Below are 114,080 nucleotides of genomic sequence, written 5' to 3'. Positions count from 1 at the left end.
GGCCTCGCTGGTGAAGGCGATCGGTGGCGATCGCCTGACCAACGTGACGCTTGCGACTTCCGCGCTCGACAATCCCGAAAGCATGAAGCCGACTCCCGGCCTCATCGCCGCGCTCGGCAAGGCGGACCTTATCGTCTGCACCGGGGCGGGGCTGGAGGACAGCTGGCTCCCGGCCATGCTCGAGCGCGCCGGCAACGCCAAGATCACCAAGGGCAAGCCCGGCCACTTCATGGCCAGCGAGTTCGTGAAGCTGATCGAGGACGACCAGGACGAGCATGATCACGGCCACGGCGAAAAGAAAGCCGACAAGGGCCACATGCACGGCGAGGGCAACCCCCACATCCAGGGCGACCCGAACAATGTCCGCCTCGTCGCCGGCCAGCTCGCCAAACGACTGATCGCGCTCGATCCTGAAGGCAAGGACGTCTATGGCGAGAACGCCAAGAAGTTCATCGCCCAGCTCACCGCTCTGACGAAGGAGCTGCAGGGCAAGGCGGCGCCGTTGAAGGGCGTGAACATCGCCGTTCAGCACGGCCATTCGGTCTATCTGCTGAAGTGGCTCGGCGTGAAGACCGCCGCAACCGTCGAGCCGGAACCGGGCGTGGCACCCGGGCCCGCCCATCTCACCGAGATCATCGACGATGTGCCGAAGCAGAAAATCCGCTTCATCGTATATGCGCCTTACGAAGATCCGGGCGCGTCGCGCTATGTCGGCGAGAAGGCCAAGATTCCGGTGGTGAAGCTGCCCTTCACCGTCGGCGGCACGCCGGAGGCGAACGACCTCTTCGGTCTCTACAAGGATTCGGTCGATCGCCTGCTGGACGGACTGGCCGGTCGTGAACGCACTTAGCCTCGACATCCTTGGCCCCGCGCTGGTCGCGGGGCTGCTTATTCTCGCCACCCACGTGCCGCTCGGTGCCATCGTGCTGAGCCGCGGCATCATTTTCATCGATATCGCGCTGGCGCAGGTCGCCGCGCTCGGCGTGGTATTCGGCAACCTGATGCTCGGTGCGACCACCGGCTGGGCCGTGCAGCTCAGCGCGGTCGGCGCGGCCGTGGGCTGCTCGCTGCTGCTCACCTGGACCGACAAACGCTTCCCGGCAATCCAGGAGGCCATCATCGGCGTGCTCTACATCGTCGCCGCGGCGTTGCAGATCGTGCTGCTGTCCTACAGCCCCAATGGCTCGGAATATCTCAAGGAACTGCTGGTCGGGCAGATTCTCTGGGTGTCGCAGACCCAGCTCGTCGTGCTCGGGCTGATCTCGGCCGTGGCGCTCGCGGTGTGGTATCTGCGCGATCTCGTCAAGGAACGGATCCTGTTCTACGGAGTCTTCGCCGTGGTCATTACCGCCTCGGTGCAGATTGTCGGCGTGCTTCTGGTCTTCGCCTCGCTGATCGTGCCGGCGCTCGCCACGCAGCACGCGCCGCGCCGCTGGCGGCTGATGATCGCTTTCAACATCGGCACGGCCGGCTATGTGATCGGACTGATCGCCTCGGCTGTCCTCGACATCTCCACTGGTGCGGCCATCGTCTGCGCTCTGGTGAGCGTCGCGCTCGCCACGGCCATCGTGCTGGCCCGCTTCGGCCATTCGCCGTCGGGAGCCGCCGACACGCCGCACGGCCACACCTCACATGGCCACCCACACGGCCACGCGCCTCGCGGCCACGCCGCCGGCGAGAGCGCAGGGTAGGGCAGGGAAAGCGGGGCGGGGCGCATGTTCGCTTTCCTGGTCAATATCAGCCTGAAGGCAAGGCTTCTGGTGATCGTGCTGTTCGCCGGAGCGATGGTCTATGGTGGCATTTCGCTCGGCAACCTGCCGATCGACGTGCTGCCGGACCTCAACAAGGGCCTCGTCACCATCGTCACCGAGGCGCCCGGCTTCGCGCCGGAAGAAGTCGAGGTGCAGGTCTCGGCACGTATCGAGTCCGCTATGGCGGGCGCCAGCGGCGTCACCCGCGTGCGCTCCTCTTCGACGACCGGCCTGTCCATCGTCTTCGTCGAGTTCGGCTGGGACGGCGACATCTATGTCGACCGCCAGATCGTCACCGAACGTCTTGCCCCGGTGCAGATGGAACTGCCGGTCGGGGTTCGTCCGGTTCTCGCGCCGATCTCATCCTATATGGGCGAGATCATGCTGGTGGCGATCTCCTCGTCGACGCTCTCGCCGATGGATCTGCGCGAGCTCGCCGACTGGACGGTCGCCCAGCGCCTGAAGGCGGTGCCCGGCGTCAGCCGCGTCGTTCCCATTGGCGGCCTGGTGAAGGAATACCGGGTGACGCTGGACATGCTGCGTATGAGCCAGCTCGGGGTGACGATCGACCAGCTGCGGCTTGCACTGGAAGCCTTCGGTTCGAACGCCGGCGGCGGCGTGGTGAACCAGGGCGACCAGGAGTTCCTCATCCGCAACCTCGCCCGCACCCAGAGCCTTGAGGACCTGCGCAACATCGTCGTCGACCATCGTCTCGGCCAGCCGGTGCTGCTGCGCCAGTTCGCCGACGTGTCGTTCCAGCCCAAGCAGCGGCGCGGCTCGGCCGGCCTGATGGGCAACGAGGCCGTCGTCGTCTCGGTGATGAAGCAGCCGCAGGCCGACACAGTGAAGCTGACGGCCGAAATCGAGCGGGTGCTGACGGAATTGCAGCGCACCATGCCGCCGGGAACGGTGGTGAACGAATATCTGTTCCGCCAGTCGGACTTCATCCACGCGGCGGTCGGCAATCTCGAACAGGTCCTCACCGAGGCCATCATCGCCGTCGCCGTGGTGCTGTTTCTGTTCCTGTTCAACGTGCGTACCACCGCCATCTCGCTGGTGGCGATCCCGGTTTCGGTGCTGACCACCTTCATCGTGCTGCGCTGGATGGGGCTCACCATCAACACCATGACGCTGGGCGGCCTCGCCATCGCCATCGGCGAACTGGTCGACGACGCAGTGGTGGATGTCGAGAACATCTACCGTCGCCTGCGCGAGAACGCCCACAAGGCGATACCGGCGCCGATGCTGGAGGTCATCGCCAGCGCCTCGCAGGAAGTGCGGTCTTCCATTGTCTATTCGACCGCCATCATCGTGCTGGTGTTCGTGCCGCTCTTTGCCCTGCCGGGCATCGAAGGGCGGCTGTTCGCGCCACTTGGCATCGCCTACATCGTGTCGATCCTCGCCAGCCTGGTGGTATCCATCACGCTCACACCGGTGCTGTGCTCCTATCTGCTGCCGGAAACCAAGGGCATCGAGGAACACGACAACGGCATGGTGCGCCGGTTGAAGGCAGCAAATGCGCGCCTGCTGCACTGGGTGCTGCGCCATCCGCTGCCCGTCCTGTCGACCATCGCGGTTGCCGTGGTGATCGCCGCCGCCATCGTGCCGACCCTGCCGCGCTCCTTCCTGCCTAAGTTCAACGAGGGCGCGCTCGTTATCCCCATGGTGCTGGAGCCCGGCGTCTCGCTGGAGGAATCCAGCCGCATCGCGGCCACCGCCGAGAAGCTGCTGGAGACGATCCCCGAGGCCGTGAAGGTGGGCCGCCGCACCGGCCGCTCCGAGGCGGATGAGCACGCGCTCGGCGTCAACGTCACCGAACTGGAGCTGGAGCTCCGCCGCGGCGAACGCCCGCTGGCAGCCATCATGGCGGATGTGCGCGCAAGGCTCGGCGGGCTGCCGGGCTCGTTCAGCATCAGCCAGCCGATCGCGCTTCGCATCGACCACATACTGACCGGCGTCTCGGCACAGATCGTCATAAAGATTTTCGGTCCGGATCTCGATACGCTGCGTACCATCGGCCGCGACGTCGAGGCATGGCTGAAGACCACTCCCGGCCTCACCGACGTGAACATCGAGCGCCAGGTGCCGGTGCCGCAGATCCAGGTGCATTTCGACCCCGACCGCGCGCTGCTCTACGGTGTGCAGCCGGGCGAGCTCGCGCGCCGCATCTCCCAGCTCACCAATGGCGAGGAGATCACCGAGATCATCGACGGCATCAAGCATTTCGATCTGGTGGTGCGCCTGGGCGATTCCGACCGTTCGACCGCCCAGCTCGGCTCGGTGCTGATCGATACGCCGGCGGGGCAGGTGCCGCTGTCCTCGCTCGCCAGGGTGTCGGAAACCTCGGGACCGAACGAGATCCTGCGCGAGAACAACCAGCGCCGGATTCTCGTCACCGCCAATGGCGACGGCACAGCGGACAACCTCGTCACCGGCGAGATTGGCGAGATGATACGCAACATCAAGATGCCGCCGGGCTATTTCATCGCCTTCGAGGGCGTCTTCGCCGAACAGGCCCGCTCGACGCTGCGGCTGGCGGGACTGTCGCTAATCTCGCTCCTGCTGGTGTTCTCCATCCTGTTTGCCCGCTTCAAGTCGATGCTGCTGGCCTCCATCATCATGGCCAATGTGCCGCTGGCTCTGATTGGCAGCGTGCTGGCGCTGAAGATCAGCGGCGTCGAGCTTTCGATTGCCGCGATCGTCGGCTTCGTGACGCTGGCGGGTATCTCGACCCGAAACGGCATTCTCAAGATCAACCATTACATCCACCTCATGGAACATGAGGGCGAGCACTTCGGCGAGCACCTGATCGTGCGCGGCGCCAATGAGCGCCTCGTGCCCGTGCTGATGACGGCAACCTCGGCCATCGTCGCGCTGATCCCGCTGATGCTCGGCGCCGACGAGGCCGGCAAGGAGATACTTCACCCGGTGGCGGTGGTAATCTTCGGCGGATTGATGAGCGCCACCATCCTCGACACGGTGCTGACGCCGCTGCTGTTCCAGCGTTTCGCGCCGACTGCTCTGGAACAGCTGTCGCTTCCCGCCACAGCGCAGTTGCGTAGGGCCCAAGCCATGTCCGGCACGTCAACGGGAATCCCGTCATGATCATCGGCCTGCTCAACCAGAAGGGTGGCGTCGGCAAGACGACGCTGGCGACGCATATCGCCGGAGAACTGGCGGCGAACGGCGCCCGCGTCGCGGTCGTCGACGCAGACCCGCAGGGCTCCGCGTTGGACTGGGCGCAAACCCGCTCGCAAACCGGCCTGCCACGCCTGTTCAGCGTGGTCGGGCTTGCACGCGAGGTGTTGCATCAGGAAGTGCCCGACATGGCGCGCTCGCACGAGCACGTCATTATCGACGGGCCGCCGCGTGTCACGGCGCTGGCACGCTCCACCATCCTCGCCTCCGACCTCATTCTGATCCCGGTGCAGCCCTCGTCCTATGACCTGTGGGCCAGCATGGAAATCGTCGCGCTGATCAATGAGGCACGCATCTTCAAGCCGGCGCTGAAGGCCGCCTTCGTCGTCAATCGCAGCATCGCCGGCACGGTGCTCGGGCGCGACGTGCGCGGCGCGCTGAACGGTGAAATTCCGGCTCTCAACGCCGTGATTGGCCAGCGTATTGCTTTTGCTGAAAGCGTAGCGACGGGCCGCCTCGTGCGCGAGCTCGACGGGCGGGGACTGGCCGCGCGGGAAATTACGGCTCTGACCACCGAGATCATGGAGCAGGGGATATGACGGCCAAGCGGGTGACTATCGGGGCGAAGCCCACGCTCGTGCAGCGCGACACGGAAGGCGCGGGCACGGACGACATGCCCGCCGAGGCCAGCCTGTCCACGGCGTCCTCGATCGAGCAGTGGCTGCGGCAGGGTGAAAGCGGCGACGACAGATCATCACCTCCCGCCGACGAGGCGCCCCAATCCGAAGGCCCGGAAATGGTATCGACACCGTCCTCGCCGGCGACCGAGGCGCACGCACCCCATGCCGAACCGGCGGCCCCAGGGGCGCCTACGACCAAGCCGCGCCTGCCAGCAGGTGGGGCACTGCCCCCCTGGGCCGGAATTGCCGGCGGGGCTGTCGCCGGCGCGGCTGTCGCCGCCGCCATCGCCTGGCTCGCGCCGCAGCTCTCCGTTGCGTCGGACCCCCGCATCGTGCCGCTGACCGAACGGGTCGCGCATGTCGAGGGAGAGGTGCGCGTCGTCGGCGAGCGGGTCGGCAAGATCGACAACGAGATGGCGCAGACGCTCGACGAGCAGAGCACCACGACGGAGCGCCTCGCCCAGCAGGCCGAGCAGATCGCCACGCTGACCGGCGCGGTTGCCGAGAGCGCGCAGCGGACCGACCCGGCGGTCGACATTTCATCGCCGCTTTTTGCGGTCGCGCTCGGACAGCTGCGGACGACCTTCTATACCGGCCGCCCGTTCGAGGCCGAGCTGGTGAACGTCTACGCCATCGCCGGCAATAATGACCCGTTCTCGAGCTATCTCACCGAACTGATGGGACCGGCGCGTACGGGGGTGCCGAATGCCGCCGAGCTTTACCGCGTCTTCCCGTCCTACGTCGCGGCAGCGGGGCTGCGCGTCGGGGATACCGGTGGCTACTACCAGTACGGGCTGTCGCTGGTGAACCGCTATGTCGGGCTCGCGACCGAGCCGCATTCGGTTGAGATGGCCAATCTGGCCGTGACGCGGGCGAGCGCGGCCCTCATCGCCGGCGATGTTGCTGGAGCGGTGAACGCGCTGCGCGACCTCAATCCGCACGCCGCCGATCTCATGGCACCGTGGCTCGATGCGGCGCGGAGCTATCTTCGCAGCGAGACGGCGATCACCGAGATGACCCGGATCGTCGTCGATCGGCTGCGGGATCGGGCGAAGCAAATGCCGGCGGGCGCGGCAGGCGATTCGCTGTCGAATCCGGAAGCCAGCGCTGAACCTTCAGCCGGCGGCCCGGCGACCTTGCCGCCCGCGGCGCTGCCGGCCAATGCCGACCCGGCCGAGGTGCCTCCGGCGGATCCCGCCGCCGCGGTGCCGCAGGCTACGGCGCCGTGACGCCGCTGGCGCCGGCAACCGTCGCGGAGAGGGAGGCCTCCGGCCGCATGTCGACGATGTTTCCGCCGACCAGGCGGGCACCGTGGGGCGAGACGCCGGCATCGGCTTCCAGCATCATCTCGCTGGAGAGTTCCGCCGAAATCTCGACCAGAAGGTCGGCCGCGAGGCCGAAGACGATGATGGCGACGGGGACGAGATAAAACATGGGTTCACTCCAGGGCATGGCAAGAATAGGAACGGCGTGGCGCGGCGTAAAGCCCGCTCACGTGCAGGTCCGTCTTGTCGTTCCACCGGAAGGGTTCATGATGTCCGGTGCCGTGACGTTGGGGCCGGTCTCGCCCCTGACCTGCCGGCCATCCGAGGCGCTTGCGCAATGACCGACGCGACACCTGAGTCTTCTGCCGATCAGCCGGCCTCGTCGCGACCCGGCCTCGGCGACGCGCCGATTTCGTCGAGCCCGGGCGCTCCCGAGCGCCCGCTGACGGAGGCCGAGGCGGCGCTGGAGCGCGAGCGCTGGCTGCGCGCCCAGTATGAGCGCGAGCATCAGGTCACGATGTCGGTCATGCGGATCCTGCTCGGCAGCGCCCGCGATGAAAGCCGGCCGATGCGCTTCTGGCGCTGGCTGATCGACGACATCCGTTCGGACCGTCGCCGGCAGGAGGCGCTGTACCGCACCGACGGCCAGGTCGATGCGGCCTTCGGCAGGCGACCCTGGATATGGTGAGAAGCATGGGTCAAGGTGAGCGTAAAGCTTTGGGTTACAACAGAATTCTCGCGGGGGCCTGCGCCGGACTGCTGCTCGGCGCCCTTGTCGTGACAACGAGCGGCCCGGCGCGGGCGGAGGAAGGCCACAATCACGGTCCTGCCGCCCGCACGATCAGTGTCGCCCCGCGCACCGAGGCCCGCATCGGCAATCAGGAGGCTGTGCTGGCCTATGATCGCGGCAAACTGGTGCTGTTCCTCCAGCGTTATTCCGATGGCCTGCCAACCAGTGGCGCGGCGATCGAAATGACCATCGATTTTTCGCCCGTGACCTTCGAGGAGGTCGCTCCCGGAACCTATGTCGCTGACGACGTCATGCTGGCCGCAGGCCGCAACGAGCTGGAGCTGAACTACAAGATCGGCGACCGCGAGGGCACGGAGACGATTGCTCTCGTTCTGCCGCAGACCGCCGGGCAGGTCGCCTCCGCGCGCTCTTCCGGCGTGCCGCGCGCCGCGGTGTCCGGCTTGCTGCTGGCCGGAATCGCCGCCGCCATCTACGCGGGCGTCACGGCTGTTCTCGCGCTGAGGTCGCGTCCCGCGTGATCACCTCAGGCGTTCAGATTATCGACGCTCACCTGTCCGGTGAGCATGACCCAGGCCGACGCCCAGCATATGCCGACGGCGATCAGGCCGCCGAACATGTACAGCGCGATCGGCAGCAGATCCGCGCTGTCCTCCAACGGCACGATGCCGGCATCGACCAGGAAATAGGCGAGGGCGCCGAGCGCGGCGACGGTCAGCGCGATCCCCGGCCCGCGCAGCTGGCGAAGCGTCACGCGCAGCAACAGTGCATAGACAATGGCGTAGAAGCACAGGATCGGCAGTTGCACCAGCCAGTCCTGCGTCCAGCGCTCGCCGACCCAGTGCAGCAACGAGTAGCCGCTCGCATTATAGGTCGACAGCACAAGGAACAGCGCACCCAACAGGCGCGTGGTGAGCATGTTGAGGCCGAAATTGCGCGGGCGGGGTCGGCGGATGCGCAAGCCTGGCTTCTCCTCGTGGCAACGGGCACAAATCTAGTGCTTCAGCCGCCGGCTGCAAACCTGAGACTCACGAGGAGCGGCGCGTGACGACCAGGAGACTGCACCTGGGCTCCTTCAGCCTGCCGCGCCTGCCGCAGATCGGCCCGCGCCTGCAGTGGACCGGCGGCGTGCTGGCCTCGGCCCTCATCATCGCCGGCTTCTTCGGCGCGGCTTGGCGCGTGCTGCCGCACGCCGAGAACAATGTGCCGGTGCTCTATTTCCGCGAGCCGCCGACGGAGACGCTGCGCTGGAACGGTGCGGTGCCGGTCTTCGTCATGCGGCCCGACCATAGCGTGGTGCGGCACGGAACGGCCGTGCTTGCCCCCGACGGCCGCGTACGGGTCAATCTCTTCCCCAGCACCGCCGGTGAATTCCCGGATGCCACGGAGGCGATCCTCTCCGATCCAAGCCTTGGCGTGCTCTGGGCTGCTGCGTCGGAAAGCTCGCAGGCGGAGCTGCGCCACCGCATCAGCCTGGTGCAGGACATGGCCGCGCAGGCCGTGGAACGCGTCATCACCTCCGACGTCTTCACCAATGAGTACCGTCCGGCGCTGCGGGCCATGCTCACCGACGCGGTTTCCAGCGCCTGGCGCGATCCGCGCACGCAAAAGGCGCTGGAGGTGCTGCTGGCCAACGCCGAGCCAGCCATGCGGCGGGCGCTGCGCGGCGAGGTCCAGACGCTTCTCGTGAGCCGGCTCTCCGCTGCAATCTGGCAGATGATCCGCGCCAACTGGGCGAACGCCATCGGCGTGCCCTTCGGTTATGAGCTGAATTATGAGCCGGCTATAAAAGCAATGACCGAGACGCTGGCCGATCCTCGCCTGCAGCAGGTACTGCTCGACTTCGGGCGGGCTCAGCTTGATACGCCCGAGGCTCGCCAGCTCGCCGAGCGGATCGTCATCGGGGCGATGGATTCCCTGCTGCGTGACCGTCGCGTGCCGGCGGTGGTGACGCAGATGTTCTGGGACGTCCGACTGCGCGCCATGCTCCGCCCCTTCACCAGCGCGCTGTTCAGCCTCGCCGGCGCCTTGCCGCAGCATCTCGGCGGTCTCGGGGCGGAAAGCAGCCTCAACCCGCTGGCCGCCCATGTCTTCAAGGCGTTCGCCGTTGCCTCCCGGACACCGCTTATCCTGCTGGTCACACCGCAGGATCTCCAGCGTTTCCAACGCATGGAGGGCGACACCGCCGTGACCCTCGAGCGTGCCGGAAAAGGCTCATGAGCGATCCATCCGTGCGCGTTCAGGGTCTGACGATCACCACTCCGACGGGGGTCGAGCTGGTGCGCGACGCGCATTTCGAGGTGGGCGCGCGCGAGCTCGTGCTGATCATCGGTCCTAGCGGCAGCGGCAAGACCAGCGTCATCAACACGCTCTGCGGCCTGATCGACGAGCGCGACGGAGCCTGGCTGGTCTCCGGCCATCTCTCCTATGGCGAGCGCGAGATCGACCTGTCGGCCAACCGCAGCGACATGTGCGGGCTGGTCTTCCAGGGCAATGCGCTGTTCGACGACCTCAGCGCCGGCGAGAATGTCCGCATCGCTGCCGATCACGCACCGGAATCGGCCAGGGCCTACGACACGGGGCCGATCATTGCACTGCTTGCCGACATCCGTCCCGAGCAGCCCATCGCCTCGTGCAGCGGCGGCCAGAAGCAGCGCGTGGCGATTGCCCGCACGCTGATCGCCGGCCATCCCATCCTGATCCTCGACGAGCCGAACTCCGGCCTCGACATCATCTCGTCGCGCCGGCTCGCCGGCCTGATCAAGGACATCTGCACCGAGCGCGGCACCCCGGTGCTGATCGCCGCCCATCATGTCGACGACCTGCTGCCGCTGGCCGACAAGGTGCTGCTGCTGGACACGCGCAGCCGCTCCATCCGACAGGTTCCCCCCAATATCAGCGCCATCGAGCGGGCCATGATGGGGCTCGACCTTGAGGATGAGGGCGTACTGGCGGCGGCGGAGCGCAGTGCGGCGCCGCCGCACGCGGCGGCCTGGAACACCATGACCCGCGCCGGGCATCCGCTGCGATGGTTCTTCCGCTACTTCGCCGAGTATTTCTGGGTGCTCTGCGCCTCGCCCTTCATGCTGGCCTATCTCGGCCTGGGCGGTGCCATACTAGGCTTCGTGTCGATGTGGTTCGGTTTCAACTATCACGCCTTCGGCGGCTATCTGAAGTCGATCCTGCATGACGAAACGCTGGCGGGCATCGGCTTCGTGCAGACCACCATCTCGGTGCCGCTCATCGCCTCGATCCTCGTGGTCGCGCGCAACAGCGCGGTGATCTGCGCCGACCTCGGCAACCGCACGCTGTCGTCGCAATTGCCGGCGATGCGCAATCTCGCCATTCCGGGTCTGCGCTATCTCGTGGTGTCGATTCTGGTGGCCAACACGCTGTCGCTGGCGCTGCTCACGGTGGCGGCGATGGCGACGGCCTCGTGGGCGGCCCTGCTGACCTGGGAAGTGTTCTTTCCCGACCAGCCGGTGGAGTTCTGGCGGGAGAACTATTTCCGCCGGCTGATCGAGGCAGGACCCGCGCTTTACGCACAGTTCGGCTGGGTGGCCGCCAAGATCGCACTCAGTTCGCTGCTCGGCAGCGGCGCGGCGATCCTGATCGGCTTGCGCCCGAAGTTGTCCGTGGTATCGATCAACAATGCCATCGCCAAGGCGATTGTGATCGGCGTATCCTTGACGCTGCTTTCTCACGCATTCTTCGCCATCATGCAGTTCTGGCGATGATATAGGTCCGTCTGCCGCCCGCGTCGGGCGGCTCGGTGTTTGTTACTTGGGGAGGAGGCCGCCGGCGGAGGCGGTCTTCAGGAGCGGGGCGGGGAATGCCTAAGCAGGACACGGCAGGCGATCGGTTCATGGGTTATGTCGAACTGGCGGGCATGGACCGCCCGTTCGTCTCCAAGGCTGAGGAGCGCCGCCTGCTGGAACAGGGGATCTCGCAATTCGGTCTCGATCCCTATGAAGCGCGCGGCATCCTTCTCTACGTCGCCCAGCAGCAGAGCATCCGGCTCGAGCGCGAGGTCGACAGCCGCATGCTGCCGATCCTCGACCGGTATGGCGGCAAGCGAAAGAAGATCGACAAGAAGAAGTTCAAGGAGGCCGCTGCGCTCTACAATGAGCTTTCCGGCGGCGTGCTGACCGAGGATGAGGCCAAACGCTACGTCAAGCAGGTGATGGAGCAGAACAAGTTCCGTCCCAAACGTAGCTGGATGCTGTCGCGCGGCTGGTATGATAAAGTGGGCAGGGAGAAGAAGCCGACTTCGCTTCTGCCGTTGCCGTTTCGGAACGTTTGAGCCACGTCGCTACCCGTGCCGGCTGGATCGGGTCGGCCTTTGGTCTGGGGGATGAAATGCGTAAGTTCGTGCTGACCTTGAGCCTGCTGGCGTTCGGCCCCGGCCTTCTCGCCGTTCCTGCCGCCGCGCAGAGCGCGTCGCCGGCTACCGTGCCGACGCCGAGCGCCACAGTCGCGCCGGCGACCTCGCTGTCGAGCACCGTTCCCGCGCCGACCGACCCGGACGCACTTGATCCCTACCAGATCGCGGCGATCACGGTCGGTGCCGTCGGCGGCATCATGGTCGCAAACATGCTGACCATGGGACTGGCCACGCCGGCGGCTGCCGCCGCTACCAGCGCGGGCGGCACCGTGGCGATGGAAGCAGGGGCCACCTATGCCTTTACCACCGGCCAGGTAGCGATTTCCGCCGTCGGTGCGGTGATCGGCGGCTATGTCGGCAACTGGATATACGGCAACTGACCGGCTGATTGAGACGCGACGGCCGCGCCCTACTGCACGGCCGTTGCCGCTGTCGGGCGATTGGCGCTGCGCCAGTCGCCGAGAAGAGCGGCACCGAGACGGGAGAGAGCGTCGCGCACCTGGACGGGATGGGTTTCCGCCGCCGACACCACCAGCACCGCGCTTTGCCACACCACGACATAGCCGCTGCGGATCCAGCCGACATCCTTGTCGAAGAACGACGCCTTCTTGTAGGCGCCCAGCATCAGCGTGGAATTGCAGACGCCTGTATCGCCGTTGCGGGCGGAAAGCACGGTGATGACGCCGAGCGCGGAATCCGATTCGGAGGACTTCATGCCTTCCGATTCGAACTGACGGCGCAGCTCCCGCACGAGTCCCGAGGACTCGATGCCGCAATCCAGCGACTCGACTGTCATCGGGCTCGCAGTGACACGCAGCGCGTCGATCCCGCGAAAATCCATGTCGCTCAGGAGCCCCTGTGCCGTCGCCGGGCTGTCAAATACGGGCGCCTCGGCGAACGACATGGCTCCAGCAACGATCAGGGCAGCCGCCAGCTTCGAGACGACGTGTTTCATCGATATTCCACATCCGAGGGTCCAGCACCGACAATATTCACTGCCGGCTTCATATCAAGCGCTATCGCAGCTTGTCGCACCGGCTTCGCGGGATGCGCCAGCAGCTGGAAACAACCGCAAGAAAATGTCGCGGGCTGCCCATGCGGCGGTTCTGCATAAAATCCGCGAAACACTGCGTCAGAGGCGCTGGAAACACTGCGATCTATTTCGCAATGCGATGGCCGCATGCTATCATTAAGCAATAACCGCCGCGACGGTATCATAATGCGGCGCGCCTGTGAATCGCGCGACGACGGCCCGGATCGATCATGTTCTACTATGTGGTGACCACGTTAGTTTTTGCCGCGTCGATTGCCTTCACCGGCATCGTCACCGAAGTCGGCACGAAATACGTCGCGCGCTATTTCATCGAGAATGAAAGCGGCGATTTCGGCATTAATCCGCCCACCGGGAGCGATCCGGCTGCGACGACGGCGCCGGCTCAGCCTGAGGCGGCCGGCGCGCCGATGGCCCGCGCGGGCGGCTCCGGCGCGATCATGCCGATCCTCATGAGCAGCGCCGAGACGCAGCTGGGCGTGCCGGCACGGCTTGCTCTGGCGGAGGAAGCCAAGTCAGCGGGAAGCTATCGCGTCGCCTCGCTGCTCGATGGCGTCGGCGCGTCCGGCAAGATGATCGACCGTGCCGCGGCACGGGACGGCATCGACGACGCGCTGCCGCAGGAAGCCGCCGCGACGGCGGGGGAGGCGGAAGCCATTCCCGCTCTCGCGCCCCAGGCTCAGCCGCGCGCGGCTCTCGACCTTCTGCGCGATACGCCCCACCGCCGACCCGATGGCACCGCTTTCCTACCCATGTCGACCCAGCGCGTGTTCTCCGTACGCTGGAAGGTCGGACGCAGCGCCGATGTCGCGATGGCCTATGAGATTCCCGGCCATGTCATCACTGATCCCTCCACCGGCACCACGGTGAACGCCTCGCTCGCCGGCATCATCGAAGCCAATCAGGGCACCTTCCCCTATCTCGGCATGCGGGTGCGCCGGGGTGACCTGTTGGCCTATCTCCAGCCCACCGTGACCGTCTCGGAGCGGGCGCAGATCGAGGCACGCATCCAGCAGTTGTCGAACCAGATCTCGCTGTCGGAAAAGCAGATGGAGCGCCTCGGCGACGTGCTGTTCGTGCGCTACCGCACCAACAAGATCGAGGCGCTGAAAGTCCAGATCGACGGCTACCGGCGCGAGCTGGTGTCGCTGCAGACCGCGCTCGACCGTCGGGAGAGCCTGCGCTCGACCGCCGACGGCGTGATCTCCAAGGTGTCCGCCGTCGTCGGCGGCACGGTCAGCCAGGGCCAGATCGTGTTCGAGATCGTCGATCCCGACGCGCTGTGGGTCGAGGCGGCGGCCTATGATCCCTCGATCGCCGAGGGCGTGCGTGCCGCGACCGCCGTGACGGGTGACGGGCGCTCGTTCAAGCTCGAATTCATCGGCGGCGGCTTGACCCTGAGCAACCAGGCCATCCCGCTGCGATTCCGGGTCGTCGGCGCCCATGAAGGGCTGTCGGTCGGCAAGCCGGTGACCGTCATCGTGCAGCAGAACCGTGTCATCGCCGGCATTCCCGTGCCCGCGTCGAGCGTCATCCGCGACGCCGACGGGCGTTCCATCGTGTGGGAGCGTACCGGCGCGGAGACCTTCCTGCCGCGTCAGGTGCGCGCGACGCGCATCGCCGGCAACCAGATGGTCGTCGAATCCGGTCTGGCGGACGGCGCGCGCGTGGTCACGGAAGGCGCAAGCCTTCTGAACCAGATTCGCTAGGGGAGGCGGGCGGATGAGGCGGCCGGCGATACTACTTCTGACGGTTGCGCTGCTGCTTCCCGCCGGAGCCGTATCGGTCGCGGCGGAGCCGATCGGCAAGCTGGCCGCCCTGTCGCCCGGCGTGGGTTTCGGTCAACCCGCCCGGCTGGCGACCGCCGACGAGCAGGCGAGGCTGCAGGGCACCGAGGATTCCGGCTGGGGCATCGATCCGGCCCTGCAGCACGCTTTCGTTGGAACCGCGGTATTGGGCGGCGCGTTCACGCTCGGCCTTCTCGCCTCCGGCTCGCTGTCGACAGCGATCGGCGCCGCGGGAGCCGTGGCGATTTCTTATGCGGTGCTGCCGTGAGGCGACGCCGCCCCTATTTCACTTCACCGATCCGGCCCATGCCGGCGGCAGCGTTTGAAGGAGAGGCGAGATGATGCGGGCTTCAAGGACGTGCCTTCCAGTGGCGTTGGCCGGCGCGATTTTGGCATCGGTGGCCGTGCCGGCCTCGGCGCAGGTCACGGCCCCCTCGGTCTGGGACCCGCTCGAGCAACTGAACCGCGCGACCTATGCCTTCAACACGGCCTTCGTGGCCGTGGTCGCCGCGCCTGTGATCGGCGCCTATCGGGCGGCGGTTCCCGAATCGGTGCAGACCGGCGTCGACAACGTCTTCACCAATCTGCGCGAGCCGCTGACGGCGCTCTCCAGCGGCCTGCAGGGCGATTTCGCCAATCTCGGCGTCTCCATCGGGCGTTTTGCCATTAACAGCACCGCAGGCATCGGCGGCGTGTTCGACGTGGCGACCCGCATGGGCTGGGTGTCGCGTCCGGAAGATCTCGGCACCACTATGTGCAGCTATGGCGTGCCGCCCGGCCCCTTCGTGGTGCTGCCCTTCGTGGGCCCGAGCACCACGCGCGAGGCCGTCGGCACGTTGGCGGTCTATGGCATGACCTACGGCATCGCCGATGATTACGGGCTCGGCTATGTGGTGGCCGACCGCGCTGTCGCCGCCGCCAACGATCTGCCGCTGCCGGCGGCGGAGACGACCATCGTGGTGACGCCAGCGCCGAAGCCCACGACGCCCCCGGCGGCGGCGGCTCCCGCCACGCCGAACCTGCCGACCGTGACCACCACGGGCGTGCCAAGCTACGAGGACGTGAGGGCGCAATATCTGAGCTTCCGCCAGCAGCTCTGCACGGATTCGATCCCGGCGGCCGAGCTGAAGCCCAGCCCGCTGGGCGGCATTGTTCGCCTCAACTGATCCACTTCGGCCGATCCGATTGCCGGCCCGACTCCTTCCGGAGCCGGGCCGGCAGCGTCGTTCCGCCCGTTCTCTCCCGCACTCCAGACGGATCGCCGCAATGACCGCCAAGGGCGACGCCCATCCGCCGCACGATCATGCCCGACATGACCACCCCGAGGGCAGCCATACGTCCGGTCACGGCCAGGGCGACGGCCATGATCATGGCGTGAGCGTCACCGAAGACAGTCAACGCCGCGTATTCTGGGTGATGGTCTTCACAGCCGTCTATATGGTGGCGCAGGCGACGGGTGGCTGGCTTTCCGGCTCGCTCGCGCTGATCGCCGACGCCGGCCACATGCTGTCCGACACGGTTGCGCTGTTCCTGTCCTGGATGGCGTTCAGGCTAAGCCGCCGGCCAAGCGACGAGATGCGCACCTTCGGCTATCACCGTTTCCAGGTGCTGGCGGCGCTGGCCAATGGCGCGACGCTGTTCCTCATCGCCATCTGGGTCTGCTACGAGGCGGTCCAGCGTTTCGCCGAGCCCGTCGAGGTGCTGGGCGGGCCGATGCTGATCGTCGCCTTCATCGGCCTCTTGGTGAATATCGGCGGCTTCCTCGTGCTGCGGGCCGGCGACAGCCGCAACGTGAACATGCGCAGCGCCCTGCTGCATGTGATGGGCGACCTCTTGGGATCGGTGGCGGCGATCTCCGCCGCGTTGATCATCCTGGCCACCGGGTGGATGCCGATCGATCCGATCCTCTCGGTCTTCGTCAGCCTGCTGATCCTGCGCAGCGCCTGGTCGATCATCGCCAGCGCCTTCAATATATTGATGGAGGGCGTGCCCGAGGGGCTGGAAGGTCCCGTCGTCGCACAGGAGATCGATGCCGTCGAGGGTGTGGCCGGCGTCCACCATATCCACGTCTGGGGTCTGACCGGCGAGAAACTGATGGCCTCGTTCCATCTCGAGCTGAAGCCGGGCGTCCCGGCCGGCCAGGTGAAGGCCGCGGTACGCGCGCGTCTCCTCACGCGCTTCGGCATCGGCCATGTCACGATCGAGGTCGATGAGCCGGGCGACCATCCCGAGGGTACACCGCCGCTGTTCGTCACTGCCGACCATTGAGAGGCCGTTCAGGGTGGTGTGCGAAGCACGTCGCGCTCGCCGGAAATGCGCTTCTGCACGAAGGACCAGCTGGTGCCGACGCCCAGCACCATGGCGATCCAGAACAGCACGAAATAGGCCGTGACGTGCACGTCGCCGAAGCCGAAGAACCCCAGGCCGACGCCAGCGGCCAGCGACATCAGCACCATGACCGACAGGGCAGTGATGCCGAAATAGCCGATGCTGAGGAACGCCATGCGGGCGAGGGCAACCAGTCCCGTCAACAGCGCTATGCCGACAAAGAGCTTCGGCGTGGTGAAGCCGTCGCTCTGCGTGAGCCAGTGGTAATAGGAATAGCCGCTCGGATTGTAGGTGCCGAACACCAGCGTCGTCGCCAGCAGCCCGCGCCGCAGGAACAGGCGGGGAAAGTCTATCCGCGGGTTGATGTCGAGACGGGCCATCTCAGACCGGCGAGTTGAAGGTCACGTCCGTCGAATCGACCTGTCCGCTGAGCCGGTTGCGCAGATGCGACCAGGAAAGGCCGGCGGCGTAGATGTTGCCGAGGATCACCAGCAGGATCAGCGTGAACACCCGCGGGTCCTCGACATAGACCAGCTGGTTGTCGATCAGCACCCAGGCGGCGGAGGCGAAGGTCGCGGTCAGCAGCCCGATGCCGATGAGACCGAGCGAGCGCATGCTGGAGAGCAGCGCCACCACATGCAGGATCAGCAGCGTGATGCCGACCAGCATTTTCAGCGAAACGAAGCCGGGATAGTCCTTGAGCCAGTGGTAATAAGAGAGGGCATAGGGATTGTAGGTGCCGAGCACCAGCGTCTGCGCTGTCAGCCAGCGCAGCAGGAAGTCGATGAGTCCAAACTCATGCATCGCGACGACCTGTTTCCAAAACGCGACAAATCCCGAGGGAACTCACGGGAAACCCCTGTTCTCGCTGGAGTTTCCCTAGAGTTCGGCTATTCATTGCCTCTCGCAATGGCGCGCATCGTTCGCATTATAAGCGGCCGCTGGCGTCGGTCTACCTCGGGGCGGACGTGCCACACAACGCGCAGAACCGCAAAAGACCCATAAGGCGTTTCTTTCGCGGTGTGCGCGCCTCGCTTCACGCCACCAGCCATGTGACGCTGGCGCTGCTGGTTTCGCTCGCCTTCGTTCTCGTTCTGGCGACGCTACTCAACTACTCGAAGTTCCTCACCACTTATACCGAGCTGGCCGACCGACGTATCGCGCTGGTGTCGCAATGGGCACGCGATTCGGTCGAGGTGTTGCTCAATCTCGGCCTTGAGCTGAAGGGCCTGCAGGCAGCACCCGAAATCCTCGCCCAGGCCAAGTCGCGCTATCCCTATGTCGAGAACATTTCACTGTTCGACGGCGGCACCGGGAGGATTCTCTACTCCACCTCGCCGGAACTGGTCGGCAAGCAGGCGCCGACCGAGTGGCTGGAGCGACAGGCGGCATCGCGCGAGCCGACATGGCACATTGACGTCGCCGATCCGGCCACCGCGGGAACCCGTCTCGATTCGAGCTTCCTGAAGGGCGTCGGCGGCATCGCCATCGTCTATTCGACCACTGAGGCGCACCAAAAGATCGCCATGATGCGGGAGCGGCTGGTGGCAACGGCGCTGGCCGTCTTCGCCGCCTTCGCGCTGATCGCGGTGGTCTTCGCCCTCATTGCCACGCGCGGCATGCGCCGCACGCTCACCGGCCTCGGCGTGGCGCTCGATCCCGATCAGGAAGGACAACCGGAGACGAAGGACCAGAAACTGCCCGAGCCATTGCGCGGCCCCACCGACGCCTTTCGCCACACCGCCGCGACGGCGGACCGGGCACTGGCGCTGGCTGAACGCGAGCTGGCGGACGCCGCATCCTCGCCCGCGCGAGAAGATGCCCCGGTGGCTGGAGAGGGCCGATGAGCGAGGCGCTGGCCGCCACCGACGTCGCGCGCATGCGCACGCGCATCCTGCTGCTGACGCTGGCGCTCGTCATCGCCGCTGCGGCGCTGCTGTCGTTCCGCACGCATCGGCTTTTCGAGGCGCTGCTGATCCCGGAGATCACCCAGAAGGCCGACACCGTCGCCGAACTCGCCACGCTCGATGTCGAGAGGGCGCTCGGCTACGGCATTCCTCTGCAAAAGCTGGTGGGCGTGACCGCCTATCTCGATCAGCTACGGGCCGCGCACGCCGAGATCGCCTATGCGGCCGTGCTCGACACTGACGGCCGGGTGGTCTTCTCATCCGGCAGCGCCGCCGGCGACATAGCCGCACGCCTCGGTCAGGATGCACGAAACTTTTCGCTCGGCAGCATCGACCACGAGATCGTGCAGACAAACGGTGAGCAGGCCGTGCTGAGCCGTGCGGAGGCTGGCCCAGGGACGGGTGCCGTCGTCGCCGTCGGGCTGGATGCCCGTTTCGTCGACCGACAGTTTCAGGAACTCGCCCAGGACGTGTTCATCGTGCTGCTGGTGGCGTTGTTCCTCGCCTTCGAAATGGCAATGGTGCTGCTGACCGGGCGGACGGTGACGCCGCTCAACCAGCTGTTCGATGCAGTGGAGGACGGCGCCAGGGGCAACCTGCACCGGCGTATCGCCTATCGGGCCAATGACGGGATCGGCCGGGTCGTGCGCCGCTTCAATGCGGTGGTCGAGGGTCTCAACGAGCGCTACCGCCGCCTCGCGGAAAGCAGCGAGGGAAATCCCGGACTGCGCGAGCGGGTTGCCGCCATAGGCGAAAAATTCGGCCTCACCCAGGGCCCGATGGAAACCTTCGGCGTGCGCGCGAGTGTGACGGATGTGCGGCTGCCGCTATTCGTCTTCGTCATGGCCGAGGAGTTGCAGAAGTCCTTCCTGCCGATCTACATCGCTTCGCTGGACGCCAATGTGTCCTGGCTGTCGCCGCAGATGCTGATCAGCGTGCCGATCTCGGTCTATATGGCGACGCTCGCGCTGGCGACGCCGATCGCCGGCTCCTGGTCCGACCGCTACGGCCCGCGCCGCATATTCCTGGCCGGCCTTCTCATCGCCATCCTCGGCTTCCTCGGCGCAGCGGCGGCGCGAAGCGTGCTGGAACTCGTCGTCGCCCGTGCCCTCGGGGCCGTCGGCTATGGCATGTGCACCATCGCGGCGCAGGGCTTCATCGTGCAGGTGACCGGCCGAGGCGAGCGGACGCAGGGCGTCTCGGTCTTCGTCACCGTGCTGATGTCGGCAAGCATTTGCGGCACGGCCATCGGCGGCATCCTGGCGGACCGGGCCGGCTACCGCGTCGTGTTCGTCTGCGCCGCCGTGCTTGCGCTTGTCGCCGGGCTGCTGGCGCTACGCATGATGTCCCGCACCGATGCGCCGGAGGAGAGCCGCCGTTTCCGGCTCGCCGATCTCGGCATCGCGCTGCGCAATCCGCGCTTCCTCGCGCTCGTCATGTTCGCGGCGGTGCCGAACAAGATCGTCCTCACCGGCTTCCTGTTCTACGCCGTGCCGCTCTATCTCGCCGGGCTCGACGTCTCCGAGGCAGAGACGGCGCGGGTGATGATCCTTTATTCCCTGGTGATCGTCTTTGTCGGCCCGTGGGTGAGCCGCTTCGCCGACCAGCACGGCTACAGCTGGTCGCTGGTGTTCCTCGGCACGCTGCTTTCGGGGCTTGCCATGTTCCTTCTCTGGGTGCGGGCCGATGTCTACGGCGTGGCCGGGGCGGTGCTCATGGTGGCGGTCGCCCATGCCATCTCCATCTCGCCGCAGATCGCGCTGGTTCCGGAAATCTGCGCCGAGGACATCGCCAAGGTCGGGCAGACCACGGTGCTCGGCGCACTGCGCATGATCGAGCGGGTCGGCAGCGTGCTCGGCCCGCTGCTGGTCGGCGCGCTGGCCTACCGCTATGGCTACACCGCGGCGCTGATGGCCATTGGCGGCCTCATCGCGGTGACGGCACCGCTGCTTCTGCTGGCGCAATGGTCGAGCCGCAAGGGGAGGCGGGCATGAGGCGGTGGATCGCCGGGCTCCCCGCGATCGTTCTGCTGCTGGCGTTTCTCGCGCCGGTCCGAGCGCCCGCGGCAACGAGCGAGCGTCCGCCCTACAAGATCATGATGGTGCTATGGCGCGGCTGCGAGGATGCCTGCCGCGGGTTTCGCGACTATCTGGCGTCCCGGAACGTGCCGGTCGAGTATCTGATCCGGCATGCCGGCACGCTGAACCTGAAGTTTCCCAGCCTGGTGGCGGAAGCGCGGGCGCGGAAGGTCGACCTTGTGGTGACCTGGGGCACGACCGCGACACTCGGCATGGTCGGCGAGTTCGACAAGCCCGATCCGTCGCGATACCTCACCGATATTCCGACGCTGTTCATGATCGTGACGGATCCGGTGGCCGCGCGGGTGGTCGAAACGCTCGACCGGCCGGGCCGCAATGTCACCGGGACGCTGGTCATCGTGCCGGAGGAGACGCAGATCCGTGCGATCCGCTCCTATCTGCCGTTTCGCCGCATCGGCGTTGCCTATAACGATGACGAGGTGAATGCGGTCCGCTCCGTCGACAAGATCCGCGCCATAGCGGCCGAGATGGATTTCGAGGTGGTGGCCAAGCGTGTGCCAGCCGATGCAGCGGGCAAGCCGATCGCCGCGCGCCTGCCGGATGTGGTGGATGCCCTCGCCGATGAGAAGGTGGACCTGATCTATATCGGCTCCAGCTCCTTCATCCTCAACAACCGGGCTGCCTTCACCCGCGCGGCGGTGGCGCGGGGTGTTCCCGTGGCGGCGGCAGGCGAGGTTCCGGTAGTCGAGGCGGACGCGCTGCTCGGCCTGGTGAGCCGGTACTATTCGGTCGGGCAGCTGACCGGCACGCGCGCCGAGCAGATTCTGGTCGAGAGCCGGCGGCCTGGCGACATCCCGGTCGAGGCGCTGAGCCGGTTCTCGCTCATGGTCAACATGGAGGTCGCGCACAAGCTGCAGATCTACCCGCCGCTCGGGATCATGAACGCGATCGAGGTGATCAAGGCCGGCAAGCCGGACCTGCCGGCCGGCATGGCAACGGATGGGTCGCGCCCATGAAGGTTCTCATCCTCTCGAAGCGCGATCTCACCTCGACGGTGATGCTCAACGACCTGCTGGAACGTCTGGCAACTCTGCCGGACTGCCAACCGCGCGTCGTGCTGGCCGAACGGACACGGCCCGTTGAGCTCGCCGTGCCCGAACTCACGCGCATGAAGTACCTCGAGCGCGATCTCCCGTTCGGCACCCTGTTCCCCCGCCTGGAGGCGGAGAATGGGCAGGGGACAGCTGGCCGCCTGAAGACGCCAAACCAGCTGGCCCGCCACTACGGCATCGACATCGGCGTCGCCCGCCATATCGAGGATCTGGCGCTGACGGACGCACTCGCGAGCTTTGCGCCGGACCTCATCGTCTCGGCGCGCTTCAGCTTCCTGATCCCGCCCCATCTGTGCGTACGAAGCCGCCACGGCACCGTCAACGTACATCCGGGCGCCCTGCCGCATTATGCCGGCCTCTACCCGCATTTCTTCTCCATGCTGGCCGGCGAGACCGAACTGGGCTGTTCGCTGCATGTGATCGACGAGGGTATCGACAGCGGGCCGATTCTCGCCGAGGGCCGCGTGCCGATCCGGCCAGGTCGCTCGGCCTTCGCCCACAATCTCGACAGCCATCTGCTCGGCAACCGGCTGATCGCCGATCTCGTTAAGAGTCTTCACGACGACCGGCCGATTGAACCTGTTCCCCAGCGAAAATCCAAGGTAAAGTCCAACACTTACCCGACGTCCGCCGAGTTCGAGAGCTTCCACAGGGCCGGGCACTCGCTTATCGGAGAGGGGGAGTACCGGGATATTCTGGACCGCTTTGGGATAGACGAAGAGAATCTGGAAATCGCCGCGGCGACGAGAGCAGGCTGAGCGCGGATTTCAGCCGAACCTCAACGTAAGCGGGTATATGCTGTTGTATTTTGCGGGGGCTTAGATGCTGGATTTCGGCGTATTCACTTTACCCGCCGTCGGCGCGGCGATGGTGTTCCTCGCCGCTCTGTTCGTCGGCGAGGATATCGTGATCGAGAAGGTCTACGTACCGACGGTACGGGAATGGAGCGGTTACACCTCGACCGTCGCCACCCGCAAGTTGACCGACGAGTTGCGCGAACTCAACGTTGCGGCGGCTTCCGAACTTCAGGGCATCAACATCGACGAGGGCGGCGTCGAGAAGGGCATCAGCGCCTTCGAGGACTATTTCGAGGTCGGCCTGCTGATCAACGGCACGCGCAACGTGCTCGGCATGATCAAGTACTACATCAACGGTGAGGTGACCGAGGCCGGCGGCGATACCAAGCTGATCCTGCGCATCTACACCAAGAAGGAAGAGGAGCCGGTCAAGCTCATCACCGTGACCGGCAAGGCCGACGACATGGACGGGCTCATCCATGATGGCGCGGTCGAGACCCTCGAATATATCAGCCCCTATGTCGTCGCGCTCTATCATCGGCGCACCGAACTGGCGGCGGGCAATTACGACTTTCCGCAGACCAACGCCACCATCGACAAATTCCTGAAGACCCAGCCGCCCGAGCAGCATTACCTCGTCTACGGCCTGCAGGGGCGCATGCATATGCTCAAGGCCGAGCGCGACAAGGCGCTGACCCCGGAGCAGCGCGAGGCCGAATATGCAACGGCGATCCGCCTTCTCGAAGGCTCTCTGCGTCAGCAGCCCGACTTCCTGTACCCGCTGATCAACCTCGGCATCATCAATGCGGGCAAGAAGAACTACGCGGCAGCGGACGCCTATTTCGCCCGCGCGGTGGCGTCCCACCCCAATTACCTCATCACCCGCACCGTATGGGGCAACATGCTGGCCGAGCAGGGCCTGTATGACGACGCCATCATCCAGTACGAGGCCGCCGCCTATATCAAGCCGGACGACGCCAAGATCCACGCCAAGCTCGCCGACCTCTACGAACGCACCGGTCAGATCGACAAGGCGCGGGAAAGCGCCGCCAGGGCGCTGGAACTCGAGCCTATCGACCAGGCCTATATCGACAAGGTCAAGCTGCTCGATGCCAAGACCGCGGGTGTGGCGGTGCAATAGCTCCGCCACCGCTTCATCCTTTCCTTCGGCAGGATGCCGCCTTAAGGAGAGCAGGAACGGGCACATGCGGCCCGGCTATCGCTTCGGGATTCCGGCGGAATGCTAGAGACGCTGTTCGTTGTCGGCTTCGTCCTGCTTCCGCTGGCGATCGCCGTGGTGCTGATCCTCTACCGGGCGCGCTTCGTAGTCATTGGAATCATTGCCCTAATCGCGGTTTTGATGCTAATTTGGTCGGTGTTGAAGGCGACTGACATCATCGGCCGTACCTTCGATGCCGAGACGCCGGCGCGCTCCATGCCCGGTAATTGCGTCGACCCGGCGCAAGGTCCGTCGCAGAACTGCCGGCTCTGAAATCGCCGTCACCAGCCGTTCGTCGCGAGCGGCGACACTCGCGCAGGGCTGGCCGGATCCACGGACCGGCTGAACGTCACGAACAGGACGGGACATGGGAAGCGAACTCGCGCTAGCGGCCATCGGCCTGGTGATCCAGGCAACAGCGCTGTTGGTGTTTCCGTTCGCGCTGCTGGCCGCCACCTGCCGGGCGATCAATGCCGTGCAAGACTGCCAGCTGCCGGCCACCCCTTACATCGAGCTCTTCTCATTGGCGGTCGGCGTCTTCGCGGGCGGCATCATCCTGTGGACGAATATCCATTGGGGCCTGCTGGATCCCGGCGAGATCTTCCGGAAGGGCGGCCCTTGGGACATGAGCTTCGGCCAGTTCCTCGCCGGGCCGGCGAACCCCTTCGCCTTCGACCTCTCCGCCATACTGGTCTGGCCATTCTCCGGCCGGCTGCCGACGCTGGCCGGACTCGCCGTGCTGTTGCTGGGCGGCGCGGTGTTCTATGTCCCCATTCTGACCTATCGCACGCGGCGAGCCTTCGCGAACGGCCTGCGCAACGCCGTGATCCTGTGCTGGAGCGCCTATGCCACCGTCTATCTGTTCTTCTACGCCGGCTGGCTGGCCAACAAGCTGAATTTCTGGATCTTCCTGCTGCTGCTCGTCGTTATCGGGATGCGTCGGCGCTCCGAGCGCGTGGTGCTGAAAATCAACTGAGCATCCGCGCCATCCTCAAGAGGAAAACGACCATGATCACGAAGTCCTCCGCCGCAATTGGCCTCGCCGCCTCCCTGCTACTCGCGGTCGCCTCGCAAGGCGCGCTCGCGCAGGCCACCGGCCAGTCAACCGAACCGCCGACAACCTTCGACCGCATTGAGAAGACGCTCTCCGAGGCGACCACGAAGGCCCTGGACTACATCTCCGGCTTCATTCCGTATTCGATGCCGGAAGTGCAGGAAAATGGCGATATCGTCATCCGCCGGGACAAGCCGAAGGCTGGCGTTGCGGCCGAAGACCCTTCCGCCACCCCGGCGCCGCAGACGCCGGGAAGCGGCACCGGTACGGGCGGCGACGTCAAGATCTGACCGACGCCACGCTATGGCAGCCTCCGCCTGGCGGCGGCGTGCCTGTGCGCTACGTCCATTGGCGTATCCGCTCTCACCGGCTTGTGTAGAGCGGGGAGGGTGGCGAATGCTACGAGGGGTGTCTTATCCCCTCCTGCCGATGGACACCCGCAATGCCGCCGCTCGACGCGATCCGCCCCTATTTTCTCAGCCTGCTTCGCGTCATTTCCGCCCTGGTCCTGTTCAGCTACGGCACACAGAAGGTGCTCTATTTTCCTGCCGCGCCTTCCGTGCCTCCGGTCGGCTCTCTGCCCTGGACCGCCGGCGTGCTTGAGCTGGTGCTCGGCTTCAGCCTGCTGGTCGGTTTCCAGTCGCGGCTGTCGGCCTTCGTGCTCTCCGGACTGATGGCCTTCGCCTATTTCCTTCGCCATGCGCCGCAGAATTTCTTCCCGGCGCAGAATGGCGGCGTCGCCGCCATTCTGTTCTGCTTCATCTTCCTCTATCTCGCCGTTGCCGGCCCCGGACCTCTCAGCCTCGACGCCGTGCTGAAGGGGAAGCGGACGGCGGCGCGCGCCTGACCGAAGGATCGGCGGCGGGGGAACCTGCGTCGGGATCGCCCAGTCATCGCAGTGACATCTGCCCGGACTACCGAAGGCCCATCCACGTCCTTGGGGAGATACTGGGATGCGCAGACTGCTCGCGGCCCTCGCTGCCACCACATGCCTGATCGCCGCGGCCGATGCGGCGACGGTCTATCCGCTCGACCGCGCCACCATCCTCGCCGGCTCGCCCTTCGACCTGAAGGTCGAGTTCGACGCCGTCGTGCAGCCCGCCGACGTCACCGTGACGATCAATGGCGAGCCGGCCGAGAAGGTTCTCGGCAAGGCTCCCGAGTTCGTCGAGAAGGAGAAGGGCGTCGACGCCTCCGCTGTTCTCTTGCGCGCCGCCAGCATCGCCACGCCCGGCACCTATAAGGTCGAGGCCAAGGCCGGCAACGAGACCAAGACGGTGACCTGGGAAGTCTACGGCACGCCGGCGACGCCCAAGGCCAAGAACGTCATCTTCTTCCTCGGCGACGGCCTCTCGGTCGCGCACCGCACCGGCGCCCGTCTCATGTCGAAGGGCATGCACGAGGGCAAGGCCGACGGCCGCCTGAACATGGATTCGATCCCGCCGGCCGCCTTCATCGGCACGTCGGCCACCAATGCCATCGCCACCGACAGCGCCAACACCATGTCGGCCTATATGACCGGGCACAAGACGGCGGTGAACGCCATCGGCGTCTATGCCGACCGCACCAAGGACGTCTTCGACGATCCGCGCGTCGAGAACATCGCCGAAGCGCTGCGCCGCACCGGCAAGAAGTCGATCGGTCTCGTCGTCACCTCCGAAGTCGAGGACGCGACGCCGGCCGCCGTGATCGGCCACACCCGCGCCCGCGCGGAGAAGGCGGCGATGGTCGACCAGCTGTTCGAGGTGAAGCCCGAGATCATCCTCGGCGGCGGCTCGGCCTATTTCCTGCCCAAGGCGACGCCCGGCTCCAAGCGCAAGGACGAGAAGGACTACATCGCGCTGTTCCGCGAGGCGGGCTATTCCCTCGCCACCGACAAGGCCGAGCTGGCCACCGCGGCCGGCAGCAATTCCGGCAAGATTCTCGGCCTGTTCCATACCGGCAATCTCGACACCGAACTCGACCGCGACTTCCTGAAGAAGGGCACAGTGTCGAAGTTCCCCAACCAGCCGGGCCTGGTCGAGATGACCAAGGTCGCGCTGGACCAGCTTTCGAAGAATCCGGAAGGCTTCTTCCTGATGGTGGAAGGCTCCTCCGTCGACAAGATGTCCCACCCGATGGACTGGGATCGCGCTCTGGTCGAGACCATCGAGTTCGATAAGGCCATTGGCCTCGCCCAGGAATTCGTAAAGACCCATCCCGACACGCTGATCGTCGTGACCGGCGATCACACCCATGGCGTCTCCGTCATTGGTACAATCGACGACGACAAGCCGGGCACGGAAATGCGCGAGAAGGTCGGCGTCTATGCCGATGCCGGCTTCCCGAACTATGAGGACAAGAACGGTGACGGCTATCCCGACCGGATCGACGTCTCCCGCCGCCTCGCCATCTTCTCCGGCAACTTCCCCGACTATTACGAGACCTTCCGCCCGAAGATGGACGGTCCGTTCGAGCCGGCGGTGCAGAATGAGAAGAAGGAATACGTCGCCAATGAGCGTTACAAGGACGTGCCCGGTGCGGTTCTGCGCATTGGCAACATCCCGCGCTCTTCCGACACGGCAGTCCACGCGGTGGACGACGTTGTCCTGCAGGCGGTCGGGCCCGGCGCTGACGGCTTCAAGGGCTACATGGAGCAGAGCGACGTCTACCGTGTTCTGGTCGAGGCGCTTGCCGTTCCCACTGCCAAGAAGTGAGTGAGGCCGAGTACCCGGCTCTGACACGACGATTGGCCCGGGCGGCAACGCCCGGGTCGAACGTGCTTTGAGGAGACGATGACGATGCCGCCAGTCTCGCGACGAGACACCCTGCTTGGCGCCCTTTACGGCACGCTGAGCCTGCCGGGGATCGCGCTTGCCGTTCACCCCGCCCTCGCGGCGACCATGCTCGATTTCGACGAGCTCTACGGCAAGGTGAGCGTGCTGGGCCTTTCCTTCTCCGACAAGGTGAAAGGACTGGCCGGCAAGCAAGTGAGCATGCGTGGCTACATGGCCCCGCCACTGAAGGCCGAGGCCGATTTCTTCGTACTGACCGAAATCCCCATGTCGATCTGTCCGTTCTGCTCGTCCGATTCGGACTGGCCCGACAACATCGTCGTCATCCGCCTCGACGCCGCGCAGACCTTCGAGCAGGCCAACGCCCTGATCGAGGTGCGCGGCACGCTGGAGGTGGGCTCCTGGACCGATCCGGCCACCGGCTTCGTCAGCCTGCTGCGCATTGTCGGCGCGAATTTCCATGCCGCGTGAGAACGGAAGCGCGCTGCGTCTGCGCCGTGTCGAGCAGCGTTTCGCCGGCCTCGACACGCCCGCGCTCGCCATAGAGGCGCTCGACATCGCCGCCGGCGAGCTGATCGCACTGACCGGTCCGTCGGGCTCCGGCAAGACCACCCTGATCAACCTCCTCACCGGCCTCGAACGCGCGGGGCAGGGGAGCGTGACGTGGGATGGCACCGACCTCGCGCAACTGACCGAAGGTGCCCGCGATCGCTGGCGCGCCGCCCATGTCGGGCTGGTGATGCAGGACTTCCATCTGTTCCCCGGCCTGTCGGCGCTCGACAATGTGCTGCTGCCGCGACGCCTCGCGCGTCTGCGGCTGCCGCCCGGCGCGCGCGAGGAAGCGGGAAGGCTGCTGGAGCGCGTCGGCATCACCCGGCTCGACCAGCCGATCGAAACCATGTCACGCGGGCAGATGCAGCGCGTCGCGGTCGCGCGGGCGCTGGCGGCGCGGCCCGGCATCATCGTGGCGGACGAGCCGACCGCCAGCCTCGACGCCGAAGCGGGCGGGCTGGTTTCCATCCTGCTGGTCGAACTGGCGCGCGAGGCTGGCGCGACCCTGCTGGTCGCCAGCCATGATGCGCGCCTCGTCGAGCGGCTGGACCGGGTGCTTCGGCTCGACGCCGGCCGGCTGAAGGACTGAGCGGATGCTGCGCTTCATCGCCTCCGACCTCCGGCGCCATTGGGCCGGCGTCATCGCCATCATCCTCATCGTCGCGCTCGCCACCGCGCTCGGCGTCGCCGTCACCTTGCAGGAGAGGGCGCTGCGGCTCGGCAGTGCCCGCGCCGCCGATGCCTTCGATCTCGTGATCGGCGCGCCCGGCAGCGAGACCCAGCTGGTGCTCTCCGCCGTGTTCCTACAGGCGGCGCCGCTGCCGCTGGTTCCCGGATCGGTGCTTGCCGGCCTCGTCGCCGATCCGCGCGTCAGATGGGCGGCGCCGGTCGGCTTCGGCGATTTCGTCGACAGCTACCCGATCGTCGGGACCACGCAGACGCTGGTCGACGGCATGGGCGGCCTCAAGGACGGACGCGGCTTCGCCCGGCTCGGCGAGGCGGTAATCGGCGCCGCCGTCGGCATGCGCCTCGGAGACCAATTCCATCCCCAGCACGGTCGAGTGGGGGAGCCCGGCGGCACGCACACCGAAATCACCTACAATGTCGTCGGTCGTCTGGCGCCGACCGGCACGGCCTGGGACCGCGCGGTGCTGGTGCCGATCGAGACCGTATGGCTCGCCCATCACCATGACGAGCCGAAGGCCGCCGTGGCGGGAGCCGAGAACCCCTTCCTGCACAATGGCGACGCAGGGGAGCCCCATGCCGGTGAGGCGGAGGGCGTTCACGACGAGGATGCCCATGCCCTCGACGCGCCGCTGAGCGCCGGCAGCATCGCCGATCCCGCCGCGCCGGGCGTGCCCGCGATCATCGTCAAGCCGCGGACGATCGCGGACGCCTACAAGCTGCGCCAGCAATACCGCTCCGACCATACGCTGGCGGTGTTCCCCGGCGAGGTACTGACGCGGCTCTACGCGACGCTGGGCGATGTGCGCACCATCCTGTCCATCGTTGCCGCCGGTGCGCAGGCGCTGGTCGGCGCGGCGATCCTGCTGGTGGTGACGGTCCATGTCGTGCAGCGGCGCCGGCAGATCGGCGCCTTGCGCGCTCTTGGTGCCCCCCGCCTTGCCATCTTCAGCATCGTCTGGGGAGAAGTGCTGCTGATCGCCGGAATCGGGCTGCTCGGCGGATTCGGTCTCGGCTATATCGGCGCGCGGGCGCTTTCTTCCCTCTTCAGCGCGGCCAGCGGGTTTGCCCTGCCGGTCTCCTTCGCCACCGACGATCTCGTCCGTCTGGCGGTCCTGCTTGGCACGACCGCCATCGTCGCCAGCGTACCGGCGATGCTGGCCTACCGGCAGTCTCCGGCGTCCGCGCTACGGTCATGATGGCCGGAATTTGACCAACCTCGGCGTACCTCCGAGGGATTCTGCATACCGCTTCGTCGCTTACCCTTCCTTTACCATAATGTAATGTTCGCCGCATTTTTGCCCTACTCCCACAGCCTCTTGGGAGACGGAGAGTGGGATTGCGGGGTAGACTTCCCGTAATTTCGGGTGAGGTGCGCCGATCCCTGCCGAACGTGCCGAGACTGGCGCGATGGCGGGGCAAGGTGCTCACAGAGTGGTCGGGGTGCATGGGGACGAATCCTGCTGAAGCTCGAGCTGCCGGCCTGCCGGCGCGCCAGGGTCTCGCTGTCGTCGGTCGCGTCGTCGCGCTTTGCGGTGTCGGTCTCCTCGTGGCGAACTGCACCGGCTCGGAGAAGCTCTCCAGCAGGATCGATCCGAAATACGGCGTGTCCGCCAGCCCGCGCGTGATCGCCATGGGTCAGCCGGTTCCCAAGGGCGGCGGCACCTATCGCGTCGGCAAGCCCTATGTGGTCGCCGGCAAGACCTATGTTCCGACTGAGCCGACCAACTACAAGGCCGAGGGCCTCGCTTCCTGGTACGGCGACGATTTCCATGGCCGCCTGACGGCCAATGGCGAAATCTTCGACATGCATTCCATCGCCGCCGCGCATCCGACACTGCCCATGCCGTCCTATGTGCGGGTGACGAATGTCAGCAATGGCCGCTCCATGGTGGTGCGCGTCAATGATCGCGGCCCCTATCACGGCAACCGGCTGATCGACGTTTCGCAGCGCGCCGCCGATCTGCTCGGCTTCAAGGGCAAGGGCACGGCGCGCGTGCGGGTCGAATATGTCGGCCGCGCGCCGCTCGAAGGCTCCGACGACATCCAGCTGGCGGCAACGCTACGCCAGAACGGCGCTCCCGCGCCCACCGTCATGTTGGCCTCCGCCGCGCCGGTGCCGATCCGCGCGGGTGCGGCTGTTGCGGCCGCCAATGTCCCGCTGCCGCCAAGCCGTCCCTTCGATCTCGGCGATACGCCGGAGATGGACGTGGCGCAGGCCCCGGTCGAGCCGGAGACTCTCGCTCCCGCGCCCATCGCGCCGGTTCGCGTCGCTGCGACCCCACGCCCCGCTGCCCCGGCCAAGCCCCGCCCAGTCCAGAGCGCCAGCACGCAACCCTATGGCGTGAAAGTCGCCAGCGCCCAGCCGGTCGCTCCGGTCCGCGCGGTACCGCTGCCGGCCCCGATCGTCGGTCAGGCGGATGCGGCGCCGACCGGCTGGATCGTCGGCGCTCAGCCGGTGATGGGCTATGCTGCCTCGGGAAGCTCTACGCCGGTCGACACCGGTCGCGGACTTTACTGACCGCCCCATTGCTGCATTGCCGTGCGTGCCGACGGCTGGTAACTCTCCCTTTGTGCAGGAGGGTCGTTTGACGATGGCGCGCGCAGGACAATCCCAGCGGAGCAGGCGACCGGTCGACAGGCTCAAGAACGGCTTGGCGGCGCTGGCGTTTATCGCCATTTTCGCGCCGATTGCGGCACGATCCCAGGCCCCGACCATCGCCGCGCCCCAGGCCATCCTGCTGGATTACGACAGCGGGACCGTGCTGTACGAGCGCGCGGCCGATACCCCCAATTTCCCCGGCAGCATCGCCAAGATGATGGCGGTGGCGGTGGTTTTCCGCGAGATCGAGGAAGGTCGCCTTTCGCCGGATACCGAATTCAAAGTCAGCGAATATGCCTGGCGCCGGGGTGGCGCGCCGTCCGGCGGGGCGACGATGTTCGCCGGGCTGAACACCTCGATCAAGGTCAGCGACCTGTTGCGCGGCGCCATCATTCCGTCGGGCAATGACGCGACGATCATCCTGGCCGAAGGCATCGCCGGCAATGAGCTGGGCTTTTCGGTCAAGATGAACGAGGAAGCCAAGCGCATCGGCATGACCGGGTCGAGCTTCCACAATTCGAACGGTCTGTCGGATCCGGACCAGAAGACGACGGCGCGCGATCTGGCGAAGCTCGCAAGCTTCATCATTCGCACCTACCCCGATCTCTACAAGATCTACAGCGAGCCGGATTTCCTCTGGAACAAGATCCGGCAGAGCAATCGCAACCCGCTGCTCGGCATGAGCCTGGGGGCGGACGGCTTCCAGACCGGCTATCTCAAGGAGGCGGGGTTCAATCTCGTCGGGTCGGCGGTTCAGGGCGACCAGCGCCTCATCGTGGTCATTCTCGGCTCCAAGACCGAGAAGGAGAGGGCGGAGGACGCCCGTAAGCTGCTCGAATGGGGCTTCCGCTCCTTCGAATCCCGTCCGCTGTTCGAAGCCGGCCAGATCGTCGGCGAGGCGACGCTCTATGGCGGTCAGAGCGGCGGCGTGCCGCTCACCGGCACGAGCGCGATCAAGCTGCTGGTGCCACGCAACGGCGACGAGCGCATCACTGCCCGCATCCGCTATGAGGGGCCTATCCATGCCCCGGTGCAGAAGGGCGCCGAACTCGCCCGGCTGGAGATTTCCCGCGGCGACCAGATCGCGCTGGAAGTGCCACTGGTTGCTGCGGAATCGGTCGCAGAGGGGCCGCTCTGGCGGCGGGCGATGGACGGAGCCTACGAATTGGTGGTCGGCCTGCTGCGTGATGGCTACGCCAAGATCGCGGCACGGCTGAGCGCCGCGACGGGCTGACGCAGCAATCATGCCACCCCGCAACGCCATCTCCGCCACTCCAGGGTCGTCTGCCGGCTCGGGGCGTTTCATCACCTTCGAGGGAGGCGAGGGCGCCGGCAAGTCGACGCAGGTGCGCCGCCTCGCCGAGCGTCTGGCCGAACGCGGTCTCGAGGTGGTGACGACACGCGAACCCGGTGGCTCGCCGGGCGCGGAGGTCATCCGCCATGTCCTGCTGGCCGGCGTTGCCAAGCCGCTCGGCCCGCTGGCGGAGGCCACGCTGTTCGCTGCGGCGCGCGCCGACCATCTCGACGTCACCATTCGGCCCGCCCTGGCCCGCGGTGCCTGGGTCATTTCCGACCGCTTCGCTGATTCGACCCGTGCCTATCAGGGTGCACAGGGTCAGGTATCTGCCATGCTGCTCGACGCGCTCGAAGCCGCAACCGTGGGACTGACGCGGCCCGACCTCACCATCCTGCTCGATATTCCCGCCGAGGAAGGGCTCGCCCGCGCGGCGGCCCGCTCCGGCGCTCGGGCCGACCGTTTCGAGAGCGAAGACCTGACCTTCCATCGGAACCTGCGTGCGGCCTTTCTCGACATCGCCGCGCGTGAACCCGAGCGTTGCGTGGTCGTCGACGGAGGAGCGCCACCGGAGCGGGTCGCGGAGGCGGTCTGGCAGGCTGTCAGCGCGCGCCTTGCGCTGCCGAAGCCGCGCCGCAAGGCGGTGCGCGCATGAGCGAACAGGTTCTGGAAGGCGACCGTTTCGGATCGGCACCCGCACCACGCGAAATCCAGCATCTCGTCGGCCATGCCGAGGCGCAGGAGAGCGTGCGCGAGGCCTGGAGCGCCGGGCGCCTGCCGCATGCCCTGCTCATTGGCGGCCCCGAAGGCATCGGCAAGGCGACCTTCGCCTATGCCGTGGCGCGCTTCGTGCTGGCGGGCGGCACCGCGCCGGGCCACAGCCTGGCGGTCGATCCGTCCCATCCGGCCGCGCGGCAGGTATCGGCGCTGTCGCATCCGGATCTGCTCGTGCTGCGCCGCACGCCGAACGACAGCGGCAAGCTGCCGACGATGATTCCGGCGGAAACCGTGCGCAAGGTGCGCAGCTTCTTCGGTTCGACGGCGGCGCTTGGCGGCTGGCGGGTCTGCATCGTCGACACGCTCGACGAGATGAACGCGCAAGGCGCCAACGCTCTGCTGAAGACGCTGGAGGAACCGCCGGCGCGCGCGCTGTTCCTGCTGGTCAGCCACGCGCCGGGCCGGCTGCTGCCGACTATCCGCTCGCGCTGCCGGATGGTGCCGTTGCGTGCGCTGTCGACCGGGGAAGTCGTCGCCGCGCTGGAGGGACTGGCAGCGACCATGCCCGGCCTCGACCGCACCCGCTTCACCGAGGCGGCGGAGGCCTCAGGCGGCAGCGTGCGCGAGGCGCTGGCGCTGCTTTCCGGCGACGGGCTGGCGATCCGCAAGGCGACGGCCGAGCTGCTCGGGACGCTTCCGAATGTCGATCCGAAAGCGCTGCACAGCCTCGGCGAACGCCTCCAGGGCGACCGGGGAGGGGCGTTCGACAACTTCGTTTCCACGGTCGAAAACTGGATTTCCGACCACGCCACCGGACGACGCCAGACGGTATCGGTGCGCCTTGCACGGCTTCCGGAGGTGTGGGAGAAGGTGCGGCGCGCCGCGGTTGACGCCGACGTGTACAATCTCGACCGCAAGACCTTCGTCTTCCGGATATTCGCGACGCTCGACGAGGCCGTGCGGCCCTGAGCGCGCCGCAGACCGGCTTTGCCGCAGGAATGACCCGCGTGAAACCTGCCTTCTACATCACCACCGCCATCGATTATCCCAACGGCGCGCCGCATGTCGGCCACGCCTATGAGAAGATCGCCGCCGACGCTCTGGCGCGCTTCAAGAAGCTCGACGGCTTCGACGTGTTCTTCCTGACCGGCACCGACGAGCACGGCCTGAAGATGGCGCAGACGGCGGAAAAGCAGGGTCTCACGCCGCTCGAATGGGCGACGAAGAACGCGACCCGCTTCAAGCAGATGGATGCGCTCCTCGGAGTCGCGTACGACCGTTTCATCCGCACCACGGACGAGGATCACATCGCCTCCAGCCAGGCGATCTGGCAGCGCATGGTCGAGGCCGGCGACATCTATCTCAGCGCCTATTCCGGCTGGTATTCGGTGCGCGACGAGGCCTATATCGCCGAGGACGAGACTGTCGTCGGCGAGGATGGCGTGCGCCGCGGGCCGCAGGGCGCCCCGGTCGAATGGACCGAGGAGAAGAGCTATTTCTTCCGCCTGTCGGCCTATCAGGACCGGCTGTTGGCCTATTACGAGGCGCATCCGGACTTCATCCGCCCGGACAGCCGCCGCAACGAAGTGCTGAGCTTCGTAAAAGGCGGGTTGCAGGACCTGTCGATCAGCCGCACCACCTTCTCCTGGGGCATCCCGGTGCCGGGCGACCCCGAGCATGTGATGTATGTGTGGGTCGACGCGCTGACCAACTACATCACCGGCGTCGGCTACCCCGACACCGACAGCGCGAGCTTCAAGCGCTTCTGGCCGGCCGACCTGCACATCATCGGCAAGGACATCATCCGCTTCCACGCGGTGTACTGGCCAGCCTTCCTGCTCTCCGCCGGTGTGGAGCCGCCCAAGACCGTGTTCGCGCACGGCTTCATCCACAATCGCGGGGAGAAGATGTCGAAGTCGGTCGGTAACGTGATCGACCCGTTCGACCTCGCCAATGCCTATGGCGTCGACGCGCTGCGCTATTTCCTGCTGCGGGAGATTCCGTTCGGCCAGGACGGCTCCTACAGCCACGAGGCCATCGTCGCCCGCACTAATGCCGACCTTGCCAACGACCTCGGCAACCTCGCCCAGCGCTCGCTGTCGATGATCGCCAAGAATCTCGGCGGCACGCTGCCTGCGCCGGGCCCGCTGGCGCCGGACGACGCGGAGATACTCGCCAGCGCCGATGCCATGGGCGGGAAGGTGAGGGCAGCCATGGAGCAGCAATTGCTGCATCAGGCGCTCGCCGAGATCTGGGCGGTGGTCGCCGACGCCAACCGCTATTTCGCCGGCGCCGCGCCGTGGGAACTGCGTAAGACCGATCCCGAGCGTTTCGGCACGGTGCTGTGGACCACGGCCGAGGTGATCCGCCAGGTCGGCATTCTGGCGCAGCCTTTCGTGCCCGCCGGCGCCGCGAAGCTGCTGGACCTGCTGGCGGTGCCGGCGGAGGCGCGCAGCCTCACGAGCCTGGCCGAGGCCGGACGGCTGAAGGCCGGCACGGCGCTGCCGCCGCCCGCCCCGGTGTTCCCGCGCTATGTCGAACCCGAAGTGGCGGGTCCGGCATGATCGTCGACAGTCATTGCCATCTCGATTTTCCGGATTTCGCTGCGGAACTCGATGACGTGGTCGCCCGTGCCCGCGCGGCCGGCGTCGGCCGCATGGTGACGATCTGTACGCGCATCCGCCGGGCGGGCGAGGTGAAGGCGATCGCCGAGCGCTTCGACGACGTGTTCTGCTCGGTCGGCACCCATCCGCACAATGCCGGCGAGGAGGAAGACGTCACCCTCGACGAGTTGCTGCGCGCGGCCGACCATCCCAAGGTGGTCGCCATCGGCGAGGCCGGGCTCGACTATCATTACGACACCGCGCCGCGCGCGGCGCAGCATGTCGGCTTCCGCCGGCATATCGAGGCGGCGCGCCGCACCGGGCTGCCGCTGGTCATCCATGCCCGCGACGCCGATGACGACGTCGCCGCGATCCTGGAAGATGAGAGCGGGAAGGGCGCCTTCGGCTTCGTGCTGCATTGCTTCACCGCGGGACCCGAGTTGGCCCGTCGTGCGGTGGCGCTGGGCGGCTACGTCTCCTTCTCCGGCATCCTGACCTTCAAGTCCGGTGCGCCGCTGCGCGAGATCGCGGCAAGCCTGCCCGCCGACCGGGTGCTGGTGGAAACCGACGCCCCCTATCTCACGCCGAATCCGTGGCGCGGAAAGCGCAATGAGCCTTCCTACGTGGTGGAGACCGCCCGTATACTCGCAGAGGCACGAGGCGTGTCGACCGACGAGATCGCCGCGCTGACCACCGACAACTTCTTCCGCCTGTTCGCACGGGCACACTGACGCAAGGCTCAATCGGCGCATGTCCTTCACCTTCACCATTCTCGGCTGCGGCTCTTCCGGTGGGGTGCCGCGCGTCGGGCAGGGGTGGGGCGCCTGCGACCCCAACGAGCCGAAGAACCGCCGTCGCCGCTGCTCGATGCTGATCGAGCGGCACGGGGAGGGCACCCACCCTACCCGCGTGCTGGTCGATACGTCGCCGGACCTGCGCGAACAGCTGCTCGGCGCGCAGGTCGATCGGCTCGACGCCGTCCTGCTCACCCACGAACACGCCGACCACACGCATGGCATCGACGATTTGCGGCCGCTGACCATTCAGCACCGCCGCCGCATCGACATGCATGTCGATGCCGAGACCTCGGCAATCCTGCACCAGCGCTTCGGCTATTGCTTCGAGACGCCGCCCGGCAGCGAATATCCGCCGATCCTCAACGAGCACCGCTTCCACCACGGCGACACGATCCGCGTTGACGGACCCGGCGGGCAGATCGAGGCGCGGGCGTTCCGCCAGTTCCACGGCAGCATTTCATCCTACGGCTTCCGCGTCGCCGGGCTGGCCTATTCCAGCGACCTGCACGACCTGCCGGAGGAAAGCCTGCCGTTCCTGGAGGAGCTCGACGTCTGGATCATCGACGCGCTGCGCCTCACGCCGCATCCCACGCATTTCTCGCTGAGCGAGGCGCTGGCCTGGATCGCGCGCATGAAGCCGCGTCGTGCGGTGTTGACCAACATGCACACCGATCTCGATTATGCGACCTTGGCGCGCGATCTGCCGGACGGCATCAGTCCCGCGTATGACGGCCTGAAAATCACCATCTGACAAAGCGTTATGCCGAGAACCGAAAGTGCTCTCGTCATTCTGGTGTCATTCTGGGAGTGTCGATGTTTTCCATAATATGTCTTCTGCGAATCATGGATATTCGGAAATGACACCGTCCCGTGACATCTCCCGCCTGCTGGACATCATGGCGGCGCTGCGCACGCCAGGCACCGGCTGCCCCTGGGATCTGGAACAGGACTTCGCTTCCATCGCGCCCTACACCATCGAGGAAGCCTATGAAGTGGCGGACGCCATCCAGCGCGGCGACCTCGACGATCTGTGCGACGAACTCGGCGATCTGCTGCTGCAGGTCGTGTTCCACGCCCGGATGGCGCAGGAGCAAGGTGCGTTCGATTTCGGCGATGTCGTCGCCGCCGTCACCGCCAAGATGATCCGCCGCCATCCCCACGTCTTCGGCGATGTGCGCGGGCGCGACGTGGCCGCCGTCAATGCAGCGTGGGACGAGATCAAGGCCGGCGAAAAGGCCGCCAAGGCCGAGCGCCGCCGCCGGCACGGCCTGCCACCGGAGCCAGAGGCGGGCCGGGTGCTGGATGGCGTGGCCTCCGGCGCGCCTGCCCTCACCCGCGCGGTCAAGCTCCAGACCAAGGCCGCCAAGGTCGGCTTCGACTGGCCGCAGACGCAGCTTGTGCTCGACAAGATCCGCGAGGAAATCGACGAGGTGGAAGTCGAGATCGCCGCCGGTGATCGCGCGGCTGCGGCCGGCGAGGTCGGTGATCTGCTGTTCGCCATGGCCAATCTCGCCCGCCATCTCGGCGTCGATCCGGAGGCGGCGCTGCGCGGCACCAACCAGAAATTCGTCGACCGCTTCGGCTTTATCGAGGACCGGCTGGCCGAACAGGGGCGGGCACCGGCCGACGCCGGCCTCGACGAGATGGAAGCGCTGTGGCAGGCAGCGAAGAAGGCGCCCTCGCCCGGCTCCTGATGCCGCTCAGGCCGCGCCGCGTGCCTTGATCCGCCGGCCGCGGAACCGCTTTTCGATGTGCTCGGCCCGCTCGGGCGGTACGCGGATGGCAAGATGGATGTGACCTTCGATATCCTCGCGGCGGTCGATCACCTCGGTGTGGCGGTAAAGCCAGCTCAGGCCCTCGCCATCGGTGGCGTCGAGATCGACCTTGAGGCTGACACGCTCGCGCGCCAAACGCTGCGAAATGACGGCGAGGAGGGTGGGTATCCCCTCCCCGGTCAGCGCCGACACCGGAATCGGCCGGTCGTCGCCCTCGCGCCGCGACACCGTGTTGAAGATGGCGGCGCGTGCGTCCTCGTCGAGGCGGTCGATCTTGTTCCACACCTCGATCAGCCGCGCATGGTCGTCCGGGTCGATGTCGAGATCGGACAGCACCCGCGCGACGTCGTGCGCCTGCGCCTCGGCATCCTCGTGCGACATATCGCGGACATGCAGGATGATGTCAGCCTCGATCACCTCTTCCAGCGTGGCGCGGAAGGCGGCGACGAGCTGGGTGGGCAGGTCCGATATGAACCCCACCGTGTCCGAGACGATCACCTTCTCGCCTGTCGGCAGCTGGACGGCACGCAGCGTCGGATCGAGGGTGGCAAAGAGCAGGTCCTGCGCCATCACCTTGGCGCTGGTGAGCTTGTTGAACAGCGTCGACTTGCCGGCATTGGTGTAGCCGACCAGTGCCACCACGGGATACGGCACCTTCTTGCGGCTGGCGCGGTGCAGGGCGCGGGTGCGCTTCACCTGTTCCAGCTCGCGCTCGATCTTGACGATGCGCTCGCCGATCAGCCGCCGGTCGGCCTCGATCTGGGTCTCGCCCGGACCGCCAAGGAAGCCGAAGCCGCCGCGCTGGCGCTCGAGATGGGTCCAGGAGCGCACCAGCCGGCTGCGCTGATAATTCAGATGGGCCAGCTCGACCTGCAGCACGCCTTCCTTGGTGCGTGCCCGCTGGCCGAAGATCTCCAGGATGAGAGCCGTCCGGTCGATCACCTTGGCCGACCAGGCTTTTTCCAGGTTACGCTGCTGCACCGGGCTGAGCGGCGCATCCACGAAGACCAGACCCGCATCCTCGGCCTTCACGATGCCGGCGATCTCCTCGACCTTGCCGGAACCGAGATAGCTCGCCGGGCGCACCTGCGCGAGCCCGACGATCATGCTGGCCACGACGCCGAGGTCGATCGCCAGCGCAAGGCCCACGGCCTCGTCGAGCCGCGCCTCGGGCGAACGGCGCAGCTCCGCCTCCCCTTCCGCCCGACGCGTCAGATGAGGAACGATGACAACGACCTTGGTGGCATCGCCACCCTCGGGCGAACCGGGAGGAAGCCCCGCCGCGCTGCCTGCGGCGCGGCGCGCGCCCTTGGGTTCCAAGTCAGCCCTTCTCCGGGGTCTCGTCCGGCTCGAAGAGCTGGACGGGATGTCCGGGCATGATCGTCGAGATGGCGTGCTTGTAGACCAGCTGCGAATGACCGTCGCGACGCAGAAGAACGCAGAAATTGTCGAACCAGGTCACGACTCCCTGCAGCTTGACGCCATTGACGAGGAAGATCGTGAGGGGTGTCTTGTTCTTGCGGACGTGGTTGAGAAAGGTGTCCTGGAGGTTCTGGGAACGTTCCGCGGCCATCGTTTTTTAATCCGTTTGTTTGTTGTTGCTCATAATCGGCGCGGTCGTCTTCAAGTGGCGTTGGCCCCGTCCGGGGACCGACTTGCGTGAAGACGTGCCCTTCAAGCATGTCATACCATGTCTATCACGCAAGATGCTTTCGCCAAGATGCATTCACTTGGCAAGCTCCATTCGCACGCGGCTGTACGCTTTCCCTGAGGAAACGCGCCGCTCAGGGAGCGATTTCCGCCACCTGATGGAAGGTCTCGCGCAGTGCCCGCGCCACCCGGCCGGGCTTGCCATCGCCGATAGGCTGGCCATCGATTCGCACCACCGGCGTTGCGAAATTCGTGGCCGAGGTCACGAAGGCCTCCTTGGCGGCCAGCGCCTCGGCCACCGTGAAGGCGCGTTCCTCGACGCGCAGCTGGAGCTTTTCCGCCACCTCCATCATCACCGTGCGAGTGACGCCGCGCAGGATGGCATTGTCGGCGTGACGGGTGATGAGCCGCCCCTCCCCGGTCACGATCCACGCATTGGTCGAGCCGCCCTCGGTGATCCTGCCGTCGCGGTCGACGAACCAGGCCTCGCGCGCGCCGGCCTCCTTGGCTGCCTGCTTTGCGAGCACGTTCGGCAGCAGGCCGACGGTCTTGATGTCGACCCGCTCCCAGCGGTTTTCCGGCACGGTGATGACGGCGATGCCCTGCCCCGCCAGCGCATCCGCCTTGGCGGGATCGCTGGCGCGGGCTGTCACCACGATGGCCGGCGAGGTCGACGGATCGGGAAAGTAATGGTCGCGCCGGGCAACGCCGCGCGTCACCTGCAAATAGACGAGACCGTCGCGCACGCGGTTGCGCCGGACCGTCTCGCGCAGCACGATTCCAAGTGCCGTGAGCGACATGGGCAGGCGGATGCGGATTTCACCGAGCGAGCGCACCAGGCGTGCCATGTGCCGGCGTTCGTCGACCAGATGGCCGCCACGGACCTCGCACACCTCATAGACGCCGTCGGCGAACTGGTAGCCGCGGTCCTCGATATGCACGCCCGCCTGTGCGTGCGGCACATACTGCCCGTTTACATAGGCGATGCGCGACATGTCCCACCCGTCTCGTCAGATCGCGGCCTCAACGCCGCCAAAGCGCGAAATTCGCCAGACTCAGCACCACAAGAATTTCCAGCCTGCCGAGAATCATGGCCGCCGCCAATATTAGCTGCGCATAGCCCGGCAGACTTCCCCATTCCGGCCAGATCACACCCTGCGGCCAGCCCGCTGCATAAACCGGCCCGACATTCGACAGCGCCGAGAGAATGGCGACGAAGGCCGCCTCGAAGCTCGGCATGGCCGGCGCGATGGCCGCCGTGAGCCCGGCAATGAGCGTGCAGGCGACGCCGAACATGATCCAGATCGCTTTCATCATTTGCAGCGTTACGCTCTGCTGCCCGAGGCGGCGCATATGCACCGCACTGGGATGCACCAGCCGCTCGAGTTCCAGATAGCTCTGCAGGAACATGATGCCGGCCCGGTACATCTTGATGCCGCCGGCGGTGGAAAAGCTCGCGCCGCCAACGAAGACCAGCACCATCACCAGCGAAATCGGCAGGCTGGCGAAGGCCCCGGCATGCGGCTCCATGCCAGTCGTCGTCACCAGCGCCACAGCACTGAAGAAGCCATCTTCCAGCGCCAGCGGCAGCGAGAGATGGCCGTCCGGCGTGCCGTAGCGGATCGCGGCGGCGAGAAGCCCCACCACTAGGCACGCCAGCACCACGGCGACGTTCTCCTGCTGCCCGAAGGCCAGACGGAAGCGGCGCGTGACCAGCATGCGGTGCCAGAGCACGCTGGTCCCGCCGACCAGCATGAAGACGATCAGCACCAGCTTCACGGCAAAATGCCCATAGGCCGCGACGCCGTCCGCATCCGGCAGCAATCCTCCGGTCGAAAGCGCGGCTCCCGCCATTCCCAGCGCGTCGAAGACGCGGACTCCGGCGGCGAACAGCAGGACCGTGCACAGTACGGTCGCGCCCAGATAGATCGGCAGCACCAGCCGCAGCGCATCGTCCAGCGCCGACTGCTCGCCGATGCCGAGCAGGTTCACGCGCGCGCTGCGATCGGGCAGGCCGCCGATCCCCGCCGGCCCGAGCACCGCCACGAAGCCGAGCAGGGTGAACAGCCCGCCGGCCCATTGCAGCGTGAGCAGCCAGCCCAGCGTCGCGCGCGGCACGTCCGCGATGTCGTGGATCTGCACCGCCCCCGTCGTGGTGAACGCCGAGACCGCCTCGAGCCAAGCCGCCATCGGGCCTAGCGATGTCGTGGCGGCAATGGGAAACGCCGCAATGGTGGGCACGCCGAGCCACAGCACCAGCAGCAGGGAGTAGGAGGAAAGCCGGTTCAGCCGGGAGCCCCGGTTGCGGACCGCGAGATAGACCGCTCCAGCCCCGAAGATGGTCAGCAGCGAGGTGAGGACGAACGCGCCTGCGCCCCCCTCGCCGCGAAACAGCGCCCCCAGCGCCGTCAGCAGCAGGAATCCGGCCATCACGCCGGCAGCAATTGAGGTGTGGCGCGCGACCGCGATCATGACGCCCACCTATCAGAAGAATTCGAGACTCACGCGGAACAGCTGCTCAACCCGCTTCACCTTGTCGGCAAGCGCGAACATCACGACGCGATCACGGGCCTGGATGACGCTGTCGCCGCGCGGCACCAGCACGCGGCCGCCGCGCACGATGGCGCCGATGCGCATGCCGTCGAAGATGTCGAGCTGCTTCAGCGGCTTGCCGACCAGAGGCGAGGTCTCCAGCGCCTCGGCCTCGATCACCTCCCCTGCCCCGTCGAGCAGCGAGTGGACGCCGCGTATGCGCCCCTTGCGGACATGCTGGAGGATCTTCGAGACGGTGATCTGGCGTGGATTCACATAAGCGTCGATGCCCAGCCCGCGCGCGAAGGCGGGGTAGTTCGGGTCGTTCAGCAGCGACAGCATGCGCCGCGCGCCGAGCTCCTTGGAGAGGAGGCACGACAGTATGTTGACGCGGTCGTCATTGGTGACGGCAATCATCGTGTCGGCATCACCGACAGCAGCTTCCTCCAGGATCGCGCGGTCGAGCGCGCTGCCCTTCAGTACCACGGTCTTCGACAGCGACTGCGCGATCAGCTCGGCGCGCTCCACACTGCCCTCGATGATCTTCACGCGGGCCCTGGGGTTGCGCCGCTCCAGCTCCTGCGCGACATAAAGGCCGATATTGCCGCCGCCGCCGATGACGATGCGCTGCGCCGGCACCTCGTCATGGCCGAAGATCGACAGGGTGCGCGTCACCTGGTCGGCCTGGGCGACGAAATAGCCGATATCGCCCGCGATCAGCGAATCGGTCGAGCGCGGCACGAAGACCTTGCCCTTGCGCCGTACGGCGACGACGACGGCCCGCAGATCGGGGAAAAGGTCGGTCAGCTGGCGCAGCGGCGTGTCGAGGACGGGACAGTCCTCCTGGCAGCGTACGCCGGCGACGACGACATTGCCGTCGGCAAAGCTCACCGTGTCGATGGCGCCCGGCAGCGACAGCCGGCGCAACACCATCTCGCCAACCTCGACCTCGGGCGAGATCACCACGTCGATCGGCAGATGGTCGCGCGAGAACAGGTCGCGCCAATGCCCCAGCAGGTAGCTCTGCGCCCGCACGCGCGCGATCTTGGTCGGCACGTCGAACAGCGCATGGCCGACCTGGCAGGCGATCATGTTCACTTCATCATGCAGCGTGACGGCGATGAGCATGTCCGCCGCCTCCAGCCCGGCCCGCGCCAGCACGTCGGGATGCGAGCCGTGCCCGACGAAACCGCGAACGTCGAGCGTATCGGTGACGGCCTGGATCAGCCGCGGCGAGGTGTCGATGATGGAGACGTCGTTCTGCTCGGCAGCGAGTCGCTCGGCGATACCGAAGCCGACCTGTCCCGCGCCGCAAATAACGACTTTCATGCCATTCCCCGCTGCACCGCTGCGACGCCGCCGGCCGAAGCTGCTGCACCGGCCGTAATCCGAGTCACTCTATAGCAGTTTCGACGGCGTCGGAGATGTCTCCTCGCGCCATCACCGCATACCGGCCCCGCGTCCGCGCCTCAGCCGATGCCGAGTGCCTTCAGCTTGCGATGCAGCGCCGAACGCTCCATGCCGACGAACTCGGCAGTGCGCGAGATGTTGCCGCCGAAACGGCTGATCTGGGCGACGAGGTATTCCCGCTCGAATACCTCGCGCGCATCGCGCAGCGGCAGGCCCATCAGATGCTCGCCACCATTGCCGTTCGGCAGGTTGGGCACCAGCGAACCGACGTCGGGGGGCAGCATGTCCGCCGTCACCGGCGCGTCCGCCTCGCCAGTGGCGAGGATCAGCAGCCGCTCGATATTGTTGCGCAGCTGGCGGACATTGCCCGGCCAGTCGTGGGATTGCAGCACCGCCAGCGCGTCGTCGGCGATGCGCCGGCGCGGCAGGCCCGTGGCCTGCGAAATCTGGTCGAGGAAGAACTCCACCAGTTCCGGCACGTCCTCGCGGCGTTCGGCCAGCGGGGGCACGCGGATCGGCACCACGCCGAGGCGGTGATAGAGGTCCTCGCGGAAGCGGCCCTCGGCGATCTCCTTTTCCAGGTTGCGGCCTGTCGAGGAGATGATGCGCACATCGACCGCCACGCGCGTGGTGCCGCCCACGCGCAGGAAGTTCTGGTCGACCAGCACGCGCAGAATACGGTTCTGCGTCTCGCGCGGCATGTCGGCGATCTCGTCGATGAACAGCGTCCCGCCGTGCGCCTCCTCAAGCGCGCCGACCTGCCGGCTGACGCCGTCGCCTGCCTCGACGCCGAACAGCTCCACCTCCATGCGCTCCGGCGTGATCGCGGCGGCGTTGATCACCACGAACGGCCCGCCCGCCCGCGCAGAGGCGGCGTGGACCATGCGCGCGGTCAGTTCCTTGCCGGAGCCGGAGGGGCCGACGATCATGATGCGGCTATTGGTCGGCGCGACGCGCTCGATGGTCTGGCGCAGCTGGTTCATCACCGACGATTTGCCGACGAGGAGCTGGGCGACCGAGGCGCGCTGCTTGAGATCGCGCACCTCGCGCTTTAGCCGCAGCGTCTCCAGCGCCCGTTCGGCCACCAGAATGAGGCGGTCGGAATTGAACGGCTTCTCGATGAAGTCATAGGCGCCCTGCTTGATGGCAGCGACCGCCGTCTCGACCGTGCCGTGTCCGGAGATCATCACCACCGGCACATCCGGGTGGCTCTTCTTGATGACTTCCAGCAATTGCAGGCCATCGAGCTTGGAGCGCTCGATCCAGATGTCGAGGAAGACGAGGTGGGGGCGCCGGGCCTCGATGGCGGCGAGCGCCTCATCGCTGTCCTTGGCCGTGCGCGTGCCGTAGCCCTCGTCCTCGAGGATGCCCGCCACCAACCCACGAATGTCGGCCTCGTCATCGACGATCAATATGTCGGTCGCCATGAGTCCGTTCTCCTTCAGCCAGCCAGCGCGCCAGGCGCAGGCTGTTCGGCCGTGCCATTGTTGTTGATTGAGGCGGAGCCGCCATCGCGGGCGAAGGTGAGGCGGATCCACGCGCCGCACCCGTCAGGCGCGTCGAGCAGTTCGATGCCGCCACCGTGCTCCTCCATGATCTTGCCGACGATCGCAAGGCCGAGCCCGGTGCCCTTCTCGCGCGTCGTCACATAGGGTTCGAGCAGCCGGGCCCGGTTCTCGGTCGGAAGGCCCTTGCCGTTGTCGATCACATTGATCGTCACCATGCGGTCGTCCGCCTTCACGTCGACCTTGATGCGCGCCGGCTCGACACGTTCCTCGGGTGGAACGGCGCCAAGGGCTTCGGTCGCGTTCTTGATGATGTTGGTGAGCGCCTGCGAGATAAGGCGGCGGTCGACCCGCGCGACGACCGGGGCGTCGGGCACATCGAAGGCGATGTCGATTTCCGGATTGCCGACCCGCATGAGGAACACGACCTGCCGTGCGATCTCCGCGATGTCCTGCGATTCCGCCACGGGCTTGGGCATGCGCGCGAAAGACGAGAACTCATCCACCATGCGGCCGATGTCGCCGACCTGACGGATGATCGTCTCCGTGCACTGGTCGAACACTTCCCGATCCTCCCCGATGACCTTGCCGTAGCGGCGGCGCAGGCGCTCGGCCGAGAGCTGGATCGGCGTCAGCGGGTTCTTGATCTCATGCGCGATGCGCCGCGCCACGTCGGCCCAGGCCGAGGTGCGCTGCGCCACCACCAACTCGGTGATGTCGTCGAGCGTGACGACCCAGCCATGGTCGGCCTCGCGCGACTGTTCCGTCGTCACCCGCACGGCGATGACGCGGTCGCGACCGTTGCGCGTGAGCGTTGTATTGGACTGCACGCTGCGCTGGCCCGCCTGCATCGCCTCGGTCAGCAGCGGGGCGATCTCGGGAATCACCGCGCCGAGTTCCTGGCCGAGCACGTCGGCTTCCGCGACGCCCAGCAGCTTCTCCGCTGGCCGGTTGATGATCGAGATTCGCCCGGTGGAATCGAGGCCAATGACGCCCGCACCCACGCCCGAGAGCACAGCCTCGGTGAAGCGGCGGCGCGTATCGATCTGGTCGCGCGCCTGGACGAGGTCGTTGCGCTGCGTGCGCAGTTCCTGCGTCATCTTGTTGAAGGTCTCGGCAAGGCTCGACAGATCGCCCTCCGAGCGATGCACCGGCACCTCGACATAGAGATTGCCGGCCGCAACCAGATCGGCCGCGCCGATCAGACGGCGGATCGGCGCCACCAGCCGGTTGGCGAAGTGAATGCCGAGCCACACCGCGCACAGCAGCACGGTGAGCGAAATCACCGCGTAGAGCAGCGCGAACGCCACCTGCACGCCGAAGCGCTGCTGCTCCAGGAGCCGATAGTCGGCAACGGCGGCCTGCGTCTCCTTGAGATAGTCGATCACCCGTGGATCGACCGGACGGGCGACATAGAGATACAGCCCGTCGAAATCCTTGAGCGGAATGACCGCCGCGACGAAATCGGCGTCGTTGGGCAGGTAGATCAGCGGCTGCTCTTCCGTGGCGTCCTTCAGGGCAAGGTTCGAAGGGACCACGAACTCACGCCCCACCCGAAGCGTGGCGCGATCCACGACCGACAAATCGCGCTGGATGACCATGGCCGCCGGGAGGCCACGAACCGCGGCCTGCGCGGTCATCGCCTGCCGGAAGCGGCTGCGGTCGGTGTCCCAGAGCGGGCGGATGCGCTGGAGGTCGCGCGCCATGCCCATGACGTCGCCGCGGATCGAATAGGCGTGCTCGCGCACATAGGTCTGGGCGACCGACACCGCATTGTCGACGATGGCGCGGGTCCGCACCGAGAACCAGCGGTCGAGGCCACGATCGAGCGTAATGCTCGCCAGCAAGGCCACCAGCATCGCCGGCACGACGGCGACGATGCCGAAAAGCCCGACGATACGCACATGCAGCCGGGCCGCTGCCCTGCCCCGCCGCCGCGCCTTGACGATGCGCCAGACCTCGCGGCCGATGATGGCGACAAGCGCCAGCGACATCGCGCCGTTGAGGCACAGCACGATGATGACCACGTCCTGCGAGGGCACCAGAGGCGTGATGCCCATCAGAATGATGAAGCTGGCCAGCGCCGTGATGAGGGACAGCAGCACCATGAGCGGTGGCAGGCCCCAGAGCGAAAACCGGAATCCCATGCCGCCGAAATCCGGCGGGTCGATCCGATCAGTCGCACGATTGGCGGCGTCGCTCATTCATCACCCTGTCGCCGAACGTGAGTCGTCCGGCCCAAGTGATGCAGTGCGACGACACTGGTGCAAAAATGTGACATGAACCGCCACCTTTCGCATTTATTCGCGAAAGGTGGCCGCGAGGCGATGTCTCGTCACCGGCTCGTGCGGATTATCTGGATGTCGAGATCGCGGATCTTCTTGCGCAGGGTGTTGCGGTTGAGCCCCAGCAGCTCGGCCGCCTTGATCTGATTGCCCCGCGTCGCCGCCAGCGCGGCAGAGAGCAGCGGATATTCCACGTCCTTCAGGATGCGGTGATAGAGCCCCGGTGGCGGAAGATTCTCGCCGAACCCGCCGAAATAGGTATTGAGGTGGCGCTCGACCGAGGAGGACAGCGTCTCGTCCTGACCACCCTCTTCCGGCGAGGAAGTCGAGATCGGCGTCGACAGCTCGGCCTCGATGATCGAGGCGGTGATGATCTCCTGCGGGTAGAGCGCAGCGAGGCGGCGGACCAGATTCTCCAGCTCGCGTACATTGCCCGGCCAGCGGTAGCGCTTCAGGCGATCCAGGGCCGCGGCGTCGATCTGCTTGCGCGGCAGCCCCTCGCGCTCGGCCTGAAGGAAGAAGTGGCGCGCAAGGTCCGGCACATCCTCGGTACGCTCGCGCAGAGGCGGAAGCCGCAGCGGTACGACGTTGAGGCGGAAGAACAAATCCTCGCGGAACAGTCCCTGCTGGATGAGGATGCGCAGGTCCTTGTTGGTCGCCGCGACGATGCGCACATCGGTCTTGATCGCGGTGCGGCCGCCGACGGTGGTGTATTCGCCCTGCTGCAGCACGCGCAGCAGGCGGGTCTGCGCCTCCATCGGCATGTCGCCGATCTCGTCGAGGAACAGCGTGCCCCCCTCGGCCTGCTCGAAACGGCCGGCGGAGCGGGCATTGGCGCCGGTGAAGGCGCCCTTCTCGTGGCCGAACAGCTCGGATTCGATGAGGTCACGCGGAATCGCCGCCATGTTGATGGCGACGAACGGCCCGTTGCGGCGCTTGCCATAGTCGTGCAGCGCGCGCGCCACCAGTTCCTTGCCGGTGCCGCTCTCGCCCGCGATCATCACGGTGAGGTCGGTCTGCATCAGCCGGGCGAGGACGCGGTAGATATCCTGCATCGCCGGCGATCGGCCGACGAGCGGGATGTTGTCCATGTCGTCACCGCCCGCGCGCAGGGCCGGCTCGGGCTTCTTCGGCTCGGACAGCGCCCGGCCGACGATGGCGATCAGCTCCTTCAGATCGAAGGGCTTGGGCAGGTACTCATAGGCGCCCTTCTCCGAGGCGCGGATCGCCGTCATGAAGGTGTTCTGCGCGCTCATCACGATGACCGGCAGGTCCGGCCGCACCTTCTTGATGCGCGGCAGCAGGTCGAAGGCGTTCTCGTCCGGCATCACCACGTCAGTGATGACCAGATCGCCGTCACCCTGGCTGACCCAGCGCCACAGCGTGGCAGCATTGCCGCAGGAGCGCACTTCATAGCCCGCGCGCGACAGCGCCTGATTGAGAACGGTGCGGATGGCGGCGTCGTCATCGGCAACGAGGATGCTTCCCGTCGGCATGGGCGTTCTCAACTCTTCTCGTTACCGCGACTGGCGCGATACATGGGCATGAGGACACGGAAGGTGGTGCGGCGCGGCTGGCTGTCGCATTCGATGATGCCGCCATGGTCGCCGACGATCTTCGCCACCAGCGCGAGGCCGAGGCCGGTGCCGGTCGGCTTGGTGGTGACGAAGGGATCGAACAAATGAGGCATCAGGTCCTCCGGCACGCCGGGACCGTTGTCCTTCACGCAGAATTCCAGTGGCAGGCTGACGCGCGCCGGGGCGCCCGGCACCATCAGCCGCACGCCGGGCCGGAATGCCGTGGTGAGCTGGATTTCGCCGTCCGGCGCATCGCCGATCGCCTCGGCGGCATTCTTCACTAGATTGAGGAACACCTGCACCAGCTGGTCGCGGTTGGCCAGCACCGGCGGCAGCGAGGGGTCGTACTCCTCGACGAAGCGGATGTGGCGCGCGAAGCCGGAACTCGCCAGCGTGCGCACATGCTCCAGCACCGCGTGGATGTTGACCGGCTCGCGCTCCACCGGGCGCTCGTCGGAAAACACCTCCATGCGGTCCACCAGCTTGACGATGCGGTCGGCCTCGTCGGTGATGAGCCGGGTCAGCGAGCGGTCGTCGTCGCTCGCCGAGAGTTCGAGAAGCTGCGCCGCGCCGCGAATGCCGGAGAGCGGGTTCTTGATCTCGTGCGCCAGCATCGAGGCGAGCGCGGTGACCGAGCGCGCCGCGCCGCGATGGGTGAGCTGGCGATCCATCTTGTCGGCGATGGTGCGCTCCTGGAGCATGATCACCACATGGCCCGGCACCTCGGCGAGCGGCGCCACGTGGATGTCGACGATGCGCTCGCCGCCATTGCGCGGCGTACCGAGATCCACACGATACTCGTTCACCGCCGCGCCGCGCGTGCGCACCTGCTCGACCAGCGCGAGCAGCGGGCTGCCGAACGGCACGAATTCCTGCAGCCGATGGCGCGACAGCACCGCGAGGCTCGCCTCGAAGAAGGCTTCAGCCGCGACGTTAGCGTCGACCAGCCGGTCGTCCGCCGCCACGGTGATCACCGGATGAGGCAATGCGTTCACCACGGCTTCGGCGCTCGCTGCGCCGAGGTTCGGGGTCGTACGTCCGGTGGGGGACGACTTCATGCCGCGGCACTCCATGCAAGGTCGTCAAAGGCGTCGCGAATGCCCACCGCGACGCGTGCGGGTTCGTCGACGGTGAGCAGGCGCTGACGCCAGCTGCGCGCCACTTCCGGCGGACGATTGACCGATGCGGCCGCTGCCGCGAGCGCCCAGCCAATATGCTTGCGCGCGCAGCGCACGCCGAGCTCGCGCCCGTAATGGGCGAGCCAGCCATCATAGAGTTCAAGCAGCACGTCACGCTGCTCGGCAAGCGCCGGATCGGCCGGGGTACGGCCAGCGCTCAGCCGCTCCGCCACCTGTGCCGGAAACCAGGGGCGCCCCTGCGCGCCACGCCCGATCATCAGCCCGTCGGCCCCCGAGGCGGCCAGCATGGCGGGCGCATCCTCGGCGTCGACAAGGTCGCCATTGGCGAGAACCGGAATGGACACGGCGGCCTTCACCTTGCGGATCGCCGTCCAGTCGGCGCGGCCGGTATAGAACTGGCAGCGCGTGCGGCCGTGAATGGTGATCAGCTGTACGCCGATCGCCTCCGCCCGCCGCGCAAGCTCCGGGGCAACGAGCGCGGCATCGTCCCAGCCGAGGCGGGTCTTCAGCGTCACGGGCACTTTCACCGCCCCGACGACCGCCTCGATGATCGAGGTCGCAAGATCGAGGTCGCGCAGCAGCGCCGAGCCAGCCAGACCCGTCGTCACCCGCTTGGCCGGACAGCCCATGTTGATGTCGATGATGGCGGCACCGGCGCTCTCGGCGATCTGCGCTGCGCGCGCCATGGAGGCGGGCTGGTTGCCGGCGAGTTGCACCGCGTGGATGGCGACGCCCTCGCCTTCCGCCCGCAGCACCGTCTCTTCATGGCCGAAGGCCAGCGCGTCGGAAGCAACCATCTCGGACACGACGAGACCCGCCCCATAGCGCAGCGCCATGCGCCGGAGGGGAGCGTCGGTGACCCCTGCCATCGGCGCAAGCACGACGCTGTTGGGCGTCGAGACGTTCCCGATTCGGAGACTGGCGTTTGCAGAAGCAGAACGGATCAAGCCTTGATCACTCGATGCACACGAATTGAGCCGGCGCGGCTGTGCCTACATAATAGCCACGGCGCGCCTGTCATCAACCCTCTCGAATGACCTATGTCAAAACTTTTGCAATCCGGCTGCGCTTTTGCGCTAAACCGGCGCTCGGAGCAAGCGGACGCTGATCAACCGGCGATCAGCCGACAAGACGGATACGTGGGGCAATGCGAACGGACGTGATCGTGGTCGCGGCAGGCAGCGGCCAAAGAGCGGGCGAGGGCATGCCCAAGCAGTATCGCCTGGTGGGCGGACAGACTGTGCTGAGGCGCACGCTGGAGCGCTTCGCCACGCATGCCGGCATTCGGCGCGTGCTTCCCGTCATCAATCCCGATCATGCCGATCTCTGCGCCGAATCGGTGATCGGCCTGCCCGGCGTTCTCGCACCCGTCGCCGGGGGAGCCACACGACAAGCTTCCGTCCGTGCCGGACTGGAAGCGCTGGCGTCCGATCCGCCCGACCTCGTGCTGATCCACGACGCTGCCCGCCCCTTCGTCTCGGCGCGGCTCATCAGCGACGCCATCGCCGCCGCACAGAGCCATGGTGCCGCCGTCCCGGCGCTCGCCCTGGTCGACACCATCAAGGCGGTGCCGGAGCCCGGCTTCCTCTCTGGCGGCCCGAACCGCGAGGGCCTGCGCAGCGTGCAGACGCCGCAATCCTTCCACTTCGCGCTGATCCTTGCCGCCCATCGCGCGCAGATCGGCCGGAACGATTTGACCGACGACGCGGCGGTGGCGGAAGCGGCCGGACACCCCGTCGCAGGTTTTGCCGGCGACCCCGCCAATGTGAAGCTCACCACGCCCGAGGATTTCGTGACCGCCGAACGCAATGCCGCCGCCGACCTCACGGATGTCCGCACCTCCACCGGCTTCGACGTGCATGCCTTCGCACCCGGTGACCATGTGATGCTGGGCGGCGTGCGCGTGCCGCATGAGTTCGGCCTCACCGGCCATTCCGATGCTGACGTTGTGCTGCATGCGCTGACCGACGCGCTGCTCGGCACCATTGGCAGCGCCGATATCGGCCATCACTTCCCGCCCTCCGATCCACAGTGGAAGGGCGCCTCCTCCGACCAGTTCCTTGCTCATGCCGCGAAGCTGGTGCGCGAGGCGGGCGGGCGCATCGCCCATCTCGACACCACCGTCATATGCGAGGCGCCGAAGATCGGGCCGCATCGCGAGGCGATGCGCGAGAAGATCGCCGCCATTGCCGGCATCTCGCCGGCGCGGGTGAGCGTGAAGGCGACGACCAGCGAGCGCCTCGGCTTCACCGGACGGCGCGAGGGGATCGCGGCGCTGGCGGCAGCCACCGTGCGCCTGCCCTGGATCGACTGAAACCGAGCGGAGGCCGGAATGAGCGAACAGACCGACGCCATCGATCTACAGGCCATCCGCGTGCTCGACCTGTGCCGCGCGAGGGGGCTGACGGCCTCGACCGCCGAATCCTGCACCGGTGGGCTGGTCGCCGGCGCGCTCACCGACATTGCCGGCTCGTCGGAGGTGGTGGACCGCGGCTTCGTGACCTATTCGAACGCGGCGAAGCAGGAGATGCTGGGCGTCTCCGGCGCGACGCTCGACGCTCATGGTGCGGTGAGCGAGGAGACGGCGCGCGAGATGCTGACGGGCCTGCTGCGGGTGGCACGCACCTCGCTGGGCGTCTCCATCACCGGCATTGCCGGTCCGGGCGGCGGCTCGGCGGCAAAACCGGTCGGCCTTGTGCATTTCGCTGCCGGCACGGCGGGCGGCAAGGTCATCGTGCGGCGCGAGATCTTCGCGGGACAGGACCGTGCGGGCGTGCGCCGGCTCTCGGTGCTCACGGCGCTGGCCATGCTGGCAGAACTCGCGGCTCAGGAGCCGATCGCGTCCTGACGGCCATAGACCTGGTCGGCGCGAACCTCAAAAGCTTCCGCGAAGCGCCGGAAGGCGGCGTCGAACATCGCGCCCATCAGCAGACCCAGCGTGCGCGAGCGGAAATCATAAGAAATGTAGAATTCGACCTCCGAAGCCCGCTCGCCCTCGGGCTTGAAGGTCCAGCGGTTCTCCAGCCGGCTGAACGGCCCGTCGAGATATTCCACCGTGATGGCAAGACGCGGGCGGTCGAGCGTCACCCGGCTGGTGAAGCTCTCGCGGAACATCTTGTAGGCAACGCTCATGTCGGCGACGAGGATGTCCACGCCCTCCCCGCTCGCCACCCGCCGGCGCACCTTCAGGCTTTCGCACAGCGGCACGAATTCCGGGTAGCTCTCGACATCCGCCACCAGGTCGAACATGTCGGCCGCCGAGTGGCGGACGTGCCGCTTGTTGCGGAAGGACGGCATGGCTCAGGCGGAAACGGGCGACACGGCAGCCGCACCGAGCTTGGCACCGCGCGCCGCGCGCAGCCGGGCGAAGTCCTCGCCGGCATGATGCGAGGAGCGCGTCAGCGGGCTCGACGACACCATCAGGAAGCCCTTGGCATAGGCGATGGCCTCGTAGGACTTGAAGTCCTCCGGCGTGACGAAGGACATCACCGGGTGGTGCTTGCGGGTCGGCTGCAGGTACTGGCCGATGGTCATGAAGTCGATGTCCGCCGAGCGCAGATCGTCCATCAGTTGCAACACCTCATTCCGCACCTCGCCGAGGCCGACCATGATGCCGGACTTGGTGAAGATCGAAGGGTCCAGCTCCTTCACCCGCTGCAGAAGCCGCAGCGAATGGAAGTAGCGCGCGCCGGGCCGAACCTTGAGATAGAGCGAGGGCACGCATTCGAGATTATGGTTGAACACGTCCGGACGCGCTTCGACGACGACCTCCAGGGCCCCGTCCTTGCGCAGGAAATCAGGCGTCAGGATCTCGATGGTCGTGCCGGGCGAAGTGGCGCGAATGGCCCGGATGGTGCGGGCGAAATGCTCGGCGCCGCCATCCGCGAGATCATCGCGGTCGACCGAGGTGACGACGACGTGTTCCAGCCCGAGCCGGGCGACAGCGTCCGCCACCTTCTGCGGCTCATCCTGATCGAGCGCGCCCGGCATGCCGGTGCGCACATTGCAGAAGGCACAGGCCCGCGTGCAGGTGTCGCCCATGATCATGAAGGTGGCGTGCTTCTTCTGCCAGCACTCGCCGATATTCGGGCAGCTCGCCTCCTCGCACACGGTGACGAGGCCGTTGGCGCGGACGATATTGGCCGTCTCCTGCCAGCCGGGCGTACCGGGCGCGCGCACGCGGATCCAGTCCGGCTTCTTCAGTACCGGTGTCTCCGCCCGCTTCACCTTTTCCGGGTGACGGGGCTTTTCAAGCGCGCGGTTTAGGGTGTTCAGAACGACGACCATTCGCTTTCCATCGCTCACTGGGGCGGCGGCCCCACAGTTAAGCGCTCGCGCGCCGTGGCGGAAGTGGAGCCCTCACACACCCGCCCCTTGCGGGACGCATGGCGCCTACGCTCCTAGCGTCCGCGAACCTTGCGCCAGAGGAACAACACGATGATCGCACCGACGGCGGCGGCGATCAGCGTGCGGAAGAAGCCGAACACCGGAATCGCCGCCATCTCCGCGAGATATTTGCCGACGAAGGCACCGATCAGGCCGAAGATGAGGTTGGCGAAGAGCCCGTGGTCGCTCTCCGTCACCCGCTCGGCGATCCATCCGGCCAAGAGGCCGATGATGATCATGGTGAACCAACCCACACCCGGCTCGTTCAAGGCGGAATAGACCTGTCCGTCCATCTCAAGGCTCCTGCCCCCGCGGACCCCGCGCCCGCCTCAGATGTGGATTGCGCGCCCATAGGCGGCAAGCACGCTCTCGTGCATCGTCTCAGAAACCGTGGGATGCGGGAAGACGGCGTTGATCAGCTCTTCTTCCGTGGTCTCGAGATTCATCGCCAGCACGAAGCCCTGGATCAGCTCGGTGACCTCCGCGCCGACGAGATGCGCGCCCAGCAGCTGGCCGGTCTTCGCGTCGAAGATGGTCTTCACCAGCCCCTCGGATTCGCCGAGCGCGACCGCCTTGCCATTGCCGATGAAGGGGAAGCGGCCGACCTTGATCTCGTAACCAGCCTCTTTGGCCTTCTTCTCGGTGAGGCCGACGGACGCGACCTGCGGCATGCAATAAGTGCAGCCGGGGATCATCAGCTTGTCCATGGGATGGGCGTGCTTGCCGGCGATGGCCTCGGCGGCGATCACGCCCTCATGCTCGGCCTTGTGCGCCAGCATCGGGGGACCCGCGACGTCGCCGATGGCCCAGATGCCCGGCACATTGGTACGGCACAGCCCGTCAATGACCACGCAGCCACGGTCGGTCTTCACACCGAGCTTCTCGAGGCCGAGATTCTCGATGTTGCCGACCACGCCCACGGCCGAGATCAGCCGGTCGGCGGTCAGCGTCTGCACCTTGCCGTCGGCCGTCTCGACGGTGGCGGTGACGCTGTCCGCGCCCTTCACCACCTTGGAGACCTTGGCACCGGTGAGGATCTTGATGCCCTGCTTCTCGAAACGCTTCTTCGCGTGCTCGGCGATCTCCTCGTCTTCGACGGGGAGGATCTGCGGCAGCAGCTCGACGATGGTCACGTCCGAACCCATCGCCTTGTAGAAGCTTGCAAATTCGACGCCGATGGCGCCCGAGCCCATGATCAGCAGCGACTTCGGCACGCTGGCCGGAGCCAGCGCCTCGAAATAGGTCCAGATGAGCTTCTTGTCCGGCTCGATGCCGGGCAGCGCGCGCGGGCGGGCGCCGGTGGCGACGACGATGTTCTTGGCGGTGTACTCGCCGGCCGGCAGCGCACCCTTGGGCGCGCCCTCGGCCGCGGCGACGGATACCTTTCCGGGGGCAGTGATAGTGGCCTGGCCCCAGATCACGTCGACCTTGTTCTTCTTGAGCAGGAAGCCGACGCCGTTGCTCATCTGCGCCGCGATGCCGCGCGAGCGCTTCACTACGCCGGCAATGTCGACACCGAACTTCTCGGCGACGAGGCCGTAATCCTTGGCGTGCTCGATATAGTGGAAGATCTCGGCCGAGCGCAGTAGCGCCTTGGCCGGGATGCAGCCCCAGTTCGGGCAGATGCCGCCGACATAGGAACGCTCGACCACGCCGACCTTGAGGCCGAGCTGCGCGGCGCGGATGGCGCCGACATAGCCGCCGGGGCCGGAGCCGATGAAGAGGACGTCGTAGTTGTTCGCCATGATCGTTCCTCAGACCAGCATCGACATCGGCTTTTCGATGATCTGCTTGAAGGCGCCGATGAGCTGCGCGCCCATCGCCCCGTCCATTACCCGGTGATCGCAGGAGATCGTCACCGTCATCTGCGTGGCAATGGCGAGCTCGCCCTTGCGCACCACCGCCCGCTGCTCGCTGGTGCCGACCGCCAGGATCGTCGCATGCGGCGGATTTATAATCGCCGTGAAGTCCTTGATTCCAAACATACCAAGGTTCGAAATCGCCGACGAGCCGCCCTGATATTCGTGCGGCATCAGCTTCTTGTTGCGCGCACGCGCCGCGAAGTCGCGGGTCTCGTTAGAGATCGCCGAGAGCGTCTTGGTCTCGGCCTTGCGGATGATCGGGGTCAGCAGGCCCTTGCCACCGTCGATCGCCACGGCGACGCCGATGTCGGAGTGCTTGAGCTTGAGGTAGCGATCCCCGCCCCACACCTGGTTCGCATCCGGCACCTGCTGGAAGGCCAGCGCATAGGCCTTGATGACGAAGTCGTTGACAGAGAGCTTGTAGGCCGGCTTGCCGTCCTTCTCGGGCGCAGCCTTGTTCAGCTCCTCGCGGAGCTTCAGCAGCGCATCCATATCGCAGTCGACGGTGAGGTAGAAGGTCGGCACCGTCTGCCGCGCCTCGGTCATGCGCTGGGCGATGACGCGGCGCATGCCGTCGAGCGGCACTTCCTCATAGGTGCCGGGCTCGTAATAGGCCTTCACCTGTTCGAGCAGCGCACTGTTCGACACCGGCGCGGCGGCGGCCGGCGCCGCCACGGGCGCGGCTGTCGCAGCGGCCGGCTTGGCGGCGCCGGGCGTTGCGGTGGCGATATCGGCGGCGACGACGCGGCCATGCGGGCCGGAACCCTTCACCGCGGCGAGATCGACACCCTTCTCCTTGGCCAGGCGACGCGCGAGCGGCGAGGCGAAAACGCGGGCGCCGGCAGCGGCGGGCGCAGAAGCCACAGCCGTGGCGACGGGAGCAGCAGCAGCGGGAGCAATTGCCGGCGCAGGCTCGGCGACCTTCGCAACCTCGGCCTTGGGCGCTTCCGCCTTCGCAGGCGCGGCGGCACCGCCGGCGGCGATCGCCTTGGCGTCCTCGCCCTCGGTGGCGAGCACGGCGATGAGCTGGTTCACCGGAACGTCGGCGGAGCCTTCCGGCACGACGATCCTGGCGAGCACGCCTTCGTCGATCGCCTCGACCTCCATCGTGGCCTTGTCGGTTTCGATTTCGGCGATGACGTCACCGGGGGCGACCTTGTCACCTTCCTTCTTCAGCCATTTGGCGAGATTGCCCTTCTCCATGGTCGGAGACAGGGCCGGCATCAGGATGTCGATCGGCATGGCGTCCTCCGGCCTCAGCGATAGGTAACCGCCCGGGCGGCGTCGATGACGTCCTGCACCGACGGCAGCGCAAGCTTTTCGAGATTGGCGGCGTAGGGCATCGGCACGTCCCTGCCCGTCACCCGCAGCACCGGCGCATCGAGATAGTCGAACGCCTTCTCGACCAGCTGGGCGACGATCTCGGCGCCGACGCCGGACTGCGGCCAGCCCTCTTCCACCGTCACCGCGCGCCCGGTCTTGCGGACCGAGGCGAGGATGGTCTCGATGTCGAGCGGACGGATGGTGCGCAGGTCGATGACCTCCGCCTCGATGCCGAGCTTGGCGAGTTCCTCGGCCGCCTTGAGCGCGTAGTTCATGCCGATCGACCAGGCGACCAGTGTGACGTCCTTGCCCGGCCGGGCGATCTTCGCCTTGCCGATCGGGACGGTGTAGTCGTCCAGCTTCGGCACCGGCGAGGCGTGACCGTACAGGATCTCGTTCTCGAGGAAGATGATCGGGTTGGGGTCGCGGATCGCCGACTTCAGCAGGCCCTTGGCATCAGCGGCGGTATAGGGCGCCACCACCTTGAGGCCGGGGATGTGGCTGTACCAGGCGCTGTAGTCCTGGCTGTGCTGGGCGGCGACGCGCGCGGCGGCGCCGTTCGGGCCGCGGAACACGATGGAGCAACCGATCTGGCCGCCGGACATGTAGTGGGTCTTGGCGGCGGAGTTGATGATCTGGTCGATCGCCTGCATGGCGAAGTTGAAGGTCATGAACTCGACGATGGGCTTCAGCCCCGCCATGGCGGCGCCGACGCCGACGCCGGCAAAGCCATGCTCGGTGATCGGGGTGTCGATCACGCGCTTGGCGCCGAATTCCTGCAGCAGACCCTGGGTGATCTTGTAGGCGCCCTGATACTCGGCAACCTCCTCGCCCATGACGAAGACGTCGCCGTCGCGGCGCATCTCCTCGGCCATGGCGTCGCGCAGCGCCTCGCGCATGGTCTGGTTGACGAATTCGGTGCCTTCGGGAACATCCGGCTCCGGCAGCGCTTCGGGCTGCGGGGGGGCGGCAACCGCCGAGGTGACAATGGCGGGAGCGGACGGCGCGGCGCTGGCGACGGGCGAAGGCTCGACCGGGGCCGCGGCCACCGGCGGCGCCGATTCCGCGACCTTCGGCGAAGGCGCGCTGACAGCGTTCGCATCCTCGCCATCGGCGAGAATTACCGCGATGGGCGTGTTCACGGCGACATCCTGCGTGCCTTCCGGCACCAGAATCTTGCCGAGCGTGCCCTCGTCGATCGCCTCGACTTCCATCGTGGCCTTGTCGGTCTCGATCTCGGCGATCACGTCGCCGGACTTGACCGTGTCGCCCTCTTTCTTGAGCCACTTGGCGAGATTGCCCTTCTCCATGGTCGGGGAGAGGGCAGGCATCAGAACTTCGGTCGGCATGGCGGCGTTCCCCAAAAAGAACGAGCGGCGAGATCGCGCGTCACCGCGTCGGCGGCACGAACGTCAGGTTGCTGTAGACAGCCATCGAGGCGATGGCCACGAGAATGGCGATGAAGAAGCCGACCAGCATCTTGTTGAGGCTGGCTGACGTCTCCGTCGAAACACCGGCCGTCTGGCGAGCGCCGAACGGCCAGAGCACGGCAAGGCTCCAGACAATGAACCCACCGCCGCGCGAGGCGGCGATCGTGCCGGCAATGCGAACCGCAAGAACCCACACCACGGCGGCCGCAGAACAGCCGGCGACGAGGGTGACCCAGAACAGTTCCGCCAGCATGACCGCGCCCTGCCCGCTCAGCGCAGCACGTCGGTGTAGAGCTCGGACGGATCGGGCTCCGGATCGTGGCTGGCGAAATCCGCCGCCGCGTTCATCACGTCGCGGATTTCCGCGTCGATCGCCTTGAGATCGTCCTCGCTCGCCCACTTCTTCTCAAGCAGTCGCGCACGCACCTGCTCGATCGGATCGTGCTCGGTGCGCATCTTCTGCACCTCCTCCTTGGACCGGTACTTGGCCGGGTCCGACATGGAGTGGCCGCGATAGCGGTAGGTGAGCATTTCGAGGATGTAGGGGCCCTTGCCGGAGCGGGCGAACTCGACCGCGCGCTCGCCGGCCGCCTTTACCGCGCGCACATCCATGCCATCCACCTGCTCGCCGGGGATGTTGAAGGAGACGCCGCGGCGGGAGAAGTCGGTCTGGGCGGAGGCGCGGTTCACCGCGGTGCCCATCGCGTATTTGTTGTTCTCGATGACGTAGACGACCGGCAGCTTCCAGAGCTCCGCCATGTTGAAGCTCTCATAGACCTGCCCCTGATTGGCGGCGCCGTCGCCGAAATAGGTCAGGGCGACATTGCCGTTGTCGCGGTAGTGGTTCGAGAAAGCGAGGCCGGTACCGAGGGAGACCTGCGCGCCGACGATGCCGTGGCCGCCGAAGAAGCCCTTCTCGATGCTGAACATGTGCATCGAGCCGCCCTTGCCCTTGGAATAGCCGCCGCGACGGCCGGTGAGCTCGGCCATGACACCCCGAGGGTCCATGCCGGTGGCCAGCATGTGGCCGTGGTCGCGGTAGCCGGTGATGACCTGATCGCCCGGCTTCAGGGCGGCCTGCATGCCGACGACGACGGCCTCCTGGCCGATATAGAGATGGCAGAAGCCGCCGATCAGGCCCATGCCGTAGAGCTGACCGGCCTTCTCTTCGAAGCGCCGGATCTCAAGCATCCGGCGATAGGCTTCAAGCTCTTCCGCCTTGGAGAATTCGGACGTCGAAGAAGCCTTGGCAGAAGGCTTATCCGTGCGCCGAACCGAAGTTTTGGGAGTGGCTTTCGGGGCGGCAGCTTTTTCGACGGTCTTGCTTACAGCCGATTTCTTCGCGGCAGTTACCATGGCGCATCCTCAGCTCGCGACTGATTTAGCGAGCTTCATATCGCACCTTTCCCTACGGCGCTACGCTTGGAATGCAATGCTGCAACGCACAACATATTGTACGTGCATAGGTTTCCTGATTTTAACTTATTTTCGATTAAAATCGGAATTTAACTTGATATCAGTTAAGCATTTGCAATGCCGCACTTTCCTCGCAAAACAGCCGATGGCATTCAATATACCGAGGCAAAAACGCGTATCGGCCCTTATTGAAGTTTTGTCGTCCCGCTCCCGCGCAACAGCACGAGATCCTTGGGATGGACGAGATTAAGCAGCAGGCGCGCCTCCTCGTCGAGCATATCGGCGTCGATGCGCTCGGGCGACAATAGCCGGACCTTGGATTCGATCGCCTGCCGCTGGGTGCGCAGCCGGTCGCGCTCCTCGATCAGCTCGGCGTGCTGCTGTTCGAAGGATCGCCGGGCAAGCAGGCCGTACTGGCCGTTATAGCCCTGGAAGGCGAAGTAGCCGATGAGAGCCGCGGCCCCGAGATGCAGGGTGACGGTCTGGAGGATGGAGCGCCAGCGCGTGCGTATGATCATGAAAAAGGAGCCTAACCGTCTCCGGTTGAGGCTCCGTTAACCGTGTCGGCAAGGCAGGAATTTTTACGCTCCCTGCCCTGCCCGATTTATCCCGGATGGCTGTCAGCCGAGCGCCTTCAGCGCCGAGCGGCCGGCATAGATCGCCTGCGGGCCAAGCTCCTGCTCAATGCGCAGCAGCTGGTTATACTTGGCGGTACGGTCCGAGCGGGCGAGCGAGCCGGTCTTGATCTGCCCGCAGTTGGTGGCCACCGCGAGATCGGCAATGGTCGAATCCTCGGTCTCTCCCGAGCGATGCGACATGACGGCGGTGTAGCCCGCCTTGTGCGCCATCTCGACCGCGTTCAGCGTCTCGGTCAGCGAGCCGATCTGGTTGACCTTCACCAGGATCGAGTTGGCGACGCCCTGCTTGATGCCGGCTTCCAGGCGCGTGACATTGGTCACGAACAGGTCGTCGCCGACCAGCTGGCACTTGGAGCCGATGGTGTCGGTCAGCAGCTTCCAGCCTTCCCAGTCGTCTTCCGCCATGCCGTCCTCGACGGTGACGATCGGATAGCGGGCGACGAGGTCGGCGAGGTACTTCACCTGCGCCTCGATATCGCGCACCGCACCTTCGCCCTCGTAATCGTACTTGCCGTTCTTGAAGAATTCGGTCGAGGCGCAGTCGAGGCCGATGAACACGTCCTCGCCCGGCCGGTAGCCGGCGGTCTCGATGGCCTTCACCACGAAGGCGAGCGCCGCATCCGCCGAGGGCAGGTTCGGGGCGAAGCCGCCTTCGTCGCCGACATTGGTGTTGTGCCCGGCATCCTTCAACGCCTTCTTCAGCGTGTGGAAGATCTCCGCGCCGGTGCGCAGACCTTCCGCGAAGGTGGGGGCACCCGCCGGCAGGATCATGAACTCCTGGAAGTCGATCGGGTTGTCTGCATGGGCGCCGCCATTGATGATGTTCATCATCGGAACAGGGAGCACGCGGGCATTGACGCCGCCGACATAGCGATAGAGCGGCAGGTCGCGCGCCGCGGCCGCGGCCTTGGCCAGCGCCAGCGAAACACCGAGAATGGCATTGGCGCCGAGGCGCGCCTTGTTCGGCGTGCCGTCGAGCTCGATCAGGATCTGGTCGATGGCCGGCTGGTCTTCGGCGTCCATGCCGCCGATGGCGTCGAATATCTCGCCATTCACGGCGTCGACCGCCTTCTGCACGCCCTTGCCGAGATAGCGCCCCTTGTCGCCGTCGCGCAGCTCGACCGCTTCATGGGCGCCGGTGGAAGCACCCGAGGGAACCGCCGCGCGGCCCTTGGAGCCATCTTCCAGCACCACATCGACCTCGACGGTCGGGTTGCCGCGGCTGTCCAGAATTTCACGCCCAACGATATCGACAATGGCGGTCATGCGTTTCCCCAGTTCCTCGTGCGCCCCACCGGGAGGGCCAAGGGCGCTTCTACTCGACCCTCGTGACATGCGAAAGAGGTGCCATGACGACGGCCGCCGCGCGCACGCGCCGGCAGGATACGGAGATATATCGGATGACCCAGCCCCTTCACCTCGGCCAGGCCACACAATGGCCATCCTCACCCGAGGAAGCGGTGCTCGACCGCGTGCCCAATCCCCAGAGCGACACGCTCTATGTCGCGCGCTTCACCTGCCCGGAATTCACCTCGCTCTGCCCGGTAACCGGACAGCCCGACTTCGCCCATCTCGTCATCGACTACGTACCGAAGGACTGGCTGATCGAATCGAAATCGCTCAAGCTCTACCTCGCAAGCTTCCGCAACCACGGCGCCTTCCACGAAGACTGCACGGTGGCGGTCGGCCGGCGCATCCATGAGCTGCTCGCGCCGCGCTGGCTGCGGATCGGCGGCTACTGGTATCCGCGCGGCGGCATCCCGATCGACGTGTTCTGGCAGAGCGGCGCGCCGCCGGCGGACATATGGCTGCCCGACCAGGGCGTGCCGACCTATCGCGGGCGGGGCTGAAACCCCGCCGCCTACTCCACCGTGACCGATTTCGCCAGGTTGCGCGGCTGGTCGACATCCGTGCCCATATGCACCGCCGTGTGATAGGCGAGCAGCTGCACAGGAATGGCATAGACCAGCGGCGCCACCAGCGGGTCGGCATCCGGCAGCACGAGGGTCGCCTCGGTCTCCAGCGAGGTCGCCGCCTTGCCGTGCTCGTCGGTCAGCAGGATGATGCGGCCACCGCGCGCGGCGACTTCCTGCATGTTCGACATGGTCTTCTCGAACACCGCGTCATGCGGCGCGATGACCACCACCGGCATCTTCTCGTCGATCAGCGCGATGGGGCCATGCTTCAGTTCGCCGGCCGCATAACCCTCGGCGTGGATGTAGGAGATTTCCTTCAGCTTCAGCGCGCCTTCGAGCGCCAGCGGGTAAGCGGTGCCGCGTCCGAGATAGAGCACGTCCTGCGCCTTGGCGATGCTGCGCGCGAGGTGCTCGATCGCCGGCCCCAGCTTCAGCGCCTCGTTCATCAGCCGCGGCACCTCGACCAGCGCGCGCACCAGGCGCTTTTCTTCGCTGGCTGACAGCACGCCGCGCGCACGCCCCGCCGCCACGGCGAGGGCGGCAAGCGTTGCCAGCTGGCAGGTGAACGCCTTGGTGGATGCAACGCCGATCTCGGGGCCCGCCAGCGTCGGGAGGATCACGTCGGCTTCGCGGGCGATGGTCGAGGTAGGCACATTGACCACGGCCGCCACGTTGAGGCCGTTCTCGCGGCCATAGCGCAGCGAGGCGAGCGTGTCGGCAGTCTCGCCGGATTGCGAGATGACGATCATCAACCCGCCGGGGTTCAGTGGCGCCTCGCGGTAGCGGAACTCGGAAGCCACGTCGATCTCGACCGGCAGGCGTGCCAGGCGCTCGAACCAGTACTTAGCTACCAACCCCGCGTAAAAGGCGGTGCCGCAGGCGGCGATGGATACGCTGGTGAGCTTGGCGAAATCGAACGGCAGATCGACCGGGAGCTGCACCGTCTCATTGGCCATGTCGATGTAGTTGGCCAGGGTGTGCGCCACCACCTCGGGCTGCTCGTGCATCTCCTTTGCCATGAAGTGGCGGAAATTGCCCTTCTCGACCAGGAAGGCGGAAGCGGTGGTCTTCTGCACCGGGCGGGAAACCACGGCGTTGGCCGCGTTGTGGATCACAACGCCTTCCCGGCTCAGCACGGCCCAGTCGCCGTCTTCAAGATAGGCGATGGTGTCGGTGAAGGGGGCAAGCGCAATGGCATCTGAGCCGAGGAACATTTCGCCCCGGCCGTAGCCCACCGCCAGCGGGCTGCCCTTGCGGGCGCCGATCAGCAGATCCTCGTCACCCTCGAACAGAAAGCCGAGCGCAAAGGCGCCATGCAGTCGGGGAAGTACATCCGCAACCGCCGCCGCCGGCGCGTGGCCACGAAGCATTTCGCGCGACACGAGATGCGCCACGACCTCGGTGTCGGTCTCGCTCTCAAAATTGGCGCCGTCGGCCAGCAACTCGTCGCGCAGCTCGCGGAAATTCTCGATGATGCCGTTATGCACCACTGCGACCCGCGTCGTGGCATGCGGATGGGCGTTGGCGACACTGGGGCGGCCATGCGTCGCCCAGCGCGTGTGGCCGATGCCGATGTCGCCCACGAGCGGCGCATCGGACAGCGCGGCCTCGAGGTTGCGCAGCTTGCCTTCGGCTCGGCGCCGGGTGAGGTGCCCGTGCTCCAGCGTCGCGACACCGGCCGAATCATAGCCGCGATACTCAAGGCGCTTGAGCGCGTCCACGAGGCGGTCGGCCACCGGGGCGGTTCCGACGATGCCGATAATTCCACACATGAGCCGGCAATTCTCCGTGAAGCCGCAAGACAATGCGGCAGCCTATGCGGCCCGGTTTAACCGGGTCTCACCGTGATACCGAAATCAATTCGGGTGTCTGTTCGTATCGCCCGGAATTCGTCACTTCTTGGGCGCAAGGCCTGCGCTCAGCCGCTCGCGCAGCCGCGCCGCCCATCCCGGCTTGTTGACCTGCCGGGCACGGGCGATGGCGAGCGCCTCGTCCGGCACGTTCTCGGTGATCACCGAACCCGTCCCTATGTAGGCGCCATCGCCGACCGCGACAGGAGCGACCAGCAGCGTATTGGTGCCGATGAAGGCATTGGCGCCGATCGTCGTGCGGTGCTTGCGGAAGCCGTCATAATTGCAGGTGATGGTACCCGCGCCGATATTGGTGTTCGCGCCGACGCTGGAATCGCCGACATAGGAGAGGTGGTTGACCTTGACCCCCGGCGCGAGGTCGGAGGCCTTGATCTCAACGAAATTGCCGACATGCACCCCCTGCCCCAGCTCGGCGCCGGGACGCAGCCGCGCGAACGGTCCGACAATGGCACCCTTGCCGACATGGGCACCCTCGACATGGCTGAAGGCACGGATGGTGGCGCCGTCCTCGACCGTGACTCCGGGGCCGAACACGACATTCGGCTCGACGATGACGTCGCGGCCGAGGCGCGTGTCGGCGCTGAAGAACACCGTTTCCGGTGCGACCAGCGTGGCGCCCCCCTCCAGCGCGCCCAGGCGCAGCCGCGCCTGAAAGATGGCCTCGGCCTCGGCCAGTTGCACGCGGCTGTTGACGCCCGCGACCTCCTCGCTCGCCGCCTCGATGACGCCCGCCGAGCGGCCTTCGGCGCGGGCGATCTCCACCGCGTCGGTCAGGTAGAATTCCTTCTTGGAATTGGCGTCGCTGATCGAATCGAGAATGCGGAGCACCGCGCGGCCGTCAAACGCCATGAGCCCGGCATTGCACAGGCCGATAGCCCTTTCCTCGGTGCTCGCGTCCTTCTCCTCGCGGATGGCGACCAGTTCCCCGTCCCGCGTCACCAGCCGGCCATAGCCGAAGGGGTTTTCCGGTCGGAAGCCGAGCACGGCGACGGCGGCCCCATCGGCCAGCGGCGCGCGCAGGGCGTTCACCGTCTCCGGCCGCACCAGTGGAGTATCGCCATACATGACGACGACATCGTCGAAGCCCTCCGCCAGCACCTCGCGCGCCGCCAGCACGGCATGGGCGGTGCCGCGACGCTCGGCCTGCACGAAGACGGCAGCCTCAGGCGCCGCCCGCCGGACCTCAGCCGCCACCGCGTCATGGTCCGGGCCGATCACCACCGCAACGCGCGCCGCCCCCGCCGCCAGCGCGGCATCGAGCACATGGCTCACCATCGGCTTGCCGGCCACTGCATGGAGCACCTTCGGCCGGCTGGAGAGCATCCGGGTGCCCTCTCCCGCGGCGAGGACGATGACGAGCAGGCTGCGCATGCGGTTCGGTCTCCTCCGTGAGCGCCGGTATCTAGCGCACCGCGGGGCGCCCCGGAAGCGGCGGCGTGAGCGTCGGAATTGAAAGCGCCGGCACATCATGCGATGCAAAGGCACCCTCAACGAGGATCGACGAGAGGATCGCGCCTTGGCCTATCGCAACTTCCTGCCCGGCTCCCGCGCCACCCAACTCATCCTCGTGCTCGGCGGTTTTGCGCTCGGCTGGGCGATCTACATGCGCTACGCGCTGGTCGAGCAATCCGCCATCGGCCTTGCCTGCCGCGGCATGGAGACGACGACCTGCGAGACGCGGGAACTGGTGATCACGCTCTACGGCTACTCGGTCTTCGGCATCGCGGCGATCGTCACCGCGCTGATCCAGTTCATCCGGCCGACGGTGCCGATGTTCATCGTCTCGCTGATGGCGACATCAGTCGGCGTGGTGATGTACAACAACAACCTCTCCGCGCTGGCCGCCGGCCTGCTGCTCATCTCGTTCGCCCGGCCGTGGCGAGGCGCCAGAGCGTGAGCGAGAGGACGAGGAGCAAGCCTCCCGTCCAAAGTCCCTGCCAGTTGGCGAAGGTTTCGTTGATCGCGATGTAGAGGCCGCTGCCGAGGAAGACGGCGGCGGCGAGCGCCTCGGCCTGTCGTCCCTCGACGGCGCGCTGCGCCGGCGCCACCAGCGCGTAGAAGGCGAAGGCCGCGATGATCGGCGTCAGCCCGGCGAACTGGAAATCCTTGTAGCGCGGATCAAAGACCAGGCCGAAGGCGATCTGCACCGCCAGCACGACGGACGCAGCCAGCAGGAAGGCAACCAGCTTTTCAAGCCCGGTCGAACCGGTTCGCCAGCCGGGATTAAGCGCGGTGGCGAGCGTCACCAGCCGCGCCCGCGCGCCGATCGCGGCGGCGCAGGCCAAAGGCGCCGCGAATGCCAGCACCAGCATCGCTATGCCGCGGATCCAGCCGCCGACGCCTAGGCTCTCGACCGACACGGTGGTGACGAGCCGCCCGTAGAGCAGGCCGCTGAAGAAGGCGATGCCGGCGACGGCCGCCCAATGGCGCGGCTCAAGCGCCGCCGCCCCGGCACGGCGCCGGCCGAGCGCGCCCGCGCCAAAGATCGCGCCGGCGAAGACGACGCCGCCGAATGCCTGCAGCAGCCAGTGGGGATGGTCGGAAACCGGCTGCCCCCAGGCGAACTTGAACTCGCGCGTATAAGCGTCGAGGAAGCCCCAATGGCCGCCGACCGTGCCTTCGGAAGCGCGCTTCCACGGCTGGTCGAACGCCTCGATCACGTTGAGCCGGTAGTTCTTCGCCTTGGCCAGCGCCAGCAATTCCTGGATCACCCGCGCCTGATTGGAGGGTGACGGCAGCGCACCTTCGCGCATGCGTCCCTCGCTCGGCCAGCCGGTCTCGCCGATAAGGATGTCCTTGCCGGCGAAGACCTGTCCGACATGCTCGCGAATCTCGCCGAGATGGGCGATGGAATCCTCTGCCGGCACGGGCAGGTCCTCCCAGAACGGCAGGATGTGCACGGTGACGAAGTCGACCGAGCTGGCGAGATCGCGGTTGCGCTCCCAGAACTCCCACACATCGGCATAGGTGACCTGAACCTGCGGCGGAACCTTTGCCCGTACGTCCTTGATGAGCGCGGCGAGATCGACCGCCGACTGCTCTCCGCGCAGCAGCACCTCGTTGCCAACGATCACCGCCTTGATGACATCCGGATTGTCCTGCGCGGCCTTCACCGCCGCGTCGATCTCGATGCGGTTGTTCTCGCGGTTGCGGCCGATCCAGATGCCCTGCAGCACCGTCAGGCCGTGCTTGCGCGCAAGCTCCGGCACGACATGCAGACCCATCTCGGTCGAATAGGTGCGCACGCAATGAGTGATCTTCGCCAGCCGCGCGAAATCATCGTCGATTTGCTCGGCGGGAATCACCAGCCCTTCCATGAAGGGCGACTGCCCCGGACGGAACGGCGCATAGGAGACGCAGGGCAGCTTCTCGCCTTCCGCCAGCGGCGAGGACGGCGCCGGCACCGGATGGCCGAGCCAGGCCCAGACGGCGACGATCGCCACACCGACGGCGGCGGCGAGCGCAAGAGGAAGTCGCATGCGGAAGCTCTCCGGAAAGTACGGACCGGACCGTGTCCGGCGTCAGCGCGTAGGCCCGCTTTGTAGCCTCGGCGAGGCGGAGGGGGAAGCCGCGTCGTTTGACGCCGTTAACCGTCAAAACGGGCAATGGCACTTCCGTCGTCATGCTGACAAAATCAGCGGCTTCACCTAGTGTCCTTCGACGGGTGTTCCTCTTTTGCGTGTGACGTTTCCCACCATGTTGTGCTCAGTACGTACCATCTCCGCCCTGGTTCTCGGCGGCCTCGTTCTTGTGGCGGCTCCCATAGGCGGCGCCTACGCCCAGAACAGCGCGCCGGAACAGAAGCAGCCGGAGCAGAAGTCGCCGGAGGAGCAGGCCAAGGAAGAGGCCCAGCGGCGCTCGGTCGAGGAATATGCCGAGGCGGCGAAGCTGCCCGGCAATGCGGGCCTGCCCGAATGCGTGTGGAGCGGGCGGCGCATCACCATGCTGCTGTGGCGCGACGACATCGACACCGCGCGCCGGCACATGGAGCTCTATGAGCGGTTCGGCTGCCCGACAGAGCATTTGAAGATCGCTTTCCGCTGCCTCGTGCGTCAGGGCAACATCGATTCCAAGTCACCCGAGCGCCTCTCCGAGCGTGTCCATGCCTGCTGGGTGAACCCCGATGCCGCGCAGGCCCCGGCCGCGGCTCCCGCAGCGCAATGACCGTGCGGCCGGGATGAACGAGCATTCATCCACATGACCGTTGCAGGGCAATGATTTCACGGCCTTGACCGCACTGCGACATGGCCTTGCCACATAGCGGAACAATTATCCGGACCGACGCGTTGCAAGGGCAAGCGAGGCATCAGCAAGGGGCGAATCATTTATCCCGCGCTGCCGTGACGAATGTGCTGCAACTGCGTTAAATTTGGACTATATATCGTCGGTATCTCACTCCATTTCGTGGGTTTGTAATATGCGCCCCGCTGTTCGTGTCGCAGCCGCCGCTCTGGCGGTTGTCACGTCCGTGCATGCTTTTGCTTGGTTCGCGATGCGGGAGCAGGTTTCTGCCCCGTCAGTGCCGGACCGTTTCCAGAGCATGTCCTTCGCGCCCTATGGCCGCGATGCGAACCCCGACAAGGGACAAGCGACAACCGAGGCGCAGATCCGCTCCGACATCGACGCGGTCGTTCCCTACACCAAGGGCGTGCGCACTTATGCCTCGACGGGCGGTTTGGAACTCGTGCCGAAGCTCGCGGCCGAAGACGGCCTGAAGGCGACCGTCGGCGCGTGGATCGACAAGGACGAGAAGCGCAACGAGCGCGAGATTGCCAACGCCCTCGACGCCGCCAAGAAGAACCCGAACGTCGTCGGCATCGTGGTCGGCAACGAGTCGATCCTGCGCGCCGAAAAGACGCCGGACGAACTCATCGAGATCATCCGCAAGGTCAAGAGCCAGACCAATGTCCCGGTGACCACCGGCGAGACGTGGGACGTATGGCTCGACCACCCTGAGCTCGTATCGGCGGTGGACTACATCGCTGCCCACATCCTGCCCTATTGGGAAGGCGTTCCGGCCGACCAGGTCGTCGATCGCTCCATCGGCATCTATGAGCGTCTGCGCTCGGCCTATCCCGGCAAGCGCATCGTCGTCGCCGAGTTCGGCTGGCCCAGCGCCGGTTACAACCGCGACGGCGCCGTGCCCGGTGAACTGGAACAGGCCAAGATCATCCGCACCTTCGCCGCGCGGGCGGACGCACTGGGCATCGAATACAACCTCATCGAGGCGTTCGATGCGCCGTGGAAGAGCTTCGAAGGCAGCGTCGGCCAGTATTGGGGCATGCTCGACGCCAACCGCGAGCTGAAGTTCCCGTTGTCCGGCACGCTGATGCCGGCGACCTATACCGCAACGGCAGCGATCGCCCTGCTGCTCGGCATTGCATTCTCAATTCCCGTCTTCCGCATGGGCCGCCTCACCTTCACCCAGGCCGCGGTGATGATGGGCGCCGCCAGTCTGGTCGGCGCTTGGATCGCGACCGTCACCGATTACTGGCTGACCCACTACGTGGTCGGCGGCAACAAGGTGACGTTCATCGCCAGCATCGTGCTGCTGGTGCCGCTCGTCGTGGTGATGCTCTATCGCGTCGAGGAACTGGCGACGATCGCCTTCGGCCGCACGCCGAAGCGCCTGCTGCGCGCCGTCCCGGCCGCGATGCCGACCCGCACGCCCAAGGTCTCGCTGCATATCCCGGCCTATAAGGAACCGCCGGAGATGCTGAAGCAGACGCTCGACAGCGTCGCCCGGCTCAACTGGCCGAACTTCGAGTGCCTGGTCATCATCAACAACACGCCGGACCCGGCCTATTGGGAGCCGATCGAGGCCTATTGCCGCGAACTCGGCGACCGGTTCAAGTTCATCAATCTGCCCAAGGTGGCGGGCTTCAAGGCCGGCGCCCTGCGCATGGCCATGCAGCAGACCGCCCCGGACGCCGAAATCATCGGTGTGATGGACGCGGACTATGTGGTCGATCCGAACTGGCTGCGCGACTTGGTGCCGACCTTCGAGGATCCGACCGTCGGCATCGTGCAGGCGCCGCAGGACCACCGCGACGCCAGCAAGAGCCTCATGCACGAGGCGATGAACACGGAATATGCCGGCTTCTTCGACATCGGCATGGTCCAGCGCAACGAACACGACGCCATCGTCGTGCACGGCACCATGTGCCTCATTCGCCGCGCCGCCATGGTCGAGGCCGGCGACTGGTCGAGCGACACCATCTGCGAGGACACCGATCTCGGTCTCACCATCGTCGAGCGCGGCTGGAAGAGCCACTACACGAACACCCGCTACGGCTGGGGCCTGCTGCCGGACGACTTCGCCTCGTTCAAGAAGCAGCGCCATCGCTGGGCCTATGGCGGCATGCAGATCATCAAGAAGCATTGGCGGCGCATGCTGCCGAATGGCGGCACCCGGCTCACCGCGTCGCAGCGCCGCGAGTTCACCATCGGCTGGGTCTCGTGGCTCGGCTCGGAGAGCGTCGGTGCGGTGGCGGCCATCCTGTCGCTGCTCTGGGTGCCCTTCGTGCTTGGCCTCGGCATCGCCGTCCCGGCGCGCATCCTCACGATCCCGATCGTGTTCTGCTTCGCCATCTACCTCCTGCACTTCACCGCGCTCTACCGGCTGCGCGTGGCGACCACCCCGGTACGGATGATCGGCGCCGCCATCGCCGCCATGGCGGTGCAGTTCACCGTCGCCAAGGCCGTCTATGACAGCTTCCGCTACAAGGACCTAGGCTTTGCCCGCACGGCGAAGGGCAGCTGGCTGGCGGATGCCGCCCGCGCCTTCCCGGCCCTGCCGGAAGCCGTCATCGGCGGCGGGCTGCTGCTGTCGGCGGTCGCCCTGCGCATGACCAACTGGCACGCCGTGGTGGAGATCGACCTCTTCGCCTTCGCGCTGGCGGTGCAGAGCCTGCCCTTCCTCGCTGCCGCTGTCATCGGCTGGCTGGAAGGCTCGACGCTGAACGCCTTCGCCACCTGGAGCGCCCTGCGCAGCCGCACCCTCGCGCTACTGCCCGGCCGCGGCGCCGTGGCGTCCGAGGCGATGCCGGAGAAGGTTCGCTCCTAGGATCGCGTCTTCCCACACAACATTGAAAAAGGCCCGGAAGCGATTCCGGGCCTTTCGTTTTTCGGATGCGGCGAGGCAAACTATTCAGCCGGCTCGAACACCAGCGTCGCCCCGAGTGCGGCTTTCGGACCGACCACGATGATGCCCTCGATCTCTTCCGCCGCCATGCGCGAGGAGGAAAGGCGCTTCCGGGTACGCGCAATGTCGGAGACGGCGAAGCGCTGGGCGACGAGCCGCAGCCCACTCTCCGCCGGGGCGGGAACACCGAAGCGCTCGGTGAACAGCTGACGGCTCATGAGATCGACATCGCCGCGCGGCGTCCTGGCGATGTACCAGCCGTCCACCGCACGGCGAAAGTCGGCCTCGACAAAGGTCCTCAGAAACTCCAAATGCGCCTCGGGTTCCTCGGCGGAGAGCACAACGCCCCTGACGCCGAGCGTTCCGTTCATGTGACGCTGCAGGTCCGGGGCCCAGAAATTCTCCGGCCGGCGCTGCAGGCAGGTGAAGAAGCCGGCATGCGGCGAAGCGGGATCCCGGGCGAACGCCAGGGTGAAGGCGACCTCGACCTCCTGGCCGTCGGGCCGCTTGCCGTAACGGGAGAAGTCAAACAGCTCGAATCCGCCGAATCCAGCCGCATCGAACTCGGCCTTGTCGATCGTCGGGTCGTCATGGCCTTCGAGCACCAGCATCGAGAGCCCCTGCCCGACCTCGCCGAGGAAATCCCGATTGAAGGCACCGAACGAGAACGTGCCCTCGCCATGCGGGGGAATGGCCTCGGCGTCTGCGATCTCCAGCAGTTCCACGAAAAAGCCGGGCGTCTGCACGAGCCGATTATGCGTGCCCCAGGGATGCCGGTTTCGCGCACCGACGGTGAAGCCGAGCATGTCGTAGAGCTCTCCCGCCGCTTCGAGATCCCGGACGACATGGACGACGTGATCAAGACCGCGAGCCAAGGGCTTCATCCTTCATCTGAACGGCGCCCGGCGATGAGAGCACGGGCCGGACGGGGGAATCCAGCGCCGATTGCCACCTTGCCGCGATCTGTGGATAGACTGCATACAAACAGTCGCCGTCCCGAACGGTCGGCAGGACCAATCCGGGACCGCTCTCGATGCGGCGATGAGGCGGGAAGAGGTGGAAGTCGAGTTGGCGGCGAGCACGACGCCCGCCGCCGAGACCTCAGAACAGACGGCTCTGCACCGCGGCCGCGCCGATGAAGGACGCAAACAGCGGGTGCGGCTCGAAGGGCCGCGATTTCAGCTCCGGATGGAACTGCACGCCGATGAACCACGGGTGGTCCGGATATTCGATGATCTCCGGCAGCAGGCCGTCCGGCGACATGCCGGAGAAGCGCATGCCGCATGCCTCCAGCCGCTCGCGATAGGCGAGATTCACTTCGTAGCGGTGCCGGTGGCGCTCGGAAATCGCGGCGTTGCCGTAGATGTCGGCCACCCGGCTGCCGTCGGCGAGCTCGGCCGGATAGGCGCCGAGCCGCATGGTGCCGCCGAGGTCGCCGCCGATGCCGCGCCGCTCCAGCTCGTTGCCGCGCAGCCATTCGGTCAGCAGGCCGACCACCGGCTCGTCGGTGGGGCCGAACTCGGTGGAGTTGGCGTGGTCAACGCCGGCGAGATTACGTGTCGCCTCGATCACCGCCATCTGCATGCCGAAGCAGATGCCGAAATAGGGCACGCGCCGCTCGCGGGCGAACTGTGCCGCGCGAATCTTGCCCTCGGCGCCGCGCTGGCCGAAGCCACCGGGCACGAGGATGCCATGCACATGCTCGAGGAACGGGGCAGGATCCTCGCGCTCGAAGATCTCGCTCTCGATCCAGTCGAGATTGACCCGCACATTATTGGCAAGGCCGCCATGGCTCAGCGCTTCGATGAGCGACTTGTAGGCGTCCTTCATCCCCGTGTACTTGCCGACGATGGCGATCGTCACCGCGCCTTCGGGGTTGCGGATGCCCGCCTCGACCTTCTTCCAGCGAGAGAGATCGGGCTCGGGCGCCGGCTCGATGCCGAAGGCCGCGAGCACTTCCGTGTCGAGCCCCGCCTCGTGATAGGCGGACGGCACGGCATAGATGCTGTCGGCGTCGCGCGCCTCGATCACCGCGCTCTCGCGGACATTGCAGAACAGGCCGAGCTTGCGGCGTTCCTCGCGCGGAATCTCGCGGTCGGTACGGCAGAGCAGGATGTCCGGCGCGATGCCGATCGAGCGCAGCTCCTTCACCGAATGCTGGGTCGGCTTGGTCTTGAGCTCGCCGGCGGAAGGAATGAACGGCAGCAGCGTGAGGTGCACATAGATGCAGTGCTTGCGCGGCAGTTCGTTGCCGATCTGGCGGATCGCCTCGAGGAACGGCATCGCCTCGATGTCGCCCACCGTGCCGCCGATCTCCACCAGCACGAAATCGTAGCCCTCGTTACCGGTGAGGACGAATTCCTTGATGGCGTTGGTGACGTGCGGAATCACCTGGATAGTCGCACCGAGATAGTCGCCGCGCCGTTCGCGGGCGAGGATATCCTGGTAGATGCGGCCGGTGGTGATGTTGTCCTGGCGCGAGGCCGGACGTCCGGTGAAACGCTCGTAGTGGCCGAGGTCGAGGTCGGTTTCGGCACCGTCATCGGTGACGAAGACTTCGCCGTGCTGATACGGGCTCATGGTGCCCGGATCGACGTTGAGATAGGGGTCGAGCTTGCGCAGCCGGGTCTTGTACCCACGAGCCTGCAGCAATGCACCGAGAGAGGCGGAAGCGAGGCCCTTGCCGAGCGAGGACACGACGCCGCCGGTGATGAAAATGTAGCGCGCCATGGAATTCGGTTTCTAGCTGCAAAAACGCGATTCGGCGAGCGCCCGTTTGATCGGACGGACTCTCGCCTGTGGGTAAATGGAACGAAGCCCCGTTTCCAACCGGAATCGGGGGCTCGCGCGGATCACTGCGACTGCGGAACCTGCGGCGCCGCGGGGGCGGCAGGCGGCGCGGGCTGGGCACCCTGGAGCTGGTCGAGCACCGTGCCGCCCGGAGCGGGCGCGCCCGGCGCCGACGCCGGCGCTGAGAAGATGGTCGTGGGACCACGACCCCAGCCGGCCAGAATGGTCAGGCTAAGGCTGGTGAGGAAGAACAGCCCCGCCAGAACCGCGGTGGCGCGGGTGAGCATGTTGGCGGTGCCGCGGGCGCTGAAGAAGCCGCCGCCGCCTCCACCGCCGCCGCCGATGCCGAGCCCACCGCCCTCGGAGCGCTGAATCAGCACCACGCCGATAAGGGCGAGCACCACCATGAGATGGATGACGATGATTACGGTCTGCATCTGACGCCTTCAAACTCGTGCAGCGGCGGGCCAGCGATGCCCCGCCGCGTTGGTTGGCGCGTTCCTACACGATTGCCGCCAGCGTTTCCAGCCGGCGCGTTCGAGGAACGGTCCTTGTGGGCTCGGGCCTATAGATAGGCACGCGCGATGGGAAGAAAAGTGTCCGCCTTCAGGCTCGCCCCGCCGACCAGCGCGCCGTCGACGTCGGCGACGGAGAGAATCTCCGCCGCGTTCTCCGGCTTGACCGATCCGCCATAGAGCAGGCGAACGCCCTTGGCCGCCGCGCCGAACCGCGCGACCAGCATCTTGCGCATTTCGCCATGCATCTCGGCAATGTCGTAGATGGTCGGCGTGAGACCGGTGCCGATGGCCCAGATCGGCTCATAGGCGATGACCATATTGGCCGCCGTTATTCCCTCCGGCAGCGAACCGGCCAGCTGGTGGCGGACCACATTGAGCGCCCTGCCCGCATGGCGTTCGGCATTGCTCTCGCCGACGCAGACGATCGCCGTCAGCCCCGCGCGCCACGCCGCCTCGACCTTCGAGCGCACCAGCGCATCGGTCTCGCCATGGTCGCTGCGGCGTTCGGAATGACCGAGGATCACAGCCGTCGCGCCGGTATCGGCGATCATCTCGGCCGAAACCTCGCCGGTGTGGGCGCCGGCCCCGTTGGAATGGCAATCCTGCGCGCCGACGGCGACGCGGGATCCCAGCGCAACGACGGCGAAAGTCGACAGCAACGTCGCAGGTGGCGCGACGAGAAGGTCCACCTTGGCCCTCAACGCCGCATCATATGCCGCCGTGATGCGGCCGAACTCAGCAACGGAGGCCTTCAGGCCGTTCATCTTCCAGTTGCCGGCTACCAGCGGTCGACGTCCCGACATTCGTCCCTCGCCCCTTCACCTCAAGAACCTCAAAAACACCTCATAGCAGGATGCCGTCGCGTTAACAGGCGTCAAAATGAAGGGCAAATGAACGCATGTGCGACATTGCGGCCTCGGATAGGCATCCCTATTATGCGCCCCTTTCGCGCGCCGGGCCTTTCGCCCGCATGACGCCCAACGAGAACACTGATGCTTGAGACGCTGCGCAAGAGCGCTTCCGGAATTGTCGCCAAAATCCTCATGGGCCTTCTGATCCTCTCCTTCGGGATCTGGGGCATCGCCGACGTGTTCCGCGGCTTCGGCAGCCAGACCCTGGCGACGATCGGATCGTCCGAGATCACGGTCCCCGAGTTCCAGCGGCTCTATCAGGAGCGCCTTCAGCAGATCAGCCAGCAGCTCAAGCGCGGCATCACCCCGGACCAGGCCCGTGCCTTCGGCCTTCCCGATCAGGTGCTCAGCGAGCGCCTGGCGGAAGCGGCGCTCGACGACCAGGCGAACAGCCTCGGCATCGCCCTGTCGGATGCGGAGATCGCCAAGCGCGTCCAGCAGAACCCGGCCTTCTTCGGGCCTTCGGGCAGCTTCGACCCGAACTACTTCGCCCAGCTCCTGCGCCAGAACGGCTATACGGAAGCCCGCTTCGTCGACGCCGAGCGCCGTCTGGCCCAGCGCCAGCAGCTCATCCAGTCGCTCGGCGGCGGACTCACCGTCCCCACCGTGCTGAAAGAGGCCGTCGCCCGCTTCGAGAATGAGGAGCGCTCGCTCAACTACGCGCTCATCACCTCCGCCTCGGTGACGCCGCCGGCCGACCCCAGCGACGACGAACTGCGCGCCTTCTTCGATGCGCGCAAGGTCGCATTCCGCGCGCCGGAATATCGCAAGGCCGACATTCTGGCGCTGACGCCGCAGGCCATCGCCGCCTCCGAGCAGGTCACCGACGCCGAGGTAAAAGCCGCCTACGACGCCAACCTGTCGAGCTACGGCACACCCGAGCGCCGGGTCGTGCAGCAGATCGTGTTCCCCAATGCCGAAGAAGCCAAGGTAGCCGCCGACCGCGTCGCCGCCGGCACGGCCTTCGCCGACCTCGTCGCCGAGCGCAAGCTGGACGCCAAGGACGTCGACCTCGGCAACGTGACCCGCGCCGATATCTTTGACAAGGCAGTGGCGGAGGCGGCCTTCGCGCTGCCGGAGAACGGCACCAGCGCCGTCGTCGCCGGCCGCTTCGGCCCGGTCATCGTCCATGTCGGCGCCATCACTGCCGGCACCGTCCAGCCGCTCGACGCCGTTGCCGGCCAGATCCGCCAGCAGCTCCAGCTCGATGCGGCCCGGCGGGAACTGCTGCAGAAGTACGACCAGGTGCAGGACGAGCAGGCCAGCGGCGCCAAGCTCTCCGAGATCGCCAGCAAGCTAGGCCTGACAGTGCTGAGCCTCGATACAGACGTCCTCGGCAAGGCGCCCGACGGCGCGTCGATTCCGGAAATTCCCGGCCGCTCGGACGTATTGCGCGGCATCTTCGCGAGCGATGTCGGCGCGGAAAACGACCCTGTCCAGCTGCCGCAGAATGGCGGCTATGTCTGGTACGAGGTGCAGAGCATCACCCAGCCGCGCGACCGCACCTTCGAGGAGGCGCGCGCCCAGGTGCTCGACCGCTGGAAGCAGGACAAGATCGCCGAGGAGCTCGATAAGCGCGTCGAGGACATCAAGGCCAAGGTCGCGGGCGGCGAGGGCTTCGACAAGGCAGTGACCGATGCCGGCCTCGAACTGCGCGCGGCCAACGGCCTGAAGCGCGGCCGCGCCGCCGATGGTGTCCCGCAGGAGATCCTCGACGCGGTGTTCGAGACGCCGAAGGGCGGCGTCGGCAGCGCTCTGGCCGAAGGCGGCGACAGCCGCATCCTGTTCAACGTCCTCAACGTCACCGTGCCGACGGCCACGGCGGAAAACGAGCGCGTGCTCGCCAATCTGCGCCAGGGCATGGAGAACGACCTGATGACCGAATACCTCGTCCAGCTGCAGAGCCAGCTCGGCACCCGCGTCAACCGGACCGCCCTCGACCAGATCGTCGGCACCGACGCGGTGAACTGACGAGACAGCATCATGAGCTTGACGCCTGACATCACCGGCTTCGCCGGCGCCTATGAGCGCGGCGAAGCCCAGGTGGTCACGACCACGCTGATCGCCGACCTGGAAACGCCCGTCTCGGCCTTCCTCAAGATCGCCGGCGAGCGGCCCAACGCCTTCCTGCTCGAATCGGTCGAGGGTGGCGCCACGCGCGGGCGTTACTCGATGATCGGCATAGAGCCGGACGTGATCTGGCGCTGCCGGGGCAACGAGGCGGAGATCAACCGGCAGGCCGCCGTCGATCCGGCGCGCTTCGAGCCCTGCCCCGACAAGCCGCTCGCCTCGCTGCGCAAGCTGGTGGCCGAGTCGCGCATCCATCTGCCGGAGGGCGCCCCGCCCATGGCGGCGGGCGTGTTCGGTTATCTCGGCTACGACATGGTACGGCAGATGGAGCGCCTGCCGGAAGCCAAGCCCGACATTCTCGGCGTGCCGGACGCGATCTTCATCCGCCCGACCGTCATGGTGGTGTTCGACGCCGTGCGCGACGAGCTCACTGTCGTCACCCCGGTGCGACCGCAGGCCGGCATCTCCGCCGCCGCCGCCTATGAGACGGCACGCGAGCGGCTGGACAAGGTCGTCGCCGCGCTCGACAGCGCGCTGCCGAACCTGCCGACGGAGGATGCCTTCCACCAGGCGGTGGCGCCGACCTCGAACACCTCGCCCGAGGTCTACCGGGCCATGGTGGAGCGGGCGAAGGAGTACATCCGCGCCGGCGACATCTTCCAGGTCGTGCTGTCGCAGCGCTTCGACGCGCCGTTCACGCTGCCGCCCTTCTCGCTCTACCGCGCGCTGCGGCGGATCAATCCGGCACCGTTCCTGGTCTATTTCAACTTCGACGGCTTCTCGCTGGTGTGCTCCAGCCCGGAAATCCTGGTCCGGCTGCGTGACGACACCGTCACCATCCGCCCGATCGCCGGCACAAGGCGTCGCGGCGCCACGCCGCACGAGGACAAGGCGCTGGAGGACGAGCTCCTCGCCGACCCGAAGGAGCGCGCCGAGCATCTGATGTTGCTCGATCTCGGCCGCAACGATGTCGGCCGCGTCGCCAGGATCGGTTCGGTGCACGTCACCGACTCGTTCTTCGTCGAGCGCTACAGCCAGGTGATGCACATAGTGTCGAACGTCGAAGGCGACCTCGACCCGAAGCATGACGCGCTGGACGCCCTGGCTGCCGGCTTCCCCGCTGGAACGGTCTCGGGTGCGCCAAAGGTGCGGGCGATGGAGATCATCGACGAGCTGGAGCGCGACAAGCGCGGCATCTATGCCGGCGCTATCGGCTATTTCGGCGCCGACGGCGAAATGGATACCTGCATCGTGCTGCGCACTGCCGTGGTAAAGGATGGGCGCATGCATGTGCAGGCGGGAGCCGGCATCGTCTACGACTCGGTGCCGGAGAGCGAGATGCAGGAATGCGTCAACAAGGCCAAGGCACTGTTCCGCGCCGGCGAGGAAGCGGTGCGCTTCGCGGCCAAGGCCGGCAGGGGGCAGTGATGGGCGTGAGCGGACATGTGCGGCGATGGCGGGGCTGGCGATAGGCGATGTCGCGGGCCGGAGCGGCTTGACCCAGCGCCGGCAATCCCCCTAGAGCTTTTTTGAGCCGGTATGAGGCCGGCGGAAAGACGCACGATGATCCTGCTCATCGACAATTACGACAGCTTCACCTGGAACCTCGTCCACTATATCGGCGGACTCGGCGCCGAGGTCGACGTGCGCCGCAACGATGCCCTCACGGTCGACGAGGCAATGGCGCTGAAGCCCGAAGCCATCGTCATCTCGCCCGGCCCGGCGACCCCGAATGAGGCTGGCATCAGTTGCGACCTCATCGCCCGTGCAGCGCAGGACGGCGTGCCCGTGTTCGGCGTCTGCCTGGGCCATCAGGCCATCGGCCAGGTGTTCGGCGGCGAGGTGATCCGCGCCCCGCTGCCGATCCACGGAAAATTGTCCGAGGTGCAGCACAAGGGCGCTTCCGTGTTTCGCGGCATCAACGGACCGTTCAAGGCGACGCGTTACCATTCACTGGTGGTGAAGCGCGAGACGCTGCCGCCCGAACTCGACATCACCGCCGAGACCGATGACGGGCTGATCATGGGCCTGTCACATCGCGATCTGCCGGTGCACGGGGTGCAGTTCCATCCAGAGAGCATCGCCTCCGAGCACGGGCGCACGATACTGAAGAATTTCCTCGATCTGGCGCGCGCCTGGAATGCGGGTCCGCGCCGGTCGCGAGCAGCCTGAGGCGAGCCGGGGCACATGCAGAATCTGAAGTCCATCATCGGCAAGATCGCCACCGGCACCACGCTCACCCGCGCGGAGGCGGCTTTCGCCTTCGATATCATGATGTCGGGCGAGGCCACGCCTTCGCAGATCGGTGCCATCCTCATGGGGTTGAGGGTGCGCGGCGAGGATGTCGAGGAGATCGCCGGCGCGGTCTCCACCATGCGCGCCAAGATGTTGCGCGTCGAAGCCCCCGCCGAGGCGGTCGACGTGGTCGGCACCGGCGGCGACGCCTCCGGCTCCTACAACATCTCGACCTGCGCCTCCTTCATCGTCGCCGGCGCGGGCGTGCCGGTGGCAAAGCATGGCAACCGGGCGCTCTCTTCCAAGTCCGGCGCCGCCGACGTGCTGACCGCGCTGGGCGTCAAGATCGACCTCACCCCGGCACAGATCGCCCACTGCATCAGCGAGGCCGGAATCGGCTTCATGTTTGCCCCGTCGCATCATCCGGCGATGAAGCATGTCGGGCCGACTCGGGTGGAGATGGGTACGCGCACGATCTTCAATCTCATCGGCCCGCTGTCGAACCCGGCCGGGGTGAAGCGGCAGATGGTCGGCGTGTTCGCCCGCACCTGGGTCGAGCCGATCGCCGAAGTGCTGCGCACGCTGGGCTCGACGCATGCCTGGGTGGTGCACGGTTCGGACGGGCTGGACGAGATCACCACCACCGGCCCGACCCATGTCGCCGAGCTGAAGAACGGCACGATCCGCAGCTTTGAGATCACGCCGGAGGAATTCGGCATTGCGCGCGCCAGCGCCGAGGATCTGAAGGGTGGCGATGGTGTAGAGAATGCCGGCGCGCTCCGCGCCGTGCTCGCCGGCCAGCCGAGCCCCTATGCCGACGTGTCGCTCCTGAACGCCGCTGCAGCGCTTATCGTGGCTGGCAAGGCCGACGCACTGCCCGAGGCGCTGGAGATCGCCCGCCTCAGCCTCAAGGGCGGACATGCGGAAGCTGCGCTCGACCGGCTGGTGGCCGTCTCCGCGACCGTCGCGGAGTGAGGAGGGACGCCATGGCCGACATTCTCGAAAAGATCGGCGCCTATAAGCGCGAGGAAATCGCGAGCGCCAAGGCTGTGCGCCCTCTGGCCGAGGTGCGCGCGAACGCCGAGGCGCAGGCGCCGACCCGCGGCTTCCTGAAGGCTATCGAGGCGAAGATCGCGAATGGGCACACCGCGCTGATTGCCGAGATCAAGAAGGCCAGCCCTTCCAAGGGGCTGATCCGGCCGGATTTCGATCCGCCGGCCCTCGCCCGCGCCTATGAGGTCGGTGGCGCGGCCTGCCTCTCTGTGCTCACCGACACGCCCTCCTTCCAGGGGGCGCCGGAGTTCCTCACGAGCGCCCGCGCCGCCTGTTCGCTGCCGGCGCTGCGCAAGGATTTCATGCACGACACCTACCAGGTGTTCGAGGCGCGAGCCTGGGGAGCGGACTGCATTCTCGTCATCATGGCCTCAGCCGACGACGCGCTGGCGCTCGACCTGGTCGAGACTGCGCACGGCCTCGGCATGGATGCGCTGGTCGAGGTGCATGACGATCTGGAGCTCGACCGCGCGCTAAAACTGCCGGCGCGGCTCATTGGCATCAACAACCGCAACCTGCGCACTTTCGACGTTACGCTGGAAACCTCCGAGCGGCTCGCCCCGCGCATTCCGGTGGACCGCATCATCGTTGGTGAGAGCGGCATCTTCACGCCCGACGACGTGGCTCGCCTCGCACAGGCGAATATCCGTACCATTCTCGTCGGCGAAAGCCTGATGCGGCAGGACGACGTGGCGGCGGCGACGCGCGCGCTGCTCGCCCCCGCGGCGAACTGACCATGGCGGACGAGCCGCACCTCACCCATCTCGACGCCACCGGCGCGGCCAACATGGTCGACGTCGCCGACAAGGCCGTCACCGACCGCGTCGCCGTCGCAGAGGGCGCGGTGCGCATGCAGGCTGCGACGCTCGATCTCATTCTTTCCGGCAACGCCAAGAAGGGCGACGTGATCGGCACGGCTCGGCTCGCCGGCATCATGGCGGCCAAGCGCACGCATGAGCTGATTCCGCTCTGCCACGCGCTACTGCTGTCCAAGGTGGCGGTGGAGATCGAGCCCGACAGCGCCCTGCCCGGCCTCATCGTCCGCGCCACGGTGCGCACCAGCGGCCAGACCGGCGTGGAAATGGAAGCGCTTACCGCCGTCTCCGTCGCCTGCCTCACCGTCTACGACATGGCGAAGGCGGTCGATCGCGGCATGCGCATCGAGGCGGTGCGGCTGCTGGAGAAGTCCGGCGGCCGTTCCGGCCACTGGCAAGGCGAGTAGCGGAGGCCGATCATGGCGCTGATGCCGGTCGAGGAGGCGCTGGCCCGTCTGCTCTCCTCCGCCACGCCGCTGGGTCCCGAGCGCGTGACGCTGTGGGATGCGGCCGGGCGCGTGCTGGCCGAGCCGGTCGTTGCCCGCCGCACCACGCCCGGCGCCGACGTCTCCGCCATGGATGGCTATGCGCTGCGCGCCACTGACGCGGCGCAGGTGCCCGCCACGCTGCGGCTGATCGGAGAATCCGCTGCCGGCCGTCCCTATCCCGGCCGCGTCGAGCCCGGCACGACGGTGCGTATCTTCACCGGCGCCGTCCTTCCGGAGGGCGCGGATGCTGTCGTCATCCAGGAAGACACGCAGCGCGACAGCGACCATGTCACCATGACCGAAGCCGCCACCGCTGGCCGCCACATCCGCAAAGCCGGCGGCGACTTCGCCAGCGGCGAGGTTGTGCTGCCGGCCGGCCACAGGCTGCTGCCGCGCGACCTCGCGCTTGCCGCCTCCGCCGACATTGCCGAACTCACTGTTACCCGCCGTCCTCGCGTCGCCCTGCTCTCGACCGGCGACGAGCTGGTGCGGCCCGGCGCCGGCGCGGCGGCGCATCAGGTGATTCTCTCCAATGTCTATTCGGTCGGCGGCCTCGCCCGCGCTGCCGGCGCCGAGGTGGTCGATCTCGGCATCCTGCCCGACGCCATGGACGCGACGCAGCAGGGCGTGAGCGCGGCGCTGGCGGGCGGCTTCGACGTCATCGTTACCACCGGCGGCGCGTCGGTCGGCGACCACGATCTCGTCGCCCCGGCCCTCACCGCCCAGGGCGTGGCGCTCGCCGTGCACAGGATCGCTCTGAGGCCGGGCAAGCCACTGATGTTCGGCCGCTCGGAAGGCGGCACGGGACCGACTCATGTTCTCGGCCTGCCCGGTAACCCCGTATCGGCGCATGTGTGCGCGCTGGTTTATCTCGTGCCGCTGATCAAGGCCCTGCAAGGGCTCGACATTCCTCCCCGCGTGCCGCTGCGCCCGGCCATCCTCGGCGCCGACGTGAAGGCGAACGAGATGCGCATGGACTTCCAGCGCGCCGAGACCGTCGGGTACGAGGGCGGGCTCCCCGTCGTGCGCCCCCTGCCGGTACAGGACAGTTCCATGCTCTCCGTTCTCGCCCGCGCCGATGTGCTGCTGGTGCGCCAGCCTCATGCGCCGGCGGCCGTCGCAGGCGAGCCTTGCGAGATTCTCCCGCTGGAGGATTGACCGGCGGCGCCGGTCCCTGTGTGCTGGCAGCGGGTTCAGGGGGAACGCGAGCCGATGGACATCAATCTTCCCGACGTGCTGGCCGAGGTGGAAGCCGCCTTCGCCCGCTACGAGCAGGCGCTGGTCGGCAACGACGTCGCCGGGCTCGATGCGCTGTTCTGGGATCATCCGACGACGCTGCGCTATGGCGGAGGCGAGAACCTCTACGGCATCGAGGCGATCCGCGCCTTCCGCGCCGCCCGCTCGCCGGCCGGCCTCGCACGCAGCCTCGACGGCACGCAGATCACCACTTATGGCCGCGACTTCGCCGTCGCCTCCACCCTGTTCCGCCGCGCCACGACGCCCGGCAAGGTCGGGCGGCAGATGCAGACATGGATGCGCACGCCGCAGGGCTGGAAAGTCGTCGCCGCCCATGTGAGCCTGATCGACGAGCCCACCGGTTGAAAAACAGCGCAGCGGTGTCCCGCTCACCCGTGATAAACACGGGCCAGCGCGGTATTTTCACTGCCGCGACTCGCTCCTTCCGGTAGTTCCGTCCATGTCAGTGCTGCCCATCCGGCCCTCCGACAGCCGTCCCTCCGGGACCGGCCGCCGCGTGACGCGGGCCGAGGAGCTCCGCCTGCAACTGGCGGACGAGATCACCCGTGGCAAGTTGCCGCCCGGAACGACGCTGGACGAAACTCTGCTCGCCGCCCGCTTCGGCGTGTCGCGCACGCCGGTGCGCGAAGCGATCCGTGAGCTCGCCGCCTCCGGCCTGGTCGACAGCCGCCCGCATCGCGGCGCTATCGTCGCCCGCCCGAGCGTCGAGCGGCTACAGAACATGTTCGACGTCATGGCCGAGCTGGAAGCGCTCTGCGCCGGTCTCTCCGCGCTGCAGATGACACCGACCGAGCGCCGGCGGCTTGAGGAACTCCACGCCGCCATGGGCGAGCTGATGCGCCTCGGCGACTTCGCCGCCTATCGCGAGGCCAACGAGCAGTTTCACGCCTCGATCTATGCCGGCAGCCACAACGACTATCTGATCGAGCTGACCGTCGGGACGCGACGGCGGCTGTCGCCGTTCCGGCGCGCGCAGTTCCGCGCCCTGGGTCGTCTGGCCCTCTCGCATATCGAGCATGAGCGGGTCGTGACGGCCATACTGCGCGGCGACCGCGACGGCGCCGCGCAGAGCATGCGCAGCCACATCGCCATCGTGCACGATGCTTATGAGCAATACGCCCAGACGATATAAATCAATATCTTATTCAACATAATTAAATCGAAATATCAACCAGCCGCGACGGCATTGCCCGCCCGGCGCGCGGCCTCGTCCGCAAGGAAATTGCGCCATCCGCCGAAGACCGTGATGTCGCGTGCGGTCTCGACAGCCGCCGCCTCCATGAGGAAGCCCTTCACGTCAGTGCCGTCCTCGAGGATCACCGTGCCGACGCCGAGGGGGGCTGGAATGCCGGCGACGAGGCGGCCGAACGCGGCCGCCGGCAGCGCCCATATCTCGCAGTCGATCGGCGCGCCCGAGCCCGGACGGCCACGCAGCAGGCCGGGACGGCGAACCCGCCCCTCCGGCAGAAGATAGAGTCGATAGTCCGCGCTCGTGCGCGTACGACGCACGAAGACCCCTCCGGCTTCGACCAGATCGCCGTTCAGCGGCAGGCCGGAGAGATGGGCGCCGAACAGGGCCACCTCGCAGAAGCCCGGCGCCGGCCTCTGGGCGAGGCCATGCGGGGCCGGCTGCGGCGCGCCCGTCGCCCCGAGCGTCAGCCCCGTAGCGGCATGGAAGGCGGCGCCGAGCGAGGCCAGATGCGCGTCGCGGCCCGCCGGGGCCAGCAGCGTGACGCCCGCCGGCGCCCCGTCCGTGCGGATTTCTGACGGCACCGCGATCCCGCACATGTCGAGCAGGTTCACGAAATTCGTATACAGTCCGAGATTGCTGTTGAAGCGCACCGGCTCCTGCAGCATCTCCTCGACCGTGTAGACGGTCGGCATGGTCGGCACCATCAACGCGTCGAAACCCGCCAGCACCTCGCGCGCCAGCGCGCGCAGCTCAGCCAGCCGATACTGGCCGCGAAAGGCGTCGACTGCGGTGAGGCCCCGCCCCTGCTCGATGATGGCGCGAACCACCGGATGGAACGCTTCCGGGCGCGCCTCGAGGAAGGCCCCCACCGCCGCGAACCGTTCGGCCACCCACGGCCCTTCATAGAGCAGCCGCGCCGTCTCGAAGAACGGCTCCATGTCGATCTCGGTGACGGTAGCGCCGAGCGCTTCCGTGCGCACGATCGCGGCGCGGAAGGCAGCCTCCGCCAGCCGGTCACCGAAGCTGGTGCGATCCTGCGCGCGCGGCACGGCGATGCGCGGCCGCGTGGGAAACCCGCCGAGACTGCCGACCGGCAGGGCACGCGAGAACGGGTCCGCCTCGTCCGGCGCTGCCATCAGCCGGGTGGCGAGGAACGCATCCTCCACCGTCAGCGCGAAGACCGACACGCAGTCGAGCGAGCGGCAGGCCGGCACCACGCCGCCAGCCGAGACCAGCCCGACGCTCGGCTTGAGACCTACAATGTTATTGAGCCCGGCCGGCACGCGGCCGGAACCTGCCGTATCCGTACCGAGTGCCAGCGGCACCAGGCCCGCCGCCACTGCAACCGCCGAGCCGGAACTCGAACCGCCGGGCACGAGATCGCCCCGCACGGCATTGCGCGGCGTGCCATAGGGCGAGCGCGTGCCGTTGAGGCCAGTGGCGAACTGGTCGAGATTGGTCTTGCCGATGACGATGGCGCCGGCCCGGCGCAGACGGGAGACGCTCGCCGCGTCGCGTGTGGCGAGATAGGCGTAGTCCGGGCAGCCGCAGGTCGTCGGCAGCCCGGCGACGTCGATATTGTCCTTCACCGCGAAAGGCACGCCATAGAGCGGCAGATGTGCCGGATCGGCCCCCTCGAGCGCCTTCAGCGCCGCCGCCAGATACTCGCGTGTCGCAAGGCTGGTGAAGATTGCCGGATCGCCGTGACGCTCGATCAGCGAAAAGCAGCGCGCGAGCGTCTCTGCGGGGCGAACGCGGCCGGAGCGATGAGCGGCAATGAGTTCAGCAACGGTTCCGATCAAGGGCCTTACCTTCCGTGGAGCATATTCGAACTATGCATACCACTTAGGCAGATTGGAAGTCATTGCATACATCGTTCATTGATTGCGTTCAGTGGCGATCGCGTTAGGTCGCCCTTTACCCATTGTGGAACACAAAAAGAACGGATAGTGTTTGTTCGTGATTTGTTTCCTTTTCCGCCTGAGGACGGATCGAGATCGATGCTCACCCGCAAACAGCATGAGCTGCTGCTCTTCATCGACGAACGCCTCAAGCGCGACGGTGTTCCGCCGTCGTTCGAGGAGATGAAGGACGCTCTGGACCTGAGGTCGAAGTCCGGCATTCATCGCCTGATTACAGCGCTGGAGGAACGCGGATTCATTCGCCGCCTGCCCAACCGAGCGCGGGCCCTGGAGGTGCTTCGCCTGCCGGAGGACGCGCAGCCGGCGCGGGCCCGCGGCTTCTCGCCCAGCGTTATCGAGGGCACGCCGGCACGCCTCGCCCGCCCGCCGGTCGAGGACGATTCGCGGCGCGCGGTTCCGATCCCGCTGGTCGGCCGCATCGCCGCCGGATCGCCCATCGCCGCGATCCAGTCGCGCGACAACACGATCAGCATGCCGCCGGAGATGCTGTCGGGCGGCGAGCATTTCGCGCTCGAAGTACGCGGCGATTCGATGATCGAGGCTGGCATCTTCGACGGCGACCTTGCCCTGATCCGCAAGGGCGACACCGCCAACAATGGCGAGATCGTCGTCGCCCTGATCGACGACGAGGAAGCCACGCTGAAGCGCCTGCGCCGCAAGGGTGCCTCCATCGCGCTCGAGGCGGCCAATCCGGCCTATGAGACCCGCATCTTCGGCCCCGACCGCGTGCGCATCCAGGGTAGACTGGTCGGGCTGTTCCGGCGCTACTGACGCACCGGATCACGGTCGCACGTCGGGTTCGTCTATCGGATCCGTCTGCGAGAAGCGACGGGTTGCGCCGCTGTTGATCGGCAGATGGTGTGGCTGTGCCCCGCCGGTGGCGCTGCCTGCAGCCTCCCACGGACGTGCGCGGTCGCCGCGCGCAGTGACTAGTCGCCACCCGCCCGAGCGATCACTAGCGAGAAATGCGGCCATTGCCTCCGGCGTCTGCCGTGGATCGATGCGGATCACCGTCGCGGCACATTCCGCCGGCGGCGCGTTGCGCGTGATCAGCAGCCTGGCGCGCCGGCAGTCCTCCTCCAGCGACGCCGGATCGCGCGACAACGCGACGATTCCTCCTTGGCGATCGCGCAGCGTACAGCCGAGCGGATCACAGGCCGCCGCAGCAACGACATCCGGCGCGCCGGCGCGGCTACGCTCGCCCTCAGCGCTCAGCCACTGCTCGACGACGAAGCGGCCCGCCAACCCCGCGCTCCGATCCCCCATCACCGCGAGTCGTCCGTCCGCGCCGCGCACCGCCACGGTGCGGCCCTCGCGGTCGATGAGCACATCGGGCCGCGGCATCTCCAGATAGAGCCACAGCGCGACGGCGAAAGAGAGCGGCGCGACGAGCAGCAGGCGCGTGCGCAGCAGGCAGGTCGCGACCAGCGCGACGCTTAGCAGCATCATGCTGGCCGCCGGCATGGCTGGAATGCCGCGATCCGCGCCGGGCACCGCGGCGACGGCCTCGGAGATGCGCGCCATCAGGCCGATGCCCCATCCCATCACGCGCCACGCCGCGCCGTCCCAGCCGAACGGCATCAGCGCCGAGCCCACCAGCCCCGCCGGCATGACGATGAGCGACACTACCGGCATCGCCGCCAGGTTGGCGACAAGGCTCAGCGGCGCCAGGCGCTGGAAATGAAACGCGGCATAGGGCGCCGTGGCGAGCCCGGCGGCGAGTGAGGTCAGCACCAGTGCGGCGATGTAACGGATGGGGATGCGGAGCGCCCGCGCCAGCACCGTGCCCGACGTGCCGGTGATATCCGGTGCCGAGACCAGATGGCCCCAGCGCTCATAGGCGGCGACCAGCGCTAGCGTGGCGGCGAAGGACATCTGCGCGCCGGGATCGAGGATCGCCCACGGCGTCAGCACCAGCACCGCCAGCGCCGCCACGGCAAGTGTTCGCAGCGTCAGCGCCGGCCGGCCGAGCACGACGCCGGCCAGCACGATGAGCGTCATCGCATAGGCGCGCTGGGTCGGCACCTCGGCGCCCGACAGCAACAGGTAGAAGCTCGCCGCCAGCGCCGCGGGAATCGCCGCCCAGGCCTTGATGGGAAAGCGCAGCGCCGTCGCAGGCGACAGCGCCAGCAGCGCACGGATCACGAAGAACACCGTGGTCGCCACCAGCGCCATGTGCAGACCGGAGATCGACAGGATGTGCGACAGGCCGGAGACCCGCATGCTCTCCTCTACCGCCTCGGGCACGCCATCGCGCAGCCCCGTCACCAGCGCCACGGCGACGCCCGCCTCCGCGCCGCTGAGCGAGGATCGGATGCGCCCCGCGATCGCTTCGCGCATGCCGTCCAGCCAGGCGGCTGCCGTCAGGTCGAGCGGCAGCGGGCCGGACGGCGGGCTCGGCTGCACCCGACCGAGCGCGAAGCCGGCGGCGCCAATGCCGTCGAACCACATGGAGCGGCCGAAATCGAAGCCGCCGGGATAGGCCGCCCCCGGCGGCGGCGCCAGGCTGGCCCGCAGCGCGACATGCGCGCCGATCGCCGGCGGCTGCTTGGTGGTGAGCGTCACCCGCACGCGCTGCGGCGGCACTGGTCCCTTGCTCTCCTGCCGCTTGCTCTCCTGCCCCTCGCGCCCGAAACGCGTCACCCTCAATGTGATCCGGCTGCCACGCGGACGCTGTTCCGCCGCCTCGACGAAACCGGCCACCTCGACGCCCTCGATGGCCGCGGGGAGCACCGGATGGGCGATGCGCTGGACCTGGAACGAAGCGAGCGCGAATCCGGCCGAGATCGCCGCCAGCAAGGCGAAGAGATGAAAGCCGAAGGCGCGCGCCCGGAGGGCGATCGCCAGCCCGGTGAAAACTGTCACGGGCACAAGCGCGGCATAGGGCAGAGGCTCGTACTCCGCCCCGAAATAGAGCGCCGCTCCGGTAGCAATGGCAATCGGCAGGAAGAGGAAGCCGCGCCGGTCGTCGAGTTCTTGCGTCACGTAGGCGGAAAGGCCGGTGAGCAACGTGGCGAGCGGTGGCCCGAATGACGGCAGCAGCGCCAGCGGCCGGGCGTTTGACCTGCGCGCCCGCGCGGCGAGCGCGGCGGTTCGCGCCGCGCGGCGCGCTTCACCTCCCGATCCAGGCACCGGCGTCTGTGTCACCCCCGCCCCGCATCTGCCGATGGCGCCGGTCAGACCCGACATGCGCGGGGCTCCGGCTCCTTTTCCCATCCCGGACAGCATGGTACACGCAGCCTCCGCGCCCGCCATGCTTTGACGCCGCCGAATTCGGCGGCGCGAGACGGAAGAAACATGTCCGAGACCGTCGTTACCCGTTTTGCTCCCTCCCCCACCGGCTTCCTGCACATCGGGGGCGCGCGCACCGCGCTGTTCAACTGGCTCTATGCCCGCGCCAAGGGCGGCAAGATGCTGCTGCGCATCGAGGACACGGACCGCCAGCGCTCGACGCCGGAAGCCATCGACGCCATCATCGACGGGCTGAAATGGCTCGGCATCGACTGGTCGGGCGAGGTCACCTACCAGTTCGCCCGCGCCGCCCGCCATCGCGAGGCGGTGGAGCAGATGCTGGCCGTTGGCCGCGCCTACCCGTGCTTTGCGACCTCCGCCGAACTGGAGGAGATGCGCGAGACCGCCCGCAAGGAAGGGCGCCCGCCGCGCTATGACGGGCGCTGGCGCGACCGCGATCCGTCCGAGTACCCGGCCGACCGCAAGCCGGCGATCCGCCTCAAGGCGCCAACCGAGGGCGAGACGGTGATCGACGACCTCGTGCAGGGTCGCGTCGTGTTCCCGAACAAGGATCTCGACGATCTCGTGCTGCTGCGCTCCGACGGCACGCCGACCTACATGCTCTCGGTGGTGGTCGACGACCACGACATGGACGTCACCCACATCATCCGCGGAGACGATCATCTTACCAATGCCGCGCGCCAAACGCAGATCTACCATGCGCTGGGTTGGAGCGTGCCGAAGATGGCACATATCCCGCTCATCCACGGGCCGGATGGCGCCAAGCTCTCCAAGCGCCACGGCGCGCTCGGCGTCGATGCCTACCGCGCGATGGGCTACCTGCCGGCGGCGCTGCGCAACTATCTCGTGCGCCTCGGCTGGAGCCATGGCGACCAGGAGATATTCTCGACCGAAGAGATGAGCGCGCTGTTCGACCTCGACCGTGTCGGCCGCTCCGCCGCGCGCTTCGACTTCGCCAAGCTGGAGAGCATCAACGGCCTCTACATGCGTGCGACGCCAGACGCAGAGCTGATGGCCGCCATCGACCAGCTGCTCCCCTATATCCCCGAGGGGGCCGAGATCGCTGCGGCGCTGACGCCGGAGCGCCGGGCGCAGTTGCTCGCCGCCATGCCCGGCCTCAAGGAGCGCGCCAAGACACTGGTCGAGCTGATCGACAGTGCTGCCTATATCTGGAAGTCGCGCCCCTTCGCGCTGGAGGACAAGGCCGCCGCCCTGCTGACCCCGGAGGCGCGCCAGTTGCTCGCCGCGACAGCCGGCCCGCTTGCCGTGCTGCCGGAATGGACGGCGGCGAGCACCGAGGCTGCGGTGCGCAGCGTTGCCGAGGAGAAGGGTGTCAAACTCGGTGCCATCGCCCAGCCGCTGCGCGCGGCGATGACCGGGCGCACGACGTCGCCGGGTATATTCGACGTGCTGGCCGTGCTGGGCAAGGACGAAACGCTGGCGCGGATCAAGGACCAGAGCGCGGCGCTCGGGGCGAGCTAGGCGCGGCGAGCGGCTACCGCGACTGCGAATGAGGCAAAAGCCTGTATAGAAAGGATTCCTACCTCATTTCAATACCTCATTCGCTGCGCTTGCGAGGGAAGTTCGAAACCGCTACGACTTCCCCGACCGGGCCGCAGAGAGGCACATCCCCGCCTCCCGCCACTTGTCGAAAGGCACGGCGCACGCCCGCAATCTGCGCACCGTATTCTCGGTTCCATATGCTCAGGGAGGCCCCGCATGGACGCCATAGACGACACTTCGGCGAAAGTCGCCAAACTCACGATTGGCAACGAAAGCTGGGACCTTCCGATCCTCAAGGGCACCATCGGTCCTGATGTCGTCGACATCGGCAAGCTCTACGGCCAGACCGGGCTCTTCACCTACGATCCGGGCTTCACCTCGACCGCCTCCTGCGAAAGCTCGATCACCTATATCGACGGCGATGAAGGCGTGCTGCTCTATCGCGGCTATCCCATCGACCAGCTGGCCGAGACCGGCGACTTCCTCGAGACCTGCTACCTCCTGCTCTATGGCGAGCTGCCGACCGCCGCCCAGAAGGCGGATTTCGACTACCGCGTCACGCGCCACACCATGGTGCATGAGCAGATGAGCAGGTTCTTCCACGGCTTCCGCCGCGACGCCCATCCGATGGCGGTGATGGTGGCCTCTGTCGGCGCGATGTCGGCCTTCTATCACGACTCGACCGACATCTCCGATCCGCAGCAGCGGATGATCGCCTCGATCCGCATGATCGCGAAGATGCCGACGCTGGCCGCCATGGCCTACAAGTACTCCATCGGCCAGCCCTTCGTTTATCCGAAGAACGACCTCGACTATTCGTCGAACTTCCTGCGCATGTGCTTCTCCGTGCCGTGCGAGGAATACAAGGTCAACCCGATCCTTTCCCGCGCCATCGACCGCATCTTCATCCTGCACGCCGATCACGAGCAGAACGCCTCGACCTCGACCGTGCGCCTCGCCGGCTCGTCCGGCGCCAACCCCTTCGCCTGTATCGCCGCCGGCATCGCCTGCCTGTGGGGACCGGCGCATGGTGGCGCCAACGAGGCGGCGCTCAAGATGCTCGGCGAAATCGGTTCGGTGGACCGCATCCCGGAATATATCAAGCGCGCCAAGGACAAGAACGACCCGTTCCGCCTGATGGGCTTCGGCCATCGCGTCTACAAGAACTACGACCCGCGCGCCAAGATCATGCAGAAGACCTGCCATGAGGTGCTCGGCGAACTCGGCATCAAGGACGATCCGCTGCTCGACATCGCGGTCGAGCTGGAGCGCATCGCGCTGCAGGACGAATATTTCGTCGAGCGCAAGCTGTACCCGAACATCGACTTCTATTCGGGCATCACGCTGCGCGCGCTCGGCTTCCCGACCTCCATGTTCACTGTGCTGTTCGCCCTTGCCCGCACCGTGGGCTGGATCGGCCAGTGGAAGGAAATGATCGAGGATCCGGGCCAGCGCATCGGCCGGCCGCGCCAGCTCTACACCGGCGCCACCAAGCGCGACTACGTGCCGATCGCCCGCCGCAAGTGAGGCGACGGCCGCGGACGCTAGGACGTTCCGCGCGCCGCATGATCTGATCGGGACCCCCCGCCCTCTGCCCGGAGGGCGGGGGTTTCATTTTGTGGCTTCCCCCAGGGTCTCCAGCACCGCCTGTGCGGCGCGCAGCGCTGGAGGTGGATCGCCCGCTCCCAGCACTGCATCGAGCCGGGCAAAGGCGGCAAGCTGCGCCTCGCGCTCCTCGCCGCCCTCGATCAGCCGGACGAGCTTGTCCGCCATGTCGGGCGGATCGATGTGCCATTGCAGATATTCCGGCACCGCCTGCTCCCGCAGGATCAGGTTCGGCAGGATCGCCGTCTTCACCAGGATGAAATAGGGCACGATGCGCCCCTCCAGCCACGGCACGCGATAGGCGGCGACGGTGGGAATGCCGGCCAGTGCCAGTTCCAGCGTCACCGTGCCGGATGCCGCCAGCGCGGCGCGGGCGACACGGAAGGCGGCGCGCTTCTCCGCCTCGTCCACCACGATGCGCGGGCGCACCGGCCAGCGCGCCACCGTCTCCTCCACCTGCGCCAGACGGCGCGGCAGGGTCGGCAGCACCAATTCGACGTCCGGCATCCGGCGCCGCAACAAGGCCAGCACCTCGCCGAACGCATCGCCGAGCCGCGCAAGTTCGGCGCGCCGGCTACCGGGCAGCACCAGCACCACCGGCGGCTTCGCCTCGCGACGTGCCGCCTCGTCCGCATTCGGCCGTAGCTGGTCGAGTTCGGCCAGCAGCGGATGGCCGACATAGGTCGTCCTTGGCCCGCCGAGCTCGCGCATCACCTCCGGCTCGAACGGCAGCAGTGCCAGCACGCGGTCGAAATCCGGCGCCATCGCCTTCGCCCGCCCCGGCCGCCACACCCAAACCGTGGGTGCGACATATTTCACGATGGGCAGTTTCGGCAGCTTTGCCCGCACCTTGCGGGCGACCCGATGGGTGAAGTCCGGCGCATCGACCAGCACCAGAATGTCCGGCGGATCGGCGGCGATGGCATCGGCAGTCTCCCGCATGCGGCGCAGGATGCGGGGCAGGCCGACGATCACCTGCGCGAAGCCCATCGCCGTGATGTCCTCCATCGGGAACAGCGAGGCGAGCCCCAGTGCCTGCATCCGTTCCCCTCCGACACCCCGGAACCGTACGCCTTCAGGATGCAGCGCGCGCAGCTGTGCCATAAGCCCGGAGGCGAGGCTGTCACCGGATTCCTCGCCGGCGACGATGAAGACGTCGAGCGGGCGGGCGGGCAGAGCCGGGCTCATTCGGGCGCGCCCGCCGCCGGCGACAGCCCGTACACGAACAATCCCGCCGCATCCGCGGCGCGGACCAGCTCCACCATGTCGGCGACGATCACCCCGCCCGCCTCGACCGCGATGCCGGCGAGGCCCGCCTTGGCGGCTCCCTCGACCGTGCGCACGCCCAGCGAGGGCATGTCGAGGCGCAGATCCTGGCCCCGCTTGGGCAGCTTGACCAGCACGCCGCAGCGCGCGGGCCGGGTGATACGGCCGATCCGGCGCAATTCCGCCACGCGTGCGAGCATAAGGTCGGTGCCCTCGGCCGCCTCCATGGCCACGACGTGGCGCTGCATCACCACCAGTCCCTGGCCGATATCCAGCGGGCCGGTGACGGTGAGGGCGTGGCGGCCGACCTCCACGTCGTCCAACTCGTCGCGGGACGGTGCGACGGCGCCGAGCTGGCCGGCCGGCATCAGAATTTCGGGTGCGACCTCATGCGCGCCGACGAGCCGGAAGCCGGCCTCCTCGGCGATACGCCCAATGCTGCTGAGCAGATGGTCGTCGCCGCCGCGCAACATGCCGAATATGCGTGGCAACAGCATCAGCGTCGCCCAGTCGAAGCGAACGTCGCGCAGGCGCGGGCGCAGCACATTGCCGATGAACACTACCTCGCGGCAGCCACGACGCTTCATCTCGCCACGCAATTGGCCGAAGCTGCCGATGCGGGTCCACACATGCGGCCATGCCGCGAAATCGGCGTCAGCAAAGCCCCGCACCGGGAACAGCACGACCTCGCGCCCGGCACGACGCGCCGCCGTCGCAACGGCTAGCGGAAAGGCACCGCCGCCGCAGATGATGGCAAGCGGGCCGCCCGCCGTCACGGGAGGCACCTCAGGCAGCCTCGGGCTCGCTGACATGGCCCGTATCGTCCGGCACCGTCAGGCGGCGCTTGGCGCCGTTGCGGACAAATTCCACCACCTGCATCACATTCGCATCGTCGGCGAACTGCTCCGCCACACGTTCGGTACGCTCGCTCATCGTGCCTGCGCTGTAGAACAGCTCGCGATAGGCCGAGCGCAGCGCATGAATCTGCGGACGCGTGAAGCCGCGACGCTTCATGCCGATGATGTTCAGCCCACCGAGCCCGCTGCGGCCGTAAATCATGGCGCCGAACGGGATGAGGTCATGCTGCAGCCCACACAGCCCGCCGACGATCGAGTGGGCGCCGATGCGCACGAACTGGTGGATACCCACCATGCCGCCGAGGAACACATTTTCGCCGACCGTCGTATGGCCACCCAGCGTGGCATTGTTGGCGAAGATGGCATGCGAGCCGACGACGCAGTCATGCGCGACATGGCTGTTGACCATGAACATGCAGCCGTCGCCGACCACGGTCTCCATGTGGCCGCCGGCCGTGCCGGTGTTCATGGTGACATGCTCGCGGATGATGCAGTCGCGTCCTATCCTCAGCCGGCTGGCCTCGCCCTTGTAGTGATAGGACTGCGGCGGGGAACCCAGCGAGGCGAAGGGATGGACGACAGTGCCCTCGCCGATGGTGGTGTGGCCGGAAACCGCGACATGCGAGACGAGCCGCACGCCCGACTTCAACACGACATCGCCGCCGACCATGCAGAACGGACCGACCTCGACGCCATCGCCGAGAATGGCGCCGTCCTCGACGCGCGCGGTGGGGTCGATCTTCGCCGAAGATACGCTCATTATTTCTTTGCCCCTTGGGCGATCATCGCACCCACTTCGGCCTCGGCCACCAGCTGGCCGTCGACCTTTGCCTCGCCGCGGAACCACCACATGTTGCGGCGCTTGCTCATCTGCGTCATGTGATACTCAAGCACGTCTCCCGGCACCACCGGCCGGCGGAACTTCGCCTTGTCGATGGTCATGAAATAGACCAGCGACGGCGGGCCGCCGGCGGCAAGCTCGAACAGGCAGACCGCCCCGGCCGTCTGCGCCATGCCCTCGAGAATCAGAACCCCGGGCATTACCGGATTGTCCGGGAAATGCCCTTGAAAGTGCGGCTCGTTGGCCGACACGTTCTTGATGCCGACCGCCCGCTTGTCGCCCACGATGTCGATGATCTTGTCGACCATGAGGAAGGGGTAGCGGTGGGGCAGCGCCGCGAGAATGCGCATGATGTCGGCTGAACCGAGCGAGGCGGTCTCGACTGTGCCTTCGGCCTTCACGTCCATTTCTTTCACTGCCCTGTCTGGTCAACCGCCCGCCGGGCGCTCGCCGCGCGCCAGACGCTGGACGGCCATGACTTCCCGGAACCATTCTCGCATCGGCCGGGCCGGAGAACCGCCCCACTCTACGCCGGGCGGCACGTCGTCCTTGACGTTGCTGGTCGCAGCGATCCGCGCGCCGTCACCGATGCGGACATGGCCGATCACGCCGACCTGGCCACCCAGCATGACGAAGTCGCCCAGCGTCGCGCTACCGGCAATACCCGTCTGCGAGACGATGATGCAATGCCGGCCGATGACGACGTTGTGCGCGATCTGCACCAGATTGTCGATCTTGGTGCCCTCGCCGACCACGGTATCGCGCAGACCGCCGCGATCGATCGTCGTGCCCGCGCCGATCTCGACATCGTCCTGCAGAATGACGCGCCTGATCTGCGGAATCTTGGCATGTCCCCTCACCCCACCGAGATAGCCGAAGCCATCTTGCCCGATGCGTGCACCGGGGTGGACGATCACACGGTTGCCGAGCAGCGCATGGATGAGCGAGACGCCGGCCCCAATCGAGCAGTCTCGCCCGATACGCACTCCCGCGCCAATGACGGCACCGGCGGAGACGACCGTCCCCGCACCGATCTCGGCCCCCGGCCCGATCACCGCGCCGGGGTCGATGGCGACGTCGCTCTCGATGCGGGCCTGCGGATGGATGACCGCGCCCGCGGCGATGCCCGGCTGCCCGAACACCGTGCCGGGACGCAGCAGGTCGGGATAGAGGTGCCGCGAGAGGGTGACGAAGGTCGGCTGCGGCTTGGCGACGATGACGGCTGTCGTCCAAGCGGGCACATGCTCGGCAAAGCGCGCTGTTACGAGGCAGGCGCCGGCCCGCGTGCGCTGCAATTCCGGAACGTGCCGCGCGCCGTCCATGAAGGCGACATCGGAGGGACCGGCCTCGTCAAGCGAGGCGACCCCGGCGATGCAACGTGCCAGATCGGCTCCAGGGACGACCGCCCCGGCAACAAGATCGACGACCTGTTCCAGCGTCAGGGACACTGTCGCCGCGTGAAAAACCGGATCGCTCATAGTCGCCGCACTGCTGACCTGTTCCTCAAATGCACCGACGGCCCGGAAGACCGGGCCGTCGCGCAAGCTCGACTGTTGTCAGCCTATCAGAAGCGCGTGCCGCCGCTGAAACGGAAAGCCTGCGTCTGGTCGTAGTCTTCCTTGGTCAGCGCCCAGGCATAGTCGAAGCGCAGCGGGCCGAAGGGCGACTTCCAGATCAGGCTGACGCCGACCGACGAGCGGATGAGATCGCTGTCGGCGACGCAGACATTGTTCAAGCCTTGCGTGGTCGAGCCGGCGATGGCCGAACAGTTCGTCAGGTTGTTCTCCCAACCCGCGATATTCTGGAAGGTGGTCGCACCCTGGTAGTCCCACAGCGAGCCGGCATCCGCGAAGATCGCCGCCTTCAGACCCAGCTCCTTCGGCAGGAAGGTGAGCGGGAACTGCAGTTCCGCCGTCGTGCCCCAGTAGAGCGTGCCGCCGATCGCATCCGCGGTGGAGGTGTCGCAATATCCGGTCACCAGATTACAGCCGGAGGCCAGGTCGCGCGGGCCGATGCCGTTCGGCTCGAAGCCGCGCACGAGGTCCGGTCCCTTGAAGAAATTGTCCAGGATGCGCAGGTCCTCGCCGCCCCAGGAGGTGACGTTGCCGGCCTGACCGCGCAGCATGAGAGTCACGTCGCCATAAACCGGGAAGTAGAAGCGCGAGTCGAAGGTCGAGCGGATATAGTTCACGTCACCGCCGAGGCCCGCCAGATCCTGCTTCAGTTCGAGCAGGTAACCGTTGGTCGGGTCCGTATTGCTGTCGAGCATGTTGTAGGACAGCGTGTAGCCGATCGCCGAGGTCAGGGCCGGATCGCCGTCCACCTCGAGCAGCGCCCAGGAAACGCTGCCGTAATAGGCAACGTCTTCGGCATCGATGGTGATTTCCTTCTGGTAGAGGCTGTAGCGCAGACCCAGCGTCAGCTCGTCCGTCAGCGGCAGCGAGACACGCAGCGTGCCGCCGGCCGTCGAGGTGTCATACGGGCTGTACGAGGTCGAGCTCGTCTCCTTCCAGTAGAGATCGAAGCCGGCCGCGACGCGATAGTCGAGGAAATAGGGTTCGGTGAAGTTGAAGTCGGCGCCCTGCGTGTTCTCGCCGAGCGAGCCGGCAAGCCGCACATACTGGCCGCGACCGAGGAAGTTCTTCTCCGCGACCGCCACTTCGCCGATGAAGCCGTCCGCGGTCGAATAGCCGCCGGAGACGGAGAACTCGCCCGTCGGCTGATCCTCGACCTGCACCACGAGCACCACCCGGTCCGGCGCCGTGCCCGGCTCGGTGGAGATCTTCACATCCTTGAAGTAGCCGAGATTGCGCAGCCGGCGCTCGGCGCGATCGATCAGCACGCGATTATAGGCATCGCCCTCGGCGAGATCGAACTCGCGGCGGATGACCCAGTCGCGGGTGCGGGTATTGCCGCGGATGTCGATGCGCTCGACATAGACGCGCGGCCCTTCCTCGACCGCGAAGACCAGCGAGATGGTGCGGTTCTGCATGTCGCGGTCGCCGCGCGGACGCACCTGGGCGAAGGCATAGCCCGCCTTCGACACCTCGATCGTCGCATTCTCGACCGACTTCTCGACCAGCTCGGCGTTGTAGATCTGGCCCTTCTGCACACGCAGCGCGGCGCGGATCGCGGCCGGATCGACATCCTTGATGCCGGACACCACCTCGACGGAACCGACGCTGTATTGCGGACCCTCGTCGACCACATAGGTCAGGATGAACCCTTCCTTCTGGCGGTCGAGATCGGCGGTGACGGAAATGATGCGGAAATCCGCATAGCCGTGCTTCAGGTAGAAGCGTCGCAGCAGCTCCTGGTCGGAATTGATGCGGTCGACATCATAGACGTCGGTGTTCTTCAGCCAGGACAGCCAGTTCGTCTCGGTGGTGGTCAGCTCTTCCTTGAGCTTGCCCGCCGAGAACGCCTTGTTGCCGACGAACTTGATCTCGGCGATGCCGAGCTTGTCGCCCTCGTTGATCTCGAAGACCAGATCGACGCGGCCCTGGCCACGCTCGATGATCTTGGGCTCGACGCGCACGTCGTAGCGGCCGGAGCGGCGATAAAGCTCGATGATGCGCTGGGTGTCGGCCTGCACGGTGGTCTTGGAGAACGGCGCACGCGCCTTGGACTGCACCTCGCTGGCGAGCTGCTCGTCCTTGAGCTTGCGGTTGCCCTCGAAGGCGACGCGATTGACCACCTCGTTCTCGGTAACCGTCACCACGGTGCGCCCGCCGCGATTGCTGATGGTGACGTCGGAGAACAGCCCGGTGGCGTACAGCGCCTTGAGCGCCTCGTCGATCTTCGCCGGCGTCAGCCGCTCACCCGGCTGGGTCTGGAAATAGGAGCGGATGGTCTCCGCATCAACGCGCCGATTCCCCTCAACCACGATGGAACTTGCGGTCTGCGCCACGGCGCCGACGGGCGCGACGATGGTCCCGGCGACGCCTGAGACGGCCAGCAGCACCACGACACCGGCCACTGAAGCCATCTTACTCACAAACCGGACACTACCAGCCATTTGGTGCGCAACCTTACCGTTGTTCTGATGCCATGCCGACTGCCGCCGCAGCGCAGCACGATCTTCACCCTGCCTTCCGCTTGTACAGGCTTTTCCGAAACCTGCAAACCAAGCGGACACCCCACTCACGCCTTTTCGGCCCAGCGTTGCCAGACAGCAACGCTGGAAACAAACCGACTCAAGACTTTGATATATTGAGAATATCGTTCCACGTCGCAAACAGCATCAGCATCAGAACCAGAGCCAGACCGATGCGGAAACCCACCTCCTGCGCCCGTTCGCTGAGCGGCCGCCCGCGCAGCGCTTCGATCGCGTAGAAGAGCAAGTGCCCACCGTCCAGCAAGGGTACGGGAAAGAGGTTAAGAAGACCGATCGAGACCGAAAGAACCGCAGCGAGCTGCAGAAGGGCAGCGATGCCGAAGGTCGCAACCTGCCCGGAAACCTGCGCGATGCGGATCGGGCCGCCCAGCTGATCGGCCGATTCGCGCCCCGTCACCACGCCGCCGAGATAGTCGAAGGTGCGGTCGACGATGAACCAAACTTCCTTGGTCGCCATGGTCACGGCATCCACTGGACCGAATCGCTCGGTCCGCACCTCGGCGCCGCCGGTCGAGCGGGAAATGCCCAGCACACCGATCCGGTGCACATTGCCGAAGCTGTCGGTGATCTCGCGACGATCGGGGGTCGCCGTCAGGGTCTCGATCTGACCGCCCCGTTCCACCTCGATGCGCAGCGGCCGCTCGGCGCTGGCGCTGACGATGCGCTGCATGTCGCCGAAGGAATCGATCTTCTCCCCGTCAATGCTCATGATCACGTCGTGAGGCTGGAAGCCAGCGCGCTCGGCAGCGCTGCCCGCCTGGATCGCATCGACCTGCGGGGTCGTGACCTGGCGGCCTACCGTCATGAACAGGGCCGCAAAGATGACGATGGCGAGGATGAAATTGGCGATGGGTCCCGCCGCGACGATGGCCGCGCGCGCCGCCACAGGTTTATGGAAGAAGCTCTCGCGGCGGTCGGCCTCATCCATATGGTCGAGCGCGGCCTTGTCCGGCGTCGAGGCGGCGCTGTCATCTCCCAGGAACTTCACATAGCCGCCAAGCGGGATCGCCGAGATCTTCCAGCGCGTGCCGTGCCGGTCGTTGAAGCCGGCGAGTTCAGGACCGAAGCCGATCGAGAAGGCGACCACCCTCACCCCGACCCGGCGCGCCACCCAGAAATGCCCCAGTTCATGGAAGAAGACGACGATCGTCAGCACGAACAGGAAGGGGATGACGTAGCCGAGAAGCCAGCTCGCGCTGCCGCCCATCGAGGCGAGTATTTCCATTGCGAAATTTTCCCAAGATTGCCGGCAACCGCACAGCAGCGCCGCACTCATAGGCAAGGTTTAAAGCGAACTTGGGCAAAAGTCCGCCCTTATCCACCAGCCATCTCCGGCGTATCGCCGCATTCACCACACGAGGAGCCCGACAGCGGGCGCCGCCGGATTGCGCAGGATACCCACCAGCAGGGCGAAAGCCGCCGCGGCGATGAAACCGTCGAGCCGGTCCATGAGGCCGCCATGGCCCGGAATGAGACGGCTCGAATCCTTGACGCCGAAGTGCCGCTTCATCGCCGATTCGAACAGATCGCCACCCTGGCTGACGATGCTCGCGACCAAGGCGACCGGCGCAGCGAACCACAGCGAGGACACGCCCGCCACAGACAAGGTGAGCACGCCGGCAAGTGTCCCGAAAAGCGTGCCGCCGATCGCCCCGGACCAGGTCTTGTTCGGGCTGACGCGTGGCCACAGCTTCGGCCCGCCCATCAGACGGCCACAGAAATAGGCGGCGATGTCCGTGCTCCAGACCACGGCGAGCAGCCAGAGCACGGCGAGCAGGCCGAGCATCTCGTCGGCGCGCAGCACGAGAACCGGCACCAGGAACGCCGAGGCATAGAAGAGACCCGCCGGGGACCATGGCCGCAATTGGCGCCCGCCGCGTGCCACCAGCGTCATCGCCACCATTCCCAGCAGCACGAGGCCGATCGCCGCCGAGGGCGGACGGATGGCCAGCATGAGCGCCCCCGCCGCGAGGGTCCCTCCCCCGACCACGAGCAGCCCGACCCGTGGCCGTGCCGCGGTCATCGTCAGCCATTCCCAGAGAATCGCCACGGCCGTCGCGAGGATGAGAAGGGTGAATGGCCAGCCGCCCCAGACGAGCAGCAGCAGGACGGCCGGCGCCAGGATCAGCGCGGACCCGAGCCGGGGCAAGAAGTCCGTTCCGAGCGTCAACGCCTCAATACCCGTCGGAGCCGATGCCGCCGAAACGCCTCTCGCGCCGGGCGTATTCGTTCACCGCATTCTCCAGCCAGGTGCGATCGAAATCGGGCCAAAGCACCGGCAGGAACACCAGCTCGGCATAGGCGGCCTGCCACAGCAGGAAATTCGACAGCCGCTGCTCACCACTGGTGCGGATCACGAGGTCCAGCGGCGGCAGTCCAGCCGTGTCGAGCTCGGCGGACAGACGGTCCGGCGTGATCTCTTCTGGCGTCAGGCAGCCGGCGGCAACTTCCTCGGCGAGCTTGCGCGCGGCGCGGGCGATCTCGTTGCGCGAGCCGTAGTTGAAGGCGACGGTCAGCTGGAGCCCGTCATTATCCTGCGTCAGAATCTCCGTCTCGCGCAGCAGCGTTCCGATCTCGGGGTCGTCGGGATGCCCCTCGCCGATGATCCGCACGCGCACATTCTTCTCGTGCAGCCGCTTCAGGTCGGAACGGATGAAGCGCTTCAGCAGCCCCATCAGTTCGCTGATCTCGGCGAAGGGGCGCGACCAGTTCTCGCTGGAGAAGCTGTAGAGGGTCAGCGCCTCCAGGCCGATCTCCTGCGCGGCGGTGACAGAGCGGCGCACCGCCTCGACTCCGCGGCGATGACCTTCAAAGCGCGGCAGGCCGTGCGCCTTGGCCCAGCGTCCGTTGCCGTCCATGATGATGGCGACGTGCTGCGGCAGCCGTCCGCCCGCCAAGGTGGTATCCTTGGTGGCCGTGTCGGTCGATGCGCCGGACAGCACCCCGATCTTCGCCATGTTCACGAACGGCCCCCCTTCGTCGCGCTACGATCAGACCGCCAGAATTTCCTTTTCCTTCGACGAAAGAACCTGGTCGATCTCGGTGATCGACTGATCCGTCGCCTTCTGCACCTGGTCGGCCAGCCGGTCGAGATCGTCCGTGCTCATCTCGCCGTCCTTTTCCGCCTTCTTCAGCGTGTCGAGGCCGTCGCGGCGCACATGGCGCACCGAGACACGGGCAGCCTCGGCATATTTGTGCGCGACCTTGACCAGTTCCTGGCGACGCTCCTGCGTCAGTTCGGGAATGCGCACGCGCAGCACCTGCCCTTCCGTCTGCGGGTTGAGGCCGAGGTTGGAATCGCGGATCGCCTTCTCGACAGCGGCGACCATGCCGCGGTCCCAGACCTGCACCGAGAGCAGGCGCGGCTCGGGCACGTTCACCGAGGCGACCTGATTGAGCGGCATGTGGCTGCCATAGGCATCGACCTGGATGGGTTCGAGCAGGCTCGCCGAGGCCCGCCCGGTGCGCAGGCCCGAAAGCTCCTGTTTCAGGACGCCGATCGCGCCCTGCATGCGGCGCTTGAGGTCGGCAATTTCGATCGGCTGAGTGCTCATGGCGAACCTCTTCCCATTTTCTTGCTGCGCCCGCAGGCGCGTAGGTCGTCGCGCAAGTCCAGCCGCCGATGCTTCGCCGCGCGGCTGTGGCTATATCGAATGTCTCGACGCCGCTGGCAAGCGCTTACGGCGCGACGGTCGTCGCCCGCCCCTTCCCGCGCAGCGCCGCGGCAATCGCACCGGGCTCGCGGATGGAGAAGACGACGATCGGCAATTTGGCCTCGCGCGCCAGCGCGAACGCAGCCGCGTCCATCACCTTCAGATCCTTGGCGAGCGCCTCGTCATGCGTCAAACGCTCGTAGCGCGTCGCCTCGGGGTGGCTCTTTGGATCGGCGGTATAGACGCCATCGACATTGGTCGCCTTCAGCACCGCGTCGCATTCCAGCTCGGCGGCGCGCAGTACGGCGCCTGTGTCGGTGGTGAAATAGGGGTTGCCCGTGCCGCCCGCGAGCAGAACGATGCGTCCGCGTGCGAGATGGCGCGAGGCGGTCTGGCGCGCATAGGGCTCGCAGATGGTCGGCATCGGAATGGCCGAGAGCGTGCGCGCCGGGCTGCCGGCCTGCTCGAGTGCCTTCTCCAGCGCCAGCGCGTTCATCACCGTGGCCAGCATGCCCATGTGATCGGCGGTGGCGCGATCAAGCCCCTGCCCCGCGACGCTCGCGCCGCGCAGGATGTTGCCGCCGCCGACAACGACCGCGATTTCGGCCCCCGTGCTCTTGGCCTCGACCAGATCCTCGGCGATCCGCTCGATTGTCGGCCAGTGCAGGCCGAAGGCCTCGCTTCCCATCAGCGCCTCGCCGGAGACCTTCACCAGCACACGCGCATAGGTCGGTTCGGCAAATTCCTGAGAGGTCGACATGGGGCACCCGAAGATTCGCGCGGCACGCGCCACGCACACAATAAAACACGCCGGACCGCGCTTTGGCTGTCCGGCGTGGCTTATCAACGCAACTCTTGAACAGGCGCTCGATCAGACGCCGGCAGCGGCAGCGACTTCGGCGGCGAAATCGCTCTCCTGCTTCTCGACGCCCTCGCCGAGGCCGAAGCGGACGAAGCCGGCGAGCTTGATCGGCGCGCCGACCTTGCCTTCGCTTTCCTTCACCGCCTGGGCGACCGTCTTGGACGGATCGTGGATGAAGGCCTGCTCGACGAGCGTGACTTCCTTGAAGAAGGTCTTCAGGCCGCTCTCGACGATCTTCTCGACGACATTGGCCGGCTTGCCGGAGGCCTGCGCCTTCTCGGCCAGGATGGCCTTCTCGCGCGCCACGACATCCGCATCGATGCTGGCGGCATCGAGCCCCTGCGGGCTGGCGGCGGCGATATGCATGGCGATCTGGCGGCCGAGAGCCGCGAGTTCGTCCTGCTTGCCGGTCGATTCGAGCGCGACCAGCACGCCGATCTTGCCGAGCCCCTCGCCCACCGAACCGTGGACATAGGAACCGATCACGCCAGCGCTGACGCCGAGCTTCTTGGAGCGGCGCAGCGCCATGTGCTCGCCGATCGTGGCGACGGCGCTGTTGATGGCGTCGGTCACGGTGCCGCCGGCCGGATAGGCAGCAGCCTTCACCGCCTCGACGTCATCGGCAGTGGCGAGCGCCACGGCGGCAATGCCGCGCACCAGCTGCTGGAACTGCTCGTTGCGCGCGACGAAGTCGGTCTCGGAATTCACCTCGACGACGACGCCCTCGGTGCCGGAAACGGCAAGACCGATCAGGCCCTCCGCGGCGACGCGGCCCGCCTTCTTGGCGGCCTTGGCGAGGCCCTTCTTGCGCAGCCAGTCGATGGCGGCCTCGATGTCGCCCTCGACCTCGTTCAGCGCGGCCTTGCAGTCCATCATGCCGGCGCCGGTCTTGTCGCGCAGCTCCTTCACCATGCCCGCGGTGATGTTGGCCATGTTCGATCCCTCAAACGATCTCTGTGTCATTCGACGACACGGCCGGCCGGAGGGTTCCGGGCCGGCCGTGCGATGCAATGCTTGGTGTCAGAATGTGACACCCTCGCGAAGGCGAGCGATCACTCGACCTCGGCGGTCAGTTCCTTCGCCTGCGCAACCCAGCCATCGACGCGGCCGGGAAGACCGACTTCCTCGCCGAGGCGGTGGGCATCGTCGGCGTTGAGGCCGGCGATCTGCGAGAAGTGGAAGATGCCGAGATCGGTCAGCTTCTTCTCGATGGCGGGCGAGACGCCCGTCAGCTTCTTCAGGTCGTCGGCAATGCCGCGCGGGCCCGAGAGCGGCTCGAGGCTGGTCCACACCGACTCGGGCGGCAGTTCCTCGACCAACGGCGCATCGGCAGCACCGATGTCGATGCCGAGATCGCCCTGGGCGCGGCCGATGCCGTCGATCGCGGCACGGGCGACGAGATCGCAATAGAGGTTGATCGCGCGGCCGGCGTCGTCATTACCCGGAACCGGGAAGGCGATGCCGTCCGGATCGGAATTGGTGTCGAGGATCGCCGCGACCGGAATGCCAAGGCGGCGCGCTTCGGCGACGGCGAGGTCTTCCTTGTTGGTGTCGATCACGAAGAGGAGGTCGGGGATGCCGCCCATATCGCGGATACCGCCGAGAGCGCGATCCAGCTTTTCCTTCTCGCGCTGGAGCGTCAGACGCTCCTTCTTGGTGTAGCCGACGCCCTCGCCGGCGTTGAGCAGCTCTTCGAGCTTCTTCAGGCGGGCGATGGAGTGGGAAATGGTCTTCCAGTTGGTCAGCATGCCGCCGAGCCAGCGGGAGTTGACATAGTACTGGGCCGAACGCTTGGCCGCATCGGCCACAGCGTCCGCCGCCTGACGCTTGGTGCCGACGAACAGCACGCGGCCGCCGCGGGCCACGGTGTCGGACACCGCCTGCAGCGCGCGGTGCAGCGCCGGCACGGTCTGGGCCAGGTCGAGAATGTGGATGTTGTTGCGGGTGCCGAAGATGAACGGGGCCATCTTCGGGTTCCAGCGGTGGGACTGATGCCCGAAGTGCACGCCAGCTTCAAGGAGCTGGCGCATGGTGTAATCAGGAAGCGCCATAGTCGTCTCTCGTCCGGTTGGCCTCCGCGGACATGGCCGTGCCGAGGGATTTCGGCTGACGGCACCGGAGCGGTGGGACGCCTTCCATTCCGTTGGTCATGGAAAAGGGAGCCCGGCCGCGAGTCCGCGTGCGGAATGGCGCGGCATATACGCGAGGTGGCCCGCGCACGCAAGCCTTGCCTGGCCGACGCCCCGCGCCCGGCCGGACATCAGGTCACCGGACAACCAGACCGAGCTGCGCACCGAGGACGACAGAGCGCGCCGGAACCGCAGCGGGATTGGCCACCAGCTTCGCCATCTCGCGATAGAGCCGACCGGCAAGTGCCGCCCGCCCGAACAGGCCAGAAGGCAATTCGTGCGCGTAATGGCGAAGATCGGGGCTCAGGAACGCATCCACCTGAGTGGCGGTCTCGCTCGTCGGCTCCGGCCAGTGCCCGCCGAGCTGGCGCTTCATCACGGCCGTCACCGCGCGCCAATCGGTGAGTAGGTCCTCGTACACCACCACGGCGCGCTGCATGCCGCGCGTCTCTCGTTCAGCATCGAGGGTATAGCGCAGCCACAGGCCAAGCGCCTGCCGCACCGGCATCCCGTCGCGTCTCGCCAGCGATTTCGTGACCTCGATCGGGTTTCGCAGTGCGATCACCGGCCGGATCTCGTAGCCCGCCTCGGTCAGAACTTCGCGATAGAACGGCAGGAGGCGGGTTACCCGCGGGTCCTTGAGCATGATCGTCGAGGCGTCGCCGAACTCGCTGGCGATGGCGTCCCGCAGCCGCTGGCGCAAGTCGTGACCGCCAGTCATCGCGCGGGTTCGCATAGGGCCGGTCGACCGCCAGGACCGACCGCAGGCCGCCATCACCTCGTCGCTCAGATGGACGAGCGGTTCGGACTCCCAATAGCCGCGCTCATTGTCCGTGCTCGCGTCCATCAGCGTCTGCGGCGCGGTGGCACCCAGCAGATTGATGGTTCGCGCCAGCGCGGAGGTGCCGCTTCGGTGCATCCCCAATACCAAAATGGCGCGCCTGATTGGCTTGGTCTCCCGAGCGCGCTCTTGCAGCATGGGCCATCACATTCCGAACGCAGAACTACAACCGTACCGTTTATGGGACGATTTGAGTAAATACACTAAAAACACGTCGTGTCTTTTTTTGGCGTTTCCGGATAGCCCATCTACGGAAGGTCAGCAATCCACCAACCTACCGCATCAACTCGCCACCTCCACCGAGACCACACCCGGCACGGCCTTGATCGCCCCGGCGATTTGCGGTGACAGATTGAATCGACCGGGCAGCTTCACCTCGACCTCGGTCGCGCCGCGCTCTCCAAGCAGCAGCACGAAGGCCACTTCGCCGTCGCCGCGACCGCTTCCGGCCAACGAGCCGAGCCGGGACGCGACGCTCTCGAGCGGTTCGGGTGAACGAAGGAAGATACGCATGCTCTTCTGCATGCGCGCCGTCGCCGCATCGAGCGGCTCGGCGGTCTGGATGCGTGCACGCACATCCTCGCCCTGAAGCTCGGCCGAGACCTGCAGCAGCAGCGCCGTGCCGGGCTCCAGCAATTCGCGAAACTGCGCCAGCGCCTCGGAGAACAGCACCGCCTCGAACTGGCCCGATGGGTCGGACAGGCCGATGATGCCCATCTTGTTGCCCGTCTTGGTGCGGCGCTCCTGCTTGCTCACCACCGTCGCGGCGAGACGCCCGGCGATGGAGCCGGCGCGCACGGAGCGCTGGAACTCGGTCCAGCGCTGCACGCGCAATTTCTCCAGCGCCTTGGCGTAATCGTCGAGCGGGTGGCCGGTGAGGAAGAAGCCGATAGCGTCATATTCGCGTTGCAGCTTCTCCGCCGGCAGCCAGGGGGCGGCATCGGGAAGCGGCAGCTCGGTCGCCTGCGACGGCCCGCCGAACATGTCGTTCTGCCCGACCGCCTCGTCCGCGCCGCGCTTGGCAGCATGTCCGAGAATATTGTCGATCGCGGCGAGCGCGCGCGCGCGATTGGGCTCGAGCACGTCGAACGCGCCGGCATTCACCAGGCTTTCCATGGTCCGCTTGTTCAGCGCCTTGGCGTTGATGCGGGCGGCGAAGTCGGAAAGGCTGGCAAAGGGCCTGTCGCCCCGCGCCTCGACGATGGCGTCGACCGCGTGCACGCCCACGCCCTTAATGGCGGCAAGCGCATAGAGAATGCGCCCGTCCTTCACCGCGAACTCGCGGCCCGAATGGTTCACCGAAGGCGCCACCACCTCGATGCCGAGGCGCTGCGCCTCCTGACGGAATTCCGCCAGCTTATCAGTGTTGCCCATGTCCAGCGTCATCGACGCTGCCAGAAATTCGGTACAGTAGTTCGCCTTCATATAGGCGGTCTGGTAGGCCACCAGCGCATAGGCCGCCGCATGGCTCTTGTTGAAGCCGTAATCGGCGAACTTCGCCAGCAGGTCGAATATCTCCGATGCCTTCGCCTTCGGCACGCCGCGCTCGATCGCGCCATCGACGAAGCGCTCGCGCTGCTTGTCCATCTCGGCGCGGATCTTCTTGCCCATGGCGCGGCGCAGAAGATCGGCTTCGCCCAGCGAATAGCCCGACAGCGTCTGGGCGATCTGCATCACCTGTTCCTGGTAGATGATGACGCCGTAGGTCTCCTTGAGGCTGCCCTCAAGCGCCGGGTGCGCATAGGCCGCCTTCTCCTGCCCGTTCTTCACCGCGCAATAGACCGGGATGTTGGCCATCGGGCCCGGCCGGTAAAGCGCCACGAGCGCGATGATGTCCTCCAGCCGGTCGGGCTTCATGTCGACCAGAGCGCGGCGCATGCCCGCGCTTTCCACCTGGAACACGCCGACCGTCTCGCCGCGGGTCAGCATGGCGTAGGACTTGGCGTCGTCGAGCGGAATGGTGGAGAGGTCCAGCTTGATGCCGCGCTGCGCCACCAGCCGCACCGCGGTCTGCAGCACGGTCAGCGTCTTCAGGCCGAGAAAGTCGAACTTCACCAGCCCGGCCTGCTCGATCCACTTCATGTTGTACTGGGTGACCGGCATGTCCGAGCGCGGGTCTCGGTAGAGCGGCACCAACTGCGCTAGCGGGCGGTCGCCGATCACGATGCCGGCGGCGTGGGTCGAGGCGTGGCGGTTGAGGCCCTCCAGGCGGGTGGCGATGTCGAAGGCGCGCTTGACGACCGGATTGGCGTCGCTCTCCGCCTGCAGGCGCGGCTCGTCATTGATCGCCTGCTTCAGCGTGACCGGATTGGCCGGGTTCTGCGGCACCAGCTTGCACAGCTTGTCGACCTGGCCATACGGCATTTCCAGCACGCGGCCGACGTCGCGCAGCACGCCGCGCGCCTGCAGCGTACCGAAGGTGATGATCTGCGCCACCTGGTCGCGTCCATAGCGCTGCTGGACGTAGCGGATCACCTCGTCACGCCGCTCCTGGCAGAAGTCGATGTCGAAGTCGGGCATCGACACGCGCTCGGGATTGAGGAATCGCTCGAACAGCAGGCCGAAGCGCAGAGGGTCAAGGTCGGTGATGGTCAGCGAATAGGCCACCAGCGAACCGGCGCCCGAGCCACGGCCCGGACCGACCGGAATGCCCTGCGCCTTCGCCCATTTGATGAAGTCCGACACGATGAGGAAGTAGCCGGGAAACTTCATCTTCTCGATGATGGACAGCTCGAAGGCGAGGCGGTCCTCATAGTCCTTCTCGGTCAGGCCCGGAGCCGGCCCGTGCACGGCGAGGCGCTGGCGCAACCCCTCCTCCGCCTGCACGCGCAGCTCCTCGGCCTCGTCGCGCTCCATGGTGAAGCGCGGCAGGATCGGCTTCACCGTGCGCGGGCGATAGGCACAGCGCCGGGCGATCTCCACCGTGTTGGCGAGCGCCTCCGGCAGATCGGCGAACAGCGCCGCCATCTCGGCGCGGGTGCGGAAGCGGTGCTCGGGCGTCAGCTGGCGGCGGTCGCCCTCGGCCACCAGACGGCCTTCGGCGATACAGATCAGCGCGTCATGCGCCTCATAGTCGTCCTGCGCGGCGAAGAACGGCTCATTGGTCGCCACCAGCGGCAGTTCCATCTGGTAGGCAAGATCGATCAGCGCTCCCTCGACATTGCGCTCCTCGGCGACGCCGTGGCGCTGGATCTCGACATAGAGCCGGTCGCCGAAAAGCTGGGAAAGCGTCGAGAGCCGCTGTTCGGCGAGTTCCCCGCTTCCCGCCGCCAGCACCCGGTCGATCGGACCAGAGGGCCCCCCGGTCAGGGCGATGAGGCCACCCGCGAGCCCTTCCAGCCACTCGAGCCGGATATGGGGAGCGCCGTCGGATGCGGTGTCGAGATAAGAGCGCGACACCAGCTCCATCAGGTTGTTCCAGCCCTCCTGCGTCGCGGCGATGAGCACGAGACGGGGGCGCTGCTGGCTGGCCGGGCCGCGTGGGGCAGGTCCGGGAAATTCGATGGCAAGCGAGCAGCCGACGATTGGCTGGATGCCGGAGCCGGCCATCTTCTCGGAGAATTCCAGCGCGCCGAACAGATTTCCCGTGTCGGTCAGCGCGATAGCGGGCTGGTGGTCCTTCTTGGCGAGGTCTGCCAGCTTGCCGATGCTGAGCGCGCCTTCCAGCAGGGAGAAGGACGAGTGCACGTGCAGATGCACGAAACCGACATCAGCGGCAGCCATGGGTAGTCTCCTGCGACATGAGGCTCGGCCGATTCGGCAGCTCGGCGCATAATGGTGGGCGCCTGGAACCGCAGCGTCCACCACCCGGGGGCTGTCCTCCCCGCTGTCCTCAGACCCCGGCGAACACGCCGGCCCAGATTCCGATCATGGTCACGAAAAGCCCGACCGAGGTGAGTGCGGCGACTTCCTGAAGAAGGATGCGGATCATGTCGACCTCCTGTGGAACATATGAAGAACATTACTCCCGCAATCCACAGAAGCAAGCCATGTTCTTCTTTCGTTCCAGTCTATGGTTGACGATTCGGTAATAAATTTCTCACCCCACCCGATTCGCCAGGGCTCGCAATGACATCCGATGGAGACGATGCCCGCCCGCCCCTAGTCGAGGCTCGGCGGCCACACCGTGTCGAGCCGCACCGTCAGCAGGCCCGAGCGCGCGGGCACGACGACCGCGTCGCAGCGCGCCGAGCGACCGGCCAGCACGACCTGGAATGGCTCGATCTCCTCCCGCGTGATATGACCGACGCGCGCGCCCTGCACCGTCACCCAGATGGCACGCAGCTCACCGGCGCGGGAAATGTCGGGGACCAGTTCCGCCGTGCAGTCCTGCCCGCCGGCCTCCGGCGAACGCCCGGCAATGCGCCCGAGGATCGGCTGGTGCTCGCCGGCGCCGGCGACGGTGTAGTCATACGTCCTGTCGCCCCTGAGCTTGAGCGCGGCTTTCGCCGAGACGAAGCGCTGCCCCGTCCAGCGCAGGACGATGATGACGGCCAGCCCCGCGGCCACAGCCAGCGTGAGCAGCGTCATATGATGGAAACGAAAAAGGTAATCCGACAGCATCGACGCGACTCGCCCCGTCCGCAGCTGACGTCAGGATAACACGAGACTACCGTCGAGCGGCTTCCCCGCCGCCTAGGTGACCGACTCATAACTTCGCAGCCAGATGCGGATTGATGCGAGTTGGATCGAGGCGAGGAAATTGTCGTCTCGCTTGTCGTAGCGGGTGGCGACGGCCCTGAAGTGTTTGAGCTTGTTGAA

General features: G+C 66.7%; 104 protein-coding genes and 1 pseudogene (1 of these 105 running past the window's edge). 54 read left to right on the top strand and 51 right to left on the bottom strand.

Annotated features, from left to right (window positions below; translation table 11 throughout):
- The 5 genes in view from ACO2RV_RS10915 to ACO2RV_RS10895 are tightly spaced (at most 24 nt apart) and all read left to right on the top strand, a layout consistent with a single transcriptional unit that may run on beyond the window.
- Positions 1-850: the 3' portion of a metal ABC transporter substrate-binding protein gene (locus tag ACO2RV_RS10915; RefSeq protein WP_423292767.1), read on the top strand. The gene continues 107 nt to the left of window position 1, outside the view; 850 of the gene's 957 nt are visible here — the last part of the coding sequence; its start codon lies beyond the left edge, outside the window; it ends in the stop codon at positions 848-850.
- Positions 837-1,691: a metal ABC transporter permease gene (locus ACO2RV_RS10910; RefSeq protein WP_423292765.1), complete on the top strand. Its 855-nt coding sequence runs from the start codon at positions 837-839 to the stop codon at positions 1,689-1,691. The genes ACO2RV_RS10915 and ACO2RV_RS10910 overlap by 14 nt, the downstream gene beginning before the upstream one ends.
- A gap of 24 nt (positions 1,692-1,715) precedes the next feature.
- The gene (locus ACO2RV_RS10905) at positions 1,716-4,856 is read left to right on the top strand and encodes an efflux RND transporter permease subunit (protein WP_423292763.1); all 3,141 of its coding nucleotides are present in this window, start codon (positions 1,716-1,718) and stop codon (positions 4,854-4,856) included.
- Positions 4,853-5,488: a ParA family partition ATPase gene (gene parA, locus ACO2RV_RS10900; protein ID WP_423292761.1), complete on the top strand. Its 636-nt coding sequence runs from the start codon at positions 4,853-4,855 to the stop codon at positions 5,486-5,488. The genes ACO2RV_RS10905 and parA overlap by 4 nt, the downstream gene beginning before the upstream one ends.
- Complete coding sequence (locus ACO2RV_RS10895; RefSeq protein WP_423292759.1) at positions 5,485-6,798, top strand: COG4223 family protein; 1,314 nt, start codon at positions 5,485-5,487, stop codon at positions 6,796-6,798. Before parA ends, ACO2RV_RS10895 begins: the two co-directional genes overlap by 4 nt.
- Here ACO2RV_RS10895 and ACO2RV_RS10890 read toward each other — a convergent pair.
- Positions 6,785-7,003 carry a hypothetical protein gene (locus tag ACO2RV_RS10890; RefSeq protein ID WP_423292757.1) on the bottom strand — a complete coding sequence of 73 codons (219 nt, stop codon included), beginning with the start codon at positions 7,001-7,003 and terminating at the stop codon, positions 6,785-6,787. The genes ACO2RV_RS10895 and ACO2RV_RS10890 overlap by 14 nt on opposite strands.
- 168 nt (positions 7,004-7,171) lie before the next feature.
- Between ACO2RV_RS10890 and ACO2RV_RS10885 the strand changes: the two genes are divergently transcribed.
- Positions 7,172-7,522: a hypothetical protein gene (locus ACO2RV_RS10885; RefSeq protein ID WP_423292755.1), complete on the top strand. Its 351-nt coding sequence runs from the start codon at positions 7,172-7,174 to the stop codon at positions 7,520-7,522.
- Between the two features lie 29 nt (positions 7,523-7,551).
- Positions 7,552-8,103, top strand: coding sequence for a hypothetical protein (locus tag ACO2RV_RS10880; RefSeq protein ID WP_423292753.1), 552 nt, complete (start codon positions 7,552-7,554; stop codon positions 8,101-8,103).
- 5 nt (positions 8,104-8,108) lie between these two features.
- On the opposite strand, the gene ACO2RV_RS10875 is transcribed toward ACO2RV_RS10880, so the two are convergent.
- Positions 8,109-8,543 (bottom strand): DUF6524 family protein, encoded by a 435-nt coding sequence (locus ACO2RV_RS10875; RefSeq protein ID WP_423292751.1) that lies wholly within the window; start codon positions 8,541-8,543, stop codon positions 8,109-8,111.
- A gap of 83 nt (positions 8,544-8,626) precedes the next feature.
- On the opposite strand from ACO2RV_RS10875, the gene ACO2RV_RS10870 reads away from it, so the two are divergent.
- The 4 genes from ACO2RV_RS10870 (at position 8,627) to ACO2RV_RS10855 (ending at position 12,346) form a co-directional block, all read left to right on the top strand.
- Positions 8,627-9,802 (top strand): hypothetical protein, encoded by a 1,176-nt coding sequence (locus ACO2RV_RS10870; protein WP_423292749.1) that lies wholly within the window; start codon positions 8,627-8,629, stop codon positions 9,800-9,802.
- The gene (locus tag ACO2RV_RS10865) at positions 9,799-11,319 is read left to right on the top strand and encodes an ATP-binding cassette domain-containing protein (RefSeq protein ID WP_423292747.1); all 1,521 of its coding nucleotides are present in this window, start codon (positions 9,799-9,801) and stop codon (positions 11,317-11,319) included. Before ACO2RV_RS10870 ends, ACO2RV_RS10865 begins: the two co-directional genes overlap by 4 nt.
- 95 nt (positions 11,320-11,414) lie before the next feature.
- Complete coding sequence (locus tag ACO2RV_RS10860) at positions 11,415-11,885, top strand: hypothetical protein (RefSeq protein WP_423292745.1); 471 nt, start codon at positions 11,415-11,417, stop codon at positions 11,883-11,885.
- 56 nt (positions 11,886-11,941) lie between these two features.
- The gene (locus ACO2RV_RS10855; protein ID WP_423292743.1) at positions 11,942-12,346 is read left to right on the top strand and encodes a hypothetical protein; all 405 of its coding nucleotides are present in this window, start codon (positions 11,942-11,944) and stop codon (positions 12,344-12,346) included.
- Positions 12,347-12,375: 29 nt separating this feature from the next.
- On the opposite strand, the gene ACO2RV_RS10850 is transcribed toward ACO2RV_RS10855, so the two are convergent.
- Positions 12,376-12,921: a hypothetical protein gene (locus ACO2RV_RS10850; RefSeq protein ID WP_423292741.1), complete on the bottom strand. Its 546-nt coding sequence runs from the start codon at positions 12,919-12,921 to the stop codon at positions 12,376-12,378.
- Between the two features lie 308 nt (positions 12,922-13,229).
- Here ACO2RV_RS10850 and ACO2RV_RS10845 point away from each other — a divergent pair, with 308 nt between their 5' ends.
- From ACO2RV_RS10845 to ACO2RV_RS10830, 4 genes are all read left to right on the top strand, one after another.
- Positions 13,230-14,726, top strand: coding sequence for an efflux RND transporter periplasmic adaptor subunit (locus ACO2RV_RS10845; RefSeq protein WP_423292739.1), 1,497 nt, complete (start codon positions 13,230-13,232; stop codon positions 14,724-14,726).
- 13 nt (positions 14,727-14,739) lie between these two features.
- Positions 14,740-15,072: a hypothetical protein gene (locus ACO2RV_RS10840; protein ID WP_423292737.1), complete on the top strand. Its 333-nt coding sequence runs from the start codon at positions 14,740-14,742 to the stop codon at positions 15,070-15,072.
- A gap of 100 nt (positions 15,073-15,172) precedes the next feature.
- Complete coding sequence (locus tag ACO2RV_RS10835; protein WP_423292735.1) at positions 15,173-15,970, top strand: MlaA family lipoprotein; 798 nt, start codon at positions 15,173-15,175, stop codon at positions 15,968-15,970.
- 100 nt (positions 15,971-16,070) lie between these two features.
- Complete coding sequence (locus tag ACO2RV_RS10830) at positions 16,071-17,072, top strand: cation diffusion facilitator family transporter (protein WP_423292733.1); 1,002 nt, start codon at positions 16,071-16,073, stop codon at positions 17,070-17,072.
- Positions 17,073-17,080: 8 nt separating this feature from the next.
- Here ACO2RV_RS10830 and ACO2RV_RS10825 read toward each other — a convergent pair whose 3' ends face one another.
- Complete coding sequence (locus ACO2RV_RS10825; RefSeq protein ID WP_423292731.1) at positions 17,081-17,512, bottom strand: DUF6524 family protein; 432 nt, start codon at positions 17,510-17,512, stop codon at positions 17,081-17,083.
- A gap of 1 nt (position 17,513) precedes the next feature.
- On the bottom strand, positions 17,514-17,936 hold the full coding sequence (locus tag ACO2RV_RS10820; protein ID WP_423292729.1) for a DUF6524 family protein: 423 nt from the start codon (positions 17,934-17,936) through the stop codon (positions 17,514-17,516).
- Between the two features lie 218 nt (positions 17,937-18,154).
- On the opposite strand from ACO2RV_RS10820, the gene ACO2RV_RS10815 reads away from it, so the two are divergent.
- The 21 genes from ACO2RV_RS10815 (at position 18,155) to mazG (ending at position 38,977) form a co-directional block, all read left to right on the top strand.
- Positions 18,155-18,979, top strand: coding sequence for a hypothetical protein (locus ACO2RV_RS10815; protein WP_423292727.1), 825 nt, complete (start codon positions 18,155-18,157; stop codon positions 18,977-18,979).
- On the top strand, positions 18,976-21,033 hold the full coding sequence (locus ACO2RV_RS10810; protein WP_423292725.1) for an MFS transporter: 2,058 nt from the start codon (positions 18,976-18,978) through the stop codon (positions 21,031-21,033). The genes ACO2RV_RS10815 and ACO2RV_RS10810 overlap by 4 nt, the downstream gene beginning before the upstream one ends.
- A complete protein-coding gene (locus tag ACO2RV_RS10805; RefSeq protein ID WP_423292723.1) occupies positions 21,030-22,094 on the top strand; it encodes an ABC transporter substrate-binding protein in 1,065 nt (354 codons plus the stop codon). Before ACO2RV_RS10810 ends, ACO2RV_RS10805 begins: the two co-directional genes overlap by 4 nt.
- Positions 22,091-22,948 carry a formyltransferase family protein gene (locus tag ACO2RV_RS10800; RefSeq protein WP_423292721.1) on the top strand — a complete coding sequence of 286 codons (858 nt, stop codon included), beginning with the start codon at positions 22,091-22,093 and terminating at the stop codon, positions 22,946-22,948. Before ACO2RV_RS10805 ends, ACO2RV_RS10800 begins: the two co-directional genes overlap by 4 nt.
- Positions 22,949-23,012: 64 nt before the next feature.
- Entirely contained in the window at positions 23,013-24,128 is a 1,116-nt protein-coding gene (locus tag ACO2RV_RS10795; protein ID WP_423292719.1) for a tetratricopeptide repeat protein, read from the top strand.
- A 99-nt stretch (positions 24,129-24,227) separates the two neighbouring features.
- Entirely contained in the window at positions 24,228-24,479 is a 252-nt protein-coding gene (locus ACO2RV_RS10790; protein WP_423292717.1) for a hypothetical protein, read from the top strand.
- Positions 24,480-24,573: 94 nt separating this feature from the next.
- On the top strand, positions 24,574-25,182 hold the full coding sequence (locus ACO2RV_RS10785; protein WP_423292715.1) for a hypothetical protein: 609 nt from the start codon (positions 24,574-24,576) through the stop codon (positions 25,180-25,182).
- A 32-nt stretch (positions 25,183-25,214) separates the two neighbouring features.
- Positions 25,215-25,550: a hypothetical protein gene (locus ACO2RV_RS10780; protein WP_423292713.1), complete on the top strand. Its 336-nt coding sequence runs from the start codon at positions 25,215-25,217 to the stop codon at positions 25,548-25,550.
- A 152-nt stretch (positions 25,551-25,702) separates the two neighbouring features.
- Entirely contained in the window at positions 25,703-26,107 is a 405-nt protein-coding gene (locus ACO2RV_RS10775) for a DoxX family protein (RefSeq protein WP_423292711.1), read from the top strand.
- A 106-nt stretch (positions 26,108-26,213) separates the two neighbouring features.
- Positions 26,214-27,956 (top strand): alkaline phosphatase, encoded by a 1,743-nt coding sequence (locus tag ACO2RV_RS10770; protein ID WP_423292709.1) that lies wholly within the window; start codon positions 26,214-26,216, stop codon positions 27,954-27,956.
- A gap of 78 nt (positions 27,957-28,034) precedes the next feature.
- On the top strand, positions 28,035-28,505 hold the full coding sequence (locus ACO2RV_RS10765) for a hypothetical protein (protein ID WP_423292707.1): 471 nt from the start codon (positions 28,035-28,037) through the stop codon (positions 28,503-28,505).
- On the top strand, positions 28,495-29,175 hold the full coding sequence (locus tag ACO2RV_RS10760; RefSeq protein ID WP_423292706.1) for an ABC transporter ATP-binding protein: 681 nt from the start codon (positions 28,495-28,497) through the stop codon (positions 29,173-29,175). The genes ACO2RV_RS10765 and ACO2RV_RS10760 overlap by 11 nt, the downstream gene beginning before the upstream one ends.
- Positions 29,176-29,179: 4 nt before the next feature.
- Positions 29,180-30,469: an FtsX-like permease family protein gene (locus ACO2RV_RS10755; RefSeq protein WP_423292704.1), complete on the top strand. Its 1,290-nt coding sequence runs from the start codon at positions 29,180-29,182 to the stop codon at positions 30,467-30,469.
- A gap of 248 nt (positions 30,470-30,717) precedes the next feature.
- Positions 30,718-31,791 (top strand): septal ring lytic transglycosylase RlpA family protein, encoded by a 1,074-nt coding sequence (locus ACO2RV_RS10750; RefSeq protein WP_423292702.1) that lies wholly within the window; start codon positions 30,718-30,720, stop codon positions 31,789-31,791.
- A 73-nt stretch (positions 31,792-31,864) separates the two neighbouring features.
- Complete coding sequence (locus ACO2RV_RS10745; protein WP_423292700.1) at positions 31,865-33,106, top strand: D-alanyl-D-alanine carboxypeptidase family protein; 1,242 nt, start codon at positions 31,865-31,867, stop codon at positions 33,104-33,106.
- 10 nt (positions 33,107-33,116) lie between these two features.
- The gene (gene tmk / locus ACO2RV_RS10740; protein ID WP_423292698.1) at positions 33,117-33,821 is read left to right on the top strand and encodes a dTMP kinase; all 705 of its coding nucleotides are present in this window, start codon (positions 33,117-33,119) and stop codon (positions 33,819-33,821) included.
- A complete protein-coding gene (locus tag ACO2RV_RS10735; RefSeq protein WP_423292696.1) occupies positions 33,818-34,852 on the top strand; it encodes a DNA polymerase III subunit delta' in 1,035 nt (344 codons plus the stop codon). Before tmk ends, ACO2RV_RS10735 begins: the two co-directional genes overlap by 4 nt.
- A gap of 29 nt (positions 34,853-34,881) precedes the next feature.
- Complete coding sequence (gene metG / locus ACO2RV_RS10730; protein WP_423292694.1) at positions 34,882-36,447, top strand: methionine--tRNA ligase; 1,566 nt, start codon at positions 34,882-34,884, stop codon at positions 36,445-36,447.
- Positions 36,444-37,217 carry a TatD family hydrolase gene (locus tag ACO2RV_RS10725; RefSeq protein WP_423292692.1) on the top strand — a complete coding sequence of 258 codons (774 nt, stop codon included), beginning with the start codon at positions 36,444-36,446 and terminating at the stop codon, positions 37,215-37,217. Before metG ends, ACO2RV_RS10725 begins: the two co-directional genes overlap by 4 nt.
- A gap of 19 nt (positions 37,218-37,236) precedes the next feature.
- A complete protein-coding gene (locus ACO2RV_RS10720) occupies positions 37,237-38,034 on the top strand; it encodes an MBL fold metallo-hydrolase (RefSeq protein ID WP_423292690.1) in 798 nt (265 codons plus the stop codon).
- 106 nt (positions 38,035-38,140) lie between these two features.
- On the top strand, positions 38,141-38,977 hold the full coding sequence (gene mazG, locus ACO2RV_RS10715) for a nucleoside triphosphate pyrophosphohydrolase (RefSeq protein ID WP_423292688.1): 837 nt from the start codon (positions 38,141-38,143) through the stop codon (positions 38,975-38,977).
- Positions 38,978-38,983: 6 nt separating this feature from the next.
- On the opposite strand, the gene hflX is transcribed toward mazG, so the two are convergent.
- From hflX to dusB, 10 genes are all read right to left on the bottom strand, one after another.
- Positions 38,984-40,378 (bottom strand): GTPase HflX, encoded by a 1,395-nt coding sequence (gene hflX, locus ACO2RV_RS10710; RefSeq protein ID WP_423292686.1) that lies wholly within the window; start codon positions 40,376-40,378, stop codon positions 38,984-38,986.
- 1 nt (position 40,379) lies between these two features.
- The gene (gene hfq / locus ACO2RV_RS10705) at positions 40,380-40,631 is read right to left on the bottom strand and encodes an RNA chaperone Hfq (RefSeq protein WP_267582313.1); all 252 of its coding nucleotides are present in this window, start codon (positions 40,629-40,631) and stop codon (positions 40,380-40,382) included.
- A gap of 211 nt (positions 40,632-40,842) precedes the next feature.
- Positions 40,843-41,703: a D-amino-acid transaminase gene (locus ACO2RV_RS10700; protein ID WP_423292683.1), complete on the bottom strand. Its 861-nt coding sequence runs from the start codon at positions 41,701-41,703 to the stop codon at positions 40,843-40,845.
- Positions 41,704-41,731: 28 nt separating this feature from the next.
- Entirely contained in the window at positions 41,732-43,180 is a 1,449-nt protein-coding gene (locus ACO2RV_RS10695; protein WP_423292679.1) for a TrkH family potassium uptake protein, read from the bottom strand.
- Between the two features lie 12 nt (positions 43,181-43,192).
- Positions 43,193-44,569, bottom strand: coding sequence for a Trk system potassium transporter TrkA (trkA, locus tag ACO2RV_RS10690; RefSeq protein WP_423292677.1), 1,377 nt, complete (start codon positions 44,567-44,569; stop codon positions 43,193-43,195).
- 140 nt (positions 44,570-44,709) lie between these two features.
- A complete protein-coding gene (locus tag ACO2RV_RS10685) occupies positions 44,710-46,077 on the bottom strand; it encodes a sigma-54-dependent transcriptional regulator (protein WP_423292675.1) in 1,368 nt (455 codons plus the stop codon).
- A gap of 14 nt (positions 46,078-46,091) precedes the next feature.
- On the bottom strand, positions 46,092-48,359 hold the full coding sequence (locus ACO2RV_RS10680; RefSeq protein ID WP_423292673.1) for an ATP-binding protein: 2,268 nt from the start codon (positions 48,357-48,359) through the stop codon (positions 46,092-46,094).
- Positions 48,360-48,490: 131 nt separating this feature from the next.
- Positions 48,491-49,936 carry a nitrogen regulation protein NR(I) gene (ntrC, locus tag ACO2RV_RS10675; protein ID WP_423292671.1) on the bottom strand — a complete coding sequence of 482 codons (1,446 nt, stop codon included), beginning with the start codon at positions 49,934-49,936 and terminating at the stop codon, positions 48,491-48,493.
- 8 nt (positions 49,937-49,944) lie between these two features.
- Positions 49,945-51,075, bottom strand: coding sequence for a two-component system sensor histidine kinase NtrB (locus tag ACO2RV_RS10670; RefSeq protein WP_423292669.1), 1,131 nt, complete (start codon positions 51,073-51,075; stop codon positions 49,945-49,947).
- Positions 51,072-52,103, bottom strand: a complete 1,032-nt coding sequence (gene dusB / locus ACO2RV_RS10665; protein WP_423292667.1) for a tRNA dihydrouridine synthase DusB — start codon at positions 52,101-52,103, stop codon at positions 51,072-51,074. Before dusB ends, ACO2RV_RS10670 begins: the two co-directional genes overlap by 4 nt.
- A gap of 188 nt (positions 52,104-52,291) precedes the next feature.
- Here dusB and ACO2RV_RS10660 point away from each other — a divergent pair, with 188 nt between their 5' ends.
- A complete protein-coding gene (locus ACO2RV_RS10660; RefSeq protein ID WP_423292996.1) occupies positions 52,292-53,470 on the top strand; it encodes a bifunctional 2-C-methyl-D-erythritol 4-phosphate cytidylyltransferase/2-C-methyl-D-erythritol 2,4-cyclodiphosphate synthase in 1,179 nt (392 codons plus the stop codon).
- 18 nt (positions 53,471-53,488) lie between these two features.
- Positions 53,489-54,004 (top strand): CinA family protein, encoded by a 516-nt coding sequence (locus tag ACO2RV_RS10655; protein ID WP_423292665.1) that lies wholly within the window; start codon positions 53,489-53,491, stop codon positions 54,002-54,004.
- Here the strand turns inward: ACO2RV_RS10655 and ACO2RV_RS10650 are convergent.
- From ACO2RV_RS10650 to eno, 10 genes are all read right to left on the bottom strand, one after another.
- Positions 53,983-54,453 carry a type II toxin-antitoxin system RatA family toxin gene (locus ACO2RV_RS10650; protein ID WP_423292663.1) on the bottom strand — a complete coding sequence of 157 codons (471 nt, stop codon included), beginning with the start codon at positions 54,451-54,453 and terminating at the stop codon, positions 53,983-53,985. The genes ACO2RV_RS10655 and ACO2RV_RS10650 overlap by 22 nt on opposite strands.
- A 3-nt stretch (positions 54,454-54,456) precedes the next feature.
- Positions 54,457-55,443 (bottom strand): lipoyl synthase, encoded by a 987-nt coding sequence (lipA, locus tag ACO2RV_RS10645; protein ID WP_423292661.1) that lies wholly within the window; start codon positions 55,441-55,443, stop codon positions 54,457-54,459.
- 113 nt (positions 55,444-55,556) lie between these two features.
- On the bottom strand, positions 55,557-55,835 hold the full coding sequence (locus ACO2RV_RS10640) for a GlsB/YeaQ/YmgE family stress response membrane protein (protein ID WP_423292659.1): 279 nt from the start codon (positions 55,833-55,835) through the stop codon (positions 55,557-55,559).
- Positions 55,836-55,871: 36 nt separating this feature from the next.
- Positions 55,872-57,287 carry a dihydrolipoyl dehydrogenase gene (lpdA, locus tag ACO2RV_RS10635; protein WP_423292657.1) on the bottom strand — a complete coding sequence of 472 codons (1,416 nt, stop codon included), beginning with the start codon at positions 57,285-57,287 and terminating at the stop codon, positions 55,872-55,874.
- Between the two features lie 9 nt (positions 57,288-57,296).
- Positions 57,297-58,646 (bottom strand): pyruvate dehydrogenase complex dihydrolipoamide acetyltransferase, encoded by a 1,350-nt coding sequence (locus ACO2RV_RS10630; RefSeq protein WP_423292655.1) that lies wholly within the window; start codon positions 58,644-58,646, stop codon positions 57,297-57,299.
- A gap of 14 nt (positions 58,647-58,660) precedes the next feature.
- On the bottom strand, positions 58,661-60,076 hold the full coding sequence (locus ACO2RV_RS10625) for a pyruvate dehydrogenase complex E1 component subunit beta (protein WP_423292653.1): 1,416 nt from the start codon (positions 60,074-60,076) through the stop codon (positions 58,661-58,663).
- Positions 60,077-60,116: 40 nt separating this feature from the next.
- On the bottom strand, positions 60,117-60,410 hold the full coding sequence (locus tag ACO2RV_RS10620; RefSeq protein WP_423292651.1) for a hypothetical protein: 294 nt from the start codon (positions 60,408-60,410) through the stop codon (positions 60,117-60,119).
- 17 nt (positions 60,411-60,427) lie between these two features.
- Positions 60,428-61,513, bottom strand: coding sequence for a pyruvate dehydrogenase (acetyl-transferring) E1 component subunit alpha (pdhA, locus tag ACO2RV_RS10615; RefSeq protein WP_423292649.1), 1,086 nt, complete (start codon positions 61,511-61,513; stop codon positions 60,428-60,430).
- A 245-nt stretch (positions 61,514-61,758) separates the two neighbouring features.
- Complete coding sequence (locus tag ACO2RV_RS10610) at positions 61,759-62,091, bottom strand: FtsB family cell division protein (protein ID WP_423292647.1); 333 nt, start codon at positions 62,089-62,091, stop codon at positions 61,759-61,761.
- A gap of 102 nt (positions 62,092-62,193) precedes the next feature.
- Positions 62,194-63,477, bottom strand: coding sequence for a phosphopyruvate hydratase (eno, locus tag ACO2RV_RS10605; RefSeq protein WP_423292645.1), 1,284 nt, complete (start codon positions 63,475-63,477; stop codon positions 62,194-62,196).
- Positions 63,478-63,611: 134 nt separating this feature from the next.
- Between eno and queF the strand changes: the two genes are divergently transcribed.
- Complete coding sequence (gene queF, locus ACO2RV_RS10600) at positions 63,612-64,061, top strand: preQ(1) synthase (protein ID WP_423292643.1); 450 nt, start codon at positions 63,612-63,614, stop codon at positions 64,059-64,061.
- 11 nt (positions 64,062-64,072) lie between these two features.
- Here the strand turns inward: queF and glmS are convergent, their stop codons facing one another.
- Complete coding sequence (gene glmS / locus ACO2RV_RS10595) at positions 64,073-65,899, bottom strand: glutamine--fructose-6-phosphate transaminase (isomerizing) (RefSeq protein WP_423292641.1); 1,827 nt, start codon at positions 65,897-65,899, stop codon at positions 64,073-64,075.
- 120 nt (positions 65,900-66,019) lie between these two features.
- A complete protein-coding gene (gene glmU / locus ACO2RV_RS10590) occupies positions 66,020-67,369 on the bottom strand; it encodes a bifunctional UDP-N-acetylglucosamine diphosphorylase/glucosamine-1-phosphate N-acetyltransferase GlmU (RefSeq protein WP_423292639.1) in 1,350 nt (449 codons plus the stop codon).
- Between the two features lie 145 nt (positions 67,370-67,514).
- Between glmU and ACO2RV_RS10585 the strand changes: the two genes are divergently transcribed.
- Positions 67,515-67,895 (top strand): hypothetical protein, encoded by a 381-nt coding sequence (locus ACO2RV_RS10585; RefSeq protein WP_423292637.1) that lies wholly within the window; start codon positions 67,515-67,517, stop codon positions 67,893-67,895.
- Here ACO2RV_RS10585 and ACO2RV_RS10580 read toward each other — a convergent pair.
- On the bottom strand, positions 67,855-69,477 hold the full coding sequence (locus ACO2RV_RS10580; RefSeq protein ID WP_423292635.1) for a beta-1,6-glucan synthase: 1,623 nt from the start codon (positions 69,475-69,477) through the stop codon (positions 67,855-67,857). The two genes, ACO2RV_RS10585 and ACO2RV_RS10580, sit on opposite strands and share 41 nt — an antisense overlap.
- 217 nt (positions 69,478-69,694) lie before the next feature.
- On the opposite strand from ACO2RV_RS10580, the gene ACO2RV_RS10575 reads away from it, so the two are divergent.
- Both ACO2RV_RS10575 and ACO2RV_RS10570 read left to right on the top strand, forming a co-directional pair.
- Positions 69,695-70,162, top strand: coding sequence for a hypothetical protein (locus ACO2RV_RS10575; RefSeq protein WP_423292633.1), 468 nt, complete (start codon positions 69,695-69,697; stop codon positions 70,160-70,162).
- Between the two features lie 376 nt (positions 70,163-70,538).
- The gene (locus tag ACO2RV_RS10570) at positions 70,539-73,064 is read left to right on the top strand and encodes a glycosyltransferase (RefSeq protein WP_423292631.1); all 2,526 of its coding nucleotides are present in this window, start codon (positions 70,539-70,541) and stop codon (positions 73,062-73,064) included.
- Positions 73,065-73,144: 80 nt separating this feature from the next.
- On the opposite strand, the gene ACO2RV_RS10565 is transcribed toward ACO2RV_RS10570, so the two are convergent.
- From ACO2RV_RS10565 to tpiA, 4 genes are all read right to left on the bottom strand, one after another.
- Complete coding sequence (locus tag ACO2RV_RS10565; protein ID WP_423292629.1) at positions 73,145-74,017, bottom strand: VOC family protein; 873 nt, start codon at positions 74,015-74,017, stop codon at positions 73,145-73,147.
- A 226-nt stretch (positions 74,018-74,243) separates the two neighbouring features.
- Positions 74,244-75,872 carry a CTP synthase gene (locus tag ACO2RV_RS10560; protein WP_423292627.1) on the bottom strand — a complete coding sequence of 543 codons (1,629 nt, stop codon included), beginning with the start codon at positions 75,870-75,872 and terminating at the stop codon, positions 74,244-74,246.
- Positions 75,873-75,994: 122 nt separating this feature from the next.
- On the bottom strand, positions 75,995-76,369 hold the full coding sequence (secG, locus tag ACO2RV_RS10555) for a preprotein translocase subunit SecG (protein ID WP_423292625.1): 375 nt from the start codon (positions 76,367-76,369) through the stop codon (positions 75,995-75,997).
- 128 nt (positions 76,370-76,497) lie between these two features.
- Positions 76,498-77,253, bottom strand: a complete 756-nt coding sequence (tpiA, locus tag ACO2RV_RS10550; protein ID WP_423292623.1) for a triose-phosphate isomerase — start codon at positions 77,251-77,253, stop codon at positions 76,498-76,500.
- Positions 77,254-77,442: 189 nt separating this feature from the next.
- Here tpiA and ACO2RV_RS10545 point away from each other — a divergent pair, with 189 nt between their 5' ends.
- From ACO2RV_RS10545 to ACO2RV_RS10505, 9 genes are all read left to right on the top strand, one after another.
- The gene (locus ACO2RV_RS10545) at positions 77,443-79,332 is read left to right on the top strand and encodes a SurA N-terminal domain-containing protein (protein WP_423292621.1); all 1,890 of its coding nucleotides are present in this window, start codon (positions 77,443-77,445) and stop codon (positions 79,330-79,332) included.
- 12 nt (positions 79,333-79,344) lie between these two features.
- Positions 79,345-80,859, top strand: a complete 1,515-nt coding sequence (gene trpE / locus ACO2RV_RS10540; protein WP_423292619.1) for an anthranilate synthase component I — start codon at positions 79,345-79,347, stop codon at positions 80,857-80,859.
- A 135-nt stretch (positions 80,860-80,994) separates the two neighbouring features.
- On the top strand, positions 80,995-81,603 hold the full coding sequence (locus tag ACO2RV_RS10535; RefSeq protein ID WP_423292617.1) for an anthranilate synthase component II: 609 nt from the start codon (positions 80,995-80,997) through the stop codon (positions 81,601-81,603).
- Positions 81,604-81,618: 15 nt separating this feature from the next.
- Positions 81,619-82,641 carry an anthranilate phosphoribosyltransferase gene (gene trpD / locus ACO2RV_RS10530; RefSeq protein ID WP_423292615.1) on the top strand — a complete coding sequence of 341 codons (1,023 nt, stop codon included), beginning with the start codon at positions 81,619-81,621 and terminating at the stop codon, positions 82,639-82,641.
- Between the two features lie 11 nt (positions 82,642-82,652).
- Entirely contained in the window at positions 82,653-83,453 is an 801-nt protein-coding gene (gene trpC / locus ACO2RV_RS10525) for an indole-3-glycerol phosphate synthase TrpC (RefSeq protein ID WP_423292613.1), read from the top strand.
- Between the two features lie 2 nt (positions 83,454-83,455).
- Positions 83,456-83,941, top strand: a complete 486-nt coding sequence (gene moaC, locus ACO2RV_RS10520; RefSeq protein ID WP_423292611.1) for a cyclic pyranopterin monophosphate synthase MoaC — start codon at positions 83,456-83,458, stop codon at positions 83,939-83,941.
- A gap of 12 nt (positions 83,942-83,953) precedes the next feature.
- Positions 83,954-85,180, top strand: coding sequence for a gephyrin-like molybdotransferase Glp (gene glp / locus ACO2RV_RS10515; RefSeq protein ID WP_423292609.1), 1,227 nt, complete (start codon positions 83,954-83,956; stop codon positions 85,178-85,180).
- A gap of 54 nt (positions 85,181-85,234) precedes the next feature.
- Positions 85,235-85,624, top strand: a complete 390-nt coding sequence (gene hpxZ, locus ACO2RV_RS10510) for an oxalurate catabolism protein HpxZ (protein ID WP_423292607.1) — start codon at positions 85,235-85,237, stop codon at positions 85,622-85,624.
- Positions 85,625-85,718: 94 nt separating this feature from the next.
- Positions 85,719-86,411, top strand: coding sequence for a GntR family transcriptional regulator (locus ACO2RV_RS10505; RefSeq protein WP_423292605.1), 693 nt, complete (start codon positions 85,719-85,721; stop codon positions 86,409-86,411).
- Between the two features lie 35 nt (positions 86,412-86,446).
- Here the strand turns inward: ACO2RV_RS10505 and atzF are convergent, their stop codons facing one another.
- On the bottom strand, positions 86,447-88,273 hold the full coding sequence (gene atzF / locus ACO2RV_RS10500) for an allophanate hydrolase (protein WP_423292603.1): 1,827 nt from the start codon (positions 88,271-88,273) through the stop codon (positions 86,447-86,449).
- A gap of 198 nt (positions 88,274-88,471) precedes the next feature.
- Between atzF and lexA the strand changes: the two genes are divergently transcribed.
- Entirely contained in the window at positions 88,472-89,164 is a 693-nt protein-coding gene (gene lexA, locus ACO2RV_RS10495; protein WP_423292601.1) for a transcriptional repressor LexA, read from the top strand.
- A 9-nt stretch (positions 89,165-89,173) separates the two neighbouring features.
- On the opposite strand, the gene ACO2RV_RS10490 is transcribed toward lexA, so the two are convergent.
- Positions 89,174-91,582, bottom strand: a complete 2,409-nt coding sequence (locus tag ACO2RV_RS10490; protein WP_423292599.1) for a ComEC/Rec2 family competence protein — start codon at positions 91,580-91,582, stop codon at positions 89,174-89,176.
- Positions 91,583-91,690: 108 nt separating this feature from the next.
- Here ACO2RV_RS10490 and gltX point away from each other — a divergent pair, with 108 nt between their 5' ends.
- Both gltX and gltA read left to right on the top strand, forming a co-directional pair.
- The gene (gene gltX / locus ACO2RV_RS10485) at positions 91,691-93,127 is read left to right on the top strand and encodes a glutamate--tRNA ligase (protein ID WP_423292597.1); all 1,437 of its coding nucleotides are present in this window, start codon (positions 91,691-91,693) and stop codon (positions 93,125-93,127) included.
- A 237-nt stretch (positions 93,128-93,364) separates the two neighbouring features.
- Positions 93,365-94,675 carry a citrate synthase gene (gene gltA / locus ACO2RV_RS10480; RefSeq protein WP_423292595.1) on the top strand — a complete coding sequence of 437 codons (1,311 nt, stop codon included), beginning with the start codon at positions 93,365-93,367 and terminating at the stop codon, positions 94,673-94,675.
- An 84-nt stretch (positions 94,676-94,759) separates the two neighbouring features.
- Here gltA and lpxB read toward each other — a convergent pair whose 3' ends face one another.
- From lpxB to ACO2RV_RS10395, 17 genes and pseudogenes are all read right to left on the bottom strand, one after another.
- Entirely contained in the window at positions 94,760-95,941 is a 1,182-nt protein-coding gene (gene lpxB, locus ACO2RV_RS10475) for a lipid-A-disaccharide synthase (RefSeq protein WP_423292594.1), read from the bottom strand.
- Complete coding sequence (locus tag ACO2RV_RS10470; RefSeq protein ID WP_423292592.1) at positions 95,938-96,795, bottom strand: LpxI family protein; 858 nt, start codon at positions 96,793-96,795, stop codon at positions 95,938-95,940. Before ACO2RV_RS10470 ends, lpxB begins: the two co-directional genes overlap by 4 nt.
- A gap of 10 nt (positions 96,796-96,805) precedes the next feature.
- Positions 96,806-97,636: an acyl-ACP--UDP-N-acetylglucosamine O-acyltransferase gene (gene lpxA / locus ACO2RV_RS10465; RefSeq protein WP_423292590.1), complete on the bottom strand. Its 831-nt coding sequence runs from the start codon at positions 97,634-97,636 to the stop codon at positions 96,806-96,808.
- Positions 97,636-98,124: a 3-hydroxyacyl-ACP dehydratase FabZ gene (gene fabZ, locus ACO2RV_RS10460; RefSeq protein WP_423292588.1), complete on the bottom strand. Its 489-nt coding sequence runs from the start codon at positions 98,122-98,124 to the stop codon at positions 97,636-97,638. Before fabZ ends, lpxA begins: the two co-directional genes overlap by 1 nt.
- Before the next feature lie 21 nt (positions 98,125-98,145).
- Complete coding sequence (gene lpxD, locus ACO2RV_RS10455; protein WP_423292586.1) at positions 98,146-99,195, bottom strand: UDP-3-O-(3-hydroxymyristoyl)glucosamine N-acyltransferase; 1,050 nt, start codon at positions 99,193-99,195, stop codon at positions 98,146-98,148.
- A gap of 86 nt (positions 99,196-99,281) precedes the next feature.
- Entirely contained in the window at positions 99,282-101,705 is a 2,424-nt protein-coding gene (gene bamA, locus ACO2RV_RS10450) for an outer membrane protein assembly factor BamA (protein WP_423292584.1), read from the bottom strand.
- Positions 101,706-101,913: 208 nt separating this feature from the next.
- Positions 101,914-103,059 (bottom strand): RIP metalloprotease RseP, encoded by a 1,146-nt coding sequence (gene rseP, locus ACO2RV_RS10445; protein WP_423292582.1) that lies wholly within the window; start codon positions 103,057-103,059, stop codon positions 101,914-101,916.
- A 123-nt stretch (positions 103,060-103,182) separates the two neighbouring features.
- Positions 103,183-103,983 (bottom strand): phosphatidate cytidylyltransferase, encoded by an 801-nt coding sequence (locus tag ACO2RV_RS10440; protein WP_423292580.1) that lies wholly within the window; start codon positions 103,981-103,983, stop codon positions 103,183-103,185.
- A 25-nt stretch (positions 103,984-104,008) separates the two neighbouring features.
- A complete protein-coding gene (locus ACO2RV_RS10435) occupies positions 104,009-104,791 on the bottom strand; it encodes an isoprenyl transferase (RefSeq protein WP_423292578.1) in 783 nt (260 codons plus the stop codon).
- A gap of 33 nt (positions 104,792-104,824) precedes the next feature.
- Positions 104,825-105,388, bottom strand: coding sequence for a ribosome recycling factor (frr, locus tag ACO2RV_RS10430; protein WP_423292576.1), 564 nt, complete (start codon positions 105,386-105,388; stop codon positions 104,825-104,827).
- A 124-nt stretch (positions 105,389-105,512) separates the two neighbouring features.
- Positions 105,513-106,247 (bottom strand): UMP kinase, encoded by a 735-nt coding sequence (gene pyrH, locus ACO2RV_RS10425; protein ID WP_423292574.1) that lies wholly within the window; start codon positions 106,245-106,247, stop codon positions 105,513-105,515.
- Between the two features lie 111 nt (positions 106,248-106,358).
- Positions 106,359-107,282, bottom strand: a complete 924-nt coding sequence (gene tsf / locus ACO2RV_RS10420; protein WP_423292572.1) for a translation elongation factor Ts — start codon at positions 107,280-107,282, stop codon at positions 106,359-106,361.
- Between the two features lie 119 nt (positions 107,283-107,401).
- Entirely contained in the window at positions 107,402-108,400 is a 999-nt protein-coding gene (locus ACO2RV_RS10415) for a 30S ribosomal protein S2 (RefSeq protein ID WP_423292570.1), read from the bottom strand.
- Positions 108,401-108,614: 214 nt separating this feature from the next.
- On the bottom strand, positions 108,615-109,457 hold the full coding sequence (locus ACO2RV_RS10410) for a sulfotransferase family protein (RefSeq protein ID WP_423292568.1): 843 nt from the start codon (positions 109,455-109,457) through the stop codon (positions 108,615-108,617).
- Between the two features lie 144 nt (positions 109,458-109,601).
- Positions 109,602-113,042, bottom strand: a complete 3,441-nt coding sequence (dnaE, locus tag ACO2RV_RS10405; protein WP_423292566.1) for a DNA polymerase III subunit alpha — start codon at positions 113,040-113,042, stop codon at positions 109,602-109,604.
- A gap of 378 nt (positions 113,043-113,420) precedes the next feature.
- Positions 113,421-113,882, bottom strand: coding sequence for a hypothetical protein (locus ACO2RV_RS10400; protein WP_423292564.1), 462 nt, complete (start codon positions 113,880-113,882; stop codon positions 113,421-113,423).
- A gap of 72 nt (positions 113,883-113,954) precedes the next feature.
- Positions 113,955-114,080 (bottom strand): annotated as a pseudogene (locus tag ACO2RV_RS10395) (IS5/IS1182 family transposase); the annotation flags it as partial.

Source organism: Ancylobacter sp. VNQ12 (assembly GCF_049445835.1).
Taxonomy (GTDB): Bacteria; Pseudomonadota; Alphaproteobacteria; order Rhizobiales; family Xanthobacteraceae; genus Ancylobacter.
The sequence above is the reverse complement of the archived record's forward strand: the minus strand, read 5'-3'. Positions and strand labels throughout refer to the sequence as shown.

What these genes read in the sequence shown, in the direction of transcription:
- ACO2RV_RS10905 (WP_423292763.1), top strand. Translation starts at nt 1,716, where the DNA reads ATGTTCGCTTTCCTGGTCAATATCAGCCTGAAGGCAAGGCTTCTGGTG.
- parA (WP_423292761.1), top strand. Translation starts at nt 4,853, where the DNA reads ATGATCATCGGCCTGCTCAACCAGAAGGGTGGCGTCGGCAAGACGACG.
- ACO2RV_RS10895 (WP_423292759.1), top strand. Translation starts at nt 5,485, where the DNA reads ATGACGGCCAAGCGGGTGACTATCGGGGCGAAGCCCACGCTCGTGCAG.
- ACO2RV_RS10890 (WP_423292757.1), bottom strand. Translation starts at nt 7,003, where the DNA reads ATGTTTTATCTCGTCCCCGTCGCCATCATCGTCTTCGGCCTCGCGGCC.
- ACO2RV_RS10885 (WP_423292755.1), top strand. Translation starts at nt 7,172, where the DNA reads ATGACCGACGCGACACCTGAGTCTTCTGCCGATCAGCCGGCCTCGTCG.
- ACO2RV_RS10865 (WP_423292747.1), top strand. Translation starts at nt 9,799, where the DNA reads ATGAGCGATCCATCCGTGCGCGTTCAGGGTCTGACGATCACCACTCCG.
- ACO2RV_RS10860 (WP_423292745.1), top strand. Translation starts at nt 11,415, where the DNA reads ATGCCTAAGCAGGACACGGCAGGCGATCGGTTCATGGGTTATGTCGAA.
- ACO2RV_RS10855 (WP_423292743.1), top strand. Translation starts at nt 11,942, where the DNA reads ATGCGTAAGTTCGTGCTGACCTTGAGCCTGCTGGCGTTCGGCCCCGGC.
- ACO2RV_RS10850 (WP_423292741.1), bottom strand. Translation starts at nt 12,921, where the DNA reads ATGAAACACGTCGTCTCGAAGCTGGCGGCTGCCCTGATCGTTGCTGGA.
- ACO2RV_RS10845 (WP_423292739.1), top strand. Translation starts at nt 13,230, where the DNA reads ATGTTCTACTATGTGGTGACCACGTTAGTTTTTGCCGCGTCGATTGCC.
- ACO2RV_RS10840 (WP_423292737.1), top strand. Translation starts at nt 14,740, where the DNA reads ATGAGGCGGCCGGCGATACTACTTCTGACGGTTGCGCTGCTGCTTCCC.
- ACO2RV_RS10830 (WP_423292733.1), top strand. Translation starts at nt 16,071, where the DNA reads ATGACCGCCAAGGGCGACGCCCATCCGCCGCACGATCATGCCCGACAT.
- ACO2RV_RS10825 (WP_423292731.1), bottom strand. Translation starts at nt 17,512, where the DNA reads ATGGCCCGTCTCGACATCAACCCGCGGATAGACTTTCCCCGCCTGTTC.
- ACO2RV_RS10820 (WP_423292729.1), bottom strand. Translation starts at nt 17,936, where the DNA reads ATGCATGAGTTTGGACTCATCGACTTCCTGCTGCGCTGGCTGACAGCG.
- ACO2RV_RS10810 (WP_423292725.1), top strand. Translation starts at nt 18,976, where the DNA reads ATGAGCGAGGCGCTGGCCGCCACCGACGTCGCGCGCATGCGCACGCGC.
- ACO2RV_RS10805 (WP_423292723.1), top strand. Translation starts at nt 21,030, where the DNA reads ATGAGGCGGTGGATCGCCGGGCTCCCCGCGATCGTTCTGCTGCTGGCG.
- ACO2RV_RS10800 (WP_423292721.1), top strand. Translation starts at nt 22,091, where the DNA reads ATGAAGGTTCTCATCCTCTCGAAGCGCGATCTCACCTCGACGGTGATG.
- ACO2RV_RS10795 (WP_423292719.1), top strand. Translation starts at nt 23,013, where the DNA reads ATGCTGGATTTCGGCGTATTCACTTTACCCGCCGTCGGCGCGGCGATG.
- ACO2RV_RS10790 (WP_423292717.1), top strand. Translation starts at nt 24,228, where the DNA reads ATGCTAGAGACGCTGTTCGTTGTCGGCTTCGTCCTGCTTCCGCTGGCG.
- ACO2RV_RS10785 (WP_423292715.1), top strand. Translation starts at nt 24,574, where the DNA reads ATGGGAAGCGAACTCGCGCTAGCGGCCATCGGCCTGGTGATCCAGGCA.
- ACO2RV_RS10780 (WP_423292713.1), top strand. Translation starts at nt 25,215, where the DNA reads ATGATCACGAAGTCCTCCGCCGCAATTGGCCTCGCCGCCTCCCTGCTA.
- ACO2RV_RS10775 (WP_423292711.1), top strand. Translation starts at nt 25,703, where the DNA reads ATGCCGCCGCTCGACGCGATCCGCCCCTATTTTCTCAGCCTGCTTCGC.
- ACO2RV_RS10770 (WP_423292709.1), top strand. Translation starts at nt 26,214, where the DNA reads ATGCGCAGACTGCTCGCGGCCCTCGCTGCCACCACATGCCTGATCGCC.
- ACO2RV_RS10765 (WP_423292707.1), top strand. Translation starts at nt 28,035, where the DNA reads ATGACGATGCCGCCAGTCTCGCGACGAGACACCCTGCTTGGCGCCCTT.
- ACO2RV_RS10760 (WP_423292706.1), top strand. Translation starts at nt 28,495, where the DNA reads ATGCCGCGTGAGAACGGAAGCGCGCTGCGTCTGCGCCGTGTCGAGCAG.
- ACO2RV_RS10755 (WP_423292704.1), top strand. Translation starts at nt 29,180, where the DNA reads ATGCTGCGCTTCATCGCCTCCGACCTCCGGCGCCATTGGGCCGGCGTC.
- ACO2RV_RS10750 (WP_423292702.1), top strand. Translation starts at nt 30,718, where the DNA reads ATGGGGACGAATCCTGCTGAAGCTCGAGCTGCCGGCCTGCCGGCGCGC.
- ACO2RV_RS10745 (WP_423292700.1), top strand. Translation starts at nt 31,865, where the DNA reads ATGGCGCGCGCAGGACAATCCCAGCGGAGCAGGCGACCGGTCGACAGG.
- tmk (WP_423292698.1), top strand. Translation starts at nt 33,117, where the DNA reads ATGCCACCCCGCAACGCCATCTCCGCCACTCCAGGGTCGTCTGCCGGC.
- ACO2RV_RS10735 (WP_423292696.1), top strand. Translation starts at nt 33,818, where the DNA reads ATGAGCGAACAGGTTCTGGAAGGCGACCGTTTCGGATCGGCACCCGCA.
- metG (WP_423292694.1), top strand. Translation starts at nt 34,882, where the DNA reads ATGACCCGCGTGAAACCTGCCTTCTACATCACCACCGCCATCGATTAT.
- ACO2RV_RS10725 (WP_423292692.1), top strand. Translation starts at nt 36,444, where the DNA reads ATGATCGTCGACAGTCATTGCCATCTCGATTTTCCGGATTTCGCTGCG.
- ACO2RV_RS10720 (WP_423292690.1), top strand. Translation starts at nt 37,237, where the DNA reads ATGTCCTTCACCTTCACCATTCTCGGCTGCGGCTCTTCCGGTGGGGTG.
- mazG (WP_423292688.1), top strand. Translation starts at nt 38,141, where the DNA reads ATGACACCGTCCCGTGACATCTCCCGCCTGCTGGACATCATGGCGGCG.
- hfq (WP_267582313.1), bottom strand. Translation starts at nt 40,631, where the DNA reads ATGGCCGCGGAACGTTCCCAGAACCTCCAGGACACCTTTCTCAACCAC.
- ACO2RV_RS10700 (WP_423292683.1), bottom strand. Translation starts at nt 41,703, where the DNA reads ATGTCGCGCATCGCCTATGTAAACGGGCAGTATGTGCCGCACGCACAG.
- ACO2RV_RS10695 (WP_423292679.1), bottom strand. Translation starts at nt 43,180, where the DNA reads ATGATCGCGGTCGCGCGCCACACCTCAATTGCTGCCGGCGTGATGGCC.
- trkA (WP_423292677.1), bottom strand. Translation starts at nt 44,569, where the DNA reads ATGAAAGTCGTTATTTGCGGCGCGGGACAGGTCGGCTTCGGTATCGCC.
- ACO2RV_RS10685 (WP_423292675.1), bottom strand. Translation starts at nt 46,077, where the DNA reads ATGGCGACCGACATATTGATCGTCGATGACGAGGCCGACATTCGTGGG.
- ACO2RV_RS10680 (WP_423292673.1), bottom strand. Translation starts at nt 48,359, where the DNA reads ATGAGCGACGCCGCCAATCGTGCGACTGATCGGATCGACCCGCCGGAT.
- ntrC (WP_423292671.1), bottom strand. Translation starts at nt 49,936, where the DNA reads ATGCCGACGGGAAGCATCCTCGTTGCCGATGACGACGCCGCCATCCGC.
- ACO2RV_RS10670 (WP_423292669.1), bottom strand. Translation starts at nt 51,075, where the DNA reads ATGAAGTCGTCCCCCACCGGACGTACGACCCCGAACCTCGGCGCAGCG.
- ACO2RV_RS10655 (WP_423292665.1), top strand. Translation starts at nt 53,489, where the DNA reads ATGAGCGAACAGACCGACGCCATCGATCTACAGGCCATCCGCGTGCTC.
- ACO2RV_RS10650 (WP_423292663.1), bottom strand. Translation starts at nt 54,453, where the DNA reads ATGCCGTCCTTCCGCAACAAGCGGCACGTCCGCCACTCGGCGGCCGAC.
- lipA (WP_423292661.1), bottom strand. Translation starts at nt 55,443, where the DNA reads ATGGTCGTCGTTCTGAACACCCTAAACCGCGCGCTTGAAAAGCCCCGT.
- ACO2RV_RS10640 (WP_423292659.1), bottom strand. Translation starts at nt 55,835, where the DNA reads ATGGACGGACAGGTCTATTCCGCCTTGAACGAGCCGGGTGTGGGTTGG.
- lpdA (WP_423292657.1), bottom strand. Translation starts at nt 57,287, where the DNA reads ATGGCGAACAACTACGACGTCCTCTTCATCGGCTCCGGCCCCGGCGGC.
- ACO2RV_RS10630 (WP_423292655.1), bottom strand. Translation starts at nt 58,646, where the DNA reads ATGCCGATCGACATCCTGATGCCGGCCCTGTCTCCGACCATGGAGAAG.
- ACO2RV_RS10625 (WP_423292653.1), bottom strand. Translation starts at nt 60,076, where the DNA reads ATGCCGACCGAAGTTCTGATGCCTGCCCTCTCCCCGACCATGGAGAAG.
- ACO2RV_RS10620 (WP_423292651.1), bottom strand. Translation starts at nt 60,410, where the DNA reads ATGCTGGCGGAACTGTTCTGGGTCACCCTCGTCGCCGGCTGTTCTGCG.
- pdhA (WP_423292649.1), bottom strand. Translation starts at nt 61,513, where the DNA reads ATGGTAACTGCCGCGAAGAAATCGGCTGTAAGCAAGACCGTCGAAAAA.
- ACO2RV_RS10610 (WP_423292647.1), bottom strand. Translation starts at nt 62,091, where the DNA reads ATGATCATACGCACGCGCTGGCGCTCCATCCTCCAGACCGTCACCCTG.
- eno (WP_423292645.1), bottom strand. Translation starts at nt 63,477, where the DNA reads ATGACCGCCATTGTCGATATCGTTGGGCGTGAAATTCTGGACAGCCGC.
- queF (WP_423292643.1), top strand. Translation starts at nt 63,612, where the DNA reads ATGACCCAGCCCCTTCACCTCGGCCAGGCCACACAATGGCCATCCTCA.
- glmS (WP_423292641.1), bottom strand. Translation starts at nt 65,899, where the DNA reads ATGTGTGGAATTATCGGCATCGTCGGAACCGCCCCGGTGGCCGACCGC.
- glmU (WP_423292639.1), bottom strand. Translation starts at nt 67,369, where the DNA reads ATGCGCAGCCTGCTCGTCATCGTCCTCGCCGCGGGAGAGGGCACCCGG.
- ACO2RV_RS10580 (WP_423292635.1), bottom strand. Translation starts at nt 69,477, where the DNA reads ATGCGACTTCCTCTTGCGCTCGCCGCCGCCGTCGGTGTGGCGATCGTC.
- ACO2RV_RS10575 (WP_423292633.1), top strand. Translation starts at nt 69,695, where the DNA reads ATGTTGTGCTCAGTACGTACCATCTCCGCCCTGGTTCTCGGCGGCCTC.
- ACO2RV_RS10570 (WP_423292631.1), top strand. Translation starts at nt 70,539, where the DNA reads ATGTCCTTCGCGCCCTATGGCCGCGATGCGAACCCCGACAAGGGACAA.
- ACO2RV_RS10560 (WP_423292627.1), bottom strand. Translation starts at nt 75,872, where the DNA reads ATGGCGCGCTACATTTTCATCACCGGCGGCGTCGTGTCCTCGCTCGGC.
- secG (WP_423292625.1), bottom strand. Translation starts at nt 76,369, where the DNA reads ATGCAGACCGTAATCATCGTCATCCATCTCATGGTGGTGCTCGCCCTT.
- tpiA (WP_423292623.1), bottom strand. Translation starts at nt 77,253, where the DNA reads ATGTCGGGACGTCGACCGCTGGTAGCCGGCAACTGGAAGATGAACGGC.
- ACO2RV_RS10545 (WP_423292621.1), top strand. Translation starts at nt 77,443, where the DNA reads ATGCTTGAGACGCTGCGCAAGAGCGCTTCCGGAATTGTCGCCAAAATC.
- trpE (WP_423292619.1), top strand. Translation starts at nt 79,345, where the DNA reads ATGAGCTTGACGCCTGACATCACCGGCTTCGCCGGCGCCTATGAGCGC.
- ACO2RV_RS10535 (WP_423292617.1), top strand. Translation starts at nt 80,995, where the DNA reads ATGATCCTGCTCATCGACAATTACGACAGCTTCACCTGGAACCTCGTC.
- trpD (WP_423292615.1), top strand. Translation starts at nt 81,619, where the DNA reads ATGCAGAATCTGAAGTCCATCATCGGCAAGATCGCCACCGGCACCACG.
- trpC (WP_423292613.1), top strand. Translation starts at nt 82,653, where the DNA reads ATGGCCGACATTCTCGAAAAGATCGGCGCCTATAAGCGCGAGGAAATC.
- moaC (WP_423292611.1), top strand. Translation starts at nt 83,456, where the DNA reads ATGGCGGACGAGCCGCACCTCACCCATCTCGACGCCACCGGCGCGGCC.
- glp (WP_423292609.1), top strand. Translation starts at nt 83,954, where the DNA reads ATGGCGCTGATGCCGGTCGAGGAGGCGCTGGCCCGTCTGCTCTCCTCC.
- hpxZ (WP_423292607.1), top strand. Translation starts at nt 85,235, where the DNA reads ATGGACATCAATCTTCCCGACGTGCTGGCCGAGGTGGAAGCCGCCTTC.
- ACO2RV_RS10505 (WP_423292605.1), top strand. Translation starts at nt 85,719, where the DNA reads ATGTCAGTGCTGCCCATCCGGCCCTCCGACAGCCGTCCCTCCGGGACC.
- lexA (WP_423292601.1), top strand. Translation starts at nt 88,472, where the DNA reads ATGCTCACCCGCAAACAGCATGAGCTGCTGCTCTTCATCGACGAACGC.
- ACO2RV_RS10490 (WP_423292599.1), bottom strand. Translation starts at nt 91,582, where the DNA reads ATGTCGGGTCTGACCGGCGCCATCGGCAGATGCGGGGCGGGGGTGACA.
- gltX (WP_423292597.1), top strand. Translation starts at nt 91,691, where the DNA reads ATGTCCGAGACCGTCGTTACCCGTTTTGCTCCCTCCCCCACCGGCTTC.
- gltA (WP_423292595.1), top strand. Translation starts at nt 93,365, where the DNA reads ATGGACGCCATAGACGACACTTCGGCGAAAGTCGCCAAACTCACGATT.
- lpxB (WP_423292594.1), bottom strand. Translation starts at nt 95,941, where the DNA reads ATGAGCCCGGCTCTGCCCGCCCGCCCGCTCGACGTCTTCATCGTCGCC.
- lpxA (WP_423292590.1), bottom strand. Translation starts at nt 97,636, where the DNA reads ATGAGCGTATCTTCGGCGAAGATCGACCCCACCGCGCGCGTCGAGGAC.
- fabZ (WP_423292588.1), bottom strand. Translation starts at nt 98,124, where the DNA reads ATGGACGTGAAGGCCGAAGGCACAGTCGAGACCGCCTCGCTCGGTTCA.
- lpxD (WP_423292586.1), bottom strand. Translation starts at nt 99,195, where the DNA reads ATGAGCGATCCGGTTTTTCACGCGGCGACAGTGTCCCTGACGCTGGAA.
- bamA (WP_423292584.1), bottom strand. Translation starts at nt 101,705, where the DNA reads ATGGCTTCAGTGGCCGGTGTCGTGGTGCTGCTGGCCGTCTCAGGCGTC.
- rseP (WP_423292582.1), bottom strand. Translation starts at nt 103,059, where the DNA reads ATGGAAATACTCGCCTCGATGGGCGGCAGCGCGAGCTGGCTTCTCGGC.
- ACO2RV_RS10435 (WP_423292578.1), bottom strand. Translation starts at nt 104,791, where the DNA reads ATGGCGAAGATCGGGGTGCTGTCCGGCGCATCGACCGACACGGCCACC.
- frr (WP_423292576.1), bottom strand. Translation starts at nt 105,388, where the DNA reads ATGAGCACTCAGCCGATCGAAATTGCCGACCTCAAGCGCCGCATGCAG.
- pyrH (WP_423292574.1), bottom strand. Translation starts at nt 106,247, where the DNA reads ATGTCGACCTCTCAGGAATTTGCCGAACCGACCTATGCGCGTGTGCTG.
- tsf (WP_423292572.1), bottom strand. Translation starts at nt 107,282, where the DNA reads ATGGCCAACATCACCGCGGGCATGGTGAAGGAGCTGCGCGACAAGACC.
- ACO2RV_RS10415 (WP_423292570.1), bottom strand. Translation starts at nt 108,400, where the DNA reads ATGGCGCTTCCTGATTACACCATGCGCCAGCTCCTTGAAGCTGGCGTG.
- ACO2RV_RS10410 (WP_423292568.1), bottom strand. Translation starts at nt 109,457, where the DNA reads ATGCTGCAAGAGCGCGCTCGGGAGACCAAGCCAATCAGGCGCGCCATT.
- dnaE (WP_423292566.1), bottom strand. Translation starts at nt 113,042, where the DNA reads ATGGCTGCCGCTGATGTCGGTTTCGTGCATCTGCACGTGCACTCGTCC.
- ACO2RV_RS10400 (WP_423292564.1), bottom strand. Translation starts at nt 113,882, where the DNA reads ATGCTGTCGGATTACCTTTTTCGTTTCCATCATATGACGCTGCTCACG.